Source organism: Pigmentiphaga sp. YJ18 (genome assembly GCF_038066655.1).
GTDB lineage: Bacteria > Pseudomonadota > Gammaproteobacteria > Burkholderiales > Burkholderiaceae_B > Pigmentiphaga.
The window spans coordinates 169,687-285,029 of sequence record NZ_JBBUKU010000002.1 but is presented as its reverse complement, the minus strand read 5'-3'; the positions used below and the strand labels follow the sequence as shown (position 1 = coordinate 285,029).

93 protein-coding genes and 5 tRNA genes (2 of these 98 only partly in view) are annotated in these 115,343 nt (G+C 68.1%); 46 read left to right on the top strand and 52 right to left on the bottom strand.

Features of this window, described 5'->3' with window-relative positions; all coding sequences use genetic code 11:
- The 3 genes from WKR98_RS15100 to WKR98_RS15090 all read left to right on the top strand — a co-directional run.
- Positions 1 to 120 carry the final stretch of a GntR family transcriptional regulator gene (locus tag WKR98_RS15100; RefSeq protein ID WP_124689787.1) on the top strand. The gene continues 594 nt to the left of window position 1, outside the view, so the window shows 120 of its 714 coding nt (coding positions 595–714); the start codon falls outside the window, past its left edge; the stop codon is at positions 118 to 120.
- Positions 121 to 145: 25 nt separating this feature from the next.
- Complete coding sequence (locus WKR98_RS15095; RefSeq protein ID WP_124689788.1) at positions 146 to 1,009, top strand: fumarylacetoacetate hydrolase family protein; 864 nt, start codon at positions 146 to 148, stop codon at positions 1,007 to 1,009.
- A gap of 63 nt (positions 1,010 to 1,072) precedes the next feature.
- Positions 1,073 to 1,450 (top strand): DUF427 domain-containing protein, encoded by a 378-nt coding sequence (locus WKR98_RS15090; RefSeq protein WP_124689789.1) that lies wholly within the window; start codon positions 1,073 to 1,075, stop codon positions 1,448 to 1,450.
- 22 nt (positions 1,451 to 1,472) lie between these two features.
- Here WKR98_RS15090 and WKR98_RS15085 read toward each other — a convergent pair whose 3' ends face one another.
- Complete coding sequence (locus tag WKR98_RS15085) at positions 1,473 to 2,237, bottom strand: RNA polymerase sigma factor (RefSeq protein WP_124689790.1); 765 nt, start codon at positions 2,235 to 2,237, stop codon at positions 1,473 to 1,475.
- A 56-nt stretch (positions 2,238 to 2,293) separates the two neighbouring features.
- On the opposite strand from WKR98_RS15085, the gene WKR98_RS15080 reads away from it, so the two are divergent.
- Positions 2,294 to 2,887 carry an ATP-dependent Clp protease proteolytic subunit gene (locus WKR98_RS15080; protein ID WP_124692373.1) on the top strand — a complete coding sequence of 198 codons (594 nt, stop codon included), beginning with the start codon at positions 2,294 to 2,296 and terminating at the stop codon, positions 2,885 to 2,887.
- On the opposite strand, the gene WKR98_RS15075 is transcribed toward WKR98_RS15080, so the two are convergent.
- The 5 genes from WKR98_RS15075 to WKR98_RS15055 form a co-directional block, all read right to left on the bottom strand.
- Positions 2,884 to 3,591 carry a TorF family putative porin gene (locus WKR98_RS15075; protein ID WP_124689791.1) on the bottom strand — a complete coding sequence of 236 codons (708 nt, stop codon included), beginning with the start codon at positions 3,589 to 3,591 and terminating at the stop codon, positions 2,884 to 2,886. The two genes, WKR98_RS15080 and WKR98_RS15075, sit on opposite strands and share 4 nt — an antisense overlap.
- A 237-nt stretch (positions 3,592 to 3,828) precedes the next feature.
- Positions 3,829 to 3,904: transfer RNA gene (locus WKR98_RS15070), tRNA-Gly, on the bottom strand.
- 106 nt (positions 3,905 to 4,010) lie between these two features.
- Positions 4,011 to 4,604 (bottom strand): FMN-dependent NADH-azoreductase, encoded by a 594-nt coding sequence (locus WKR98_RS15065; RefSeq protein ID WP_124689792.1) that lies wholly within the window; start codon positions 4,602 to 4,604, stop codon positions 4,011 to 4,013.
- 18 nt (positions 4,605 to 4,622) lie between these two features.
- Complete coding sequence (locus WKR98_RS15060) at positions 4,623 to 5,054, bottom strand: carboxymuconolactone decarboxylase family protein (protein WP_124689793.1); 432 nt, start codon at positions 5,052 to 5,054, stop codon at positions 4,623 to 4,625.
- Between the two features lie 34 nt (positions 5,055 to 5,088).
- Positions 5,089 to 5,532, bottom strand: coding sequence for a GNAT family N-acetyltransferase (locus tag WKR98_RS15055; protein ID WP_124689794.1), 444 nt, complete (start codon positions 5,530 to 5,532; stop codon positions 5,089 to 5,091).
- A gap of 73 nt (positions 5,533 to 5,605) precedes the next feature.
- On the opposite strand from WKR98_RS15055, the gene pdxR reads away from it, so the two are divergent.
- Positions 5,606 to 7,057 (top strand): MocR-like pyridoxine biosynthesis transcription factor PdxR, encoded by a 1,452-nt coding sequence (pdxR, locus tag WKR98_RS15050; RefSeq protein WP_370282381.1) that lies wholly within the window; start codon positions 5,606 to 5,608, stop codon positions 7,055 to 7,057.
- A 27-nt stretch (positions 7,058 to 7,084) separates the two neighbouring features.
- Here the strand turns inward: pdxR and WKR98_RS15045 are convergent, their stop codons facing one another.
- The 5 genes from WKR98_RS15045 to WKR98_RS15025 all read right to left on the bottom strand — a co-directional run bounded on the left by WKR98_RS15045 (position 7,085) and on the right by WKR98_RS15025 (position 22,214).
- A complete protein-coding gene (locus tag WKR98_RS15045) occupies positions 7,085 to 11,002 on the bottom strand; it encodes a two-partner secretion domain-containing protein (RefSeq protein WP_124689795.1) in 3,918 nt (1,305 codons plus the stop codon).
- Positions 11,003 to 11,011: 9 nt separating this feature from the next.
- On the bottom strand, positions 11,012 to 12,688 hold the full coding sequence (locus tag WKR98_RS15040) for a ShlB/FhaC/HecB family hemolysin secretion/activation protein (protein ID WP_341433971.1): 1,677 nt from the start codon (positions 12,686 to 12,688) through the stop codon (positions 11,012 to 11,014).
- A gap of 237 nt (positions 12,689 to 12,925) precedes the next feature.
- Positions 12,926 to 13,001: transfer RNA gene (locus WKR98_RS15035), tRNA-Gly, on the bottom strand.
- An 83-nt stretch (positions 13,002 to 13,084) separates the two neighbouring features.
- Complete coding sequence (locus WKR98_RS15030) at positions 13,085 to 20,467, bottom strand: MBG domain-containing protein (protein WP_341433970.1); 7,383 nt, start codon at positions 20,465 to 20,467, stop codon at positions 13,085 to 13,087.
- 40 nt (positions 20,468 to 20,507) lie between these two features.
- Positions 20,508 to 22,214, bottom strand: a complete 1,707-nt coding sequence (locus WKR98_RS15025) for a ShlB/FhaC/HecB family hemolysin secretion/activation protein (RefSeq protein ID WP_161567827.1) — start codon at positions 22,212 to 22,214, stop codon at positions 20,508 to 20,510.
- Between the two features lie 175 nt (positions 22,215 to 22,389).
- Between WKR98_RS15025 and WKR98_RS15020 the strand changes: the two genes are divergently transcribed.
- Both WKR98_RS15020 and WKR98_RS15015 read left to right on the top strand, forming a co-directional pair.
- Entirely contained in the window at positions 22,390 to 23,094 is a 705-nt protein-coding gene (locus tag WKR98_RS15020) for a response regulator transcription factor (RefSeq protein WP_124689800.1), read from the top strand.
- Complete coding sequence (locus WKR98_RS15015; RefSeq protein ID WP_238160000.1) at positions 23,084 to 25,090, top strand: sensor histidine kinase; 2,007 nt, start codon at positions 23,084 to 23,086, stop codon at positions 25,088 to 25,090. Before WKR98_RS15020 ends, WKR98_RS15015 begins: the two co-directional genes overlap by 11 nt.
- Positions 25,091 to 25,134: 44 nt before the next feature.
- On the opposite strand, the gene WKR98_RS15010 is transcribed toward WKR98_RS15015, so the two are convergent.
- The 4 genes from WKR98_RS15010 to alr all read right to left on the bottom strand — a co-directional run bounded on the left by WKR98_RS15010 (position 25,135) and on the right by alr (position 30,510).
- Positions 25,135 to 25,210, bottom strand: a tRNA-Gly gene (locus WKR98_RS15010).
- 103 nt (positions 25,211 to 25,313) lie between these two features.
- The gene (gene clpB / locus WKR98_RS15005) at positions 25,314 to 27,905 is read right to left on the bottom strand and encodes an ATP-dependent chaperone ClpB (protein WP_124689801.1); all 2,592 of its coding nucleotides are present in this window, start codon (positions 27,903 to 27,905) and stop codon (positions 25,314 to 25,316) included.
- A 131-nt stretch (positions 27,906 to 28,036) separates the two neighbouring features.
- Positions 28,037 to 29,404 (bottom strand): DNA repair protein RadA, encoded by a 1,368-nt coding sequence (gene radA, locus WKR98_RS15000; RefSeq protein ID WP_124689802.1) that lies wholly within the window; start codon positions 29,402 to 29,404, stop codon positions 28,037 to 28,039.
- A 2-nt stretch (positions 29,405 to 29,406) separates the two neighbouring features.
- Positions 29,407 to 30,510 carry an alanine racemase gene (gene alr / locus WKR98_RS14995; RefSeq protein ID WP_124689803.1) on the bottom strand — a complete coding sequence of 368 codons (1,104 nt, stop codon included), beginning with the start codon at positions 30,508 to 30,510 and terminating at the stop codon, positions 29,407 to 29,409.
- A gap of 142 nt (positions 30,511 to 30,652) precedes the next feature.
- On the opposite strand from alr, the gene hpnC reads away from it, so the two are divergent.
- From hpnC to hpnE, 3 genes are read left to right on the top strand one after another with little or no spacing between them, the layout of a single operon-like run.
- Positions 30,653 to 31,516 (top strand): squalene synthase HpnC, encoded by an 864-nt coding sequence (hpnC, locus tag WKR98_RS14990; protein WP_124689804.1) that lies wholly within the window; start codon positions 30,653 to 30,655, stop codon positions 31,514 to 31,516.
- A complete protein-coding gene (gene hpnD / locus WKR98_RS14985) occupies positions 31,513 to 32,376 on the top strand; it encodes a presqualene diphosphate synthase HpnD (RefSeq protein WP_124692376.1) in 864 nt (287 codons plus the stop codon). Before hpnC ends, hpnD begins: the two co-directional genes overlap by 4 nt.
- Entirely contained in the window at positions 32,355 to 33,743 is a 1,389-nt protein-coding gene (gene hpnE / locus WKR98_RS14980; RefSeq protein WP_238160002.1) for a hydroxysqualene dehydroxylase HpnE, read from the top strand. Before hpnD ends, hpnE begins: the two co-directional genes overlap by 22 nt.
- 13 nt (positions 33,744 to 33,756) lie before the next feature.
- On the opposite strand, the gene moaE is transcribed toward hpnE, so the two are convergent.
- Genes moaE through WKR98_RS14955 form a run of 5 tightly spaced genes read right to left on the bottom strand, consistent with a single transcriptional unit; the run spans position 33,757 to position 38,488 of the window.
- Positions 33,757 to 34,215: a molybdopterin synthase catalytic subunit MoaE gene (gene moaE / locus WKR98_RS14975; RefSeq protein WP_124689805.1), complete on the bottom strand. Its 459-nt coding sequence runs from the start codon at positions 34,213 to 34,215 to the stop codon at positions 33,757 to 33,759.
- A gap of 1 nt (position 34,216) precedes the next feature.
- On the bottom strand, positions 34,217 to 34,474 hold the full coding sequence (gene moaD, locus WKR98_RS14970) for a molybdopterin converting factor subunit 1 (RefSeq protein WP_124689806.1): 258 nt from the start codon (positions 34,472 to 34,474) through the stop codon (positions 34,217 to 34,219).
- A 3-nt stretch (positions 34,475 to 34,477) separates the two neighbouring features.
- On the bottom strand, positions 34,478 to 35,704 hold the full coding sequence (locus tag WKR98_RS14965; RefSeq protein WP_238160004.1) for a molybdopterin molybdotransferase MoeA: 1,227 nt from the start codon (positions 35,702 to 35,704) through the stop codon (positions 34,478 to 34,480).
- A 55-nt stretch (positions 35,705 to 35,759) separates the two neighbouring features.
- The gene (gene thrC, locus WKR98_RS14960; protein ID WP_124689807.1) at positions 35,760 to 37,172 is read right to left on the bottom strand and encodes a threonine synthase; all 1,413 of its coding nucleotides are present in this window, start codon (positions 37,170 to 37,172) and stop codon (positions 35,760 to 35,762) included.
- Between the two features lie 8 nt (positions 37,173 to 37,180).
- Complete coding sequence (locus WKR98_RS14955) at positions 37,181 to 38,488, bottom strand: homoserine dehydrogenase (RefSeq protein WP_124689808.1); 1,308 nt, start codon at positions 38,486 to 38,488, stop codon at positions 37,181 to 37,183.
- 320 nt (positions 38,489 to 38,808) lie between these two features.
- Between WKR98_RS14955 and WKR98_RS14950 the strand changes: the two genes are divergently transcribed.
- The 4 genes from WKR98_RS14950 to WKR98_RS14935 all read left to right on the top strand — a co-directional run bounded on the left by WKR98_RS14950 (position 38,809) and on the right by WKR98_RS14935 (position 42,963).
- Complete coding sequence (locus WKR98_RS14950) at positions 38,809 to 39,192, top strand: Mth938-like domain-containing protein (RefSeq protein ID WP_124689809.1); 384 nt, start codon at positions 38,809 to 38,811, stop codon at positions 39,190 to 39,192.
- Positions 39,193 to 39,242: 50 nt separating this feature from the next.
- Positions 39,243 to 39,707, top strand: a complete 465-nt coding sequence (locus WKR98_RS14945; RefSeq protein WP_124689810.1) for a peroxiredoxin — start codon at positions 39,243 to 39,245, stop codon at positions 39,705 to 39,707.
- 108 nt (positions 39,708 to 39,815) lie between these two features.
- Positions 39,816 to 41,564: a PhoH family protein gene (locus WKR98_RS14940; protein WP_124689811.1), complete on the top strand. Its 1,749-nt coding sequence runs from the start codon at positions 39,816 to 39,818 to the stop codon at positions 41,562 to 41,564.
- A gap of 1 nt (position 41,565) precedes the next feature.
- On the top strand, positions 41,566 to 42,963 hold the full coding sequence (locus tag WKR98_RS14935; protein WP_124689812.1) for a CoA transferase: 1,398 nt from the start codon (positions 41,566 to 41,568) through the stop codon (positions 42,961 to 42,963).
- Between the two features lie 3 nt (positions 42,964 to 42,966).
- On the opposite strand, the gene WKR98_RS14930 is transcribed toward WKR98_RS14935, so the two are convergent.
- The 4 genes from WKR98_RS14930 to WKR98_RS14915 are packed head-to-tail and all read right to left on the bottom strand — an operon-like array spanning position 42,967 to position 46,658.
- Positions 42,967 to 43,668, bottom strand: coding sequence for an ABC transporter ATP-binding protein (locus WKR98_RS14930; protein ID WP_124689813.1), 702 nt, complete (start codon positions 43,666 to 43,668; stop codon positions 42,967 to 42,969).
- Positions 43,665 to 44,447, bottom strand: a complete 783-nt coding sequence (locus tag WKR98_RS14925) for an ABC transporter ATP-binding protein (protein WP_124689814.1) — start codon at positions 44,445 to 44,447, stop codon at positions 43,665 to 43,667. The genes WKR98_RS14930 and WKR98_RS14925 overlap by 4 nt, the downstream gene beginning before the upstream one ends.
- Positions 44,440 to 45,702 carry a branched-chain amino acid ABC transporter permease gene (locus tag WKR98_RS14920; protein WP_124689815.1) on the bottom strand — a complete coding sequence of 421 codons (1,263 nt, stop codon included), beginning with the start codon at positions 45,700 to 45,702 and terminating at the stop codon, positions 44,440 to 44,442. Before WKR98_RS14920 ends, WKR98_RS14925 begins: the two co-directional genes overlap by 8 nt.
- Positions 45,699 to 46,658, bottom strand: coding sequence for a branched-chain amino acid ABC transporter permease (locus WKR98_RS14915; protein ID WP_124689816.1), 960 nt, complete (start codon positions 46,656 to 46,658; stop codon positions 45,699 to 45,701). The genes WKR98_RS14920 and WKR98_RS14915 overlap by 4 nt, the downstream gene beginning before the upstream one ends.
- A 136-nt stretch (positions 46,659 to 46,794) precedes the next feature.
- Here WKR98_RS14915 and WKR98_RS14910 point away from each other — a divergent pair, with 136 nt between their 5' ends.
- The 7 genes from WKR98_RS14910 (at position 46,795) to WKR98_RS14880 (ending at position 53,454) form a co-directional block, all read left to right on the top strand.
- Positions 46,795 to 48,306, top strand: coding sequence for a protein adenylyltransferase SelO (locus tag WKR98_RS14910; protein ID WP_124689817.1), 1,512 nt, complete (start codon positions 46,795 to 46,797; stop codon positions 48,304 to 48,306).
- A gap of 8 nt (positions 48,307 to 48,314) precedes the next feature.
- Positions 48,315 to 48,716 carry a peptide-methionine (R)-S-oxide reductase MsrB gene (gene msrB, locus WKR98_RS14905; RefSeq protein ID WP_087840631.1) on the top strand — a complete coding sequence of 134 codons (402 nt, stop codon included), beginning with the start codon at positions 48,315 to 48,317 and terminating at the stop codon, positions 48,714 to 48,716.
- Between the two features lie 93 nt (positions 48,717 to 48,809).
- A complete protein-coding gene (locus WKR98_RS14900; protein WP_124689818.1) occupies positions 48,810 to 49,400 on the top strand; it encodes a septation protein A in 591 nt (196 codons plus the stop codon).
- A complete protein-coding gene (locus tag WKR98_RS14895; RefSeq protein WP_124689819.1) occupies positions 49,397 to 49,681 on the top strand; it encodes a BolA family protein in 285 nt (94 codons plus the stop codon). The genes WKR98_RS14900 and WKR98_RS14895 overlap by 4 nt, the downstream gene beginning before the upstream one ends.
- A 55-nt stretch (positions 49,682 to 49,736) precedes the next feature.
- Positions 49,737 to 50,504 (top strand): peptidylprolyl isomerase, encoded by a 768-nt coding sequence (locus tag WKR98_RS14890; protein WP_341433969.1) that lies wholly within the window; start codon positions 49,737 to 49,739, stop codon positions 50,502 to 50,504.
- A 422-nt stretch (positions 50,505 to 50,926) separates the two neighbouring features.
- Positions 50,927 to 51,994 (top strand): porin, encoded by a 1,068-nt coding sequence (locus tag WKR98_RS14885; protein ID WP_124689821.1) that lies wholly within the window; start codon positions 50,927 to 50,929, stop codon positions 51,992 to 51,994.
- A 407-nt stretch (positions 51,995 to 52,401) separates the two neighbouring features.
- Positions 52,402 to 53,454 (top strand): porin, encoded by a 1,053-nt coding sequence (locus WKR98_RS14880; protein ID WP_341433968.1) that lies wholly within the window; start codon positions 52,402 to 52,404, stop codon positions 53,452 to 53,454.
- A gap of 96 nt (positions 53,455 to 53,550) precedes the next feature.
- On the opposite strand, the gene purL is transcribed toward WKR98_RS14880, so the two are convergent.
- Complete coding sequence (purL, locus tag WKR98_RS14875) at positions 53,551 to 57,579, bottom strand: phosphoribosylformylglycinamidine synthase (RefSeq protein WP_341433967.1); 4,029 nt, start codon at positions 57,577 to 57,579, stop codon at positions 53,551 to 53,553.
- Between the two features lie 133 nt (positions 57,580 to 57,712).
- Here purL and WKR98_RS14870 point away from each other — a divergent pair, with 133 nt between their 5' ends.
- Together WKR98_RS14870 and WKR98_RS14865 are read left to right on the top strand one after the other, a co-directional pair.
- Positions 57,713 to 59,056, top strand: coding sequence for a D-amino acid dehydrogenase (locus WKR98_RS14870; protein ID WP_341433966.1), 1,344 nt, complete (start codon positions 57,713 to 57,715; stop codon positions 59,054 to 59,056).
- 3 nt (positions 59,057 to 59,059) lie between these two features.
- Positions 59,060 to 60,586 carry an NAD(P)H-hydrate dehydratase gene (locus WKR98_RS14865; RefSeq protein WP_341433965.1) on the top strand — a complete coding sequence of 509 codons (1,527 nt, stop codon included), beginning with the start codon at positions 59,060 to 59,062 and terminating at the stop codon, positions 60,584 to 60,586.
- A 21-nt stretch (positions 60,587 to 60,607) separates the two neighbouring features.
- On the opposite strand, the gene WKR98_RS14860 is transcribed toward WKR98_RS14865, so the two are convergent.
- Entirely contained in the window at positions 60,608 to 61,345 is a 738-nt protein-coding gene (locus WKR98_RS14860; protein WP_124689826.1) for an ABC transporter ATP-binding protein, read from the bottom strand.
- A 28-nt stretch (positions 61,346 to 61,373) separates the two neighbouring features.
- Between WKR98_RS14860 and WKR98_RS14855 the strand changes: the two genes are divergently transcribed.
- Positions 61,374 to 62,090, top strand: a complete 717-nt coding sequence (locus WKR98_RS14855) for an arylesterase (RefSeq protein ID WP_341433964.1) — start codon at positions 61,374 to 61,376, stop codon at positions 62,088 to 62,090.
- Positions 62,091 to 62,120: 30 nt separating this feature from the next.
- Here the strand turns inward: WKR98_RS14855 and WKR98_RS14850 are convergent, their stop codons facing one another.
- The 9 genes from WKR98_RS14850 to WKR98_RS14810 all read right to left on the bottom strand — a co-directional run bounded on the left by WKR98_RS14850 (position 62,121) and on the right by WKR98_RS14810 (position 72,717).
- Entirely contained in the window at positions 62,121 to 64,040 is a 1,920-nt protein-coding gene (locus WKR98_RS14850) for a SurA N-terminal domain-containing protein (RefSeq protein WP_124689828.1), read from the bottom strand.
- A 144-nt stretch (positions 64,041 to 64,184) separates the two neighbouring features.
- A complete protein-coding gene (nadA, locus tag WKR98_RS14845) occupies positions 64,185 to 65,324 on the bottom strand; it encodes a quinolinate synthase NadA (protein ID WP_341434474.1) in 1,140 nt (379 codons plus the stop codon).
- A 200-nt stretch (positions 65,325 to 65,524) separates the two neighbouring features.
- A tRNA-Val gene (locus WKR98_RS14840) sits at positions 65,525 to 65,600 on the bottom strand.
- 160 nt (positions 65,601 to 65,760) lie between these two features.
- Complete coding sequence (locus tag WKR98_RS14835) at positions 65,761 to 66,099, bottom strand: HU family DNA-binding protein (RefSeq protein ID WP_165404624.1); 339 nt, start codon at positions 66,097 to 66,099, stop codon at positions 65,761 to 65,763.
- 189 nt (positions 66,100 to 66,288) lie between these two features.
- A complete protein-coding gene (gene lon, locus WKR98_RS14830; protein ID WP_124689829.1) occupies positions 66,289 to 68,721 on the bottom strand; it encodes an endopeptidase La in 2,433 nt (810 codons plus the stop codon).
- Between the two features lie 484 nt (positions 68,722 to 69,205).
- Entirely contained in the window at positions 69,206 to 70,468 is a 1,263-nt protein-coding gene (gene clpX / locus WKR98_RS14825; RefSeq protein ID WP_124689830.1) for an ATP-dependent Clp protease ATP-binding subunit ClpX, read from the bottom strand.
- A 2-nt stretch (positions 70,469 to 70,470) separates the two neighbouring features.
- Positions 70,471 to 71,127 carry an ATP-dependent Clp endopeptidase proteolytic subunit ClpP gene (clpP, locus tag WKR98_RS14820; RefSeq protein WP_087840613.1) on the bottom strand — a complete coding sequence of 219 codons (657 nt, stop codon included), beginning with the start codon at positions 71,125 to 71,127 and terminating at the stop codon, positions 70,471 to 70,473.
- A complete protein-coding gene (gene tig / locus WKR98_RS14815) occupies positions 71,127 to 72,437 on the bottom strand; it encodes a trigger factor (protein ID WP_124689831.1) in 1,311 nt (436 codons plus the stop codon). The genes clpP and tig overlap by 1 nt, the downstream gene beginning before the upstream one ends.
- Positions 72,438 to 72,630: 193 nt before the next feature.
- Positions 72,631 to 72,717 (bottom strand) — tRNA-Leu (locus tag WKR98_RS14810).
- A 217-nt stretch (positions 72,718 to 72,934) separates the two neighbouring features.
- Here WKR98_RS14810 and WKR98_RS14805 point away from each other — a divergent pair.
- From WKR98_RS14805 to WKR98_RS14780, 6 genes are all read left to right on the top strand, one after another.
- The gene (locus tag WKR98_RS14805; RefSeq protein WP_341434473.1) at positions 72,935 to 73,642 is read left to right on the top strand and encodes a winged helix-turn-helix domain-containing protein; all 708 of its coding nucleotides are present in this window, start codon (positions 72,935 to 72,937) and stop codon (positions 73,640 to 73,642) included.
- Positions 73,643 to 73,809: 167 nt separating this feature from the next.
- The gene (gene dapC / locus WKR98_RS14800) at positions 73,810 to 75,018 is read left to right on the top strand and encodes a succinyldiaminopimelate transaminase (RefSeq protein WP_341433963.1); all 1,209 of its coding nucleotides are present in this window, start codon (positions 73,810 to 73,812) and stop codon (positions 75,016 to 75,018) included.
- Between the two features lie 137 nt (positions 75,019 to 75,155).
- Positions 75,156 to 75,986, top strand: a complete 831-nt coding sequence (gene dapD / locus WKR98_RS14795) for a 2,3,4,5-tetrahydropyridine-2,6-dicarboxylate N-succinyltransferase (protein ID WP_124689834.1) — start codon at positions 75,156 to 75,158, stop codon at positions 75,984 to 75,986.
- Positions 75,987 to 76,014: 28 nt separating this feature from the next.
- Positions 76,015 to 77,145: a succinyl-diaminopimelate desuccinylase gene (gene dapE, locus WKR98_RS14790; RefSeq protein ID WP_341433962.1), complete on the top strand. Its 1,131-nt coding sequence runs from the start codon at positions 76,015 to 76,017 to the stop codon at positions 77,143 to 77,145.
- On the top strand, positions 77,142 to 78,026 hold the full coding sequence (gene prmB / locus WKR98_RS14785; protein ID WP_341433961.1) for a 50S ribosomal protein L3 N(5)-glutamine methyltransferase: 885 nt from the start codon (positions 77,142 to 77,144) through the stop codon (positions 78,024 to 78,026). The genes dapE and prmB overlap by 4 nt, the downstream gene beginning before the upstream one ends.
- 235 nt (positions 78,027 to 78,261) lie before the next feature.
- Positions 78,262 to 80,172: an ABC-F family ATP-binding cassette domain-containing protein gene (locus WKR98_RS14780; protein WP_341433960.1), complete on the top strand. Its 1,911-nt coding sequence runs from the start codon at positions 78,262 to 78,264 to the stop codon at positions 80,170 to 80,172.
- Positions 80,173 to 80,204: 32 nt separating this feature from the next.
- On the opposite strand, the gene WKR98_RS14775 is transcribed toward WKR98_RS14780, so the two are convergent.
- Genes WKR98_RS14775 through WKR98_RS14750 form a run of 6 tightly spaced genes read right to left on the bottom strand, consistent with a single transcriptional unit; the run spans position 80,205 to position 86,045 of the window.
- Positions 80,205 to 81,656: an NAD-dependent succinate-semialdehyde dehydrogenase gene (locus WKR98_RS14775; RefSeq protein ID WP_341433959.1), complete on the bottom strand. Its 1,452-nt coding sequence runs from the start codon at positions 81,654 to 81,656 to the stop codon at positions 80,205 to 80,207.
- Positions 81,657 to 81,692: 36 nt separating this feature from the next.
- Positions 81,693 to 82,667 (bottom strand): Bug family tripartite tricarboxylate transporter substrate binding protein, encoded by a 975-nt coding sequence (locus WKR98_RS14770; protein ID WP_341433958.1) that lies wholly within the window; start codon positions 82,665 to 82,667, stop codon positions 81,693 to 81,695.
- A 45-nt stretch (positions 82,668 to 82,712) separates the two neighbouring features.
- Positions 82,713 to 84,212 carry a class I adenylate-forming enzyme family protein gene (locus WKR98_RS14765; RefSeq protein WP_341433957.1) on the bottom strand — a complete coding sequence of 500 codons (1,500 nt, stop codon included), beginning with the start codon at positions 84,210 to 84,212 and terminating at the stop codon, positions 82,713 to 82,715.
- A gap of 7 nt (positions 84,213 to 84,219) precedes the next feature.
- The gene (locus tag WKR98_RS14760) at positions 84,220 to 84,777 is read right to left on the bottom strand and encodes a MaoC/PaaZ C-terminal domain-containing protein (protein WP_341433956.1); all 558 of its coding nucleotides are present in this window, start codon (positions 84,775 to 84,777) and stop codon (positions 84,220 to 84,222) included.
- A gap of 5 nt (positions 84,778 to 84,782) precedes the next feature.
- A complete protein-coding gene (locus tag WKR98_RS14755) occupies positions 84,783 to 85,232 on the bottom strand; it encodes a MaoC family dehydratase (protein WP_341433955.1) in 450 nt (149 codons plus the stop codon).
- A gap of 18 nt (positions 85,233 to 85,250) precedes the next feature.
- A complete protein-coding gene (locus WKR98_RS14750; protein WP_161567829.1) occupies positions 85,251 to 86,045 on the bottom strand; it encodes an IclR family transcriptional regulator in 795 nt (264 codons plus the stop codon).
- Positions 86,046 to 86,257: 212 nt separating this feature from the next.
- Between WKR98_RS14750 and WKR98_RS14745 the strand changes: the two genes are divergently transcribed.
- From WKR98_RS14745 to WKR98_RS14730, 4 genes are all read left to right on the top strand, one after another.
- Positions 86,258 to 86,653, top strand: coding sequence for a RidA family protein (locus WKR98_RS14745; protein WP_238160008.1), 396 nt, complete (start codon positions 86,258 to 86,260; stop codon positions 86,651 to 86,653).
- 35 nt (positions 86,654 to 86,688) lie between these two features.
- A complete protein-coding gene (locus WKR98_RS14740) occupies positions 86,689 to 87,648 on the top strand; it encodes a Bug family tripartite tricarboxylate transporter substrate binding protein (RefSeq protein ID WP_124689845.1) in 960 nt (319 codons plus the stop codon).
- An 8-nt stretch (positions 87,649 to 87,656) separates the two neighbouring features.
- Positions 87,657 to 88,571 carry an ABC transporter substrate-binding protein gene (locus WKR98_RS14735; protein WP_341433954.1) on the top strand — a complete coding sequence of 305 codons (915 nt, stop codon included), beginning with the start codon at positions 87,657 to 87,659 and terminating at the stop codon, positions 88,569 to 88,571.
- A gap of 61 nt (positions 88,572 to 88,632) precedes the next feature.
- Complete coding sequence (locus tag WKR98_RS14730) at positions 88,633 to 89,154, top strand: MarR family winged helix-turn-helix transcriptional regulator (RefSeq protein WP_124689847.1); 522 nt, start codon at positions 88,633 to 88,635, stop codon at positions 89,152 to 89,154.
- Between the two features lie 4 nt (positions 89,155 to 89,158).
- Here the strand turns inward: WKR98_RS14730 and xdhC are convergent, their stop codons facing one another.
- The 3 genes from xdhC to xdhA are packed head-to-tail and all read right to left on the bottom strand — an operon-like array spanning position 89,159 to position 93,920.
- Complete coding sequence (gene xdhC, locus WKR98_RS14725) at positions 89,159 to 90,001, bottom strand: xanthine dehydrogenase accessory protein XdhC (protein ID WP_341433953.1); 843 nt, start codon at positions 89,999 to 90,001, stop codon at positions 89,159 to 89,161.
- Positions 89,998 to 92,322: a xanthine dehydrogenase molybdopterin binding subunit gene (gene xdhB, locus WKR98_RS14720; protein WP_341433952.1), complete on the bottom strand. Its 2,325-nt coding sequence runs from the start codon at positions 92,320 to 92,322 to the stop codon at positions 89,998 to 90,000. The genes xdhC and xdhB overlap by 4 nt, the downstream gene beginning before the upstream one ends.
- Complete coding sequence (gene xdhA, locus WKR98_RS14715) at positions 92,319 to 93,920, bottom strand: xanthine dehydrogenase small subunit (RefSeq protein WP_341433951.1); 1,602 nt, start codon at positions 93,918 to 93,920, stop codon at positions 92,319 to 92,321. Before xdhA ends, xdhB begins: the two co-directional genes overlap by 4 nt.
- Before the next feature lie 143 nt (positions 93,921 to 94,063).
- Between xdhA and WKR98_RS14710 the strand changes: the two genes are divergently transcribed.
- Positions 94,064 to 95,050, top strand: a complete 987-nt coding sequence (locus WKR98_RS14710; protein ID WP_341433950.1) for a LysR family transcriptional regulator — start codon at positions 94,064 to 94,066, stop codon at positions 95,048 to 95,050.
- On the opposite strand, the gene uraH is transcribed toward WKR98_RS14710, so the two are convergent.
- Complete coding sequence (uraH, locus tag WKR98_RS14705) at positions 95,013 to 95,366, bottom strand: hydroxyisourate hydrolase (RefSeq protein ID WP_087840597.1); 354 nt, start codon at positions 95,364 to 95,366, stop codon at positions 95,013 to 95,015. The two genes, WKR98_RS14710 and uraH, sit on opposite strands and share 38 nt — an antisense overlap.
- A gap of 170 nt (positions 95,367 to 95,536) precedes the next feature.
- Between uraH and puuE the strand changes: the two genes are divergently transcribed.
- Entirely contained in the window at positions 95,537 to 96,478 is a 942-nt protein-coding gene (gene puuE / locus WKR98_RS14700) for an allantoinase PuuE (protein ID WP_124689852.1), read from the top strand.
- Positions 96,479 to 96,486: 8 nt separating this feature from the next.
- The gene (gene uraD / locus WKR98_RS14695; RefSeq protein ID WP_341433949.1) at positions 96,487 to 98,259 is read left to right on the top strand and encodes a 2-oxo-4-hydroxy-4-carboxy-5-ureidoimidazoline decarboxylase; all 1,773 of its coding nucleotides are present in this window, start codon (positions 96,487 to 96,489) and stop codon (positions 98,257 to 98,259) included.
- A gap of 18 nt (positions 98,260 to 98,277) precedes the next feature.
- Here uraD and WKR98_RS14690 read toward each other — a convergent pair whose 3' ends face one another.
- Positions 98,278 to 99,060 carry a class II glutamine amidotransferase gene (locus tag WKR98_RS14690; protein WP_124689854.1) on the bottom strand — a complete coding sequence of 261 codons (783 nt, stop codon included), beginning with the start codon at positions 99,058 to 99,060 and terminating at the stop codon, positions 98,278 to 98,280.
- 196 nt (positions 99,061 to 99,256) lie between these two features.
- Here WKR98_RS14690 and WKR98_RS14685 point away from each other — a divergent pair, with 196 nt between their 5' ends.
- From WKR98_RS14685 to WKR98_RS14645, 9 genes are all read left to right on the top strand, one after another.
- Positions 99,257 to 100,318 (top strand): ABC transporter substrate-binding protein, encoded by a 1,062-nt coding sequence (locus tag WKR98_RS14685; RefSeq protein ID WP_124689855.1) that lies wholly within the window; start codon positions 99,257 to 99,259, stop codon positions 100,316 to 100,318.
- A gap of 1 nt (position 100,319) precedes the next feature.
- The gene (locus WKR98_RS14680; protein ID WP_341433948.1) at positions 100,320 to 101,102 is read left to right on the top strand and encodes an ABC transporter ATP-binding protein; all 783 of its coding nucleotides are present in this window, start codon (positions 100,320 to 100,322) and stop codon (positions 101,100 to 101,102) included.
- 45 nt (positions 101,103 to 101,147) lie between these two features.
- Complete coding sequence (locus WKR98_RS14675; RefSeq protein ID WP_124689857.1) at positions 101,148 to 101,915, top strand: ABC transporter permease; 768 nt, start codon at positions 101,148 to 101,150, stop codon at positions 101,913 to 101,915.
- Positions 101,916 to 102,036: 121 nt separating this feature from the next.
- Positions 102,037 to 104,193 (top strand): ATP-binding protein, encoded by a 2,157-nt coding sequence (locus tag WKR98_RS14670; protein ID WP_124689858.1) that lies wholly within the window; start codon positions 102,037 to 102,039, stop codon positions 104,191 to 104,193.
- Positions 104,194 to 104,203: 10 nt separating this feature from the next.
- Positions 104,204 to 104,689, top strand: coding sequence for a response regulator (locus WKR98_RS14665; protein ID WP_124689859.1), 486 nt, complete (start codon positions 104,204 to 104,206; stop codon positions 104,687 to 104,689).
- A complete protein-coding gene (locus WKR98_RS14660) occupies positions 104,686 to 106,626 on the top strand; it encodes a hybrid sensor histidine kinase/response regulator (RefSeq protein ID WP_238160010.1) in 1,941 nt (646 codons plus the stop codon). Before WKR98_RS14665 ends, WKR98_RS14660 begins: the two co-directional genes overlap by 4 nt.
- 83 nt (positions 106,627 to 106,709) lie before the next feature.
- Positions 106,710 to 107,606 carry a LysR family transcriptional regulator gene (locus WKR98_RS14655; protein ID WP_124689860.1) on the top strand — a complete coding sequence of 299 codons (897 nt, stop codon included), beginning with the start codon at positions 106,710 to 106,712 and terminating at the stop codon, positions 107,604 to 107,606.
- A 58-nt stretch (positions 107,607 to 107,664) separates the two neighbouring features.
- Positions 107,665 to 108,390: a fumarate/nitrate reduction transcriptional regulator Fnr gene (fnr, locus tag WKR98_RS14650; protein WP_124689861.1), complete on the top strand. Its 726-nt coding sequence runs from the start codon at positions 107,665 to 107,667 to the stop codon at positions 108,388 to 108,390.
- Positions 108,391 to 108,400: 10 nt separating this feature from the next.
- Positions 108,401 to 109,132 carry a SapC family protein gene (locus WKR98_RS14645; protein WP_341433947.1) on the top strand — a complete coding sequence of 244 codons (732 nt, stop codon included), beginning with the start codon at positions 108,401 to 108,403 and terminating at the stop codon, positions 109,130 to 109,132.
- 10 nt (positions 109,133 to 109,142) lie between these two features.
- On the opposite strand, the gene WKR98_RS14640 is transcribed toward WKR98_RS14645, so the two are convergent.
- From WKR98_RS14640 to WKR98_RS14615, 6 genes are all read right to left on the bottom strand, one after another.
- Positions 109,143 to 110,102, bottom strand: coding sequence for a LysR family transcriptional regulator (locus WKR98_RS14640; protein ID WP_341433946.1), 960 nt, complete (start codon positions 110,100 to 110,102; stop codon positions 109,143 to 109,145).
- 73 nt (positions 110,103 to 110,175) lie between these two features.
- Positions 110,176 to 110,688 carry a 2,4'-dihydroxyacetophenone dioxygenase family protein gene (locus tag WKR98_RS14635; protein ID WP_124689864.1) on the bottom strand — a complete coding sequence of 171 codons (513 nt, stop codon included), beginning with the start codon at positions 110,686 to 110,688 and terminating at the stop codon, positions 110,176 to 110,178.
- Positions 110,685 to 112,430, bottom strand: a complete 1,746-nt coding sequence (locus tag WKR98_RS14630; RefSeq protein WP_341433945.1) for a dihydroxy-acid dehydratase — start codon at positions 112,428 to 112,430, stop codon at positions 110,685 to 110,687. The genes WKR98_RS14635 and WKR98_RS14630 overlap by 4 nt, the downstream gene beginning before the upstream one ends.
- A complete protein-coding gene (locus WKR98_RS14625) occupies positions 112,423 to 113,421 on the bottom strand; it encodes a 2-hydroxyacid dehydrogenase (protein WP_341433944.1) in 999 nt (332 codons plus the stop codon). The genes WKR98_RS14630 and WKR98_RS14625 overlap by 8 nt, the downstream gene beginning before the upstream one ends.
- Before the next feature lie 37 nt (positions 113,422 to 113,458).
- Complete coding sequence (locus tag WKR98_RS14620) at positions 113,459 to 114,889, bottom strand: aldehyde dehydrogenase family protein (RefSeq protein ID WP_341433943.1); 1,431 nt, start codon at positions 114,887 to 114,889, stop codon at positions 113,459 to 113,461.
- A gap of 29 nt (positions 114,890 to 114,918) precedes the next feature.
- Positions 114,919 to 115,343, bottom strand: partial view of an acetolactate synthase large subunit gene (locus WKR98_RS14615; RefSeq protein WP_341433942.1) — the 3' portion only. It continues 1,141 nt past the right edge of the window; 425 of the gene's 1,566 nt are visible here — the last part of the coding sequence; its start codon lies beyond the right edge, outside the window; its stop codon occupies positions 114,919 to 114,921.

Sequence of the window (115,343 nt, the reverse complement as noted above, 5' to 3'; positions counted from 1 at the left end):
GACGGGGACTTGCTGGTGGCGCTGACCCGCCAGCACTCCGAACATACCCGCTCCCGCCTGCTGACCGGCCTGGCGAAGACATCACTGGGCAGTGCCCTGGGCAATCCCAAAACCGCATGACCGCCCTTCACCGGATACCCACTTCATGAAAATCGCGACTTTCCTCCACGACGGCCAGCAACGGGTTGGCCAGATCTCGCCCACGGAAGACTCCGTCACTCCCTTCGCCCTTACCGCGGAGCAGGCGCACCTGGGCGCGCTGAGCCTGATCGAGGCCGGCGCGCACTCCCTCCCCGGCCCGGCCGGCAACCCCATACCGCTGTCGGCCGTCACGCTGGTGGCGCCGCTGCCCAAGCCTCGCCGCAACCTATGGTGCGTGGGCCGCAACTACCACGCGCACGCCAAGGAACTCTCGGGTTCCGTCTTCAAGGGCAACAGCGCCAGGACGGACGAATGGCCCATCGTGTTCACCAAGGTCCCCGAATGCGTGATCGGCCCCGACGCCCCCGTCAAGCTTCCGCAAGGAATCTCCGAGCAGATCGACTATGAAGCCGAACTGGCGGTCATCATCGGCAAGGGCGGCAAGAACATCGCCCGCGACGACGCGCTCGGGCACATCTTCGGCTACACCATCGTCAACGACGTGACCGCGCGCGACGTGCAGATGCGCCACGGCCAATGGGACATGGGGAAATCCTTCGACACCTTCTGCCCGATGGGCCCCTGGATCGTCACCGCCGACGAACTGGACGCCACGCGCACGCGGGTGCGCTGCTGGGTCAACGGCGAACTGCGCCAGGATGGCGAAACGCAGAACATGATCTTCGACATTCCCAGCCTGATCGAGACGGTCTCGCGCGGCATCACGCTCTATCCGGGCGACATCATCGCCACGGGCACGCCCGCCGGCGTGGGGATGGGCATGACGCCGCCCCGATACCTTCGGTCCGGAGACAAGGTGCGCATCGAGATAGACGGGCTCGGATCGCTGGAGAACCGGTTCGAATAAAAGCTGCGCTAAGCTGGGAAGGTCGTGTCGCGATCCACGGCGCCTTTTCTCCTGGAGCAAGCCATGACCGACCAGCCCGTCAAGATTCCCGGCCCCGACCATCCGATCACGATCACGCCGAATGCCGCGCGCATCGTCGTCGCGGCGGGCGGCCGCACGGTAGCCGATACGCACCGTGCGCTGACGCTGCGCGAAGCCTCCTATCCGCCGGTGCACTACGTACCGCGCGAGGACGTCGACATGACGCTGCTCGAGCGGACCGCGCATGCCACCTACTGCCCCTACAAGGGAGACTGCGCCTACTACAGCATCCCCGCCGGCGGCGCGCGCGCCGCGAACGCCGCGTGGAGCTACGAGTCGCCGCACCCCGCCGTGGCACGGATCGCCGGATACCTGGCGTTCTACCCCGACCGCGTCGATTCGATCCAGGAAATCCGCTAACGCCCGGCAGCGCCGGCAAGGATCAACCGCAGGACACGGACGCTTCGTCCAGGATCCTCCAGGCCAGCAGGTTCCGCACATGGACCTGCCGTGCTCCGCTGGAAACCTCCCCGCCCTTGCGCTCGCCGTCCCCGATGTTCGCAAACGCCGCCATCATCTGCGGGCGGCACGCGCGCAGCACGGCAATGAGTCCGCCCGGATCGCGCCGGGCCAGGGCGTGACGGCACAGCGCGAACAGGTATGTCGCGTCTTCCTGCTCGTTTTCATCCGGGCCGCGGTCGACGGACAACCTGGACCTCAGGCGTGCGAGCAGCCGATGCAGGTACTGGCGGGAGGCTTCCTCGCTGCGGCCCGTCAAGGCACCCAGCTCGGCGTGGCTGAATCCGAAGATTTCGTACAGCAACACCACCGCCGCATCGCCCGGCGCCAGGGTACGGCAGAGGTGGTGCAAGGCCGCCTCCACCCGCTGCGCCTGATCGGCCAGCCGCAGCGGCCAATCCGCGCACGCCGCTTGCGCAGCTTCTTCGACGGCCTGCGACAGGATGGCCTGGTAGCGTCCCTGGCGGCGCAGGAAATCGATGCACAGATGATGCAGCACCGTCACCAGCCACGCCTCCCGGCCCGCCTCGGTCGGCGGCAAGGTGCCGTTCGCGGTGCGCAGGTAGGCGTCCTGCACCAGGTCTTCGGCCTCGGCGCCATGCGCCAGCCAGCGCCGGGCCAGCGCGATCAATCGCTTGCGCAGCGCCTCGTCGTCTGCCAGGGGGTGGGAGGAGATCCGGGATGTCACGTTATGGGCGGCTCGTTCGTTTACCTGCAGAACCTAACATGAAAAGGAACCTCCCGATGCTTGCCAACGATCCCGACCACGCTTCCCAGCCCGTGTCCGGACAGAACAGCGCCTTCCTGGAAGAAAAGGCGTTCCGGACGCGGACGGTGCTGGTATTCGGCACCATCACCGACGCCACGGCCTCCGAAACGGTGCGCCGCCTGCTGGCGCTGGACGCCGAGTCCGACGCTCCCATCAACATGGTGGTGTCGTCCCCCGGCGGCCACCTGGAGTCGGGCGACGCGATACACGACGTGGTGCGCTTCATCGAAGCGCCGGTCAACATGATAGGCGCCGGCTGGGTGGGCAGCGCCGCCACCCACCTCTATCTGGGCGCACCGCGCGCCCGCCGCGTCTGCCTGCCGCAAACCCGCTTCCTGATCCACCAGCCCAGCGGCGGCATGGGCGGCACGGCCAGCGACATCGCCATCCACGCCCGCGAGATCGTCAAGGCGCGCGAACGCATCGCCCGCGTCATCGCGCGCGAAAGCGGGCAACCCCTGGAGCGGGTGCTGGCGGATATCGAACGCGATCACTGGATGCCGGCGGAGGAAGCCGTGGCCTATGGCCTGGTCTCGCGCATCATCGAGCGGCGCGGGGAACTGGCCTAGAACGCCGCTTGCAGCGCGATCTCGCCGCGCGTGCCCGCCATGCCCGGAAACAGCCTCCGGGCGGCCGCATCGGTTCCATGCAGGGTCAGGCGCAACTCGAAGGGAGGCTTGAACGCCCATACCGCGCCGACCGAGGCGTGGGTGTAGCTGTCGGCGTACGCGTCGTCCAGGAAATAGCGGGCCAGCGTGGCTTCGAGGCGCCATGCGTTCCCCAGGGGATGGCGCGCTCCCAACAGCGCATACGTGCCCGTCGTGCGGCTGGCCATGGCATTGCTCGAATGCCCTACCGCCAGCCAGTAGCGGTCGCGCCAGGTCACGGCGGCATTGACTTCGTTCCAGTTCGGATGCCCTTGCGTCGAGGGATACTGGTAGCGCAGGAAATAAGCATCGAGCGCCCAGTCCGGGGCCAGCTTTCCCGCCCAGCCGGCGGCAAGATCGAATTCCGCATAGGCGCCGTTGTCGGGCTTGAATTTCACCGTGGATCCCCACACCGAGGCATACAGTCCGGATTCGTGGGCGTATCGGACGCCTGCCTGCACCGCGGGACGTTCCCGCGTTTGCGACGAACCTCGCCACACATAGTCGGAGGTCAGGGCCGCGCTGCCCGACAACTGCGCGCGGACATCGGCCGGCAAGGCGGCCAGCAAGGCCGCGGAACCCAGCGCGGCAAGGCTGCCGCGGGAAAGAATAGAGATGAGCCGCATGTTTTCCACTTGAAAGGGATGATGGACATGACCGGCCCTCAGTATTCCGAAAGGCGTATAAATTCCTCGTTCAAAAACCGGGGGGCGCCGTATATTTTCCGTAAACGCGCGCAGGCGCGGCGGGAGACGAGACCGCCGCGGGCAAGGTAGCGAAAGGGGAAGATGGAATGGAAAAAGGGGCGCAAGGCCCCTTTCTGGATATTCACCGGCTGCGATGCGCGCCAGATATCGGAATTCTGGAGCGGGAAACGAGTCTCGAACTCGCGACCTCAACCTTGGCAAGGTTGCGCTCTACCAACTGAGCTATTCCCGCATTTTCACCGCTTTCTCGCTGCCCAAAAACCGGCGCGCAAAGCGAAGAAGCGAGACTATACACGATTTTTTTCCTCGCTGTCACATTGCGCGCCGCCCACCCCCCATCAGATCGTCGCCAGCAGCGTTTCCCTGGCTGCCGCGAGCCGGTCTTCGTCGAGGAACGCCGTCGCCTGCAAGGGCAGGAAATGCAGCGTGTTCAAGCCTATGCAGCCGAACGCCGCCCGCACGTAGGGCGTCAGGAAATCCGGCTGGTTGGCCCGCTCGCCCGTGAACACGCTCCCCGACGCGATGCCGATGAAAACCGGCCGGTCTCGCAGCAGGCCGATTTTTCCCGAGGGCGAAGACGAGAACGTACGGCCGATGCGCAGGATCTGGTCGATCCACGCCTTCAGCACCGACGGCACCGTGAAATTGTTCATTGGCGTGCCGATGACCAGGATGTCGGCGGCTTCCACTTCCTGGATCAATCGCTCCGACAGGCGCATCGCGCCGTCCGCGAGCCCCATCGCCAACGCATCCGGGGACGACAAGGCGGCCGCGTAGCCGGCCTCGGCATGCGGCAAGGGGTCCAGGCCCAGATCCCGACGCACGACGGTCGCCTCGGGATGCCTGGCGCGCATGCGCGCGACGATGGCGGCCGAGAGCCGGCGGCTGTGCGACACCGGCCGCGGGCTGCAATCGATATGCAGTATTTTCATGCCCTGTCCTGGCGCCGCCTATTGCCGCATGCCTATCGCCAGCCGGTTGAATGCGCTCATCAACGCGATGGCAAAGCACAGGTCGGCGATCTCGACGTCGCTGAAGTGCTGCTTGAGCGGCTCGTAGTCTTCGTCCGGCGCATGGGTCCGGTCCACGTGCGTGAGCGACTCCGTCCAGGCCAGCACGGCACGTTCGCGCTCGGTGAAACGGCCGCTTACGCGCCAGCCAGCCAGGGCGTCCAGCTTGGCCTCCGGCATGCCGTCGGCGCGCAGCGCTTTCGCATGCATTTCCAGGCAGAAGGCGCAGCCATTGATCTGCGACATGCGCAGCCAGACCAGGTCGATCAACGATTTGCCAAGGCTGCTCTTCTCCAGCGCTTTCTTGGTGGCCATGAAGCCCTGATAGGCCTCGGGGGAAAGCGTCCAATAGGACAGACGAAGGGTACTCATGGAAGATCTCCGATAGAAAACAACGATGTAGCGTTCAGGCCCGGGCCTCCAGCGGCTGGCAGAAATGCATGCCCTTGGCCAACAAGCCCTGGCGGAAATAGAACCGCTGTCCCAGCGCATTGCCCAGGCCCGTGTCGAGCACGAAATGCGCGCAGCCTTGCCGCCGGGCCTCTTCGCGCGCGGCCTCGATCAGTTGGCCGCCCACGCCGTGGCGCCGGGCATCGGCCGTCACCACCAGGTCGTCGACGTAGAGGAAACGTCCATATATCAGGTTCTCCTGTATGCGGTAACCCGCCAGGCCCTTGACCTCATTGTCTTGCCACGCGCCCAGCAGACGATAGCCCTGCTCGCCCTGGCGGCGCGCCTGCGCGGTGAAGGTGGCCGCATCGGCCAGGTGCGGGCGCAGCTCGCGCATGACGGAGAATCCGGCCTGGTAGTCCTGGTCGCTGTCCAGAAGGCGTAATCGAAACGTGCTCATGGGGATGTCCTTGTCGTGCAGCCGTTAATTTAGGAGAATCATGTCCTAAGCAACAGGTGCAAGAATTGGCAAAATGAGTGGGACATCGAGCCTGGACCTGCGGCACCTCAAGCCGAGCCGGGAACAGGATGCGCCGATCTACCTCCAGTTGTACCGGCGCTACCAGGAGGCGATAGCAAGCGGCAGGCTGCGGCCGGGAGACCGGGTGCCGTCGGTACGCAGCCTCGCCAGCGAACTGGGCCTGGCACGCGGCACGGTCGAAGTGGCCTACCAGATGCTGGTCGGCGAAGGCTATTTCATGGCCCGGGGCGCCGCGGGCACGGTGGTCTCGCCGCGCCTGGGAAACCTGGCCGACACCAGCCGCGCCAAGGTCTCGACGCCGCCTCCGGACCCCTCCTCCCGTCCGTACGCCCCGGACCACGGCACGCTGCCCTTCCAGCTTGGCGTGCCCGCGCTGGATGCGTTCCCCCGCAAGACCTGGACGCGCCTGGCCGGCCACACGCTGCGTACCCTGGAAACCGTGGCCATGACCTACCCCGACCCCGCAGGCTACGGCCCGCTGCGCCGCGCCATTGCCGCTTATCTGGGCATTTCGCGCGGCATCGCCTGCACGCCCGGGCAGGTATTCGTGACGGCGGGCTATCGGGGCGCCTTGGAGCTGGTGCGCCGCACCCTGTTGCAGGCGGGCGACCTGGGCTGGTACGAGGATCCCGGGTATATCTTTGCCCGGCAATTCCTGGAGCGCGCGGGCATGCGGCTGGCGCCCGTGCCCGTCGACGAGGAAGGATTGAACGTGCGCTTCGGCCGGCAGCGCGCGGCCGATGCGCGATTCGCCGTGGTGACGCCCACCCACCAAAGCCCGACCGGCGTGGCGCTGTCCCTGCCACGCCGGCTGGAGCTGCTCGAATGGGCCCATCATCGTCGCGCCTGGATCATCGAGGACGACTACGACAGCGAATTCCGCTACCAGGGCCGGCCCCTGCCGGCGCTCAAGAGCCTGGATCGCAACGAACGTGTGCTGTACACCGGCACCTTCAGCAAGGTGCTGTTTCCCGGGCTACGGCTGGCCTATCTGGTCGTACCGGCGTCCCAGGCGGGAAAGTTCAGGGACATGGTGAACCACCTGCCCGACCCGGGCTCGGTCCTGCCCCAGGCCATGGTGGCCGACTTCATGGAACAGGGCCACTTTGCCCGGCATCTGCGCAAGATGCGCCCCCTGTACGCAGCCAGGCGTAGCCACCTGGCCCATGCGCTGGCGCGGATACCGGGAGCACGCCTGCATGTCCAGCCGCAGGCGGGCGGCATCCATATACTGGCTCATCTACCCGGCGGACAAAGCGACAGGGCGGTAGCCATGGCCGCCCAGAACGCCGGGCTTGCCGTCCAGGCGCTGAGCGACTGGCGGATGCGCAAGTCCATGCAAGGGGGCTTGTTGATGGGGTTCGCCAATTTCGCGACGGCCGCAGACGCCGCGGCGGCCGTTGGGCAACTGGAGGCGATACTGGAGAGCCCCGGCCTCACGTAGGCGTTGCCGCCAAGGGTTGCCGATGTATCACGGCAACCGGATGCCGCTGCCCCTGACCGTTACCGCTTCTCCGAACTCCCGCCCCTGCTCGACGTTGGCGGACACGGCCCATGGCCTGTCCTTGGCTTGCAGATCCGGCCATGATCTTTGCGCGCTCGTGATCGCCGCAGCGGCTTTCGGATCCAGTTCGGCTGGCCGCGGCGAGGCGGAGGGCCGAATATCGGCCGACAGCGCTGCCGTTGGTTGAATCAGCGTGTAGTTCGAGGCATCCGCCCCGCCCAGTCCGAAACTGCCCTGCAGCGTTACCGGTTTGCCGGCGCCTACCTCGGCATCGGCGAACGAGGCCGTCACCCCACGCCCGTCCAGCGCCACCTCGTCGCCCGCCACCGCCCCCGACAACGTTGCGCCCGTCCACGTGGCGGCGGTGGTGCCATCATAGGTCTTGCCATCGACCGACAATCCCTCGACGGCCAGCGCCTTGGGCGTGACCGTGTAATCGCCCCCCACGAAACTGATGTCATAGCCCCGCTGATCGGAATACAGGCCGGACACGCCCAACGTGCGGTTGCCGGCGTTCTTGCCGTCCAGCGCGTAGACGGCCGTGCCGTCCAGGACCGCTGAGTCGATCGACTGCGTATAGGACCCGCTGGCCGACGTATTGCCATCGTAGACCTTGCTGCCGCCACCGGCCGCGGTCACCGTGATCGCCGTCAGGAAGCTTCGTAGCAAAGGCGTGGTGCCGCCTTCGTACATGCGCCAGGCCGTGTCCTCGCCGCCCCGGTCGGAAATATTCCAGCCGGCCTCGGTGAACGTGGCGAGCTGCCGCAGCTCGTCCAGCCGCTTGCCTGTCACGCCTTCGGGATTGCCCCCTGCCGATCCGTTGTTGATCGGGTTGCCGTCGGCATCGGTGGTCGCGTAGAAACTGCGGGCGATCGTGCCGTCGTTCATCCCTACCAAACCGCCGCGGGCGCCGCTGCCCGTCACCTTGCCCGTCGCGTAAGTCTCGGCGATCTCGCCATTCGAATTACGGCCCACCAGGCCGCCGGTGTTGTCGCCGCCCGCCACGGTGCTTGCCGTATAGGCGCTGGTGATCGTGCCGTTCAAGTTATGGCCCACCAAACCACCGGTATCGTCGCCGCCCTCCACCGTACCTGTCGCATAGACGTTGGCGATCGCTCCTTCGTTGGCGCCGGCCAAGGCGCCGGTATAGCGGCCGCCCGCAACGGCGGCATCGGCCAGGCCGATGTTGCGCACAACGCCGCCGCTGCCCAGGTGACCGAACAGGCCGACGTAGTCTGCCGTCCGGGCTATCCTCAGGCCGCTGACGACATGGCCCCGCCCGTCGAAGGTACCGGTGAAGGCGGCGGCGGGGCCTCCGGGGCCGTAGGCGCCGATCGGATTGAACCCCTGGCTGCTCCACATGCCCGATGCGCGCGAGCCGTCGGCCACCGACATATCGATATCGTGGGCCAGCGTGTAGCGGGCCGACAAATCCAGATCCACCAGTTGCAACTGGTGGGCGTTGCCGATGGAGGTGGCGTATTCGAACATCAGGAAGGGGCGGGTCGAGCCCTCCACCATGTACCAGTCGTTGCCGAAGCGAAAGTTCTCGTAGCTGGCCTGCCTGAAGGCATCCGCCGTGCGCAGGCCGACGAGTCCGGCGCCGGCGCCGGAGCAACCGATGCTCGAACCGCAGCCTTGCGACTGGCCGGTGCTGTCCATGTCCCAATAACCGCCGATGACGGTAACGTAGTCGCTGTCCCCGATCAGGCCTCCGGTCAACCCGCCCGCCACCTTGCCGGTGGCGTAGGAATACCACACGGTACCGTGCTGGTATTGCCCCACCAGACCACCGGCCGATCGGGTTCCGGTCACGTCGCCGGTCGCGTAGCTGTACCACAACGAGAACGAGTCGACGCCCCCTACCAGCCCGCCGGCATGGCCACCCCGGACGTTGCCGCTCGCATAGCCATACCGAAGGGCCGAATTCTCGCCGGCCCCGAACAACCCGCCGACATTGCCGCTGCCTTCGACGTCGCCGGTGGCATACACATGATCCGCCCTATTAACGAGATAACCGATCAACCCGCCGACGTTGTTCTCGCCGCGCACGTTGCCGGTGGAATAGGCATGGGATACCAGGCCGTCCCGGGAGTACCCCACCAGGGCGCCCGTATTGTTGCGGCCATAGGTCGAGCCGCCTCTCAGACCCACGTTGCGAACGATGCTGTCGTCGGCGAGGTAACCGAACAAGCCCACGTTGTCGGTGCCGGGACGATTGATGGTCAGTCCGTCGATGGTATGGCCCAGGCCATCGAAAACACCGCCGAAACCCACGTCAGGGCCCTCTTTTCCGATGGGATCGAAACCGAGGAAACCGCCACTGCCGTCCGGGTTCCAGCCCGCCGTGGCGCTGGCGTCGATGTCGCGGCCCAGCGCGTAGTGGCCGCCCAGGTCAGCGCCGATGTCCTGCAACTGGGACAGGCTGGCGACGATGGTGTAGGGCGTGCCCTTGATGCTCAGGCTGTTGCCGGTGCCGGTGAAATCCACCCGCCCCAGGCCCGGCATGACGTTCACCGTGCCCGCGGCAACGGCCGTATCGGAGCCATTGGCGGTAGCCGGATTCAGCGCCAGGCCGGCGGTGCCGCCGGCGGTCATCGTCGCGTTGATGTTGATGTTGTTGGCGGCGGTGAGTGTAAGCGTATTGGCGCTCCACTCGACCGTGTCGTTGACGTTGAGGTCGCCGACGCCAGCAGCGGTTCCGGTACTGGATTCGATCGTGACGTTGCCGTTGCCCAACTGAGCGCCGAGTGCGGCTCCCGTCATGTCGCCGCCGCTGGCGGCGATGGTGAAGTCCACCGGGTCGATCAACCAGGTGCCGCTCTGGCCGCTGGCCGCCTTGGTGGTGATGCGGACGTCGTCGGCGATACGCACCCGCCCCGCGCTCGTTTCGATGAAGCCGCCGTCGCCCCCGGCGGACGCACTCGCGTCGAGCGTGCCGGCAACCTCGATGCGGTCTTTTTCCATGCCGCCCAGCAGCACGATCCTGCCGTCTTCTCCCGTGGACAGGGTGCGCGCTTCGGTCACGCCCGTATGGTTGATGACCGTGGACGTCAACGCGCCAGCCGAGGCCGCCGTCATGTATACCCGCCCGCCGTCCGCACGGATCGCGCCGCCCTGCTCGATCAGCGCGTCGATCGCACCTTCGTCCACCTTGATCTTGACCGGCCCGCCCAGGTCCAGCGTGACCTGGTCTCCCGCGCCCAGCAACACGTTGCCTTTCGCGGCCTCGATGCGGCCCCGGTTGACCACGCGCGCCGCCACCAGCGCCACCGTGCCGCCGTCCGCGGCGCGGATCATGCCTTCGTTGACGACGCCGGCCCCGCTACGGCCTTGCAGGACGTACTTGCCGTCCTTCTCGGAGATGGCGTGCGTGGTGGCGATCAACCCGCCCACGTCCACCTGGGCCGTGGGGCTGAACACGATGCCATTGGGGTTGGACAGGAATACCTGCCCGTTGGCCTTGAGCGCCCCCTGGATCGAACTGACGTCGCTGCCCGTGACCCGGTTGACGGCCACCGAGCTCGCGTCCGGCTGCACGAAGCGGACCGTATTGCCGCTGCCGATGGAGAAACTCGTCCAATCCATTCCCAGCCTGGCGCTGGACTGGGTGATGGTCATGTCCGGACCGCTCTGGTGGATGACGCCGGCGCCCGAGGTAACCTGCCCGCCCGTGGGCAAGGGCCCCCCCGCCCACGCCGGTGCGGCCCCTGCCAACAAGCCGCCTCCCAGGAATCCCGCCAGCAGGCCCGCCTCGGCCAACCGCCGCAGCCGCTGCCCGCCGCGCTTGCCGTGCGACCTCTCGATCTCCGATACCGCCACCCAGGCTCCCCGGGCCTCGCTCCATGCCAGGCGATACGTATGGTTCAGGCTTGCGCGTTTCATAGGTCTCTCTCAAAAGCGATAAGCCAGGCTGGCCCATGCCAGCGGCCGCGCGTCACGCGTGTCGGATCGCGGCTTGCCTCCGTGCGTGCGCCAGGCCAGGCTCACGTCCACCGTCCACGCCTTCTGCATGATCGCCCGCAGGCCGAAGCCCATGCCCGACAGCGTCCGGGTGTTCTCGCCCGGCGCCCAGGGATCCTGGTTGACTTTCACCCGGCCTATGTCGAAGAAACCGTAGGGCGTGACGTTGCCGATCGGGTAGCGCAGTTCGGTCTGCAGCAGCCAGCCCGCATCGCCATAGCCTTCGCCGAGCGGATACGCCCGCACCCCGCCCTGCCCCCCCAGCCCGAAGCTTTCGGACGAATGCAGGTTCTTGTTCGCCCACTGCGCCATGAAACGCGCGTACAGGTTGAGGTTCGCCGGCAATTGCTGCAAGCGCGCCACGTCCAGATTCAACTTGTGGAAGGAGCCATTGCTGCGCGCCGTTGCCTGATCCGCCGCCATCAAGGTCGACCCCAGGTGCAGCTTGCCCGGCGTCCAGCTCAGTTGCCCGTAGGTCAGCCCGCCCAGGCCGGCCAACAGGGTGTCGCGCGCATCGAAGCGCAGGCTGAAAGGCACGCTGTCGCTGGAAGCCTTGGTACGGCTGTCGGCGGCCTCCATGTTGTCCCTGAGTGTCTTGTGCTGATAGAGCAGCCCGGCCGTGACCCCGCCCCAGGCCGCCCGCCACAGCGGATACGACAGCCCCACCGAGGCGATATCGGCCCTGCCGCTGGCATTGAGCGGCGAAAATTCCTTGCCCAGTTCGTAGCGGGTGTGGGCGAAACGCGCCTCCGCGCGCAGGCCGCTGGTGCCCAGCGGGGCCTCGTAGCCGAGGGCGCCCAGCCACATGGTTTCGGTGGTGAGCAACGCGTCGAGGGTGGCACGGTCGCCGAAGGTGAACAGGCTGTTGCCCCACAGGCCCAGAGCGGCTCGCCCGGCGCCGGTGTAGCGGTTGCCGTAGTTGTCCACGCTGGCCTGGCCGCCCCATTTCCGGGCCATGGCCACGCCGACGTCGAGATCGCCTTCGCCCACGGCCGAGCCGGGCCCCATGACGGGGTCGACCGCTACACCGGGCAGGTCGGACAGCAGGTAGATGCTGCGTTCGAGCTCGCGGCCGCCGATGACCTGGCCGGGCCGCAGGGCCGACAGCCACGGCTGGGCCTGGCCGGCCAATTCTCCCGACGCCGTGACCCGGCCATAACGCCCTTCGAGCACCTGGATGCGCAAGGCGCCGCCGTCCAGCGCCTGGGCCGGAACGAGGGCGCGGGCAAACGGGTAGCCGGCGCGTCGGTAATGATCGGTGATGCGGTCCGCCAGGGCCTTCAGGCCGGCAAGATCGTAGCGGCGGCCCGTGGCATCGGCCACCAGCGCCTGGAGCTGCGCGGACGGGATCGAGGTGTTGCCGTCGATGGTGATGGAAGTAACGGCAACCTGGGGCCCGCCCGGAGCGACGGACTCGACCATGGGAGCATCGAGCTTGAATGCGGGAGGCGTGATCGGCTGCGGCAAGCGCGGGCGCAACTCTTGCAAAGTCTGGCCCGCGTCGGGCGCCTGCTGGGCGCGGACGGCGCTGGCGGGCATGGCGGCAGCAAGGGAGACCGCCAGCGGCAGCGCGGCGGCGATGATGAGATGGCGAGGGCTGGTGTGCATTGCTTCCGGGAAACTCCGTGAGGTCCACGCATGACCACCGCCGGGCTCGGAAACAACGGATATGCTGTCCCAGGGGGTTATAGCCATCGGATGATGGTAACCCTTATTTGCAGAGTATCTCAAACCTCTTCAAACCGGCATGGACGGATTTCGCCGGGTACCTGGAATGAAAAAAGGAGCCGAAGCTCCTTTTTTCAAGGACCGACGGACTTCGGCAGAAGCCTGTCGATCATAATTTGGAGCGGGAAACGAGTCTCGAACTCGCGACCTCAACCTTGGCAAGGTTGCGCTCTACCAACTGAGCTATTCCCGCGTCGCTTCGACTGCTACGTGTTTTTGCAGCGAAGAAAGTAATTATTGCATGATTTTTTGAAGAATGTCAACTCCCCAAAGGGTTTAGTTGCTTCCCCATAAACGAATATAGCCAGGCGCCAGACTCAGGAACGGCTTGTTGTTCGCGAGCGCCCTGCGTTCGTCTTCCTCCCCCAGGGTGTCTTGCGCCGACTTCCAGACCCCGCCTGCGGCGGGCGCCAACCCATCGTGCGCAGTGACGGCCAGATTACCATCGACATAAGTGATGTCGTAGTTGCTCAGGCCGACGCCGGTGGCATCGCGGGCGACGATGTCGTAATTGCCCACGAGGGCCGTGGCGGCGCTGCCCTTGCTGGTCAGCGTCACACCACTGACGCTATCGCCATTGACCAAGCCGCTGGTCGTGTAGCCATTCAGGCTACTCGTCTGTCCATAGGTCTTCGAGGCGTCGTTCGCCGTGACCGTCAGTCCAGCCTTATCGACCGTCAGCGTCCCATCGACATAGGTAATGTCGTAGTTGCCCAGCCCCGTGCCGTGGGCGTTGCTCGCCAGGATCGCGTAGTTGCCGACATTGGCCGTCGCTCCGCTCCCGTTGCTGGCCAAGGTCACGCCGCTGACGCTGTCCCCATTGACCAGACCGTTGGCCGTGTAGCCATTCAAACCACTCGCCTGCCCGTAGATCTTGCCGGCATCGTTGGCGGTGACAATCAACCCCGCCTTGTCGACCGTCAGCGTGCCGTCGACGTAGGTGATGTCGTAGTTGCCGAGTCCCGTGCCGTCGGCGTTGCTCGCCACGATCGTGTAGTCACCCACGTTGGCTGTCGCGACGCTGCCGCTGCTGGCCAACGCCACGCCACTGACGCTGTCGCCATTGACCAGACCACTGGCCCTGTATCCACCCAAGCCACTCGTCTGTCCATAGATCTTCGATGCATCATTGGCAGTGACCGTCAACGCGGCTTTGTCGACCGTCAGCGTGCCGTCGACGTAGGTGATGTCGTAGTTGCCGAGTCCCGTGCCGTCGGCGTTGCTCGCCACGATCGTGTAGTCACCCACGTTGGCTGTCGCGACGCTGCCGCTGCTGGCCAACGCCACGCCACTGACGCTGTCGCCATTGACCAGACCACTGGCCCTGTATCCACCCAAGCCACTCGTCTGTCCATAGATCTTCGATGCATCATTGGCAGTGACCGTCAACGCGGCTTTGTCGACCGTCAGCGTGCCGTCGACGTAGGTGATGTCGTAGTTGCTCAGACCCACGCCAGCGGCGTCGCTCGCCACGATCGCGTAGGTGCCCACATTGGCCGTGGCGGCGATGCCGTTGCTGGCTAACGCCACGCCGCTGACACTGTCACCATTGACCAGTCCATTCGCCGTATAAGCATTCAAGCCGCTCGTCTGCCCATAGGTCTTCGATGTGTCGGTCGCCGTGATGATCAGACCCGCTTTGTCGACGGCCAGCATCCCATCGACATAGGTAATGTCGTAGTTGCTCAAACCTTTGCCATTCGCCTCGCTCGCGACGATCGCATAGTTGCCGACATTGGCTGTCGCGGCGCTGCCGTTGCTGGCTAGCGCGACGCCACTGACACTATCTCCATTGACCAGACCGCTGGCCATGTAGCCATTCAGGATGCTTGTTTGCCCGTAGGTCTTCGAAGCATCATTGGCTGTGACAGTCAACGCGGCTTTGTCGACCGCCAGCGTGCCGTCGACGTAGGTGATGTCGTAGTTGCCGAGCCCGGTACCGTCGGCCCCCCTTGCAATGATGGCGTAGTCGCCCACGTTGGCCGTGGCGACACTACCGCTGCTGGCCAACGCCACGCCACTGACGCTATCGCCATTGACCAGACCGCTGGTCGTGTAGCCATTCAAGCCGCTCGTCTGTCCGTAGATCTTCGACGCATCGTTCGCCGTGACCGTCAGTCCGGCCTTATCGACCGTCAGCGCGCCATCCACATAGGTGATGTCGTAGTTGCTCAGACCCACGCCAGCGGCGTCGCTCGCCATGATCGCGTAGGTGCCCACATTAGCCGTGGCGGCGCTGCCATTGCTGGTCAAGGCCACGCCGCTGAGGCTGTCGCCATTGACCAATCCATTTGCCGTATAAGCATTCAAGCCGCTCGTTTGGCCGTAGGTCTTCGATGCATCGTTCGCCGTGATGGTCAGACCCGCCTTGTCTACGGTTAGCATCCCATCAACATAGGTGATGTCGTAGTTGCTCAGCCCCGCGCCATTCGCGTCGCCCGCTACGATCGCATAGTTGCCGACGGTGGCCGTCGCGGCACTGCCGCTGCTGGCCAACGCCACGCTGCTGACGCTGTCGCCATTGACCAGCCCACTGGCCGTGTAGCCGTTCAAGCCGCTCGTCTGCCCATAGGTCTTCGATGCATCGTTCGCCGTGACGGTCAATCCGGCCTTATTGACCGCCAGCGCCCCATCGACATAGGTGATGTCGTAGTTGCTCAGACCCACGCCAGCGGCGTCGCTCGCCACGATCGCGTAAGTGCCCACGTTGGCCGTGGCGGCGCTACCGCTGCTGGTCAACGCCACACCACTGACGCTGTCGCCATTGACCAGACCGCGGGTCGTGTAGCCATTCAGACCGCTCGTCTGCCCGTAGGTCTTCGACACATCATTGGCGGTGACCGTCAACGCGGCTTTGTCGACCGTCAGCGTGCCGTCGACGTAGGTGATGTCGTAGTTGCCGAGTCCCGTGCTAGCGGCGTTGCTCGCCACGATCGCGTAGTCACCCACGTTGGCTGTCGCGGCACTGCCGCTGCTGGCCAACGCCACGCCGCTGACGCTGTCGCCATTGACCAAACCGTTGGCCATGTAGCCATTCAAACCACTCGCCTGCCCGTAGATCTTGCCGGCATCGTTGGCGGTGACAATCAACCCCGCCTTGTCGACCGTCAACGTGCCGTCGACGTAGGTGATGTCGTAATTGCTCAGCCCCGCGCCATTCGCGTCGCCCGCCACGATCGCGTAGTTGCCGACGTTGGCCGTCGCGGCACTGCCGCTGCTGGCCAGGGCGACGCTACTGACGTTGTCCCCATTGACCAGCCCACTGGCCGTGTAGCCGTTCAAGCCGCTCGTCTGCCCATAGGTCTTCGATGCATCGTTCGCCGTGACGGTCAATCCGGCCTTATTGACCGCCAGCGCCCCATCGACATAGGTGATGTCGTAGTTGCTCAGACCCACGCCAGCGGCGTCGCTCGCCACGATCGCGTAAGTGCCCACGTTGGCCGTGGCGGCGCTACCGCTGCTGGCCAACGCCACGCCGCTGACGCTGTCGCCATTGACCAGACCACGGGTCGTGTAGCCATTCAGGCCGCTCGTCTGCCCATAGGTCTTCGACGCATCGTTCGCCGTGACGGTCAACCCCGCCTTGCCGATATCGGCCGTGGCCGTAGCCTGATCGGTGATGACGTAGTTCCGCAGATCCTCGCCCGAGTAGGTATTGCTCAGCACGACCGTCTTGCCTGCACCTGCATTCTTGTCGCCGAAGATGCCGGTGGAGGCGTCGAGGGTCACCTGGTCGCCGCCGACCAGGCCCGCCAAGGTCGCGCCCGTCGCATCGACCGTGGCGCGGGTGGTGCCGTCGTAGGTCTTGTTTCCGGCCGTGATGCCGCTGACGACGATCGAGGCCTTGTCTATGGTCAGCGTGGCCGCCGTGCTCGTGTCGTAGCTGATGTCGTAGCCTTGCTGGTTCGAGTACAGCCCGCCCAGCAGGAGCGTATCGTCCACCGTGCTGTAGGTGCCGGCGTCCTTGCCATGGGTGACGTAGGCCAGGCTGCCTTCCACCTGGGCTCCCGCGACGCTGGCGGTATGGCCCGTGCCCTGGCTGGCCGCGCTGCCGTCGTAGGTCTGGCTGGCCAAGGTGCCGGTGCTGTCGGCCGTCACCGTCAGGCTTCGCAGGAAATCGCGCAGCAGCGGCGTGGTGTGGCCGTCGTAGATGCGCCAGGTGGCACCCGTTCCCCCCTGGTCGTCGATGGCCGCGCCCCAGGACGCGAAGGTGTCGGCCTGACGCAGCTCCGCCAGCGTCCTGGCCGTACCCGTACCGTTGCCCCGCCAGTCGCCGTCCATGACACCGCCGTTGTTGATGGCCGCGCCGGCCGCGTCGGTAATGGCGTAGTAGGAGTGGGTGATGGAGCCCAGGGAATCCGGAACGCCTACCAATCCGCCCGCGAACATGTTGGCCGTTACCTTGCCCGTGGCATAGGTATTGCTGATGGTGCTCATGATGCTGTCGCCGACCAGCCCCCCCACATACCTTTCGCCCGTGACGTTGCCCGTCGCATAGGCATTGCGGATGGTGCCGGCACCATTGACTCCCACCAGCCCGCCGACCTGGTCCTGGCCCGCCACATCGCCCGTGGCATAGGAGGTCCGGATCGTGCCGATGTTGTCGCCCACCAGTCCGCCGATATTGCCGCTGCCGCTCACCTGCACCGAGGCATGGGCGGTGTCGATCTTGCCGCCCGTACTGTTGTAGCCCACCAACCCACCGACCGAGGTTCTGCCCGCCACGGTTCCCGTGGCATGGGCTAGGCTGATGCTGCCGTAGTTCTCGCCCGCCAGGGCTCCCGTGCTGTCGAAACCCGTCACCTGGGCATCGACCAGGCCTACGTCGCGCACACTGGCGCCGCTGGCGATCACGCCGAACAGGCCCACATAGGCCTCACCGCCACGGTTGATGGCCAGCCCCGCGATGGTGTGGCCATTGCCGTCGAAATTCCCCGTGAACTGCGTGTCGCGATCACCCAGGGGGTCCCAGCCCAGGCCACCGTTGGCCGTACTGCCGGCCAGCAGGTTGTATCCGGTGCTGTCCTGCCCCAGGTCGTTGTTCAAGCTGAAGCTGTAGCCGCCACCCAGCACATGGCCGACATCGGCCAGTTGCTGCCAGCTCGTAATGCCATAGGCGTCGGCGGCCGTGCCCCAGCCGCCGGCGAACAACGTGCGGCTCGTCACGTCCTCGGCGCGGGTAACGCCTATCAGCGTGGGCAGGCGCATCTCGTAGCCTTCCACCGTGTCGCCGCCCGCCACTTGCCAGGTAGTGCCGGCGTTCCAGCCGCCGTAGGTGGAGGCATCCATCAATTCGGCATGGGTCTTGCCCTCGCCCTGGCCGTTGCCACTCCAGCCATTGCCGCTGTCGCCACCGTTGTTGATGGCGGCACCGGCTGCGTCAGTCGTGGCGTAGTAGGACCGGGAGACGGAACTCATGAACTCCGGACGCCCAACCAACCCACCGACTCCCCCGCTTCCCGCGACCGTTCCCGCTGCATAGCTGTTGCTGATGGCGCCGCGGTTCTCTCCCGCCAGACCGCCTACGACATGATTGCCCGTGACATTGCCTGTGGCATAGGCATCGCTGATGCCGCCCGCCCCCCCGTTGCTGCCCACCAGTCCGCCCGTCCTGTCCCCGCTGCCGTCCACATCGCCCGTCGCATAGGAGGTCCTGATGGTGCCCAGGTTGTCGCCCACCAGCCCACCGGCATTGCCTCCATTGCCGTTCACCTGCACCGAGGCATAGGAGGTGTCGATATGGCCCACGCCGTTGTAGCCGACCAGTCCACCGACCGAGGTCCTGCCTGTCACGGCTCCCGTGGCATGGGCCCGGCCGATGCTGCCGTAGTTCTCGCCCGCCAGGGCTCCCGTGCTGTCGGAGCCCGTGACCCGGGCGTCCGCCAGGCCCACGTTGCGCACACTGGCACCGCTGGCGATGACGCCGAACAAGCCCACGTAACTCTCGCTGCCGCGGTTGACCGTCAGCCCCGTGATCGTATGGCCGTTGCCATCGAAACTCCCGGTGAACCGCGTGTCGCGGTCACCCAAGGGATCCCAGCCCTTGCCGTCATTCCAGGTGGCGGTACCGCTCGCATCGACGTTGCCCGCCAGCGTGTAGTGGGAAGACAGCAGCGTGCCTATCCCCTGCAATCCATACGCATCGGCGATCCGGTAGGCGTTCGCGGTGCCACCGTCGCCGCCCGTGGCGCGCACGAAGCTGCCGCCTTCGAGGCGAAAGTCGTTGGCCGAGAAATCCGCCAGGGCACCGACCTGCCTCCAGTTGCCGGCCTGCAGCGTGAAAGTGTCCACCTGGACCGCGGCGCTGGCGCCGATGTCGTTGCCGGCACGCAGCGTAAGGCCGCCGTGGGTGGCGGTGATGGCGGCATTGATGTGGATGTCGTTGTCGGCCACCAGGCTTAGCGTGCTGGTGCTGTCGTAGCCGACGGCGGCGTTGACGTGGATGTCGCCCGCGTCGCTGCCGGCGCTGGCGGTCTGCAGCGTGACGTTGCTGCCGGCCAGCGCCTGGGCCAGCGTGTCGGCCCCGATGCCGCTGCCGGTCTGGGCCGCGCTGCCCGCGCTGATCGTGAAGTCGGTGGGATCGATCAGCCATACGCCGGTCTGCCCATGGTTGGCGGCGGTGGTCACTGCGGTGCCCGCATCGACCCGCACCCGGGCGCCGCTGGTCTCGATGAAGCCGCCGTCGCCGCCCCCGGGCGCGGAGGCGTCCAGCGTGCCACCGACCTGGACGGTGCCGTTGCCCATGTCGGCCAGCAGCAGGATGCGTCCGTCCTTCTCCTGCAGCGTGCGAGCCTGCAGCGTACCCGTGTTGGACACCACGCTGGCCGATAGCGCATCGGCCGCCTTGCCGGTCATGATGACCTGGCCGCCGTCGGCCACGACGAGCTGCCTGTTCTCGATCAAGGTCCGGACGGTGGAAGGCTCGACCTCGACCCGCAGGAGACCGTTGACGCCGCTCTCCAGCGTGATCCTGTCCCCCGCGGCCATGGCGACGCTGCCCAGCCGCGCGACCAGCACGCCATCGTTGCTGACTGTGGGCGCCAGCAAGGCGATCTGGCCGCCGTCCTTGGCCGTGATCGTGCCCCGGTTGACGATGCCGCCCGTGGCGCTGCCGCGGGTGAAGGCGTACTTGCCGTTCAGGAAGTCCTCATTGGCGATGCCCAGCGTGGAGGCGACGAGTCCGCCCACATTCACCTGGCTGCCGCGGCCGAACACCACGCCGTTGGGGTTGACCAGCCAGACCTGGCCGTTGGCCGTGAGTTGCCCGTGGATCCGGCTGGCGTCACCGCCGACGACGCGGTTCAGCGCCACGGAAGCACTGCTCGCCTGCTCGAAACGCACGGTGGCGTTGCTGCCGATGTTGAAACTGGTCCAGTCGATGATGGCCCGGTTGCTGCCCTGCTGGATGGTCATCCGGCTGCCGCTCTGGCTGATGCCGGCCTGGCCCGCGACGACCGAGCCGCCGGTGGGCAGCGCGTTGGCCGCGGGCGCCTGGGCGTAGGCAGGCAGCGACAGGACCACGCCCAGCGCCGCGACGGCGGGCACTGCGAGTGCGCGGCCCGCCCTGCCCTTGCTCTTGCCACGGCCGCGAGCGGTTTCCGGGGCGGGTACGTAGCGTTGCGTACTTGGATTCCAGACCAGGCGGTAGGTATGGTTCATGGCTGGCCTCTCTTTCGTCTCTAGGGATGTGAATACGTTCTTAGAACAGCCACGCCAGGCTGACCCACCCGCGCGCGCTGCTGGCCCGGCTGCCGTCGCTGTTGCGGCCGTTTGCGCTGGCCCCCCGGTTGTGCCCCACGGGAACGGCGACGCTGGCGCTCATCACCCACTGCCGGGCACGCCAGTTCAGGCCCAGGCCCGCGCCGCTCAGGCTGTAGCGGTTGGGCTGGCCGCTGGAGGCATTCCAGCCGTCCCAGGCCGATTTGTGTTGCTGGATGCGGCCGGTATCGTAGAAAGCGACGGCCTGCCAGCCGTATCCCAGTTCGCGCTGCAGTTCGAGCTTGAGGAGCATGCCCTGGTCGCCGCTGGCCTCGTTGACGGGATAGGCGCGCACCTGCGAGGGACCGCCCAGCGTCATGCGTTCGGAGCTTGCCAGGTTGCCGCTGGCGAGCTGGCCGCTGAAGCTGAGCTGCACCTGCCAGCCCGCGCCCAGGTTTTGCAGCCGGGTCATGTTCCAGGCAAGCTTGGTGTAGCGGCCACTGCTGCGGGCGCTGACGGCATCCTGGGCCGCATCGCCGGCGACACCGTCCAGGTTCAGGTTGCCCTGGGTCAGTTGGGCAGCGCCCCAGTTGACGGCGCCGCCGCCCAGGCCATCGCGCACATCGCCGCCCAGCCCCAGCGTGATGGCGTTGACGCGTTGGCGGTGCAGCGCCTCTCCCAGCATGTCGTCGTCGTAGCGGCGGTGCTCATAGCCGGCGCTGAGCGTGAGGTTGCGGTCGACCTGGCGGATCAACGGATAGCTGAACGTGAAGCCGCCGGTATGGGCCTTGCCCTTGGCCTCGAGCGACCGGTAATCGCCGCCCAGTTCGTAGTCCAGCGTGGAGGCCTGGAGGGACAGACGCAGGCCGTCGTGGCCCAGAGGCAGGCTGTAGCGCGCGACGGCGCTGTGGATGTCGCGGGCCGCCAGCAGGCGCAGGGCCAGTTGGTCGCCGCCGCCGGTCAGGTTGTTGAGCGCCACGCCGCCCACCGCCTGGGGCACCCCCGTGGACTTGAGACCGTAGTTGTTCACGCCCGCGTCGCCCGTCACGAAGGCCGTATCCTGCACCGCCAGCGCCAGCCGGGTTTCTCCCTGGTCATCGCCTGGCTGCAGGACCCCCTCGGCATGGACACCGGGAAGATCGTTGGCCAGCAGCAGGCCGCGCTCCAGATCGGCGGCCGACAGCGGCCGGCCGGGCCGCAGGCGGTGGGTAACGGTGGACTGCACGCTGGCCGCATTGGCGCGGCGCTCCCCTGCATCCACATTGGCCCCGCCATACCTGCCCTCCAGCACGCGGATGCGCACGGTGCCGTCGGTCACGTCCTGCTGGGGCAGGTAGACGCGCGCATACCAGCCGCGCCGGCGATAGTCCTCCGCGATGCGCTGAGCCGCATGTTCGAGTTGCGCGAAGGTCAGGGACTGGCCGGCCAGCGGAGCGACAAGGGCCTGCAGTTCGCTTTCCGGCACGAGGCTCGCGCCTTCGAGCACGATGCGCCGCACGGTAATGCGGGTAGACTTGGCATCCTCCGGCATGGGTCGGGCCGCGGGCACGGCCTGCGGCGCGGACGACCCGCTCGGCGCCCGCAGATTGCGCTCCATTTCGCGCAACAGGCTGCCCGCATCGGGTGGCGTCTGGGCGCCGGCGTGAAGCGCGGGCAAGCCTAGCAGCGCGGCCAGCCAGGCATGGGATAACGAAGAACGTGGAGACATGCGCATGGCCAGAACGCCGAAAATGCCGGAAGATCCGCAGCTTAAGAAATTTGTAAACGGCTGTATGTCCCAAGATCTGTTGACATGACGGGACAGCGGGCTTGCGGGCAAAATCTTCCGCTGCGCCCGCTATCCAGCCGCATCACCTGAACCCGCGCCGCCTGCCGCCGACGTCATGCCCCCCAGAAATCTCCCTCCCCGCAGCGAAACACCCACCACGCCGGAGGACCTCATCAACGTCGCGATGGTGGAAGACGATGCCGCCTGCCTGCACGCGCTGGCGCATGCCGTGGAAGCCGCTCCGCGGCTGCGCATGGCGTGGGCGGCGGCCAATCTGCGCACAGCCTTGGCGCGCCTGCCGGACGAGCCGATAGACGTATTGCTGGTGGACCTGGGCCTGCCGGACGGCTCGGGCCTGGACCTGATCGCGGCCGCGCGCGGGCGCTGGCCCGATTGCGCGGTCATGGTCAGCACCATCTTCGGCGACGAGACGCATGTATTGCGCGCCATCGAGGCGGGGGCCATGGGCTATGTACTCAAGGACTTGAGCGCCGAGGAACTGGTGGAAGAAATCCACAGCCTGCATGCGGGCGGCAGCCCGATCAATCCCATGGTCGCCAGGAAACTCCTGATGCAGCGTTCCACGCCGCCGGCGGCCGCGCCCGCGCCCCTGGCCGCGACACCGCTGTCGGCGCGCGAATCCGAGGTCCTGCGCCTGATCGCTCGCGGCTACACGGTCGAGGAAGTAGCCGGCGCGCTGGGAGTATCGCCGCATACCGTGCAGACGTTCGTGCGGCGCATCTACACCAAACTGCAGGTGAATTCGCGTGCCGAGGCGGTCCGCGAGGGCACGCGGCAGGGGTGGCTGAGTGCGGACTGAAGCACGGGCCACCGCATGGCGCCAGGCACTTGCCTGCCGGCTGCTGGCCGCCTTGCTTCTGATCGCCGCCTGCGCGGTCGCCCGCGCCGGGTCCGCGACGCTCCACATCACCCAGGCGCAGATCTGGTCATCCGCCAGCACGGCCTGGACGCAGCCCTCTTCCCTGGACGACCTGGACGATGCCGATGCAGCCTTGAAAACCACCGACGCCTCCTGGCAGACAGTCGCCTTGCCGCATGCCAGGAAGCGGGTACTGCTGCCACGGGCCACCCCGGCGGCGGACCGTGCCGAGGTGGTGTGGTATCGCATGCGCATTCCCTCCGCCGGAGCCAGCGGGCCGGACATGCGGCTGTATGCCCCACGCTGGCAGGCGACGGGGACGCTGGCGGTCTATGTGAACGGACGGCTGGCCTGGCAGTCGCGCGGCGACCGGGCATGGAACAACTTCAACCATCCGCTCTGGATAGACCTGGATGGCCTGTTGCAGCCCGGGCAAGAGGCATGGGTGTACGTGCGCATGGCCAGCCAGCAGAATGTGGGTGGCGCGCTGTCTTCCGTCTGGGTCGGTCCGGCGGCCGGGTTGTTGCCCGCTTGGCGTTGGCGTTCTTTCCTGCAGACCGGACTGCCGGCCTACTGGCGTGGCTCCTTCCTGGTGCTGGGGCTGTTCGCGCTGGGGCTGGCCGCATGGCTGCGCGCCCACCGGCCGCGGCACGGCGATGAGCGGGAAGCCTCCAGCGACCCAAGGCCCTTTGCGCTGTTCTTCTGCATGGCACTGGGCCAGGCGGTGGGCGGCCTGCTGTTCCTGGTGAACGACCAGGGCGTAAGCATGGACTTTGCCTGGTTCTCGTGGATGACGCTGGTCGCGATGCTGATCGTTCCGGTTTGCGGATTCCACTTCCTGGGGCTGGTGCAACACCGCCCACGGCCGCGCCTGGGCCGTGCCCTGGTTCTGTATTGGATCGTTGCGGCGCTGGTCACGCTGCCTTCGTGGTGGACCGAATATCCGGGCGTGGTGCCACTACAGCGTTTTGCGATCCTGCCGCCGGTACTGGCACAGATCTACGCGGCGGCGGCCAATGCCTGGCACCAGCGCAGCCGCACCAATATCCTGGTCGCGGCGTGGGGGCCTCTGTCGCTGCTGATGGGCTGGCATGACATGGCCATGCAGAACTACCTCCTGGACGTCGAAGGCATTTACCTGACCCCCTACGTCAACCTGGGCTTGCTTACCCTGTTCCTCCTGCTCGCGTTCACGCACTATACCCACGCCCTGGATCTGGCCGCGCACGCCCGCGCCATGCTGGCCGAGCGCCTGGCCGAGCAAGCGCGCGAACTGGTACAGACCCACGAGCGCCTGCGTACCGCCGAACGGGAGCAGACGCTGCTGGCCGAGCGCCAGCGCCTGATGAGCGAGATGCACGACGGCGTGGGGTCGTCGTTGATGAGCGCGCTGCGCCTGGTGGAGCTTGGCCGGGAACCGGTCAACATCGCCCAGGTGCTCAAGGAATGCATCGATGACTTGAAGATCGCCATCGACTCGCTGGAGAGTTCCGATGCCGACCTGCTGACGCTGCTCGGCGCACTGCGCTTTCGCCTGGGTCCCCGCCTGGCCGGCGCGGGGATCGCGTTGCGCTGGCAAATGAACGACCTGCCGCTCCTTCCGTGGCTGGATGCGCAAAGCGCCTTGCACGTGCTGCGGATCCTGCAGGAAGTATTGACCAACATCGTCAAGCACGGCGATGCCACCGAGATCACCATGGCGACCGCCGAAGCGCTGGCACCGAACGGCACGGGTCAACGTGGCGTCCAGGTCCGCGTGAGCGACAACGGACAGCCTTTTTCGCCGCCCCCGCCCGAAGCCCAGCCGCCCGGCCGCCGGGGCCTGGTCAATGTGCGCAACCGGGCATCGGTGCTGGGGGCGCATTGCGACTGGCAAACCGTGCCGCGGGGAACGACATTCTCGTTGTGGCTGCCGCTGGCGAAGCACAGCACATGACGCCAGGCGCCGGGAGATAGCTGGCATCCCCCCGGCAAGTATTCTGGAGCGGGAAACGAGTCTCGAACTCGCGACCTCAACCTTGGCAAGGTTGCGCTCTACCAACTGAGCTATTCCCGCGTTTTTTGCTTCTTTCTTCGAAGCAAGAACTATAGCAAATCAAGTATCCGCATGTCAGGGCGCCGCACCGGCGAACCGGTGCGGGGCGCTCGGGGTAAAGCGATTACTGCAAGGTGCGGGTAAAGACGAAGCGGCCTTCGCTCCAGTCCACGGGCACCACGTCCTTGGGACCGAAGCGGCCCTCCAGGATCAGCTTGGCCACCGGGTTCTCGATCTCCTGCTGGATCGCGCGCTTCAACGGCCGCGCGCCGAACACAGGGTCGAAACCGGCACGCGCGATCTGGGCGATGGCCTCGTCCGAGACCTCCAGCCGCATGTCCATCTTCGCCAGCCGCTCGCCCAGGCGCTGCAGTTGCACCCGCGCGATGGACTCGATGTGCTTGGCATCCAGCCCGTGGAACACCACGACCTCGTCGATCCGGTTCAGGAACTCCGGACGGAAGTGCTGCTTGATCTCGTCCCACACTACGGCCTTGATCACGTCGTACTGCTGTCCGGCCATGGCCTGGATCTGTTGCGACGCCAGGTTGGACGTCATGACGATGACCGTGTTGCGGAAGTCGACCGTGCGCCCCTGTCCATCGGTCAGCCGCCCGTCGTCCAGCACCTGCAGCAGCACGTTGAAGACGTCCGGGTGGGCCTTCTCGACCTCGTCGAGCAGGATCACGCTGTACGGCTTGCGCCGCACGGCCTCGGTCAGGTAGCCGCCCTCTTCATAGCCGACGTATCCCGGCGGCGCGCCGATCAGGCGGGCCACCGAGTGCTTCTCCATGAACTCGCTCATGTCGATGCGCACCATGTGGTCGTCGGCATCGAACAGGAACCCGGCCAGCGCCTTGGTCAATTCGGTCTTGCCCACGCCGGTCGGGCCCAGGAACAGGAACGAGCCATAGGGCCGCTGCGGATCGGACAGGCCGGCACGCGAACGGCGGATGGCATCGGACACCAGCCGCACGGCCTCGTCCTGGCCGATCACGCGCTCGTGCAGCTTCTCTTCCATGTGTAGCAGCTTGGAGCGTTCGCCCTGCAGCATCTTGGAGACGGGGATGCCCGTCGCGCGCGAGACGACCTCGGCGATTTCCTCGGCACCCACTTGCGTGCGCAGCAGCTTGGGTTTTTCCGCCTCGGCCGCCTTCTCGTTGCCTTCCGCCGACTTCAGGCGAGCCTCCAGCTCCGGCAGCTTGCCGTACTGCAGCTCGGCCAGCTTGTCGAACTGGCCCTTGCGCTGCAGCTCGCCCATCTCGGCGCGCACCTTCTCGATCTCTTCCTTGATCGACTGGGCGCCCTGGACGGCGGCCTTCTCGGCCTTCCAGACTTCCTCGTAGTCGTTGTACTCGCGCTCGAGCTTGCCCAGTTCTTCCTCGAGCAGTTGCAGGCGGCGCTGGGAAGCCTCGTCGGTTTCCTTCTTGACCGCCTCGCGCTCGATCTTGAGCTGGATCATGCGGCGGTCGAGCTTGTCCATGACCTCCGGCTTGGAGTCGATTTCCATGCGGATGCGCGCGGCGGCTTCGTCGATGAGGTCGATGGCCTTGTCCGGCAGGAAGCGGTCGGTGATGTAGCGGTTGGACAGCTCGGCCGCGGCGACGATGGCCGGGTCGGTGATGTCCACGCCATGGTGCAATTCATAGCGCTCCTGCAGGCCGCGCAGGATGGCGATGGTGGCTTCCACGGACGGTTCGCCCACCAGCACTTTCTGGAAGCGACGCTCGAGCGCGGCGTCCTTCTCGATGTACTTGCGGTACTCGTCCAGCGTGGTCGCGCCTATGCAATGCAGTTCGCCGCGCGCCAGCGCAGGCTTGAGCATGTTGCCCGCATCCATGGCGCCCTCGGCCTTGCCGGCGCCGACCATGGTGTGGAGTTCGTCGATGAAGACGATGTTCTGGCCCTCGTCCTGCGCGAGCTCCTTCAGCACGGCCTTCAGGCGTTCCTCGAATTCGCCGCGGAACTTGGCGCCGGCCAACAGGCCCGCCATGTCGAGCGACAGCACCCGCTTGCCCTTCAGGGACTCGGGCACCTCGTCGTTGACGATGCGCTGGGCCAGGCCCTCGACGATGGCCGTCTTGCCCACGCCGGGCTCGCCGATCAGCACGGGGTTGTTCTTGGTGCGGCGCTGCAGGATCTGGATCGTGCGGCGGATCTCGTCGTCGCGGCCGATTACCGGGTCGAGCTTGCCCTGGCGGGCCCGTTCGGTCAGATCCAGGGTGTATTTCTTCAGGGACTCGCGGTTGCTTTCGCCTTCCTGCGAATCGACCGGCGCGCCGCCGCGCACGGCGTCGATGGCGGTCGCCAGCGCCTTGCGCTGCAGGCCGGCCTCGCGCAGCAGGCGGCCGGCCTCGCCCTTGTCGTCGGCCAGGGCCAGAAGGAAGAGCTCGCTGGCGATGTAGGTGTCGCCGCGATTGGCCGCTTCCTTGTCGACCTTGTTGAACAAGGACTGGAGATCGCGGCTGATCTGCACGTTGGCGTCGCTGCCCTGGACCTGCGACAGGCGGCCGATGGCGGCGTTGACCTCGGGGGTCAGCTTGCTGACGGCCACGCCGGCGCGGGCCAGCAGGCTGCCCGCGCCGCTCTCGGCGTCGGCCAGCAGCGCCGCCAGGACGTGCAGGGGTTCGATATAGGGGTTGTCGTTGCGCGCAGCCAGGCTCTGGGCGTCGGCCAGGGCCTGCTGGAACTTGGTGGTGAGTCGGTCGATTCGCATTGTTTTTCACGCCAATAAGTGGGGGCGCCGAGCCCGGATACTTTGGATGTGAGGTCGATTCGAACGGTTTCAATCCCCCTACGTTGCGCAGGGGGATAGAAGGTTATACCACCCGGCAGCGGGAACAGGCCCTAGCCTCGCAGCCGGTCCAGCGCCTCGTCCAGCCGGTCCACGGCCCAGACCTCCATGCCCTCGATGGGCTGGCGCGGGGCGTTGGCCTTGGGAATCAGCGCCACGCTGAAGCCCAGCTTGGCCGCCTCGCGCAGGCGCTCCTGGCCGCGCGGCGCCGGGCGGATTTCGCCGGCCAGGCCGACTTCCCCGAAGGCCACCAGGCCGCGCGGCAGGGGCCGGTTGCGCATGGAGGAGACGATGGCCAGCAGCACCGGCAGATCGGCCGCGGGTTCCGTGATGCGGACACCGCCCACGGCGTTGACGAAGACGTCCTGGTCGAAGGCCGCCGTGCCCGCGTGCCGGTGCAGCACCGCCAGCAGCATGGCCAGCCGGTTGCCCTCCAGCCCCACCGACAGGCGGCGCGGGTTGGGCGCGTTGGCCGAGTCCACCAGCGCCTGGATCTCGACCAGCAGCGGCCGGGTACCTTCCTGCGTGACCATGACGCACGAGCCGGACACCTGCTGCTGGTGCTGGGACAGGAACAGCGCGGACGGATTGGCGACCCCTTTCAGGCCGCGGTCGGTCATCGCGAAGACGCCCAGTTCGTTGACCGCGCCGAAACGGTTCTTGAATGCGCGCACCAGCCGGAAGGACGAATGGGTGTCGCCCTCGAAATACAGCACGGTGTCGACGATGTGCTCGAGCACGCGAGGCCCCGCCAGCGCGCCTTCCTTGGTCACGTGGCCGATCATGACGATGGTCACGCCCGTCTGCTTGGCCGTGCGGGTAAGCTGGGCCGCGCACTCGCGCACCTGGGCCACCGAGCCGGGCGCCGAGTTGAGCTGATCGGAATACAGCGTCTGGATGGAGTCGACCACGGCCACTTCCGGCGTGGTTTCCGCCAGCGCCGCCTGGATGGCTTCCAGGCGGATCTCGGCCAGCAGGTCGACGTTGCCGGTGTCCAGCCCCAGCCGGCGCGCCCGCAGCGCGACCTGGTCGCCGGACTCCTCGCCCGTCACGTACAGGACCCGGCGGCTGGCCGACAGCGAGGCCAGCGCCTGGAGCAGCAGCGTCGACTTGCCTATGCCTGGGTCGCCGCCGATCAGCACCACCGCGCCGGCCACCATGCCACCGCCCAGCACGCGGTCGAATTCGTCGATGCCGGTGGGAAAGCGCGGCATCTCGCGCGCCTCGATCTCGGCCAGCTTGCGCACCGGCGTGCTGCCCGCCAGCGGCGCGTAGCGGTGCCCGGCCGCGGCGCCGGTGCTGGCCGCCGCAACGGTTTCCTCCAGCGTGTTCCAGCCGCCGCAATGGGGGCACTTGCCCTGCCATTTGGGCGCGGTGCCGCCGCACTCGGTACAGACGTAGACGGTCTTGGCCTTGGCCATGGTCACTCCTCGAAATGCATGGGCACGCGCGGAGCGACCGCACACAGCAGCTCGTAGCCAATGGTGCCGGCGGCCGTGGCCACGTCGTCCACCGACAATCCCTCATCGCCCCACAGCGTGACCGGCGCGCCGGCCTGCGCCTGCGGCACCGGCTCCAGGTCGACCGCCAGCATGTCCATGGAGACGCGCCCCAGCAGCCGGGTGCGCACCCCGGCCACGACCACCGGCGTGCCGGTGGGGGCATGGCGCGGATAGCCGTCGGCATAGCCGCACGCCACCACCCCCACGCGCATCGGGCCCTCGGCCCGGTACATGCCGCCGTAGCCGACGGCATCGCCGGCCCGGAGCGCCTGGGTGCCGATGATCCGCGACTTCAGCGCCATGGCCGGCAGGAGCCCCAGCGAGGCCGCGCTTTCGTCGGCGAAGGGGGTGGCGCCGTAGAGCGCGATGCCGGGCCGCGCCCAATCGCCCGCCACTTCCGGATAGCGCAGGCTGGCCGCCGAGTTGCAGAGGCTGACCGGCCCCGGCAGGCCCGCCGTGGCCCGGCGGAACACCTCCAGCTGGGCGGCGATGCCCTCGTCCGTATCGGCCGTGGAGAAATGGGTCATGTGGCCGACCTGGCCCAGCCTGCCGGCCGCCTGCAGGGCCGCCAGCCCGGCATGCGCGCCGGCGTAGGCGTCCGGGCTGAAGCCCAGGCGGTTCATGCCGCTGTTGAGCTTGAGGAAGACGTCCACGGCGCGCGGCAGCCGGGCCTGGCGCAGCAGAGCCAGCTGGTCCGGATGGTGCACCGCCGTAGTCAGGCCGTACTGGCCGACGGCGTCCAGGTCGGCGGCCTCGAAGATTCCTTCCAGGAGCAGGATGGGCCCGGTCCACCCGGCTTCGCGGCAGCGCACGGCCTCGGCAAGGTCCAGCATGGCCAGGCCATCGGCCCGCGCGAATCCGGCCACGGCGCGTTCGATGCCATGACCATAGGCGTTGGCCTTGATGACGGCCCAGATCCTGGCCGGGCCGTCTTGGCCGCGCGCGGCATCGAGCCGGCGGCGGACGACATCCAGGTTGTGGGAAAGCGCGTGGCGTGAAATGCGGGCGGAGATGGGACGGGGCATGGCGCAAAAGAGGACCGGCGCGGCGCGCCGGGATGGCAAAGGGAAAGTGTAGCCCTTGAGCGCGCGACGCGCAGGACATCCCTGTCCACGCCGCCGTCGCGGCGAACCGGTATCATCGGCCCCGGAATTCCGAGGTCTTGCCATGTCCGCCGGTCACTACGAAAACTTCCCCGTCGCTTCGCTGCTGCTGCCCCCGCGCCTGCGGACGGCGGTGCTGGACATCTACCGCTACGCGCGCGCCGCCGACGACGTCGCCGACGAGGGGAACGCCTCCGACCAGGAACGCCTGGCCGCGCTGGCGCGCTTCGGTGCCGGGCTGGACTGGATCGAGCATGCCCCGCGGGCGCAAGCGGCCGCGCCGGACGAACTGGCCGCGATCTTCGTCCCGCTGGCCGCCACCGTCGCCCGGCACCGCCTGCCGCTCGCCCCCTTCCGGCGCCTGCTGTCGGCCTTCGCCCAGGACGTGACCGTCAAGCGCTACGCGGATTTTGCGGCCTTGCGGGACTACTGCCACGGCTCGGCCGATCCCGTGGGCGAACTGATGCTGCACCTGTACGACGCCGCCACGCCGCGCAACCTGGCCTGGTCGGACGCGATCTGCACCGGGCTGCAACTGACCAACTTCTGGCAGGACGTGGCCGTGGACTGGGGCAAGCAGCGAGTCTATATTCCCCAGGAGGACCTCGCGCGCCACGGCGTGGCCGAGGCCGACATCGCGGCGGGCAACTGCTCGCCGGCGTGGCGCGCGCTGATGGCCTTCGAGGTCGGGCGGGCCCGGGCGCTGTTACACTCCGGGGCACCGCTGACGCGGGCCCTGCCGGGCCGCATCGGCTGGGAACTGCGCCTGGTCGTCCAAGGCGGACTGCGCATCCTGGAACGCATCGAAACCGGCGGGTACGACGTCTTCCGGGCCCGCCCGATACTGAAGAAAACCGAGTGGCTGACGCTTGCCTGGCGCGCGCTGCGCATGCCACAGGCCATGCCCCCATCCCCTCCCCCATCATGACGCCTGACCAGTACTGCCAGGAGAAGGCCGCGCAGAGCGGCTCCAGTTTCTACTACAGCTTCCTGTTCCTGCCGCCCGAGCGCCGGCGCGCCATCACCGCGCTGTACGCGCTGTGCCGCCAGTTGGACGACACGGTGGACGAAGCGAGCGACGCCTCGGTCGCGCGCCTGAAGCTGGCCTGGTGGCGGACCGAGATCGAGCGCCTGTTCGACGGCAAGCCCGAGCACCCAGTCACCCAGGCCCTCGCTCCCCACCTGGTCGCCTGCGGCATCACGCGGGACCGCCTGCTGGAGATCGTGGACGGCATGGAGATGGACCTGGACCAGACGCGCTACCTGGACTATCCCGCGCTACAGCGCTACTGCCGCCGCGCGGCCGGCGTCGTGGGCGAGCTGTCGGCGGGCATCTTCGGCTACGCCGACGCACAGACGCTGGCCTATGCCGATCGCCTGGGCCTGGCGTTCCAGCTCACCAACATCATCCGCGACGTCGGCGACGATGCCCGCAAGGGCCGCATCTACCTGCCGGTCAACGAATTGCAGCAGTTCGACGTCAAGGCGGCCGACATCCTGAACGGCCGCTATTCGGACAACTTCTCGGCCCTGATGCGCTTCCAGTGCGAACGGGCCCGGCGCGCCTACCGCGAGGCGCTGGCGCTGCTGCCGACCGAGGACCGCCGCCCGCAGCGCCCCGGCCTGATGATGGCCGCCATCTACTACGCGCTGCTGGATGAAATCGAACGCTCCGACTACCAGGTGCTGCACCAGCGTATTTCTCTGACGCCGCTGCGCAAGTTCTGGCTGGCGTGGAAGACCTACGTAACCGGCGGCCGGACCCTGTGGCTCCAGATCGGGCGCTGAACGGCGCGCCGCGCGCGGCGGTGGTCGGCGCGGGGTGGGCGGGCCTGGCGGCCGCGCATGTCCTGGCAGGCCACGGCTATGCGGTCACCGTGTACGAGGCGGCCCGCGAGGTGGGCGGCCGCGCACGCACCGTCGCTTCCCGCGCCGGCGATACCGCGTTCGCCGCGCCGCTGGACAATGGCCAGCACCTGCTGCTGGGCGCCTACACCGACACCCTCGCGCTGATGCGCGAACTCGGCCAGGCCCCCGACAGACTGCTGCTGCGCGCTCCGCTGCGGCTGGCCTCGGCCGACGGGCGCTTCGCCCTGCGCGCCCCTGGACTGCCCTCGCCGCTGCACGGCGCGGCCGCCCTGCTGGGCGCACGCGGCCTGAGCGTCGGCGCGCGCTGGGCGGCGCTGCGCTTCGTGCTGGGCCTGCGCCGCCAGCAGTGGCTGGCGGCCGGCCAAAGCACGACGCCCGGGCAGACAGGCGGCTCGCCCACGGTGGCGCGCCTGCTCGCTACCTGGAACCAGCCCGAGGAAGCCATCATCCGGCTATGGCGCCCGCTGTGCCTGGCTGCGCTCAATACCCCTCCGGAACAGGCTTGCGCCCGCCTGTTCGCCGCCGTGCTGCGCGACAGCCTGGATGCGCCGCGCCGCCACAGCGACCTGTTGCTGCCGCGCTGCGACCTGTCCAGCCTGTGGCCGCGCGCGGCCGCGGCCCGCCACGACCTGCGGCCGGGCCATGCGGTCCGGGAACTGGCCGTGGAGGACGAACAGGTCCGCGTCGATGGCGAACCCTATGCGGCGGCCGTGCTGGCGGTCCCGCCGGGCATCGCGGCACGCCTGTTGCCGCCGCACCCGGAGATGGCCACCGTGCAGCGGGCGCTGCGCGCCTTTCGCCACCTGCCCATCGCCACGCTGACGGTGCGGCTCGCGGCGCCGTTCCGGCTAGCTTTTCCGATGCTGATGCTGGCGGAAGACCCCGCGCGCGGCCATCTGGGACAGTGGGTGTTCGATCGAGGCGCCCTGCTCGGCCACGATGCGCCCCACGGAGAACTCGCGGTAGTGGTCAGCGCGGCATCGGCCTTCGAGGGGCAGGACCGTGCCGCCTGTGCGGCGGGCCTGCTCGAACAATTGCGGGAACAATTGGCGGGCACGGGCGCAAGCGGCCTGCCGCCGGTGGAACACTGGGAACTGCTGATCGACAAGCGCGCGACCTTTGCCGCCGTGCCTGACCTGGCGCGCCCGGGTAACGCCACGGCCTGGCCGCGGCTGGCGCTGTGCGGGGATTGGACGGATACGGGCTATCCGGGCACGCTGGAAGGCGCCGTTCGCAGCGGTCTCCAGGCGGGTCGCCTGCTGGCCGACACGGCCGGCAAGCGCTGAGCCGCGAAACGGGTCAGTCCTGGCCAGCTTCCCAACGCCGGGCCGCCTCGTCGTCGGCGTCGCGCGCCTCGACCCAGCGGTCGCCCTGGCCCGTGGCTTCCTTCTTCCAGAACGGGGCCTGCGTCTTCAGGTAGTCCATGATGAACTCGCAGGCGGCAAAGCACGCGCCGCGATGCCGGCCCGCCACGCCCACGAAAACGATCTGGTCCAGCGCTCGCAGCGTGCCGACGCGGTGAATGACCCGCACGGCATGCAGCGTCCAGCGCTCCTGGGCCTGCCGGACGATGTCGGCCAGCGCCTTTTCGGTCATGCCTGGATAGTGCTCGAGCGTGAGCGACGAAACGCTGTCGCCTTCGTTGATGTCGCGCACGGTGCCAACGAAGGTGACGACCGCGCCCACCGAGGGATCGGCCCGCAGCGCGGCGATTTCCGCGCCGGCATCGAAATCGGAGGTCTGGACGCTGATGGACATCTCAACCGCCCGTAACCGGTGGGAAGAACGCCACCTCGTCGCCGGCCTGCAAGGGCTCGGCGGCCTGCACCATGGTGTGGTTGCGCGCAGCGCGCACGGCGCGCTCGGGCCCCAGCGCCGCGGCCCAGGCACCGCCGCGCCCGGCCAGCCACAGCCGCAGTTCGCCCACGGTGCGCACCGTCTCGGGCAATTCGGCCGCTTCCTTTTCCCGGCCCAGGACTTCGCGCAGCGAAGCGAAATACAGGATGTCGACGTTCATGGCTCAGCCCAGCAGTTCGGCATAGCTGATGAAGGACACCGTATCGCCTTTCCGGATCGTCTGTCCACCCGGATTGTCGATCACGCCGTCCCCCCAGACCGTCGACGTCAGCACCGCCGACAACTGGTTGGGGAACAGGTCGAGCCCGCCCTGTTCGTTGCGGCGCACCCGCAGGAATTCGCGCCGGCGGTCGGCCTTGGGCCAGTCGAAATCGGCGCGCATGGCGGTCCGCAAGGGCAGCGTGGCGTGGGCGCCGGCCAGCTTGAGCAGCAGCGGCTTGACCAGCAGGCCGAAGGTCAGGAAGCTCGACACGGGGTTGCCGGGCAGTCCGATGAAGACCGCCTCGGTACCGTCGTCGCGGCGCAGGCGGCCGAAGGCCAGCGGCTTGCCGGGTTTGATGGAAAGGCTCCACATGTCCAGCCGCCCCAGCGACTCGACCGCCGGCTTGACGTGGTCTTCCTCGCCCACCGACACCCCGCCGGTGGTGATGATCAGATCGTTGTCGCGGGCAGCGACGCGCAAGGCCTCGCGCGTCGCCTCGAAACTGTCCTGCACCGCGCCCAGGTCGGCATGTTCGACCGGCAGCGCCGCCAGCATGCCTTGCAGCAGAAAACGGTTGGAGTTGTAGATCTTGCCGGGCGGCAGCGGCTCGCCCGGCGCGACCAGCTCGTCGCCCGTGGACAGCGTGGCCACGCGCAGCCGGGGCTGCACCGGCAGGCGGGGCACGCCCACCGAGGCGGCCAGGCCGACGTCCTGCGCCCGCAGGCGTGCTCCGGCCCGCAGGATGCGGCTGCCGGCCTCGATGTCGCAGCCCTTGGCGCGCACCCAGGCGCCCGCTTCGACCGGCTTGGCGAACGCCACGCGATCGTCGCGGACCTCGGCCTCTTCCTGCATCACGACGGCATCGGCGCCTTCGGGAATTTCCGCGCCGGTGAAGATGCGCGCGGCCGTTCCGGCGGCCAGCGGCTGCGGCACGGAACCCGCCGGAATGCGCTGCGACACCGGGATGCCCGCGCCGAACATCGCGGCGTCGGCCGTGCGCACCGCATAGCCGTCCATGGCCGAATTGTCGGCGGCCGGCACGTTGATCGATGCCGTCACGTCCGCGGCCAGGATACGGCCCGCGGCCCGCGCCAGCTCGACCTGTTCGGCGGCCCGCCCCAGCGGCTCGACCGCCAGCAGGATCTCCAGGGCCTCGTCCAGGGAAAGCAAGTTCGAACCAGGCTTCACATTCGACTCCTTCGCGGCCCGCCCCGCGGCGCGCCGCACATACTCGACACCGCCGTCAGACGGCCTGGGCGGCGATCAGGTCCTTGATGGTCTGCACGTCGCCCTTCACGGTCTGCACGCGCTGCGGCAATTGCTCGATATTCTCGAATCCCGCCGGACGCGGCGCCGGCTGCCCCAGGGCTTCCTCGATGGTGGCCGAGAACTTCACCGGCAGCGCGGTTTCCAGCACCAGCATGGGTATGCCCGGTTCGACGAAAGGCAGCGCCACCTTGACGCCGTCGGCGGTATGGGGATCGATGACCACGCCGGTCTCGGCATGGACCTGGCGGATGGTGGCCAGCCGGTCGGCATGCGAGCTGGTGCCCGAGACAAAGCCGTACTGCGCGAACTGCGGCCTGTAGGCCGACAGGTCGAACGAACCCTGCGCCGCCAGTTCGTCCCACAGCGCCTTCAGGCGCGCGGGATCGCGGCCCAGCAGGTCGTAGACGAAGCGCTCGAAGTTGGACGCCTTCGAGATGTCCATGGACGGGCTGGAGGTCTCGTAGGTTTCGCTCGAGGCGCGCGGGCGATAGATGCCGGTGCGGAAGAATTCTTCCAGCACGTTGTTCTCGTTGGTGGCCAGCACCAGGCGGCGGATGGGCAGGCCCATGCTGCGGGCGACGTGGCCGGCCAGGATGTTGCCGAAGTTGCCCGAGGGCACCGCGAACGACACCTGGGCCATGGGATCGGCCGCGCCTTCGGTGGCCAGCCGCCAGCCATGGAAGTAGTACACCACCTGGGCGGCGATGCGCGCCCAGTTGATGGAGTTGACCGCGCCGATGCGATGCGCGGTCTTGAACGCCAGGTCGCCGCTGACCGCCTTGACGATGTCCTGGCAGTCGTCGAACACGCCGTGCACGGCCAGGTTGTGGATGTTGGCATCCTGCAGCGAGTACATCTGCGCGCGCTGGAAGGCGCTCATGCGGCCGGCGGGCGACAGCATGAACACCGCCACGCCCTTCTTGCCGCGCATCGCGTATTCGGCCGCCGAACCGGTGTCGCCCGAGGTGGCGCCCAGGATGTTCAGCGTGGTGCCGCGGCGCGCCAGCACGTATTCGAACAGGTTGCCCAGGAACTGCATGGCCATGTCCTTGAAGGCCAGGGTCGGCCCTTCGGACAGGCCCAGCAGCGCGACACCCTGCTTGAGCGGCTTGAGCGGCACGATGACCTCGCCGCCGAACACCTCGGGGCGGTAGGTCTTGCGCGTCAATTCGCGCAGGTCCTGCTCGGGAATGTCGGTGATGAACAGCTTGAGCACTTCGTACGCCAGGTCGGCGTACGACAGCGAGCGCCACGCCTGGAGCTGCTCGGGCGTGACCTGCGGAATGGACTCGGGCACCGCCAGGCCGCCGTCGGGCGCCAGACCTTCCAGCAGGACGTCGGTGAACGGTTGCGGGGCCATGCCGCCGCGGGTCGAAAGGTATTTCATGCTGCGTCCTAGGCGAGGTTCTCGATGCGCAGGCGCGTGACCGTCGACACCACGGTGGGCAGTGCCTCGATGCGGGCGATGGCGGCGTTGACGTTGCGCTCCAGCGCCTCGTGCGTCAGGAAGATGATGTCCGCCTGGGTAGCGTCCTCGCGCGGTTTCTGGATCATGGACACGATGGAGATCGAGGCGTCGGCCAGGATGCGCGTGATGTCGGCCAGCACGCCCGGCTGGTCGGTTGCCGCCAGCCGCAGGTAGTAGGACGTGGTGATGTCCTCGATCGACAGCATGGGGCGGTCGGTGATGGCGTCCGGCTGGAAGGCCAGGTGCGGCACCCGGTGCTCGGGATCGGCCGTGTGCAGGCGCGTCACGTCCACCAGGTCGGCGACCACCGCCGAGGCGGTGGGTTCTTCGCCCGCGCCCTGGCCGTAGTACAGGGTCGCGCCCACGGCGTCGCCCTTGACCATGACCGCGTTCATCGCCCCTTCCACGTTGGCCATCACGCGCTGGGCGGCGATCAGGGTCGGGTGCACGCGCAGCTCGATGCCCTCGGGCCGTGCCTTGGTGATGCCCAGCAGCTTGATGCGGTAGCCCAGTTCCTCGGCGTAGCGGATGTCTTCCTGCGCCAGCCTGGAAATGCCCTCGATGTGGGCCTTGTCGAAGCGGATCGGCACGCCGAACGCGATGGACGACAGCAGCGTGAGCTTGTGCGCGGCGTCCACGCCTTCGATGTCGAAGGTCGGGTCGGCCTCGGCATAGCCCAGGCGCTGCGCCTCGGCCAGCACCTCCGAAAACGGCAGGCCGCGGGCCCGCATCTCGGTCAGGATGAAGTTGGTGGTGCCGTTGATGATGCCGGCCACCCAGTCGATCTGGTTGGCCGACAAGCCTTCGCGGATGGCCTTGATGATGGGGATGCCGCCGGCCACGGCCGCCTCGAAGGCGACCATGACGCCCTGTTCGCTGGCACGGGCGAAGATCTCGTTGCCGTGCTTGGCCAGCAGGGCCTTGTTGGCGGTGACGACGTGCTTGCCGTGGGCAATGGCTTCCAGGACGAGTTCGCGGGCCAGGGTGTCGCCGCCGATCAGCTCGACCACGATGTCGATCTCGGGATCGCGGACGATCTGGAACGGGTCGGCGACGACTTCGGCGGCTTCGCCGACGCGGGACTTGGCCTTGGCGATATCGCGGGCCGATACCTTGGTCGCGACGATGTGGCGGCCGGCGCGGCGGGCGATTTCTTCGGCGTTGCGGGCGAGGACCTTGAAAGTGCCGCCGCCTACGACGCCCAGGCCCAGGAGGCCTACTCGGATGGGTTCCATTGTGTTTCCGGGCAATACAGGGTTCTTCGAAAACTTCCCCGCCCCGGCTTTGGCGCGCTCCGGCCCGCCGCGTCGACGCCACCGGAGGAGGCGGGATGCGGCAGTGTGCTGCGCAAGGGGCGGGAATCGCCGGCCACGGCTGGGGCTGGCAATCCTCCAGTGTAACGGACTCTGGGGAGCGGAAGGGAAAACCCGTGGGAGCGAGGGCATTTATAATGGGCGGACCACAGCCGGGCGGAAATTGTGGCGTTCGCGCATCCGTCCCGACCGCTGGCAGGCGTATAGTCTGCCTATCCTCCCGCCGTTCCGGAGCCGACCATTTGAAGTTGCATTCCGATCCTGCCTCGGCGCTGAATACCGTGACCGCCTACGGTAACGGATACGTCGAAGTCAACCGCGTCCGTTTCGAGCACGCCGTCGTGTTCGGCCCCGAGGGCGATGTCGTCGCCTGGCCTGTTTCCTCCTTCGAAGACGTCGATGCCACGGCAATGGAACGCGTGGCGCAGCCGGGCGGGGCCTCCCTGCCCGAGGTCGTCCTGATCGGCACCGGCGCCCGCCAGCGCTTCCTGTCCCCCTCGTTGCTGCGCCCGCTGCTGAAGGCCGGCGTGGGCGTCGAGATGATGGACACCCAGGCGGCTTCACGCACCTACAACATCCTGATGGCCGAGGGGCGCCGCGTCGTGGCCGCGCTGATCCCGGCCTGAATGATGCGCCGCCCTTTCCGTCTTCCCCACCATTTCCCGGAGTCCCACGCATGAGCACTGCCATCGGGCGGGCCGCCCCCGCCTTCACCGCTCCCGGCACCGACGGCGACCTGTCGCTGAAGGACCTGAAGGGCCGCATCGTCGTCATGTATTTCTATCCGCGCGACAACACGCCCGGCTGCACGACCGAGGGCCAGAACTTCCGCGACCGCTACGCCGACTTCCAGGCCGCCGGCGCCGAGATCCTGGGCGTCTCGCGCGACACGCTGGCCTCGCACCAGAAGTTCAAGGAAAAGCAGGGCTTCCCGTTCCCGCTGCTGGCCGATCCGGACGAAACGCTGTGCGAGCTGTACGGTGTCATGAAAATGAAGAACATGTATGGCAAGCAGGTGCGCGGCATCGAGCGCAGCACTTTCCTGATCGACGCGCAGGGCAAGCTGCGCCAGGAGTGGCGCGGCGTGAAAGTCCCCGGCCACGTCGACGCCGTGCTCGACGCCGTGCGCGGGCTGGCCTGAATGAGTCCGTCTTTCTTCCTGCGCATGTGTCGTACGCCGGCAGGCGTACGATATATGCAATGGAGGATGCAGTATCGTTGAGCTTCCCTACTGAGGAGATCCGCGCTCATGCCGCTTCCCAAGATGCCCACCCGGCCCGCAGCAATCCTGTCCTTCCCCTCGGGTGAACCAGCGCGCCCCGCAGCCCGCGGCAAACGTACCGAAGCCGAAGCCGAACCCCGACCGCCCTCCTCCACCAACATTCCCGACGTCCAGCCTCAGCTGGAAGGTATCCAGGCCGCGCCGGCCAAGACGGCCCGCAAGACCAGCGCCAGATCCAAGGCAGGCACCCTGCTGACGCCCGCGCCGCAGGCCGGGGCGCCCATCGTCGCGCGTGCGCCGCAGCCCGCGCCCGCGCCGGCTCCCGCCGCCACCGGCAAGGCCGTGGCCAAGCCCACGCCCAAGCGCAAGGCGAAATCGGCCGGACCGGAGGTCGCCAAGCTGTTCGTGCTGGACACGAACGTGCTGATGCACGACCCGAGCTCGCTGTTCCGCTTCGAGGAACACGACATCTTCCTGCCGATGATCACGCTGGAAGAGCTGGACAACCACAAGAAAGGCATGTCCGAAGTGGCGCGCAACGCCCGCCAGGTCAGCCGCTCGCTGGACGAACTGGTCAGCGACATCGGCGACATGGAAGCCGGCATTCCGCTCGACAAGCTCGGCAACCGCGACGCGATGGGCCGGCTGTACCTGCAGACGACCCTGCTGTCGGCCTCGCTGCCGTCGGGCCTGCCCGCCGGCAAGGCCGACAACCAGATCCTGGGCGTGGTGCGCGCGCTGCAGGAGCGCTACCCCGACCGCGAGGTCGTGCTGGTGTCCAAGGACATCAACATGCGCGTCAAGGCGCGCGCCCTGGGGCTGCCGGCCGAGGACTACTTCAACGACCAGGTCCTGGAAGACTCCGACCTGCTCTACACCGGCGTGCTGCAACTGCCCGACGACTTCTGGGACAAGCACAGCAAAGGCATGGAGTCCTGGCAGCAAGGCGGCAGCACCTTCTATCGCATCACCGGGCCGCTGTGCGCGCAGTTCGCCGTCAACCAGTTCGTCTATTTCGAAGGCAGCATGCCGCTGTACGCGCAGGTCAAGGAAGTCAACGGCAAGACCGCCGTGCTCCAGACCCTGCGCGAATACACCCACAGCAAGAACAGCGTCTGGGGCATCACCGCGCGCAACCGCGAGCAGAACTTCGCGCTCAACCTGCTGATGAACCCGGACTGCGACTTCATCTCGCTGCTGGGCCAGGCGGGTACCGGCAAGACGCTGCTGGCGCTGGCCGCGGGGCTGACGCAGGTGCTGGAGACCAAGCGCTACACCGAGATCATCATGACCCGGGTCACCGTGCCCGTGGGCGAGGACATCGGCTTCCTGCCGGGCACCGAGGAAGAAAAGATGCTGCCCTGGATGGGCGCGCTGGAAGACAACCTGGACGTGCTGAACATGGGCGACGGCGAAAGCGGCCATGGCGGGGACTGGGGGCGTGCCGCCACCATGGATCTCATCCGCTCGCGGGTGAAGGTCAAATCGCTGAATTTCATGCGCGGCCGCACTTTCCTGAACAAGTTCCTGATCATCGACGAGGCGCAGAACCTGACGCCCAAGCAGATGAAGACCCTGATCACCCGCGCCGGCCCCGGCACCAAGGTGGTCTGCCTGGGCAACATCGCGCAGATCGACACGCCCTACCTGACCGAGGGCAGTTCGGGCCTGACCTACGTGGTGGACCGCTTCAAGGGCTGGCCGCATTCCGGCCACGTCACCCTGCAGCGGGGCGAGCGCTCGCGGCTGGCCGACTACGCGGCCGAGGTGCTGTGACATGCGGCGCGACCAGGGCGGCGGCGCGGGGGGCGTCTGCGACGGCTACCTGCAAGCCATCTGGAACGCGGCGGGAAGCGCCACGCTTCCCGCCGGCATCGCATGGCTCGGCGCGGGCAGCCTGCCGTCCATCTTCCCGGTCACGGACCTGGCGGCCGCCGCCGTCGGCGCGGCGGGGCTGGCCGTTGCCGAACTGATCGGGCAACGGCACGGCCACCTGCCCGCGATCGCGGTCGACCGGCGGCTGGCCTCGTTCTGGTTCGACACGTCGCTGCGGCCGGTGGGCTGGAAGCTGCCTCCGGCCCGCGACCCCGTCACCGGCGACTATGCGACCGCCGACGGCTGGATACGGCTGCACGCCAACGCGCCGCACCACCGCGACGCCATCCTGCGCGTACTCGGCTGCCAGGGCAACCACGGCAGCGTGGCGCAAGCGGTGGCGGCATGGAACGCGCTGGATCTCGAAAACGCCATCGTCGAGGCGAAAGGCTGCGCCGCGCAAATGCGTACCCAGGAGGCCTGGGCGGCCCACCCACAGGGCGCCGCCGTGTCGCTCGAGCCGCTGCTGTGGCGCACGCCGGCATCCGCCGCCGAGGCGCCCGCCTGGACGGGCACGCCAGCACGCCCGCTGCAGGGCGTGCGCGTGCTGGACCTGACCCGCATCATCGCGGGGCCGGTGGCCACGCGCTTCCTGGCGGGCTACGGCGCCGAGGTCCTGCGCCTGGATCCCCCGGCCTGGGACGAACCGGTCGCCGCCCCCGAGCTGACGCTGGGCAAACGCTGCGGCCGCATCGACCTTCGCTCCACCGAAGGCCGGCGCTTGTTCCGCCAGTTGCTGCGCGACGCCGACGTGCTGGTGCATGGCTACCGTTCGGATGCGCTGGCCGCCCTGGGTTTCGACGCCGAACAGCGGCGCCGCATCAATCCGAGGCTGATCGATGTCTCGCTGGACGCATACGGATGGACCGGCCCCTGGAAGACACGCCGCGGATTCGACAGCCTGGTGCAGATGAGCTGCGGCATCGCGGATACCGGCATGCGCAAGCTGGGCCGGGACAAGCCCACCCCGCTGCCGGTGCAGGCCCTGGACCACACCACGGGCTATCTGCTCGCCACCGCGGCGATACGCGGCCTGACCGAGCGCGTGCGCACCGGCTGCGGCGGCGAGTTCCGGGCATCGCTGGCACGCACGGCGGCCCTGCTGGTGCAGGGGGTGGCGGACGCCAACGCCGCGCCGCTCGCTCCCGAAACCCGCAACGACTGCACCATGCCATCGGAAATGACCGCCTGGGGCCGGGCGCGGCGCGTCCAGGCGCCGCTGACCGTTGCCGGCGCCCCCATGGCCTGGGACCTGCCCGCTGGCCCGCTGGGCGCCTCGCCCCCGTCGTGGCGCGGCTAGCGGCTAGAACTCGATCCACTCGCGCCTGACCGGCCCATCCGCGCGCAAGGCGGCCGGCGTCCCGGCGAACACCACGGTGCCGTGCCCCAGCACATACGCGCGATCGGCAATGTCCAGGGCGAAGTCCAGCTTCTGTTCGATCAGCAGGATGGCCATGCCCTGGCGGCGCAGTTCGTCCAGGCAGGCCGCCAATTGCGCCACCACCAGCGGCGCCAGCCCCTCGGCCGGTTCGTCCACGAGCATCAAGGCCGGATCGCCCATCAACGTACGGCCCAGGGCCAGCATCTGTTGCTCGCCGCCCGACAGGTGCTGTGCCTGGACGTTGGCCCGCCGCCCCAGCGGCGGAAAAAGCCGATAGACGTCGGCGATCGCCCAGCGCCCCGCCCTGGCGGCCTTCTGCCCCAGCACCAGATTCTGCTCGACGGTCATGCCGGGAAAGATGTCCCGGCTCTCCGGCACGTAGCCGATGCCCATCCGCGCAATCTCGAACGTGCGCAGTCGGCCTATGTCCTGGCCGCGCCAGAGCATGCGGCCGCGGCGCTCGACCAGCCCCATGACGGCGCGGGCCAGGGTGGAGCGGCCGGCGCCGTTGCGGCCCAGCAGCGCGACGATCTCGCCCGGCGCCACGTGCAGGTCCACGCCCTGCAGCACATGGGCCCGGCCATACCAGGCATGCACGCCGCGCAGTTCCAGCAGGCCGTTCATTCGAGCTCCGGCACGACGCCGCCCAGGTAGGCCTGGCGCACCGCCGGATCCGCCCGGATGTGTTCCGGTTCGCCCGTGGCGATCAACCGCCCCTGGACCATGACCGAAATGCGATCGGACAGGCCGAAGACGACCTGCATGTCATGCTCGACGATCAGCACCGTCCTCCCCCGGCAGGTGCCGCGTATCAGTTCCATCATGCGCGCCGTCTCGGCCCGGCTCATGCCGGCCGTCGGCTCGTCCAGCAGGACGACGCGCGCGTCGGTCGCCAGCACCATGCCCAGCTCCAGGGCGCGCTGCTCGGCATAGCTCAGTTCGCCGGCAGGCAGCTGCGCGCGCCGCTCCAGGTCGAGCTGCGCCATGACCTGGTGCGCCCGCTGCGCCACGCCGCGCCCGCGATCCAGCGCACACCACCATTGATAGCCCAGGCCGCCCCGGCGCATGGCGGCGCAGCGCAGGTTGTCGAACACCGACATGCGGCCGAACACGTTGGCCACCTGGAAGCTGCGCGACAACCCCAACCGGGCCAGGCGATGCGCCGGCAGCCCCGTGACGTCGCGGCCCCGCAGGCGCACCCTGCCCGCCGAGGGCGGAGTCAGGCCCGAGATCACGTTGAACAGGCTGGATTTGCCCGCTCCGTTGGGACCGATCAAGGCGTGGAACTCGCCCGTCGCGACACGCAGGCTCACGTCGTCCAGCACCTGGGCCGCTCCGTAGCGCTTGCCCACGCCCTCCAGCGTCAAGGCATCGATGCCAGCCTTGTCCCGTGCGTCACCCATCGCATTGCTCCGGCGACGGCACCAGCCGGCTCTGGACCCGCCCCAGGAACAGGCCGGCCGCGCCCAGCACCGACAGCACGCCGGCCACGCTCCACGGCAGCGGCGCGGACGGATCCAGCACCAGCCCGAACCACGAGACCACCCCCTGCCCGCCCGTGCCGTGGACGCGGCCATAGGCCAGCTCGATCGCCAGGCTCAGCCCCGACATGCCGCTCAACGCGCCGGCGATCGTCCATTTCCTGGCGCGCAGCCAGTGCGCCAATTCGCCTCGCGCCCCCCGCCGCGCCGCATCGCGTATGCCCCCGGCCAATCCACCGGGCAAAGCCAGCACGACGGCGGCAAAGGCGAGCCCCAGGTACAACTGCCAGGCCCCGGTATGGCGCGACAGCTCAACCGAGAAGAACGTCACCACGACGGCGCCGGCCACGGGCCCGAGGAACAGGCCGCTGCCGCCCACCACCACCGCCAGCAGCACCGCGCCCGATCGCAACGCGCCCATGCTGTCGGCGCTGGCGATCTCCAGATTCAGCGCCATCAGCCCGCCCGCCACGCCGGCGAAGAACGCCGACAAGGTCAGCATCAGATAGCGGACGCGGTGCGGGTCGTAGCCGATGAAAGCCACGCGCTGCGGATTGTCGCGCACGGCGTTGGCAAGCTTGAGCAGCGGCGTGCGGCCGAGCGCATGGATGGCGAGCGCGCAGGCAGCCGTCCAGGCGGCGGTCAGGTAATAGACATGGAGATCGGGCCCAAGACTCCATCCCGGCCATAGACCGGCGACGAACGCCGGACCGGCCGTGCGGTCGGCCGCCAGCCCGCCCTCCCCGCCGAACCATTCCGGCAGCATGCCGGCGGCGGCATGGATCAGTTCGCCCACCGCCAGCGAAATCATGGCGAAGGACGTCCCGCCCCGGCGCGTGGTCGGGTACCCGATCAACGCGGCGAAGGCCGCCCCCGCCACCCCGCCCGCCACGGGCAGCAACACGCTGGGAAAGACGAACGGCCCGCCATCCATGCCGCGCAGGAGGTGGATGACGGCATATCCGCCCAGTCCCGCGTAGACGGCATGTCCGAACGACAGCATCCCCGTCTGGCCCAGCAACAGGTTGTACGACAGCGCGAACAGCGCCATCGCGCACATCTGCGACATCAGGCCCAGCTGGAAGCCGCTATCGAAACTCAGCGGCGCCAGCGCCAGCACCGCCAACCCCAGGGCCACGCAGGCCAGGAACCGCCTGCCATCCGCGCGCGGACTCATGTCTCGCGCACGCCCATGAGTCCGCGCGGCCGCCAGACCAGCACCGCCACCATCAACAGATAGGGCAGCACCGGCGCGACACGCGACAAGGGCCAGGCCGCCAGCGCCCGCGCCGCATCGGACGCGCCCAGCCAGGATGCCGGCGCGGCCAGGGACCAGGCGGATCCGACCGCCAGGGTTTGCAGCAATCCGATCAGCAGGCTGGCCCAGAACGCCCCCGCCAGCGATCCCAGCCCGCCCACCACTGTCACGACGAAGACGATGGGCCCCAGCGCCTGGGCCATGCCCGGTTCGGTCACGAACACGCTTCCTCCTATCGCGCCGGCCATCCCGGCCAGCAAACAGCCGGCGCCGAACACCAGCATGAACACACGAGGCACGTCATGCCCCAGCGCTTGCGCCATGGCCGGATGGCTGAGCGCCGCGCGCACGATCAGGCCGGTACGCGTACGCGTCAAGCCCCACCACAACCCCGCCAGCATCAGGCCGGCCGCCAGCGCGACCACCAGGCGGTGCATGGGAAAGGCATGCCCGTCCAGGCTGAAAAGCGGCTCGCCCCAGGCCGCCGGCATGCGGTAGGGCACGGCGGACCGGCCCCATGCCAGTTGCACCAGTTCGGCGATGATCATGGCGAGTGCGAACGTGAATAGCAGTTCAGCCACGTGCCCCCGGCCGCGCAGGCGGCGCAGCGCGAACCGTTCGACCACGGCGCCCGCCAGCCCGACCAGCACGGGCGCGATGAATAGGGCCACCCAGAATGCCGCGCCCGCCGTCAGCGCCGGCGACAGCGCACCGGCCACGGCATGGGCGGCATAGGCGCCCAGCATGTAGAAACTGGCATGGGCGAAGTTGATGATGCCCATCATGCTGAAGATCAGCGTCAACCCGGACGAAAGCATGAAAAGCAACAGCCCATAACTGAGGCCGTTCAGCAGCGAAACGATGAGCCCGTCCAAGCAATACTCCGAGCGGCCCGCACAGCCGAGGCGGCGGCCTCGCCGGGGAAAAGGGAAACAAGGAAACAACGGCAAATAGGTTAACCTTGATTGATACCCGGCGTGAGGCCGGACCGCCAATCACTGTTCCAACGTCGTGAAGCTCGCCAGCACTCTCCAGTCCCTGCGTACCGACAACTCGTTCGCCGCCTTGCCGGACGCGTTCTATTCACGGGTATCGCCCCAGCCCCTGGACGACCCCTGGCTGGTGCATGCCAACCCCGAGGCCGCCGCGCTGATCGGCCTCGCGCCCGAAGCCTTGGCCACGCCCGAGTTCCTGTCCGTGTTCTCGGGCGCCAGCCCGCTGCCGGGCGGTGCGCCGCTGGCCGCCGTCTACAGCGGCCATCAGTTCGGCGTCTGGGCCGGGCAACTGGGCGACGGCCGCGCGCTGCTGCTGGGCGAAGTGGCCGGCCCCGACGGCAATTGGGAACTGCAGCTCAAGGGATCGGGCCTGACGCCCTATTCACGCATGGGCGACGGCAAGGCCGTGCTGCGTTCGTCGGTGCGCGAGTATCTCGCCTCGGAAGCCATGCATGGCCTGGGCATACCGACCACGCGTGCGCTGGCGCTGGTCGCCTCCGACGATCCCGTCATCCGCGAGACGGTCGAAACCGCTTCCATCGTCACCCGCATGGCGCCCAGCTTCGTGCGCTTCGGCTCGTTCGAGCACTGGGCCAGCCGCCAGCGCCCCGACCTGCTGCGCACCCTGGCCGACTATGTGGTCGACCGCTTCTATCCCGATTGCCGCCCGGCCCCGGCCGGTGTCGCCGACACCGACGCCGGTCCCTACCTGCGGATGCTGGCGGCGGTCACGCGCAAGACCGCCGCGCTGATGGCGGACTGGCAGGCCGTGGGCTTCTGCCATGGCGTCATGAACACCGACAACATGTCCATCCTGGGGCTGACGCTGGACTACGGTCCCTATGGATTCATGGACGGCTTCGACGCCCACCACGTCTGCAACCATTCTGACACGGCCGGGCGCTACGCCTGGGATGCCCAACCCGCCGTCGGCCACTGGAACCTGTACCGCCTGGCAGGCGCGCTGATGCCGCTGGTGCAGGACGAAGACGCCCTGCGGGCCGTGCTGGCCGGCTATGAAAGCGCCTTCCTGGCCGCCTTCCACCACCGGATGGCCGCCAAGCTGGGCCTGGCGCAATGGCAGGCCGGCGACGAAGAACTCCTGAACGGCCTGTGGTCCGTCATGCACCAGAACCGCGCCGACTTCACCCTGAGCTTCCGGCGCCTGGCCAGCGTGGCCAGCGTCGACGGCACGCCGGCGGCCCCGGGCGTCGAGACCTTCGAGGACCTGTATGCCGACCGCGACGCCGCCGGCGCCTGGCTCGCCGCCTATCGCACCCGCCTCGCGCAGGACGGGCGGCCCGACGCCGAACGCGCCGCGGCCATGAACCGCGTCAATCCGCTGTACGTACTGCGCAACCACCTGGCCGAGCTGGCGATCCGCGCCGCGAAGGAACGGGACTCCGGCGAAATCGACCGGCTGATGCGGCTGTTGCGCGATCCCTATACCGAACAACCCGGCCACGAAAGCTACGCCCGCGTGCCGCCCGACTGGGCGGGCGCACTGCAAGTCAGTTGTTCTTCATGAGGTAGACCATGTCCGACCGGCCCAAAGTCACGAAATCCGATGCCGAATGGCGCACCCTGCTCACGCCCATGCAATACGCCGTGGCGCGCGAGAAAGCGACCGAGCGCGCGTTCACCGGCCAGTACTGGGATCATCGCGAACCCGGCATCTACCGCTGCGTGGCCTGCGGCACGCCGCTGTTCGCCTCGGACACCAAGTTCGACTCGGCCTGCGGCTGGCCCAGCTACTTCGCCCCCCTGGACCCCGACAACGTGCGCGAAGAACTCGACACCACCCATGGCATGGTCCGCACCGAGATCCTGTGCAATGTCTGCGACGCCCACCTGGGCCACGTCTTCGAGGATGGCCCACCCCCGACGGGGCTGCGCTATTGCATCAATTCGGTCTCGCTGAAGTTCGAACCGCTGTAGCCCGGCGCCCCCCGGGGGGCTGCTGGTAAGCTTTGGAGAACGGTGGGACGGTTTTCTTGTCCCACTCTGGCGCATTTTCTTCTCGACGATTCGATGAAATTACTTTTCGATCTTTTCCCGCTTGTTCTCTTCTTTGCCGCATACAAGTTCGCCGACATCTATGTCGCGACGGGCGTGGCCATGGCGGCCAGCGTGCTGCAGATCGTCTGGCTGCTGGTGCGGCGCAGGAAGATCGAGCCCATGCACTGGATCAACCTGACCATCATCGTGGTGTTCGGGGGCGCGACGCTGTTCCTGCACGACGAAGTCTTCATCAAATGGAAACCCACGGTGCTCTACTGGCTGTTCGCGGCGGTACTGGGCGGCGGCCAGTGGCTGTTCAGGCGCAACTTCCTGCGCAGCATGCTGGGCGCGCAGATCCAGCTGCCCGAAGCGGTCTGGAGCCGGCTCAATCTTGCCTGGGTGACGTTCTTCGCCGCGGTAGGCGGCCTGAACCTGTACGTCGCCTACAACTGGCCCACCGAAACCTGGGTCAGCTTCAAGGTATTCGGCATCTTCGGACTGCTGCTGGTGTTCGTCGTTCTGCAATCGCTCTATCTCGGCCGCCACATGAAGCCCGCCCAGGAAGTCTCGGCCACCGACATCGCCAAGAAAGAGGCCGACGCGGGAGCCGAGCGCTCATGAACACCGACCGCATGGCATGGATCCGCGAGCGCCTGTCGGAGCTCGATCCCGTCACGCTGGACGTGCAGGACGACTCCCATCTGCATGCCGGCCATGCCGGCGCGGCCGGCGGCGCCGGACACTTCCGGCTACGCATTGTTTCGCCCCGTTTCGCGGGGCTCAACCGGGTAGCGCGGCATAGGCTGGTGTATGATCGATTGGCAGACTTGATGCCTGCGCACATCCATGCGCTGGCGCTCCAGGCGCTGACACCAGAAGAAGACTCCGCACCAACCTCTTGAGCCCGGTCTTTTCAACCGACCTCACTCCCCCCTCTACCTTCAAGGACTTCCATACATGAAGCGTGTTTTGATGATGGCTGCCGCGCTGACCCTGGCCGCTCCGGTTTTTGCGCAGAATGCCGCCGTGGTCAACGGCAAGGCCATCCCCTCGTCGCGCGTGGACCAATTCGTCAAGCTGCTGACCAAGCAGGGCCAGCCCGACTCTCCCCAGTTGCGCGAGCAGATCCGGGAAGAACTGATCAACCGCGAAATCTTCCTGCAGGAAGCCGACAAGCGCGGCGTCGCCAAGCAGCCCGAGGTCCAGGCCGAAATCGACCTGACCCGCCAGAGCGTGCTGATCCGCGGGCTGTTCAATGACTTCCTGGCCAAGAACCCGGTCTCGCCGCAAGACATCCAGGCCGAGTACGACCGCGTCAAGAGCGCCCAGGGCGACAAGGAATACCAGGCCCGCCACATCCTGGTCGAAAACGAGGCCCAGGCCAAGGACATCATCGCCCAGTTGAAGAAGGGAGCGAAGTTCGAGGATCTGGCCAAGCAATCCAAGGACCCCGGCTCGGCCGCCAACGGCGGCAGCCTGGACTGGGCGCCCTCCAGCACCTACGTCAAGCCGTTCGCCGACGCGCTGGCCGCCCTGCAGAAGGGCCAGACCACCGAGGCGCCGGTGCAGACGCAGTTCGGCTGGCACGTGATCCGACTGGACGACGTGCGCCCGGTCCAATTCCCGCCGCTGGAGCAACTGCGCCCGCAAATCGAGGAATCCCTGCGCCAGACCAAGCTGCGTGATTTCCAGACCAGCCTGCGTGAAAAAGCCCGGATCCAATAAGTTTGTTGGATTCAACCAACAAAAAATACTGTCCTGATAATTAAATTTTCAACAATCAGGGTTTCCCTGGGTTGAACCTGACGCCCCGCCAAACCAGCCCGTACAGGCCTGAGTTGCGGGGCGTTTTTCTTGCTTTACCCCCGGCAGAACAAGGGATTCGCAGGTTCCCACAGCCTCAAGGTTGCAATTAGGTAACAAAACCTTAGAGCAAAGCACAACACATCTTTATTGCAAGGGAATTAACTATTGGCACTCCAGGGGCTTTCTGGTGAAATCCATCGAGATTTCTTCACAGCAAGTACATCGCGTAGAAATCGTAAGCAAGACGGGGGGCTAGTCTTGGGGGAAAGCGGCAGCAATGCTGTCTTCCGGCGTGTCCCTTCGGCTTATCGAGTTACTCACTCCGCTGGAGACCTATTTAAATGAAGAAGACCCTTCTTGCCGCCGCGCTGCTGGCTGGCTTCGCAGGTGCCGCTCAAGCGCAAAGCAACGTCACGCTGTACGGTTTGGTTGACGCTGGCTTCAACTACAGCAAGATCGAAGGCAACGACAGCCGCATGGGCATCGACAGCGGCCTGATGGGCCAGTCGCGCTGGGGTATCCGTGGTTCGGAAGACATCGGCGGTGGTCTGAAGGCCATTTTCACTCTGGAAAACGGTTTCAACGTTGACAACGGCCAGCAAACCCAAGGCCGTCTGTTCGGCCGTTATGCCTTCGTCGGCGTGGAAAGCGCCTCTGCTGGTCGCGTGACCCTGGGCCGTACCACCAACCTGGGCTTCATGTGGGCCGCTGGCATCGCCAACCCGTTCGGCCTGAGCTTCGGCCAGTCCACCGTCGGCAGCACCTTCGGCTACAACGACGCCGAACTGGGTGCCGGTCGCGTGAACAACTCGATCTACTACTACTCGCCGAAGTTCTCGGGCTTCCAGGGCGCCATCGGTTACAGCTTCCAGTCGAACCCCGACACCGAAGTCGCCAAGGGCAAGAACAACGACCGCCTGCTGGACCTGGGCCTGAAGTATGAAAACGGCCCCCTGAAAGCCGTCATCACGTACCAGTACCTGAACCCGTCGCAACTGACCGCGAACAACGGCAAGTTCAAGAACCTGACCCTGGGCGTGAACTATGACTTCGGCGTCGTGGCCGTCTACGGCGGCTACGCCAACGCCAAGGGCATCCGCAACCCGGGTACCTGGAACAACACCGCTGCCTACGGTGGCTACACCAGCGGCGCCACGTCCGCCAACTTCACCAAGGACAACGCCTGGACTCTGGGCCTGAGCGCTCCGTTGGGACCTGGCAAGGCCTACGCTGCTTACCAGAAGGCCACGCAGTCGAAGGTCAAGGGCTTCGCTCTGGGCTACAGCTACGATCTGTCCAAGCGCACCAACCTGTACACGTACTTCTCGCAAAACGAAGTGCATGACTGGACGGCCAACAAGAGCCTGGACGCCCGTCAGTTCGCCGTGGGCCTGCAGCACCGCTTCTAAGCACTTGATACCGGCCTGAGCCGGTCTCTACGAGGCTTCGGCCCCGGTGCGACCAAGCATGAACCCCGCCTTGTGCGGGGTTCTTTTTTGCCTAGTCGACCGTGGTAACTCTCGCCGTGTCTCTTACGTTGCTGGATGTAACACCAATCGTTTCCTGTTGCGCGAACACCGATAAGACCAATTGGTTTCGACAGAATCGCAACATCTCTGAATATCGCATCAGATTTAACAGTTGGCACTCTTAATCCTTTCTGGTGAAATTTCTTCAGATTTCTTCGCAGCCTAAGCAGCAACGCCTGGAAATCGGGAATCAGACGGCGGCGGCGCGCCGAAGGAGCCGGTCCTGCACCGACCCCGCCGGGACGTCAGCCAACTTGTCGAATGTTTTTCAGCTGGAGACCAAGTAAATGAAAAAAACCCTACTCGCGACCGCCCTGCTGGCAGGCTTTGCCGGCGCCGCTCATGCACAGAGCTCCGTTACGCTGTACGGCCTGGTCGATGCGGGCTTCAACTACGCCAAGCGCGACGGTCAGTCCGTCAAGGGCATCGATAGTGGCCTGATGAGCCAATCCCGTTTCGGCATGCGCGGTTCGGAAGACTTGGGCAATGGCCTGAAGGCCATCTTCACCCTGGAAAACGGCTTCACGGTGGATAACGGTCAGCAGACCCACGGCCGCCTGTTCGGCCGCTATGCCTACGTCGGTCTCGAAAGCGCCCAAGCCGGCCGCCTGACCCTGGGCCGCACCACCAACCTGGCCTTCATGTGGGCCGCCGGCGTTGCCAACCCCTTCGGCCTGAGCTTCAGCACCGCCAGCATCGGCAGCACCTTCGCCTATAACGACGCCGTCATGGGCGGCGGCCGGGTCAACAACTCGGTCTACTACTACAGCCCGTCGTTCTACGGCGTCCAGGCCGGTGTTGGTTACAGCTTCAATGCCTTCGCCAGCCCGAACGGCGAAAGCGAGGCCCCGGGAAGCGGCAAGAACAACCGCATGATCGACGCCGGCCTGAAGTACGACAACGGCCCGATCAAGGGTGTGTTGACCTATCAGCAAGTGGAATCGCCGCTGCCTGGCACCAAGACCTTCCGCAACCTGACCCTGGGTGCGTCGTATGACTTCGGCGTCGTCGCCCTGCACGCCGGCTATGCCAAGGCCAACAACATCACCCCGGCCTTCCTGAACGGCTACAACGGCGTCGTCGCCAACGGCGGCCAGTTCTCCAGCGACAGCGCCTACACCATCGGTGCCAGCGCCCCGATCGGCCCCGGCAAGCTGTACGCCGCCTGGCAAAAGGCCACCAAGTCCAAGGTGAACGGCTGGGCCGTCGGCTATACCTACGACCTGTCCAAGCGGACCAACCTGTATGCGTTCTTCGCCGACAACGACGTGCGCAACTTCGACGAAAACCGCGACATGACCTACCGTCAGCTCGCCGTCGGTCTGCAACACCGCTTCTAAGAAAAAAGGCCGCTAGGCGGCCCCTTATGTCGGCAGCCCAGGCTGCCGGCCCTCGCACCCCGGGTCCTGCCCGGGGTTTTTATTTGCCTCGCGGGCTCAAGCGGTCCAACGGCGCGCGTTGCGGAACATGCGCATCCACGGCGAGAACTCGCCGCCGCTGTCGCGCTCGCCCCACGAAGCCGGACTCCACGACATCTGCACGTTGCGGAACACCCGCTCGGGGTGCGGCATCAGGGCGGTGAAGCGGCCGTCCGCCGTGGTGACGCCGGCCAGGCCGCCGGCGCTGCCATTGGGGTTGTAGGGATAGGCCTCGGTCGGCTTGCCGGCGTGATCGACGAAGCGCATGGCGGCCAGCGCCGCGTCGGCCTTGCCCTGCTGCGAGAAGTCGGCATAGCCTTCGCCGTGGGAAACGGCGATGGGCATGCGCGAGCCGGCCATGCCGTCGAAGAAGATGGACGGCGACTCGGGGATCTCGACCAGCGAGAAGCGGGCCTCGAATTTTTCCGACCGATTGCGCGTGAAGCGCGGCCAGTCCTGGGCCCCCGGAATCATGGGCGCCAGCGCTGCCAGCATCTGGCAGCCGTTGCACACGCCCAGCGCGAAGGTGTCGCCGCGGCCGAAGTAGGCCGCGAACATGTCGGCCAGCACCGCGTTGTACTGAATGGTCTTGGCCCAGCCCTCGCCGGCGCCCAGCACGTCGCCGTAGCTGAAGCCGCCGACCGCGACCAGCCCCTTGAAGCTGGACAGGTCGATGCGTCCGCTCAGCAGGTCGGTCATGTGCACGTCCCAGGACTCGAAGCCGGCACGGTCGAAGGCATAGGCCATCTCGACCTGGCTGTTGCAGCCCTGCTCGCGCAGGATGGCCATGCGCGGACGCGCGCCGGTGGCGATCATGGGGGCGGCGATGTCTTCCTGCGGGTCGAAATCGACCTTGGGCGACAGGCCAGGGTCGGCGACGTCGTCCCACGCGTCGAACTCGGCCTGCGCGCAGTCGGGATTGTCGCGCAGCGCCATGATGCGGCGGCTGACCTCGCTCCAGGCCTTGCCGAGTTCGGCACGCGGCTTGCCCCAGATCTTGCGGGCATCGCGGTAGAACTCGATCTCGTCCCGGTCGTTGGGTTCGCCGATCACGTGCGAATGGGCCGACAGGCCGGCGCCGCGCAGCACTTCCATCACGGCATCGCGGCTGGCGGCGGGGACCTGGATGACGGCACCCGCCTCTTCCGAGAACAGCGCCTTGACGGTCAGTTCGTCGCGCTGCACGGCGACCTGTTCCGGCCGGATCTTGAAGTCGCCCCAATCCGCGGCATACGGATCCAGGGTCAGCATGTCCAGGTTGATCGACAGGCCGGTATGGCCGGCGAAGGCCATTTCGCATAGCGTGGCGAACAGGCCGCCGTCGGAACGGTCATGGTAGGCCAGGATCACGCCGCTGTCGGCCAGGGTACGGATCGCGGCGAAGAAGGCACGCAGGTCGTCGGGGACGTCGATGTCGGGGGCCTGCTGGCCGACCTGGCCGATGACCTGGGCCAGCACGGAACCGCCCAAGCGGTGCTTGCCGCGCCCCAGGTCGACCAGGATCAGGGTCGTGTCGCCCTGGTCGGTGCGCAATTGCGGCGTAAGGGTCCTGCGCACGTCGTCCACCGGCGCGAAGGCGGTGACGATAAGAGACACCGGCGCCACCACGCGGCGCTGTTCGCCGTTCTCGTCCCAGGCCGTGCGCATGGACAGGGAATCCTTGCCCACGGGAATGGACAGCCCGACGCGCTGGCACAGCGCGCTGACCGCGCTGACGGTGTCGTACAGCGCCGCGTCCTGGCCGGGCTCGCCGCAGGCGGCCATCCAGTTGGCGGACATCTTGACGTCTTCGATCCGGACCACGGGCGCCGCCACCAGGTTGGTGATGGCTTCGGCCACGGCCATGCGGCCCGAGGCCGGGGCGTCGATGACGGCCAGCGGAGTGCGCTCGCCCATGGCCATCGCTTCGCCGCGCGTGCCGCTGTAGTCGGCCAGCGTGACCGCGCAGTCGGCCACCGGCACCTGCCACGGCCCGACCATCTGGTCGCGCGAGGACAAGCCGCCCACCGTGCGGTCGCCGATGGTGATCAGGAAGGTCTTGTTGGCGACCGTGGGATGGCGCAGCACGCGCAGGGCCACGTCGTCCAACTCCAGGCCGACCACGTCCATGGATTCGCCGGCGCCCGGCTGGCGCGCGACGTCGCGCTCCATGCGGGGGGGCTTGCCCAGGATGACGTCGACCGGCACGTCCACCGGACGCGAGGTCCGCGCCCAGTCGGCGGCGGCGACATCGCCCGCCGCGAAGCCCTCGCCATCGACTACGCGCAACTGGCGCTGCTCGGTGGCCACGCCCACGACGGCATAGGGGCAGCGCTCGCGGCGTGCCAGCGCGTCGAAGCGCTCGAGGTCCTGCGGCAGGATGGCCAGCACGTAGCGCTCCTGCGACTCATTGCACCAGATCTCGGCCGGCGACAGGCCCGACTCTTCGAGCTGGACGTTGCGCAGGTCGAATATGGCGCCGCGTCCGGCGCCGTCCACCAGTTCGGGGAAAGCATTCGAGAGGCCGCCCGCGCCCACGTCGTGGATGGACTGGATGGGATTGTCGGCACCAAGCTGCCAGCAGCGGTCGATGACTTCCTGCGCGCGGCGCTCGATCTCGGGGTTGCCGCGCTGGACGGAATCGAAATCCAGGTCGGCGGTGTTGCTGCCCACGCCCATGCTGGAGGCGGCGCCGCCGCCCATGCCGATGCGCATGCCGGGCCCGCCCAGCTGGATCAGCAGCGAACCGGGCGGCAGGTCGTTCTTGTGGGTCAGGCCGTCGTCGATGCTGCCCAGGCCGCCGGCGATCATGATGGGCTTGTGGTAGCCCCAGCGCACGCCGCCCGCCGTCTGCTCGAAGGTCCGGAAATAGCCCAGCAGGTTGGGCCGGCCGAATTCATTGTTGAACGCGGCACCGCCTATGGGGCCTTCGATCATGATGGACAGGGGCGAGGCGATGCGGTCGGGTGCGCCGTGGCCGTCGTGTTCCCAGGGCTCGAGGGCGTCGTCGAAACGCAGGTGCGATACCGTGAAGCCGGTCAGGCCCGCCTTGGGCTTGGAGCCTCGGCCGGTCGCGCCCTCGTCGCGTATTTCGCCGCCCGCGCCGGTCGAGGCGCCAGGGAAAGGCGAAATGGCCGTGGGGTGGTTGTGCGTCTCGACCTTCATCAAGGTGTGGACCGTCGCTTCGCGGCGGCCGTACACCTGGCCTTCGGTACCGGGCTGCACATGGAAGCGCTCCGCCCTGCCCCCGGCCATGACGGCGGCGTTGTCGGAATAGGCCACCACGGTGCCTTCCGGCTGCGCCTTGTGCGTGGCACGGATCATGCCGAACAGGGTCTCGGACTGCGGCTGGCCGTCGATGACCCACTGGGCGTTGAAGATCTTGTGGCGGCAATGTTCGCTGTTGGCCTGGGCGAACATCATCAGTTCCACGTCGGTCGGGTTCCGCCCGAGGCCGTTGAAGGCCTCGACCAGGTAGTCGATCTCGTCGTCGGACAGCGCCAGTCCCATGCTGCGGTTGGCCGCCACCAGCGCCGGCGCGCCCTCGGCCAGCAGGGGCACGGTCTGCATGGGCTTGCCGGCCAGGGTCGCGAACAGCGGGGCGCCATCGAAGGCGCCGTCGACCACGGTCTCGGTCATGCGGTCGTGCAACGCGCCGGCCAGCGCGGCCAGGTCGTCCGCCGACAGCGACTTGGCGCCGCCCAGCAGGCCCCGCTTCGGGACCACCGTGTACGCGACGGCCCGTTCTATCCTGCGCACCTGCGCCAGCCCGCAGTTGTGGGCGATGTCGGTGGCCTTGCTGGCCCAGGGCGAAACCGTGCCCAGGCGCGGCACGACCAGCAGTTCCAGCCCTTGCTGGGCCTCGGGGGCCGGATCGCCGTAGCGCAGCAGGCCCTCCAGACGCTGGCGGTCATAGGCGGCCAGGTCGCCCTCGACGGCGACGAAATGCACGAACCGGGCCGAGACATCCGCCACCGAGGCATTCAGGGCCTGGAGGCGGCGCAACAGGCGGTCGCGGCGGAACGAGGAAAGGGCGAGGGGGCCGGAGAGGCGCAGGATGGAGGCCACGATAAGCGAGCTGGAAGCCGAGGAAAGGAGGGAGAAAACGCGAGAAAAGCGCGTGACTAGCCGTGATTTTACTTCGTACCGGGGGATCGGGAAAAACCACGAGCGAATACCCGCCCTCCCCGCTTAAAATCCGGTGCCCGTTCCCCGGAATGCCCTCGCGTCCCGGCGGGAAAACGGGCTCGACCAGAAGAAGCGACCAGACCCCATGCGTGTGATTGTGATCGGTGCCGGCATCGTCGGTGTGTGCACCGCCTATTGGCTCAACCGGCACGGCATGCAGGTAACCGTCGTCGACCGCCGCAGCGGCGTCGCCCAGGAATCGAGCTTCGGCAACGCGGGCATCCTGGCCGCCGACTACGCGGCCCCGTGGGCCGCCCCGGGCATGCCCGCCCGCGTGCTGGCCCATCTGTTCAAGAGCGAGGCGCCGGTGGCGCTGCGCGCCTCGCTGGACCCGGCGCTGTGGAAATGGCTGGTGAAGTGGCTGGGCCAGTGCCGGGCGGAACGCCATGCCGCCAACAAGCGCACGATGCAGCGCGTGGCCCGCTACAGCCGCGCCCAACTGGCCGCGCTGCGCGAAGAATACGGCTTCGAGTACGAACGCCGCATCGGCTACCTGCAGTTGCTGCGCACCCAGCGCGACGTGGACGCGACGCTGGCCACCCGCCAGATCCTCCAGGAAAGCGGCATCGCCCACCAGTTGCTGAGCCCGGAGGAAGCCACGGCGATGGACGTCCACCTGCAGGACGCGGTCCACGTCGGCACGCCGCTGGCAGGCGCCATCCACTATCCGGACGACGAGTCGGGCAACTGCCCGCTGTTCGCCCGGCTGCTGGCGGCCGAATGCGAACGGCGTGGCGTCGAGTTCGTGTTCAACACCGTCGCCCAGCCCGTGCAGAACGCCGGCGGCATCGTCGCCGGCGTGCGCCTGCAGGATGGCCGCACGCTATCGGCGCAGGCGGTTGTCGTGGCCTCGGGCAGCGACGCCGGGGAGTGGCTGGGCCGGCTGGGCGTGCGCGTGCCGGTCTACCCGGTGCGGGGCTATGTCGCCAACCTCCCCCTGCGCAACGACGTCATCGGTCCGCGCCGCGCCTTCGTGGACGAAACCTATCGCGTGACGGTAACGCCGCTCGGCCAGCGCCTGCGCGTCGCCGGCACGGCCGAGCTGGGCTGGCGCGGCCCGGCCCTGCGCGACAAGGCCCTGCGCACGCTGGTCAAGGCGGCTCAGGACTGGATGCCGGGCATGCTGGATTTCTCGCGCGCGACCTGGTGGGCCGGCACCCGACCCATGACGCCGGACGGCCCGCCGGTACTCGGTGCCACCCGGCTGCCCGGGCTGTACCTGAACGTCGGCCACGGTTCGCAGGGATGGAGCATGGCGGCAGGCACGGGGCGCATCGTCGCCGACCTGGTCGCCGGCCGGACGCCGGAGATCGAACTGGACGGGTTGGACATCGGCCGCTACGCGCGCAAGAATTAGCGCATGGATCCCTACCCGCACCGGCTGCTGCGCACCCCCGCCATCAGGCTGATCGAACGCGAGGCGCAGGCCGCGCTGCCGCCCCACACCCTGATGCGGCGAGCCGCCGGCGCGGCGGCCGCGCTCATCGCCGAACGCTGGCCCGGGCACGCGATCGACCTGCTGTGCGGCCCCGGCAACAATGGCGGCGACGGTTTGATGCTGGCCGCGCTGCTGCACCAGGCCGGCCGCCAGGTCCGCGTCTGGGCGCTGTCGGCCGGCAAGCGGCCGCCCGACGCCGAACAGGCCTGGCAGGAATTGCCCGCGGGCCTGTTGCAGGCTGGCGAACCCGATGCCCGCGACCTGCCCGATCCGTCGCGCACGCTGATCGTCGATGCGTTGTTCGGCATCGGGCTCTCGCGCCCCCTGCCCGAGACCGCGCAGCGATGGGCGGCCTGGGCCGCGCGGCAGGGATCACCCATCCTGGCGCTGGATACTCCCAGCGGACTCGACACCGACACCGGCGGCGCGCAGCCGGGCACCGTCGTGGCCCGCCACACCCTGACCTTCATCGCCGACAAGCCCGGACTCCACACGCGTGCCGGCCGCGATCATGCCGGCACGGTCAGCGTCGCCGACCTGGAACTGGAGGCCGGCATCGCCCGCCATGCCCAGCGGCCCCACGGCGGCCTGCTCGTGCGGCAGGCCGACTGCGCGGCGCTGTTCCGCCCCCGGCAGCAGGACAGCCATAAGGGCAGTTTCGGCACGCTGGCCATCCTGGCCGGCGCCCCCGGCATGACCGGCGCGGCCTTGCTGGCCGCCCGCGCGGCCCTGTACGGCGGTGCCGGCAAGATCCTGGTCGGGCTGGCCGAATCGGCGCCGCTGGCGCTGCCCTGCGACCCGCAGCATCCCGAACTCATGCTGCGCGATGCCGAAGGACTGCTGGATCATGCCGCGCGGCTGGGCGTCAGCGGCTGGGTCGCGGGCTGCGGCCTGGGCACCGATGCCGGCGCCGAGCGCTGGCTCGGGCGGCTGCTGGCCGAGGCGCCCGCCTCGGCCCCCATGGTGCTGGACGCCGATGCGCTGGTCCTGCTGGGCGCGCTGCCCGACCTGGCCCGCGCCCTGGCGGCCCGCGGCGGCCCCGCGGTACTGACCCCGCATCCACGCGAAGCCGCCCGCATGCTGGGTCTCTCGACCGACGACGTGCAGGCGGACCGCATCGAGGCCGCCCGCGAACTCGCCGCGCGTTATCGCGCCTGGGTGGTTCTGAAGGGCGCGGGCAGCATCGTGTGCGGGCCGCATGGCGCCTGGAGCATCAATGACAGCGGCAATGCCGGGCTGGCGACCGCCGGCACCGGCGACGTGCTGGCCGGCATGCTGGGCGCGCTGCTGGCGCAAGGCCTGGAAACGGGCGAGGCCGCGCGGGCCGGAGTCTGGCTACACGGCGCCGCCGCCGATGAGCTCGTGGCGCGCGGCACCGGCCCGATCGGCCTGACGGCCAGCGAAATCGCGCCCGCCGCGCGCGACCTGCGCAATCGCGGCGGACGCTGACCCGCGCGGCGGGCGTTCAGTTCAGGATACGTCGCCGGCCGAGTCGTGCACCAGGCGCCCGCCGGCCACCACCAACTGACGTGCGCAGCGCTGCGCCAGCTTCGCATCGTGCGTGACCAGCAGCAAGGTCGTGCCCCGCTCGCGGTGCAATTCGAACATCAGGTCGATGACGGCCTCGCCGGTGGCCGAATCCAGGCTGCCCGTGGGTTCGTCGGCGAACAGCAGCTCCGGCTCCACCACGAAGGCCCGCGCCAGGGACACCCGCTGCTGCTCCCCGCCCGACAGAGTCCGCGGATAATGGCGCAGGCGCGCGCCCAGGCCCACCCGCTCCAGCATGGCCGTGGCCGCGGCGCGCGCATCGCGGCCCGCCAATTCCAGCGGCAGCATGACGTTCTCGAGCGCGGTCAGGTGGGGCAGCAACTGGAACGACTGGAAGACGAAGCCCACGTGGCGCGCCCGCAGGCCGGCCCGCTGGTCCTCGTCCAGCGCGAACAGGTCGCGGCCGGCCAGGTGCACCGATCCGGAGGTCGGCACGTCCAGCCCGGCCAGCAGGCCCAGCAGCGTCGACTTGCCCGACCCCGAACTCCCGGTGATGGCCACGGTCTCTCCGAAGGCCACCGTAAAATCGACCGCGTCGAGAATGGCGAGCTCGCCGCTCGAATCGGCCACCCGCTTGGTCAGCGATCGCACGGCGATGGCCGGCTGGTCGGCAGGCGTGGCCGCGGGCTGGCTCGCGGCGGATCGGGTCGGTCCCGTCATGATTGGATCGCTGGAAGAAAGGAAAGACATGATAAAGCCTCGCTCGTCGCAGCCGCCTCAAGGCGCTGCCCGTATCCCGCACGACGCCGTGCGGCGCCTGTTCGCGGGCACGCTGTGCGCGGCCGCGCTGTGCGGCCTTGTCCCGGCCGCCCTGGCACAGACCGCCGCCCCCGCCGCGAGTTCCTCGCCTTCCCTGCTGGTGCTGGGCGACAGCCTGTCCGCGGAGTACGGCCTGCCGCGCGGAACGGGATGGGTGGCGCTGCTCGAGGCCCGCCTGCGCGAGCGCAATTTCGACTATCGCGTGGTCAATGCCAGCATCAGCGGCGACACCACCAGCGGCGGCGTCAGCCGGCTGCCGGCGCTGCTCGCGCGCCATCGGCCGGGCGTGGTGGTGATCGAACTGGGCTCCAACGACGCGCTGCGCGGGCTGTCCTTGCAGATGACCGAACAGAACCTGAACAAGATGGTGCAGGCGTCGCGCCAGGCTGGCGCGCGCGTGTTGCTGGTGGGCATGCAGATCCCGCCCAACTACGGCCGCGACTACACGCAGCGCTTCCAGCAATTGTTCGCCAAGGTGGCCAAGGAGCAGCAGGCGGCCCTGCTGCCTTTCCTGCTGGACGGCGTCGCCCAGCACATCGAGCTGTTCCAGCCCGACCGCCTGCATCCCACGGCGCAGGCGCAGCCACGCCTGCTGGACAACGTCTGGCCTCGCCTGGAACCGCTGCTGGGTACCGGCAAGTCCTGACGCGGCCGGCCCCCGGGCCGGCCGGCGACGTCAGCGCTCGGCGGCGGCTGGCGCGGCGGTGGTCAGGGCGGTGCCTTCGGGCGAGACCGTGACCTGGTACTTCTCACGCAGCGTCTGTAGCACGGCCAGTTGCTCGGCCTGGGCCCAACGGCGCTCCATCATCGATTTCTCGCCGGCGATCGCGGCGGCGTCGGGCTTGGGCGCGGCCTCGACCTTGGAGATCCGGGCGATGACATAGTCGTCGCCGGCGATCGTGCCCACGAAAGCCGGCAGCTTGTCGGCCGGCGCCTTCATGACCGCGTTCAGCAGCGCGGGCGCGACATCTTGCGGCGCATTGCGCGCCACGGTAACGGCGGCGCCGAAACCTTGGCTCGAATCCTTGGCCCGCAGGGCCTTCAGGCGCTCCTCGCCCGCCGCGCGGGCCAGATCGAGCGCCTTGTCCTGCGTCAGCTGCGTGCGGATGCCGCTCGACACGTCGGCCAGGGGCTGCACCGATGCCGGCACATGCTTGACCACTCGCACGGCCGCCAGGCGGTTCGGAGCGAGTTCGATCACGCCCGAGTTGCGCTTCTCGCGCAGCACCTCGTCCGAGAACAGAGCCTGCGCCACCTTGGGATTGCCCATGACGTCGTTGCCCTGCAGCCCGCTGCGCGTGACGCCCTGGGCTTCCTGGATCTTCAGGCCGAACTTCTGGGCCGCGGGGTCGAGCGTGTCGCTTTGCTCGTACACCAGGTTCGTGAACTGCTCGGCGGCCTCGGCGAAACGGCGAGCAGCCTGTTGCTGCTTGATTTCCTCGACGATCTGGGCGCGGACTTCGGCCAGGGGCTTGACCACGGCCGGACGGATGCCGGTGAGCTTGATGACGTGGAAGCCGTAGTCGGTCGTCACGACGCCCGACACCTCGCCCTCCTTCAGCGCGAAGGCGGCATCCTCGAAAGGCTTGACCATCATGCCGCGGCCGAACCAGTCCAGGTCGCCGCCCTTGGTGGCCGAGCCGGGATCCTGCGAGTTCTCGCGCGCCAGCTTGGCGAAATCGGCCTTGGGCCCCTTGGCCTGCTCGTCCAGGGATTGCGCCTTCTTGCGCGCTTCTTCGCGCACGGCCTCGCTCGCGCCGCTATCGACCGTGATCAGGATGTGGCTGGCCCGGCGCTGTTCTTCCTGGCCGTAGCGGCCCTTGTTCTGTTCGTAGTAGTTCTTGATGTCGTCCTCGGACACCGTCATGCCGGAGGTCGATGCGCCCTGGTCCAGCACCACGTACTGGGCGTCGACGCGTTCCGGCACCTGGAAGCGGGCGCGATTGGCCTCGTAATAGGCTTTCACCTCGTCGTCGCTGACGCTGACCTTGGCGCGATAGTCCGCCGCGGCCACGCGCAGGGTCTGGATGCTGCGACGCTCGGTCGCCGCGGCCACCAGGCGGTCCATGACGGCGTCCGGCATGGTGGTCGATTGCGCCACCGGCCCCAGCACCTGCTGCAGGGCCAGGTCGCGGCGCAACTGGGCCTCGAACATCACCGGGGTCATGCCCTGGGCGGCCAGCGCGTCGCGGTAGCGGGCGTTGCTGAACTTGCCGTCTTCCTGCACGGCGGGAATCGCCTGGATGGTGGCGCGGAGCTGGTCGTCGGAGGCCGAGAAATGGTTCTTGGTAGCCTCGGCCGCGATCAGGCGGGTGTTGATGATCTCGTCCAGCACCGCCTGGCGCATGGCCGGCGTATCAAAGGCCTGCGAATCGAACTGCGCGCCCATCATGCCGCGCAACTGGTCGAGCCGGTTGCGCGACGCCGCGTCGAACTCCTGCTGCGTCACGGTTTCGCCCGCCACCTTGGCCAGCGACTTGTCGCCTTCCATGAAGCTGGAGTACCCCTGTATGCCGACGAAGACGAACGACGGCAGGATCAGCAGCAGCAGGACGAACTGCATCCAGCGGCGATGGTTACGGATGAGGTCAAACATGCGCGAATACTCCGGTCGGATGCCAGCGGCACGACGGCCATACAAGCAAAATGCCCACAGGCTCAAGGCCAATGGGCACCCATTAGTGTCGAGCCGATTCTAGCATGGCGCCTGGGGCTCCATGCCTTCCGCGGCCAGCGTGAACTACGCCGGCCCGACCGCGGAAAACAGCGCGGCGTCGCGCGCCAGATCGCCGCTGGCCCTGACCCGGCGGTCGCGGCGGGCGGCGAAATCCAGCATGCGGTCGATCGGCCGGCGCGCCTGCCGCCCCAGCGCCGGCTCCAGCAGGACTTCGCCCGCGCCCTGCTCCAGGCATCCCATCAGGTTTTCCAACCCGTTCATGGCCATCCACGGACAGTGCGCGCAACTCTTGCAGGTCGCACTTGCGCCCGCCGTGGGCGCCGCGATGAAAACCTTGCCGGGGGCGGCCAGCCGCATCTTGTGCAGCAAGCCCTGGTCGGTGGCCACGATGAAATGCGTGGCGTCAAGCTCGCGCGCCGCCTTGATCATCTGCGAGGTCGAACCCACCACGTCGGCCTGGGCCACGACGGCCGGCGGCGACTCCGGGTGCACCAGCACCTTGGCCTGCGGATATTCCTCCCGCAGCAATTCGAGCTCGATGCCCTTGAACTCGTCGTGCACCAGGCACGACCCCTGCCATAGCAACATGTCGGCCCCGGTCTGCGACTGGATGTAGGCGCCCAGGTGCCGGTCGGGCGCCCACAGGATCTTTTCCCCGCGAGCATGCAGGTCCGCCACGATATCCAGCGCGATGGCCGACGTGACGGCCCAGTCCGCGCGCGCCTTCACGGCCGCGCTGGTGTTCGCGTAGACCACCACCGTGCGGTCGGGATAGGCATCGCAGAAGGCCGAGAAGTCGTCCAGGGGGCAGCCCAGGTCCAACGAGCAGGTGGCGTCCAGGTCCGGCATCAGCACGCGCTTCTCGGGACTGAGGATCTTGGCCGTTTCCCCCATGAAGCGCACACCTGCCACCACCAGCGTGGTGGCAGGATGGTCGCGGCCGAAGCGCGCCATCTCCAGCGAGTCCGCGACGCAGCCTCCCGTCTCGTCTGCCAGTTCCTGCAATTCGGCATCCACGTAGTAGTGCGCGACCAGCACCGCGTTCTCGCGCTGGAGCAACGCTCGGATACGCGCCTTCAGTTCGTCCCGCCGCTGCCCCGGCAAACTTTCGGGCACCTTGGCCCAGGCCTGCCCCACCGAGCAGGAGCCGCCGGCGGCCGAGGGTGAATCGAAATCGAAAGTGCGAAGCAGCGTCTGGCTCATCCTGTCATCCATCCATTTATGCTCATGTTGAGCATTTTTCGAATAAAAAAATATCGACCGGACTTATGCTAAATATGAGCATAAAGAATGTCAATAGCGGAAACCCAAAAACGCATGGCGCGGTCCCGGCGACGGCCCAAAGAAAAAGGGCCTGGATGACTCCAAGCCCTTGATCCCGGCACGTCTACGCTGCAACAGAGTGGTGGGTGCTACAGGGGTCGAACCTGTGACCTACGCCTTGTAAGGGCGCCGCTCTACCAACTGAGCTAAGCACCCTCTGGCTGCGAACCGTGACTCGGCGCGTATTGTAGCGGATTGCCCAGGCACCTGCATCCGCCCCCCGCTGCCGTGCGTCCACACGCTGAGACCTGAAACCTGGGAACGAAAAAAAACCCTGGCACCAAACCAGGGTTTCTCGTCACGAAGTGCTTACGCCTTAGTTGACGGCGTCTTTCAGCGCCTTGCCCGGACGGAACTTCGGCACCTTGGCCTTCTTGATCTTGATGGCTTCGCCGGTACGCGGGTTACGGCCGGTGCGGGCCGCGCGAGCGCTCACCGCGAAAGTGCCGAAACCGACCAGCGTCACCGTGCCGCCCTTCTTGAGCGTCGTTTTCACCGCTCCCACCAGCGCATCCAGCGAACGGCCGGCAGCCGCCTTGGAAATGTCGGCTTGCTTGGCGATGTGGTCGATAAGCTCGGTCTTGTTCATTAGGCCCCTCACAAGGTCTATCTGTGGAAAAAATTTTTGGTCCCGATGCGAGTCCGCAAGGGGCACCCCCGAAGAGCGACGTACCGCATCGAAACTGCTCTTGCCGGTACGAAACGCAGACGGCTATTTAATCCTCGGGCAGAAAGTCGTGTCAAGGGAAACCCGCTGGAAAACCGCGTAAAACCTGATGTTTCCGCATGTGACGAAAAAAAAGAGGGCACTTGCGTGCCCTCTTCCACGACCCAGACCGCGGGATCAGTGCTTCATGACAGGGTCCGTGGCAGCCCCGCCTTCGGCCGCCACGTGGGCCTCGACCTTGGCCTCGGCCTTCGCGGCCTCCTCCTCGGGCAAGGCCTCGGGCAGCCGCTCCAGCGCGAGTTCGAGCACCCGATCGATCCAGCGGACCGGCACGATATCGAGATGGTTCTTGACCGTATCCGGGATCTCCGCCAGGTCCTTGGCGTTCTCCTCCGGAATCAGCACGGTCTTGATACCGCCCCGGTGCGCGGCCAGCAGCTTCTCCTTCAGGCCGCCGATAGGCAGGACTTCGCCACGCAGCGTGATCTCGCCCGTCATCGCCACGTCGGCGCGCACGGGGATGCCCGTCAACGAGGAAACGATGGCCGTGGTGATCGCCGCGCCCGCCGACGGACCGTCCTTGGGCGTGGCGCCCTCGGGCACGTGCACGTGCATGTCCTTCTTCTCGAACACCGCGTGATCGATACCCAGCCGGCGAGCGCGCGATCGCACCACCGAGCGCGCGGCCTCGACCGATTCCTTCATGACGTCGCCCAGCGAGCCGGTGCGCTGGATGGCGCCCTTGCCCGGCATGACCGCCACTTCGATCGTCAGCAGGTCGCCGCCCACTTCGGTCCAGGCCAGTCCGGTCACCTGGCCGATCTGGTTTTCCTTCTCGGCCACGCCGAAGGTGTAGCGACGCACGCCCAGGTAGTCGTTCAGGTTGTCCGCCGTGACGACCACTTGTTGCTTGTCGCCCTTGAGCAGCAGGCCCTTGACCACCTTGCGGCAGATCTTGCTGACCTCGCGTTCCAGCGCGCGCACGCCCGCTTCACGGGTGTAGTAGCGCACGATGTCGCGCAGGGCCGATTCCTCGACCTTGAGCTCCTCGGCCTTCAACCCGTTGTTCTTCATCTGCTTGGGCAGCAGATGCTGCATGGCGATGTGCACCTTCTCGTCTTCGGTGTAGCCCGACAGGCGGATGACCTCCATCCGGTCCAGCAGGGCCGGCGGAATGTTCAGCGTGTTGCTGGTCGCCACGAACATCACGTCGGACAGGTCGAAATCGACCTCGACGTAGTGGTCCTGGAAGGTGTGGTTCTGTTCGGGGTCCAGCACCTCGAGCAGCGCCGACGCCGGGTCGCCACGGAAGTCCATGCCCATCTTGTCGACTTCGTCGAGCAGGAAGAGCGGATTGCGCGCGCCGACCTTGGACAGGTTCTGCAGGATCTTGCCCGGCATCGAACCGATGTAGGTACGGCGATGGCCGCGGATCTCGGATTCGTCGCGCACGCCGCCCAGCGCCATCCGCACGAACTTGCGGTTGGTCGCCTTGGCGATCGACTGGCCGAGCGAGGTCTTGCCCACGCCCGGAGGGCCGACCAGGCACAGAATGGGCGCCTTGACCTTGTCCACGCGCTGTTGCACGGCAAGGTATTCAAGGATGCGTTCCTTGACCTTGTCGAGGCCGTAGTGGTCGTCGTTGAGCACCTCTTCCGCGTGCGGCAAGGAATTGTTGACCTTGCTCTTCCTCTTCCACGGCAGGCCGACCAGCGTGTCGATGTAGTTGCGCACCACGGTGGCCTCGGCCGACATGGGCGACATCAGCTTGAGCTTCTTGAGCTCGGCATCGGCCTTCTTCTTGGCCTCCTTGGGCATGTGGGCGGCGATGATCTTCTTTTCGAGTTCCTCGAAATCGGCACCGTCCTCGCCTTCGCCCAGTTCCTTCTGGATGGCCTTGACCTGCTCGTTCAGGTAGTACTCGCGCTGGCTCTTCTCCATCTGCTTCTTGACCCGGCCGCGGATGCGCTTCTCCACCTGGAGAATGTCGATCTCGGTCTCGAGCTGGGCCAGCAGCGCTTCCAGCCGCTCGGAGGTGGAGAACACCTCGAGCATCTTCTGCTTCTGCTCCAGCTTGAGCGGCAGGTGCGCCGCGATGGTGTCGGCCAGCCGGCCGGGCTCGTCGATGCCCGACAGCGAGGTCAGGATCTCGGGCGGGATCTTCTTGTTCAGTTTGACGTACTGGTCGAACTGCGACACGATCGCGCGCCGCAGGGCCTCGGTTTCAGAGCCCTGGCCCCGGTCGGGATCGATGGGCACGAGTTCGCAGGCGAAATGCGCGCCCAGGTCGTCGATGCGGGTAATACGGGCGCGCTGGGCACCCTCGACCAGCACCTTGACGGTGCCGTCGGGCAGCTTGAGCATCTGGAGGATGCTGGCCAGGCAGCCGATCTCGTAGATGTCGTCGGCCGAGGGTTCATCCTTGGCAGCCGACTTCTGGGCCACCAGCATGATGCTCTTGCCGGCTTCCATCGCGGCTTCCAGCGCCTTGATGGACTTGGGCCTCCCCACGAACAGCGGGATGACCATGTGAGGAAATACGACCACGTCGCGCAGCGGAAGCAGCGGCAACTCGATCGGCTCGGGAGGGAGTATCTGGCTCGCAGACATGATTCGTCCTCGAATTTGAATGCAATCAGGATGAGGGCGTAAACGTGGATTTCAAGCGTCGGCGGGCAACGTGGTCTGCTGGGACTGCCGGGCGCATGCCCTTTTCCCGCACAGCACGCCCGGGAAAAGCGTATGAACCCGAAGAGAGGCGCAGAGTCATCATTCGCCCACAGGCCATTGATTTACACGCCATGGCCCAATGTAGCATAGGTGGCCCCCCCCTACGCCCTTCGGGCGCCCCCCAGGGGGCGATGCGGGTGGACCGGCGGAGCCGGATCCACCGCATCCTGGGGTAACAACGGGCTGGCGGAGACTGGCGATACTGCCAAGCGCCTGTCTGAGTTGGAAAAGAAAACGGCCTTGCTCGCAAGCAAGGCCGTTTTCTTTTCCAGGTGCCCCCAGACCCAGGGCACCGCGGATCCGGCTTTGCCGGTCCGCCAGTGCCGCCCCCTGGGGGGCGCCCGAAGGGCGTAGGGGGGATCCTCTACTTATTGGCGACCTTGGGCTTGTCGCCGTAGATCAGGAGGGGGATGCCTTCGCCGGTAATGGCGTTTTCGTCCAGGACGACCTTGACGACGTTGCCCTGGGTGGGCAGTTCGTACATGGTGTCCAGCAGCGCGGCTTCGATGATGGAGCGCAGGCCGCGGGCGCCGGTCTTGCGCTTGAGCGCTTTCTCGGCGATGGCCAGAAGGGCCTGGGGCCGGACGTCCAGTTCGGCGCCTTCCATGGCCAGCAGTTTCTGGAACTGCTTGACCAGGGCGTTCTTGGGCTCGACCAGGATCTGGATCAGGGCTTCCTCGTTCAGCTCGTCCAGCGTCGCCACGACCGGCAGGCGACCGACCAGTTCGGGGATGAGGCCGAACTTGATCAGGTCCTCGGGCTCGACTTCGCCGAACAGCGCGCTGACCGAGCGTTCCGATTCCGCCTTGACCGAGGCGCCGAAGCCGATGCCGGACTTCTCGGTGCGGCCGCGGATGACCTTTTCCAGTCCGTCGAACGCACCGCCGCAGATGAACAGGATGTTGGTCGTGTCGATCTGCACGAAATCCTGGTTCGGATGCTTGCGGCCGCCCTGCGGCGGAACCGAGGCGACGGTGCCTTCGATCAGCTTGAGCAGCGCCTGCTGCACGCCTTCGCCCGACACGTCGCGGGTGATGGACGGGTTGTCGGCCTTGCGCGAGATCTTGTCGATCTCGTCGATGTAGACGATGCCGCGCTGGGCCTTTTCCACATCGTAGTTGCAGTTCTGCAGCAGCTTCTGGATGATGTTCTCGACGTCCTCGCCCACGTAGCCGGCTTCGGTCAGCGTGGTGGCGTCGGCGATCACGAACGGCACGTTCAGCAGGCGGGCCAGCGTCTGGGCCAGCAGCGTCTTGCCCGAACCCGTGGGTCCGATCAGCAGGATGTTGCTCTTGGACAGCTCGACGTCGTCCGTCTTGCCGCCGGCATGACGGATGCGCTTGTAGTGGTTGTACACCGCCACCGACAGGATCCGCTTGGCCCGCGTCTGGCCGATCACGTACTGGTCGAGGATCTCCTTGATCTCGGCCGGCGTGGGCAGTTCGGACTTGGCGCCGGTCTTGACGTCGGCGGCCACTTCGTCACGGATGATGTCGTTGCACAGGTCGATGCATTCATCGCAAATGAACACCGACGGTCCGGCGATCAGCTTGCGAACCTCATGCTGGCTCTTGCCGCAAAACGAGCAATAGAGCAGCTTTTCGTTCGACCCTTTCTTTTCCGACATGCTCAACCCTGTTCGGTACGACTGCTGAAGACTTTGTCGATCAAGCCATACGATAGCGCATCGGCTGCCGACATGAAATTGTCGCGCTCGGTGTCCACCGCGATGCGTTCGATCGGCTGGCCGGTGTTTTCGGCCAGGATCCGGTTCAGGCGCTCGCGCAGGTACAGGATCTCGCGCGCGTGGATCTCGATGTCGGTCGCCTGGCCCTGGGCGCCGCCCGAGGGCTGGTGGATCATGATGCGGGAGTTGGGCAGCGAGATCCGCTTGCCCTTGGCCCCGGCGGCCAGCAGGAACGCGCCCATGCTGGCGGCCAGGCCGGTGCAGAGCGTGGCCACGTCGGGCTTGACGAACTGCATCGTGTCATAGATGGCCATGCCCGCGTACACCGACCCGCCGGGCGAGTTGATGTACAGCGAGATGTCCTTCTCGGGGTTTTCCGACTCCAGGAACAGGAGCTGGGCCACGATCAGGTTGGCGGTGGCATCGGCCACCGGCCCAACCAGGAAGATGATCCGCTCTTTCAGCAGACGCGAGTAGATGTCGTACGCACGCTCGCCCCGGCCGGACTGTTCGATCACCATCGGCACGTAGCCGAGGGCCTTGGGGCCGAGCGACTCGGCCCCGTACATGGATGCGTAGAAATCTACGAAGCGTTGCATCAGGCAGTTCCCATCAATTCATCGAAGGCGACTTGCTCGTCCTTGACCTGGGCCTTGGACAGCACGTGCTGGACGACGTTGTCCTCGAGCACGATGGCTTCGATTTCGGCCAGGCGCGACTTGTCCGTCAGATAGTAGCGCACGACTTCCTCGGGCTTCTCGTAGCTCTGGGCGAAGTCCTCGATGCGGGCACGGATCTGGTCCGGCTTGGCCTTGAGGTTCTCGACCTTGACCAGTTCCGACACCAGCAGGCCCAGGCGCACGCGGCGCTCGGACTCCGAGGCGAAGGCTTCGGCCGGGATCGGCAGCTTGTCGGCGTTGGGCACGCCGCGCTGGCGCAGGTCCTCGCGGGCGGCCTCGATGCGGCGCTCGGTGTCGTCGTTGACCAGGGCCTTGGGAATGTCGAAGGTCGCCGCCTTGGCCAGCGCGTCCATCACGCTCGACTTGGTGCGGGCCTGGGTGCGGCTGCGGACTTCGCGCTCGAGGTTGGCGCGGATGTCGGCGCGCAGCTTCTCGACGTCGCCTTCGGCCTGGCCCAGTTGCTTGGCGAACTCGGCGTCGACCTGGGGCAGTACGCCCTCTTCCACCTTCTTGATCGTGATGGTGAACTCGGCGGTCTTGCCGGCCACTTCGGCCGAGCCGTAGTCGGCCGGGAACGCCAGCGGGAACACCTTGGTCTCGCCGGCCTTCATGCCGCGCGCGGCAGCCTCGAACTCGGGCAGCATGCGGCCCTGGCCGAGCACGAACGGGAAGTCCTCGGCCGTGCCGCCCTGGAACGCGACGCCGTCGATGGTGCCGGCGAAGTCCAGCGTCACGCGGTCGTCGTCGCCGGCGGCGCGGCCTTCGCGCTCTTCGAAGGTCACGCGCTGCTTGCGCAGGATGTCGACGGTGCGGTCCACCTCGGCGTCACCCACCTCGCTCTTGGCGCTGGTGATTTCCAGGGCCGACAGGTCGGGAATGGCGACTTCCGGGTAGACCTCGAACGTGGCGCTGAAGGCGACCACGTCGTCGGCCACGCCTTCGGTCTTGGGCTCGACCGAGGGCGAACCCGCCAGGCGCAGCTTGGCCTCGGCCACGACCTTTTCCAGGGCGTCGCCGATCTTGGCGTTCAGCACTTCCATGCGCACTTCGGGACCGTAGGTACGGGCCAGCATGGGCAGCGGGACCTTGCCGGGACGGAACCCCGGCATCTTGGCGGTGCGGGCCAGGCGCTTGAGGCGCGACTCGACTTCTTTTTCGATGTCGGCCACCGGCACGGAAAGATCAACGCGGCGCTCAAGCCCCGACAGGGTTTCAACCACAGGCTGCATGCAAAAACCTATATTGAGTATGTGTAATCGACAGAACCGGACACCCGCGCCGCGAGAGGCACCGCAACCAGAGATCGATCCGGGCATTCGCGAATTGTGCCACAGCCCCCATGCGGCGCCGCAGCGACGCACCAAGGCTCCGGAAGCCGCCTTGCCGGCTGCGGCCGGACACCACCAGGGTTGTTCAAACTTATGGTGCGACCGAGAGGAATCGAACCTCCACAGGATTTCTCCCGACAGGACCTAAACCTGTTGCGTCTACCAATTTCGCCACGGTCGCACATCAGAAACCGGATTGTAACCCGAGTCTCCGAAAAGGCCCGGAGGCCCCCCTCACCCGTCCCCGCGCGCCCGTCCGGCCGCTCCGTCAATCATTGTTTTCTCTTGCCGCACGGACTTTCGGGCCTTCCCGCCGCATGTTTACCGTTATTGATCATCCTCACCAAAACGTTGGGATAGATTGCGATTGCAATCCCGCAACGCTTTTCTTGCCCGCAATGATCGAAACCCACACGCCAGAAGTCGCCGTCCTGCTCGGGGAGACCGGCCGCGATTACGAAATCGCGGACGAGTTGATGCGCGCCGGCTTCAGCGTCTACGTCTGCACCAGTTCGCAGGAAGTGCATGCGCTGCTGCGCGCGGGCAAGAACCCCGTGGTGCTGGCCGACGCGGCGCGGGCGACCGCGTTCGACAGCGTCCCGCTGACCCGGCTCGTCTACATTCCGCCCGATCCCGGCCAGGCCGCCGACATGCCCCACGTGGAAGTCCGGGTGCTGGGCGCCGATCCGAACGCGCAACTGCTGCCCATCCTGCGCGCCATGCGGCGCCACCTCGCCCTGGCCAGGCCGCGCCTGGCCGAGCCGCCGCCCGAAACGCCCACGCCGGCGCTATGGATCCTGTCCACGCCGCCGCGCCGCCTGACGAGTCCGGAGGGCCGCAGCCTGCCGCTGACGCTGACCGAGTGGCAGTTCGTCAGTCACCTTTTCAGCGAGCGCAACCGCACCCTGACCTTTGCCCAGTGGCAGGCCGTCTCGGCCAAGGACGGCGAGCGCCAGTTGCACAACGTCGCGGTCCTGGTGAGCCGGTTGCGCCGCAAGGCGCAGCGGCACGGCGTCACCCTGCCCCTGGAGGCGGTCCGGGGCGTGGGCTATTCCTTCACGCAGCCCTGCGGGGATCTGGCGCCCGGCCCCAAACACGCCCGCTAAGGCGTGCCGACAGCCCCCCAGGGGGCGCTTTTCGCCTTGGGGCGGCCCGGCGGCAGGAAGGACCCCACGCTTGCCGCTACGCGTCGGCGCTGCCCCCCAAGGGGGCGCTTTTTGCCTTGGGGCGGCCCGGCGGCAAAATGGCCGGCCGCGAGGTTACAATCGCGGCCATGAATCCTCGCCTCGGGCTGCTCCAGCCCTATCCCTTCGAAAAACTGCGCGCGCTGTACGCCGATATCGTGCCGCCCGCCAGCCTGCGTCCCGTCAGCCTGTCCATCGGCGAGCCCAAGCACGCCACGCCGGCTTTCATCGAGGACGCCATCCGGCAGAACCTGTCCGGGCTGTCCGGCTATCCCCCGACCAAGGGTTCGCCCGCGCTGCGCGCCGCCATCGCCGGCTGGCTGGAGCGGCGCTACGGGCTGCCGGCCATCGATCCGGACAAGCAGGTGCTGCCCGTGCTGGGTTCGCGCGAGGCCCTGTTCGCCTTCGCGCAGGTGGTGATCGACGGCGCGCAGCGGCCCCGGGTGCTGTGCCCCAACCCGTTCTACCAGATCTACGAGGGCGCCGCGCTGCTGGCCGGCGCCCGCCCCACCTTCGTCAACGCCGACCCGGCGCGCAACTTCGGCTGCGACTGGGCATCGGTCTCGCCCGCGGAATGGCGCGAGACCCGGCTGGTCTACGTCTGCTCGCCCGGCAACCCGGCCGGCAACGTCATGGACCTGGACGAATGGAAGTACCTGTTCGAGCAGGCCGACAAGTACGGCTTCATCATCGCCTCGGACGAGTGCTATTCCGAAATCTACCTGGACGAGGCCGAGCCTCCGCTGGGCGCGCTCGAAGCCGCCCACCGCCTGGGGCGCAGCGACTTCCACAACATCGTGGTGTTCTCCAGCCTGTCCAAGCGCTCGAACGTGCCGGGCATGCGCTCCGGCTTCGTGGCGGGCGACGCCAAGCTGCTGGCGCAGTTCCTGCTGTACCGCACCTATCACGGCAGCGCCATGAGCGACGTGGTGTCGGCGGCCAGCGTCGCGGCCTGGAACGACGAGGAACACGTGCGCGAGAACCGGCGCATGTACCGCGAGAAGTTCGACGCGGTCCTGCCCATCCTGCAGGACGCGATGGACATCCAGCGCCCCCAGGCCTCGTTCTACCTCTGGCCGCGCACGCCCATCGACGACGCCGAGTTCACCCGCGGCCTGCTGGCGCAAGAAAACGTCACGGCCCTGCCGGGCAGCTACCTCGCGCGCGAGACCCCCGCCGGCAACCCGGGCGCGAACCGCCTGCGCCTGGCACTGGTGGCGCCGCTGGACGAATGCGTCGAAGCGGCCCACCGCCTGGCGCGCTACGCCCGCTCGCTGCCCCCGACCCGCATCGCATGAACGAACACCCATACCGCATGTAAACACACCCCGCTACCCAGGGCACAGCGGATCCGGCTCCGCCGGTCCGCCAGTGCCGCCCCCTCGGGGGGCGCGCGCAAGCGCGTAGGGGGGGTCCTCTTATTGGATATCCGACCATGAGCCAAGACCTCAAGACCGTCATCGAACAAGCCTGGGAAGACCGCGCCTCGCTGTCGCCCTCCGCCGCCCCCGCGGCCGTCCGCGAAGCCGTAGAACACGTCCTTGCCGGGCTGGACAAGGGCGAACTGCGCGTGGCCGAGAAGCAGAACGGCGACTGGACCGTCCACCAGTGGATCAAGAAGGCCGTGCTGCTGTCCTTCCGCCTGGAAGACAACGTCGTGATGGGCACCGGCCCGGGCAGCGCCCTGCAGTTCTACGACAAGGTGCCCAGCAAGTTCGCCGGCTACAGCGCCGAAGACTTCAAGCAGGGCGGCTTTCGCGTCGTGCCGCCGGCCGCGGCCCGCCGCGGCTCGTTCATTGCCCGCAACGCCGTGCTGATGCCTTCTTACGTGAACATCGGCGCCTACGTCGACGAAGGCACCATGGTCGACACCTGGGCCACGGTGGGTTCGTGCGCGCAGATCGGCAAGAACGTCCACCTGTCGGGCGGCGTGGGCATCGGCGGCGTGCTCGAGCCGCTGCAGGCCAACCCCACCATCATCGAAGACAACTGCTTCATCGGCGCCCGTTCGGAGGTCGTCGAAGGCGTGATCATCGAAGAAAACTCGGTCCTGTCCATGGGCGTGTTCATCGGCCAGAGCACCAAGATCTACAACCGCGAAACCGGCGAGATCACCTACGGCCGCGTGCCCTCGGGCTCGGTGGTCGTACCCGGCAGCCTGCCCTCGGCCGACGGCAAGTACAGCCTGAACTGCGCCGTGATCGTCAAGCGCGTCGATGCGCAGACCCGCGCCAAGACCAGCATCAACGATCTGCTGCGCGCCTGATTCCACGACTTCCCCCGCCGCGTCCAACATGACCACCTCCGTTCTCTCCCTGGTCGAAGACCTTATCCGCCGGCCTTCGGTCACCCCCGTCGACGAGGGCTGCCAGGCCCTGCTGATCGACCGTCTGACGGCCCTGGGCTTCGCCTGCGAAACCGTCGAGGGCGGCGGCGTGGTCAATTTCTGGGCACGGCGCGGCAACGCGGGCCCGCTGGTGGTGTTCGCCGGCCACACCGACGTCGTGCCCCCCGGTCCGCGTGAACACTGGAACACCGACCCCTTCGTGCCGACCGTGATCGAGGGCATGCTGTACGGCCGCGGCGCGGCCGACATGAAAAGCTCGATCGCCGCCTTCCTGGTGGCGGCCGAGGAATTCGTCGCGCACCATCCCGACCACCCCGGCTCGATCGGCCTGCTGATCACCTCCGACGAGGAAGGCCCGGCCGTCCATGGAACGGTGAAGGTCTGCGACATGCTGGCCGCGCGCGGCGAAACGCCCGACTACTGCATCGTGGGCGAGCCCACCTCGTCCGCCCAGCTGGGCGACACCATCAAGAACGGCCGCCGCGGCTCGGTCTCGGGCCGCCTGACGGTCAAGGGCATACAAGGCCACGTGGCCTATCCCGAAAAAGCCCGCAACCCCATCCATCAGGCCGCGCCCGCGCTGGCTGAACTGGCCTCCACCGAATGGGATCGCGGCAACGAGTACTTCCCTCCGACCACGTTCCAGATCTCCAATTTCCACAGCGGCACCGGCGCCACCAACGTCGTGCCTGGGGAAGCGGTGATCGACTTCAACTTCCGCTTCTCCACCGCCAGCACGGTCGAGACGCTGAAGACCCGCGTCCACGACATTCTCGATCGCCACGGACTCGAATACGGCATCGAATGGTCGGTCTCCGGCCTGCCCTTCCTGACCCCGCGCGGCACGCTGTGCACCGCGCTGTCCGAGGCCATCGCGGCGGAGCTGGGGATCGAGGCCGAACTCTCGACCACCGGCGGCACTTCGGACGGCCGCTTCATCGCGCGGATCTGTCCCCAGGTGGTCGAGTTCGGCCCGGTCAACGCCACCATCCACAAGATCAACGAGTGCATCGCCGTGGACAGCCTGGAGCCCTTGAAAAACATCTACCGGCGCACGCTGGAAGCCTTGCTCAGATGACATCCCATCCCCTGCGCACCGTGCGCGACCTGATCCGCTATGCCGTGAGCCGCTTCAACGCCGCCGGCATCGCGCTGGGCCACGGCACGCTAGACGTCTACGACGAAGCCGTCTACCTAGTCCTGCACACGCTGCACCTGCCCATCGACCGGCTCGAGCCCTTCGTCGATGCCGCCGTGCTCGACGGCGAGCGCGAGGCCGTGCTGGCCATCATCGATCGCCGCATCGACGAGCGCCTGCCCGCCCCCTACCTGACCAACGAAGCCTGGCTGCGCGGCCGCCGCTTCTACGTGGACGAGCGGGTCATCGTGCCGCGCTCGTACATCGCCGAGCTGCTGGACGACGGCCTGGCGCCGTGGATCGACGACCCCTACGCGGTGGAGTGGGCGCTGGACATGTGCACCGGTTCCGGCTGCCTGGCCATCGCGGCGGCGGAGACCTTCCCGCACGCGCAGGTCGATGCGGTGGACATCTCGAAGGACGCGCTGGACGTGGCCCGCATCAACGTGGACGACTACGGCCTGCAGGACCGCGTGGCGCTGCACCAGTCGAACCTGTTCGAGGCGCTGCCTCCCGCGCAGTACGACCTGATCCTGTGCAATCCGCCCTACGTCAACACCGATTCCATGAACGCGCTGCCGGCGGAGTACCGCCACGAGCCCAGCCTGGCGCTGGCCGGGGGCGCGGACGGCATGGACCTGATCCGGCCGCTGCTGGCCCGGGCCGCCGAGTTCCTGCAGCCCGACGGCATCCTGGTGCTGGAGCTGGGCTACGAGAAGGGTTATTTCGAACAGGCCTTTCCCCATCTCGATCCGGTCTGGCTGAGCACCTCCGGCGGCGACGACAAGGTGTTGCTGCTCAGGCAGGACCAATTGGTATGAAAGCCCCCCCCTACGCGCTGACGCGCGCCCCCGATGGTAGACCCCCAGCCGCTACGCGGCAGCCCCCCATGGGGGCTGGGCCCCGCCTTGGGGCGGCCCGGCACCGGGTCCCCGGGGCGAAACTGGCGGACTGGCGGAGCCAGATCCGCGGTTTCCTGGGGTACTGCCAGACTGATGGAGAACGGCAATTTTGTCGAGCGGCGCGGGCGAGCGTCGAGACAAGGCGGTCCCCGCAGTGATACGAGCATCAGGCATTACGCTTCGGCGCGGCACCAAGGTGCTGCTGGACGGCGCCGACTTCGTGGTCCATCCCGGCGAACGCGTCGGCATCGTGGGCCCCAACGGCGCGGGCAAGTCCACGCTGTTCGCGCTGTTGAACAGCCATCTGGAGCCGGACGCGGGCAACCTGGACATCCCGGCCAGCTGGCGCATCGCGTCGATCGCGCAGGAAATCCACGAGACCGACCGCGAGGCGCTGGAATTCGTCATCGACGGCGACACGCGCCTGCGCCGCCTGCAGGCCGAGCGGGCCGCGGTCGACGTCGACCGCGAGGGCCTGCGCCTGGCCGAGCTGGAGGCCGAACTGGCCGACGCGGGCGCATTCTCGGCGCAATCGCGCGCCGAGCAGTTGCTGGTCGGCCTGGGTTTCTCGCAAGAGGAATTCCGCCAGCCGGTGGCGAGCTTCTCGGGCGGCTGGCGCATGCGCCTGAATCTGGCGCGCGCGCTCATGGCGCCGTCCGACCTCCTGCTGCTGGACGAGCCCACCAACCACCTGGACCTGGACGCCATGCTGTGGCTGGAACGCTGGCTGGCGGCCTACCCCGGCACCGTGCTGGTGATCTCGCACGACACCGAATTCCTGGACGCGGTGGCCCGGACCATCCTGCATTTCGACCAGGGCAAGCTGGTTCGCTATAAGGGCGGCTACGAGGACTTTCTGACCCAGCGCGCCGAGCGCCTGCGGCAGAACCAGATCGCCTACGACAAGCAGCAGCGCGAGGCCGCCCACCTGCAAAGCTTCATCGACCGCTTCAAGGCCAAGGCCAGCAAGGCCAAGCAGGCCCAGAGCCGGGTCAAGGCGCTGGCGCGGATGCAGGTGCTGGCGCCCATGCGCGCCGCGGCGGGCATCGACATCAGCATCCCCTCGCCCGACCACATGCCCGATCCGCTGCTGTCGCTGGACGGCGTGCGCGCGGGCTATCCCGCCGCTCCCATCCTGGACGGCGTCAAGCTGTCGGTGCGGGCCGGCGCGCGGGTGGGCATCCTGGGCGCCAACGGCGCGGGCAAGAGTACGCTGGTCAAGACCCTGGCCGGCGAAATCGCCCCGCTGGACGGCGAGCGCAAGGAAGCCCGCGGCCTGGCCGTCGGCTACTTCGCCCAGCACCAGCTCGACATGCTGGATGCCGAGGCGACGCCCCTGCTGCACCTGGCCCGCCTGGCCCCCGAGGCGCGCGAACAGGACCTGCGCAACTACCTGGGCGGCTTCGGCTTCTCGGGCGACTTCGCGCTGGCCAAGGTCGGCCCCATGTCGGGCGGCGAGAAAGCCCGCCTGGCGCTGGCGCTGGTGGTCTGGAAGAAACCCAACCTGTTGCTGCTGGACGAACCCAGCAACCACCTGGACGTCGACACCCGCGAGGCGCTGACCGAGGCGCTGGCCGAGTTCGAGGGCACCATGCTGCTGGTCTCGCACGACCGCCATCTGCTGCGGACCACCGTGGACAGTTTCTGGATCGTCGCCGATGGCGGCGTACACGAATTCGACGGCGACCTGGAGGACTACCGCGACTGGCTGGCCAGCCGCCAGGGCGGCAACGCGGCAGTGTCGTCGGCCGCCGCCACGTCCGCCGAGGGCGGCGTCGATCGCAAGACGCAGCGGCGGCTCGAGGCCGAAAGCCGCCAGCGCCTGTCGACCCTGCGCAAGCCGCTGGAGACCCGGCTCAGGAAGCTGGAAGAAGACATGCAGAAGCTGGAGGCGCGCAAGCGCGACCTGGATCAGCTCATCGCCGATCCCGGCCTGTACGACGATGCCCGCCGTGACGAATGCCGCAGCGTGCTGGCCGAGCATGGCGACCTGCAGAAGCGGCTGGGCGAGATCGAGGAGGCCTGGCTGGGCGTGCAGGAAGAACTCGACGCCATCCAGGCCTGAGGCGTCCGCGCGGACGCCTCGACCCGCGAAGCCTAGACGTTCATCACGCTGACGGCGCGCGTGTTCAGGTAGGCTTCCACCGCTTCCGGGCCCCCTTCCGAACCGAAGCCCGAATCCTTGATCCCGCCGAACGGCATCTCGGCCGTCGGGATGGCCGGCATATTGACGAACAGCATGCCGACCTCGACCTTGCGGGAAATCAGGTCGGCATTCTTCAGCGAACTGGTGAAGGCGTAGCCGGCCAGGCCATACGACAACCGGTTCGCCTCGGCAATCGCCTCGTCCAGCGTGTTGAAGGCGCGAATGGCGGCAACCGGCCCGAAGGGTTCGTCGTTGAAGATGCGGGCATCGAGCGACACGTCGGACAGCACGGTCGGCTCCCAGAAATTGCCGACCTCGCCGATGCGCTTGCCGCCGGCCAGCACCTGCGCGCCCTTCTGGACCGCATCATCCAGGAAGCTGGACATGGCCGTCAGGCGGCGGGGATTGGCCAACGGTCCCATCTGCGTGCCCTCGGCCAGGCCATCGGCAACGCGCAGGCCCTTCGCCCACTTCGCCAGCTCGGCGGCGAATTCGGCGCGCACGCTTTCATGCACCAGGAAACGCGTCGGCGAGATGCAGACCTGGCCGGCATTGCGGAACTTGGCGCCGCCGGCGGACTTGACCGCCAGGGCAACGTCCGCATCCTCGCAGACGATGACCGGCGCGTGGCCGCCCAGCTCCATGGTCACGCGCTTCATGTGCTGGCCCGCCAGCCCGGCAAGCTGCTTGCCGATCGCGGTCGAGCCCGTGAACGTGATCTTGCGGATGGCCGGATGCGGGATCAGGAAACCCGAGATCTCGGCGGGATCGCCATACACCAGCCCCAGGACGCCCGGCGGCAGGCCCGCATCCTGGAACGCGCGGATCAGCGCGGCCGGCGCGGCGGGGGTTTCCTCGGGCGCCTTGACCACCACCGAGCAGCCGGCGGCCAGTGCCGGCGCCAGCTTGCGCACCACCTGGTTGATCGGGAAGTTCCACGGCGTGAAGGCCGCCACCGGCCCGACCGGATCCTTGAGCACCATCTGGCGCTGCGCCAGGCTGCCGCGCGAGGGCACGATGCGGCCGTACACCCGGAAACCTTCCTCGGCGAACCACTCGATGATGTCGGCGGCGGCCAGCGTCTCGCCCTTGGACTCGGCCAGCGGCTTGCCGTTTTCCTGGGTCATCAGCGGCGCGATCTCGCCGGCGCGCTCGCGCATCAGTCCGGCGGCCTTGCGCATGATCTCGCTGCGCTTGGCGGCGGTCATGCCGTTCCAGGTGGCGAAGCCCCGCTGCGCCGCCTCGACGGCCTGCTCGAGGTCGACGCGCCCGGCGTGGGCCACGCGGCCGATTTCCTTGCCGGTCGCGGGATTTACCACGGCAAGGGTCTTGCCATCGGCGGCATCCTTCCACTTGCCGTCGATGAAGAGTTGGGTATCCGTATAAGTCGTAGCCTGTGTCATCTCTATCCTTCCTTTGCGTATCGCGGCAGTGCTGCCCTACTCCGCCTTCATGCCCGTCTGCCTGATCAGCTCCGACCACTTGGCGAGTTCCTTGCTCACCTGCTCGCGCAGTTTCTCCGGGCTTCCGCCCACCACGTCCGCGCCCAGCTTTGCGTAGGCCTGCTTGACCTCAGGCATCTGCAATATCCGGTTCACCGCCTGGTTGATGTCGGTGACGACTGGCGCCGGCGTACCATGAGGAGCATAAAGCGCAAACCAGCCTGATGCATCAAAACCCGGAAAAGTTTCCGCCACAGTCGGGATGTCCGGCGCTTCCGCGCTGCGCTGCGGGCCGGTCACGGCCAGCGCGCGCAGCTTGCCCGCCTTGACCAGCGGCAGCGACGACGGAATGCCGTCGAACATGATCGGCACCTGCCCGCCCATTACGTCGGTCAGGGCCGGGCCGCTGCCCTTGTAGGGAATGTGCTGGATGCTGATCCCGGCCGTCCGCTTGAACAGTTCCCCGAACATGTGCGGCGTGGAGCCCTGGCCGGGCGCAGCCGAGCTGTACTTGCCGGGGTCGGCCTTGGCCATCGCGATGAGTTCGGCCAGCGTCTTCGCCGGGAAGGATGGATTGACGACCAGGATGTTGGGCGAGGTCGTCACCCACACGATGGGCTCGAAATCCTTCACCGGATCGTATCCGGGCTTGTCGTACAGAAAGGGATTGATGCCGTGCGTGCCGCCGGTCGTGAACAGCAGCGTGTAGCCGTCCGGCGCCGAACGCGCCACGAACTGGGCGCCGATGTTCCCGCTGGCGCCGCCCTTGTTCTGCACCACCACGGCCACCTTCAGTTCCTGGCCGAGCTTGTCCGCCAGCACCCGCCCCGTCACGTCGGTCGGCCCTCCCGGGGGGAAGGGAATGACCAGCTGGATCGGCCGGGACGGCCACGCTTCCTCGGCCGGCGCGGGCGCCGCCATCACAAGCAACCCGCTCGCGCAACATGCCGCCAACATCACCTTGCGTATCATCTTGTCTCCTGGGTCCCGCAGCCGGGACATTCGTTGTCATGGGAATCAGACGGCTTCCCTCAGGTCGCGCTTCAAGACTTTTCCGTTGGCGTTCCGGGGCAAGGCCGCAAGAAACCGGTAGGCCTTCGGGCGCTTGTAATCCGCCAGCAGGGATTTGCAGAGTTCCTGCACGCGCCGCTGCACCTGCGCCGCATCCGCCGCGTCCTTCAGCACCAGGAACGCCGTGGCCGCCTCCCCCCAGCGCTCATCCGGCACGCCGACCACCGCGCATTCGCGCACGTCCTGCTCGCGCAGAAGGACCTCCTCGATTTCGATCGGGTAGATGTTCACCCCGCCGCTCTTGATGACGTCCTTGCGCCGGTCCACCAGGTAGAGATAGCCGTCCTCGTCCAGGTAGCCGATATCGCCCAGCGTGCACCATTGCCCGTCGCTGACCTCGGCCGTTTTCTCCGGCGCCATGAAGTACCCGGCGAAAAGAGTCGGTCCGCGCAGCCAGATGTCGCCGACCACACCGGGCTCGGTAACGATCCCGCGCCGTTCGTCGCGGATCTGGACCTCGATCCCGGCAATGGGCAGGCCCACGCAGCGCGGCCGGGCAGACTGGCCCTCGGGACGAAGGTTGGTGACCACGCCCGCCTCCGTCGCTCCGTAGAAATCGTGCAGGGCGACGCCGGGGAAGCGTTCCTGCACGCGCGTCCTGGTGCGTGTGGACAGGGGCGACGCGCCGGAGATCAGCATCCTCAAGGTCGGCGCCGCCCCACCGTCGAGCGTCGTTTCCAGGACGCGTTCCAGCATGAAAGGCACCATGAAGGACCACGTCACGCCGTGTCTGGCGATGACCGATGCCGCCGACACCGCGTCGAAGCTGTCCAGGACCACGACCGAGCCCCCCACCGCAAGCTGCGCCAGCGTGAAGGTGAAGGGCGCGGTGTGGTGGAAGGGTCCGCAATGCAGCGCGACGTCCCCGCTGCCGATGCCGAACTCCGTCGCCCAGTAGAGATAGGCGAGTGCACGATTGCGCTGGGTGACCATGGCGCCCTTGGGCCTGCCGGTGGTGCCCGAGGTGTAGCCGAGATAGAAAAGATCGTCTTCCCGCGCCTCGGGCGGCACCCAGGCGTCCGAGGCCCGGGCGATCATCGCCTCGAGCTCCGGCCCGCGGCGTATGGTGCGCACCGAGCCGGGCAGCGCGGCATCCGCGACCTGCGGGTCGAACCGCGTGTCGCAGACGAGCGCCTTCGCCCCGCAGTCCTCGACCTGCCGGCGCAGTTCGCTGCCCGTGTAGCGGTAGTTGACGGGCACCATGCATAGCGCCCCTTTCGCGCAGGCGGCCGCGATCGCGATGTAGTCCGCGCAGTTGGGAAGCATCACGGCCACCCGGTCGCCACGCGCCAGGCCGGCGGCCATCAGCCCCTGCGCGATGGCCGCGGCGCGGCGATCCAGCTCGGCGAAAGTGAGCGTGGCATCGCCGTGCCGCACCGCCACCCGCGCGCCGTGCCGCCGGGCCACGAGGCCCAGGGCACGCTGCACCGTAACGGGCACGGACACGCGGCGCTCAGCCGATGACACGATGCTGCACCAGGTAGGGCCGTTTCAGCTCGGCCTTGATGGCGAGCGGCCGGTGCGGCAGGACGGCTTGCGCCTTGCCCGTGTGGGTCACCTCGCCTTGCTGGTTCACCGCTTCCAGCTCGAACTCCACCAGGTTGTCCTCGTCGTCGACCCACTTGCGCGTGACCTTGGCGCGGCAGGTCAGGGAGTCGCCGGGGCGGACGATGATCGTCGCCCGGGTGGAGAACATCCGCAGCGGGCGGTCCCACAGGAAATCGGTCAGCAACTGCCCCAGGAAGCCCATGCCTATCATGCCGTGGGCGAAGACACCGCCCATGCCGCCGATGTCGCGGGCGATGTCCTCGTCCACGTGACTGGGGTTGAAGTCGCCCGAGGCGCCGGCGAACTTGGCGATCTGCAGGCGGGTAATGGCGGGCTTCACGAGCTCCAGGGCCAGGCCGATGTCGACGTCCTCGAAGTACGGGCCGGCCTTGGCGGCCGGCAGCTCCGTGCCGACGGGAACGGCCAGGCGTTGGGAAACCTCCAGGGAAGAATAGGCATTCATGTCGTTCACTCGTCCCGTACGAAAAAGAGTTGGGTGGCTTCGACGAGGCGCTCGTCGTCGTGGTTCTTCATCTTGATCAGCACCGTGAAGTAGCTGACCTCGCCGTAGGTCTTGCTCTGCTTGCGGCCGGCCTCGATCACCTTGATCTTGTGCAGGATGCGGTCGCCGGGGCGGACGGGCTTGTAGTAGCGGATCACCTGTTCGCCATGCAGCAGCAGCGGCAGGTCGACTTCGGTTTCCGACAGCACCAGCGCCGTCTTGAAATCGCGGAAGCAGTTGATGAAGGTGGGCGGCGCGACGATGCCCCCGTTCCCGCTGGCGCCGGCCGCGTCGGCGTCCAGGAACAACGGGTTGTAGTCTCCCAGGACGCTGCACAGGGCATCGATCCTGTCCTGGGTCACCACGGCCTCGGACCAGGGCGTCTCGGCGCCCAGGGCATTCAGATTGATAGGCAAAGCATCCTCCTTGTTGGATCAGGCGAAAGTCCGTTGCGGAAATTGCGCGACCTTGACCGAGAGCTTCTCGGCGCAGGCCTTGGTGCTCTTCTCGATCAAAGAGCGTTGCCCCGCGTCGACGACGTGGAGCGGAAACACGCAGGAGACGGCGGCGATCACCTCGCCCGCGCGCGACATCACGGGGGCGGCCACCGCGCCGGCCCCAAGCGTGTTCTCGCCCCGGTTGTGCGCGGCACGTTCGCGGCGGATGCGCGCGAAGCCGCGCTCCATCTCCGCCATCGTGGTGATGGTCTGGGGCGTCAGCGCCTTGAAGCCGCTCGCCCGGTAGGCGGCACGCATCAGGCCGGGCTCGGACAGTGCCATGAAGAGCTTGCCGGCGGCGGTCGCGTGCAGCGCGCGTTCGTCGCCGACGCGCATGATCACCCGCAGCGCGCTGGGGCTCTCGACGGTGGCCACCACCAGGATCCGCTCGCCCTTGCGCACGCTCAGGTGCACCGAGTGATGCGTCTGGGCGACGAGGTCGGCCAGCGACGGGCCGGCAACGTCCGCGAGGCTGTTCGGATGGTGCGAGAACAGCGAGCCGATGCGAAAGGCCGCCGACCCCACGCGCAGGCGGCCGGTGACCGGATTGCTTTCGATCATGCCCCAGGCCTTGAGCGTCGCGGCGATGCGCGAGACGACGCTCTTGTGCATGCCCAGGCGCTCGGCCAACTCCGTGACCCCGAGCTCGGGGCGGTCCTGCGTGAAAGCCGTCATGATCTGCATGGCCTTGTCTATCGTCTTGCGATGGCTGGCCGGCGAGGTGCTGTTCATCCGAAGCCCTGTCTGGATACGCCGGCGACCATCCGGTTGCGATGGACGGGATACTAAGACTCGCGCCGCCGGCTGTAGACGTGAGTTGCCCATATGGCAACCGACTTTGGACGTCCCGTCAGCTTTGCGTAAACCCTGACTCTATATATCTTTACATTAAGATTCTTAATGATAAGATAATTACACGTTCCACCCTCCCCAGGACATGCATCGTGCAAGCCAGGATCACCCGCCTAGAAGGCACCCCCTACCAGCAGCAACGCGCCTTTTCGCCCGCCGTCGTCTCGGAAGGCGGACGCACCATCTGGCTCGCCGGGCAGACCACCACCGAGGACGCGCAAGGCCGCGACATCTCAGGCCAGTTCGAGGCCCAGGTGCGCGCCTGCTTCTCGCTGATCCAGGGGACCCTGGCCCGTTGCGACGCGGACCTGCGCAACCTGGTCTGGATGACCGTGTTCATCGACGATCCCCGGCACGGCGACCGCTTCGTCGACATCCGCGCCGAATTGCTCGGCAGCACCGGCTTTCCCGCCAGTACCCTGATCACGGTGTCGCATTTCGCCCGTCCGGGCATCGTGGTCGAAATCCAGGCCATCGCCGTGGTCTGATCCCCACCCCGCCCCGCGCCACCCAGGAGACTTCCATGTCAGGCCGCGCCTTGCTTGCCCTGTTCGCCAGTTCGCTTTGCCTTGCCGCCCACGCGGATACCTATCCCAGCCGGAACGTCACGCTGGTCGTCACCAGCGGCCCCGGCTCCTCGGCCGACATCCTGTCCCGCATCATCGGCGTGGACCTGTCCCGCCGCCTGGGGCACACCGTCGTCGTCGACAACCGGCCGGGCGCGGGCGGCAACATCGCCGGCGAACTGGTCGCCAAGGCGCCCGCCGACGGCCATACGCTGCTGCTGGCCTCGATCAGCACGCACGGCATCAACCCCTGGCTGTACGCCCGCATGCCCTTCGACCCCGTCAAGGACTTCAAGCCCATCGGCACGGTGGCCTCCAATCCCAACGTGCTGGTGGTGGCGGCCAAGTCGCCCATCCGTTCCATTCCCGATCTCGTCGCCGCGGCCCGCAAGACGCCGGATCTCGCCTACTCGTCCGGCGGCAGCGGCACCTCGCAGCATCTGGCCGGCGAGATGTTCGCGTCGCAGGCCGGCATCAAGCTGATGCACGTGCCCTACAAGAGCGCGCCGCAAAGCATGAACGCGGTGCTGGCGGGCGACGTGGCCATGACCTTCCTCAGCGTCCCCGTCGCCGCCGGCCAGATCCAGGCCGGCCAGCTGCGCGCGCTGGGCCTGACCTCGGCCCGGCGGCTGGCCAGCCTGCCGGACGTTCCCCCCATCGCCGAACAAGGGCTGCCGGGTTTCGACGTCTCGGCCTGGTTCGGCCTCGTGGCTCCGGCCGGCACCCCGCAGCCCGTGGTCGACAAACTCAACCGCGTATTGCAGGAAACCCTGCGGGAGCCCGCGGTGCGCGAAAAGCTCGAAGGCCAGGGCATGGAAATCCTGGGCGGCACGCCCGAGGCATTCGCGCGCCTGATACGCAGCGAGATCGACCGCTGGGGACCGGTGGTCCGCGCCTCCGGCGCCGCCGTCAACTGAGGCCCGCCATGGCGATCGCTCCCCTGCGCGTGGCCGTGTTCGACGGCGGATGGAACCTGCCCCTGTGGGCCGGCATCGACCAGGGCTTCTTCGCAAGCCATGGGGTTTCCATCGAACTTCGCTACGTCGGCGGCTCGGCCGAACTGGTCGAGCGCCTGCTGCGCGACGAGGTCCAGGTCGCCATCGCCGGCATCGACAATCTCGTGGCCTACCAGGAGGGCCATGCCCGCATCCCCGGCATCCGTCCCGACCTGGTGGCCTTCCTGGGCGGCGACCGGGGCTTTCTGAGCCTGGTCGCGGCGCCCGGCATCCATGGCTACGACGACTTGCGCGGCCGGACCCTGTCGGTGGACGCGCTGTCCACCGGCTTTGCCTTCGTGCTGCGCGAGCTCCTGGCCACCCACGGCATCCCGGCCGATGACGTAGAGATCGTGCCTGCCGGCGGTACCAGCCAGCGCTACGCGGCCCTGCTGGCGGGCCGGCATGCGGCCACGCTGCTGCGCACCCCTTATGAATTGCTGGCGCGGGAGGCCGGCTGCCGCATCCTGCCGGGCGCGGACTGGCTGGACGACTACATGGGATCGGCCGCCTTCTGCCAACGCGCCTGGGCCGCCGCATCGAGCGATACGCTCAGGGCGTTCGCACGCGCCTACCGGGCCGCGATGGACTGGCTCGCCCGGCCGGACACCGGCCCGCGCGCCGCCGCCCTGCTGCGCGAGCACGCGCCCGATCTCGATCCGGCACTGAGCGAGCGCGCCCGCGACGTACTGCTGGCCCCCGCCACCGGCCTCATCCGCGACCTGCGCCCCAGCATGCCCGGCATCGCCACCGTGCTGGCGCTGCGCAACCGCCACGCGGGCCAGCCCAAAGCGCTGGACGACCCGGCCCGCTACGTGGACCTGAGCCACCTGCCGCCGGCGTGAACCGGCTGCGCGGCTCGTGATAGAGTTCGACGCAACCGAAACGGCGTCGAGAGTCAGTCCCTTGCCCCCTGCGTCTCCCCCTTCTCCGCGGCGCGATTCCGTCCAGCAACTGCTGGACGACTGGAAGCGCGAGCGCCCCGATCTCGATCCCTGGCCGCTGGGCATCATCGGCCGCCTGTCGCGCCTGTCCACGCACATGGTGCGGCACGCCGAGGAATGGCTGGCGCCCATGGGGCTGACCTGGGAAACCTTCAGCCTGATCGTCACCCTGCGCCGCTGCGGCCCGGAGTTCGCGCTCAAGCCCTCGGACCTGATCAAGGTGTCGCTGCTGACCTCGGGTGCCGTCACCAACCGCATCGATCGCGTGCAGGAGCGCGGCCTGGTGATGCGCGAACCGGATCCCAACGACCGCCGCGGCGTGATCGTGCGGCTCACGCCCGAGGGCAAGGCGCTGGCCGACCAGGCCATCGCCCGCCACTTCGAGGCGATGGCGGAGCTGCTGCGGCCCCTCGGCCGCCAGGAAGCGGACAAGCTGGCCGCCATGCTGAGCACGCTGCTGTTCGCCATCGAGGCGGGCGACTAAGGCCTCAAGCCCGCGCTTCCACCGCCTGCGCGGCCAGCAGCAGTTGCGCCGCCACCGAGACCGCGATAATCCCCGGCAGCTTGCCCGGAATCGCCGGCAGCCCCACCGGACACACCAGCGCGTCGATGCCTGCCTCGGCCATGCCCCGCGCGCGCAGGCGCCGCTCGAAGGTCGTGCGCTTGGTGGCCGAGCCGATCAACCCGCAATAGGCGGCATCGCCGCGCTCCAGCACCGCGCGCACGATGTCGAAATCCAGCGCGTGGCTATGGGTCATGACCAGGTGCATGACGCCGGGCGCGGCGTCGGCGACTTCGGCCGCGAGGTCATCGGTCTGCAGCGTCTCGACCTGTCCGGGCAGCGGCTGCGGAAAGACGTTTTCGCGGGTGTCCAGCCACCGTATCCGGAACGGCAGCGGCAGCATGACGTGCACCAGCGCCCGCGCCACGTGCCCGGCGCCATACAGCCAGAGTTCGTGCGGCCGCGCCTCCAGCCCTTGCAGCCGCGGCATGGCCTCGTCCCCATCCGCCAGCACCGAGAAGCGCAGCTCCACGCTGCCGCCGCAGCACTGGCCCAGCGAAGGACCGAGCGCGAAGCGGCGCGTCTGCTCGGCCGTGCAGCCGGCCTCGGCCTGCCGCAGCAGCGACTGCGCGTAGGCGATGGCTTCGTACTCCAGGTGGCCGCCGCCTATGGTGCCGGCAAAGCCTTCGGCGCCCACCAGCAGCGCCGCGTCGATGCCGCGCGGGGCGCTGCCCCGCACTTCCAGCACACGGACCAGGCACACGGCCCGGCCGCGCGCCGCGCGGGCGAAATCGGCCAGCCCCTGGGGCAGCAGCGCGGTATGCGTCATTGCTCCACGGCTCGCAGCACGGCCTCGGGCGTGGCGGGCGCCGACAAGGGCACGAGCGGGGTGCGTCCCTGTTCGCGCCGGGCCGCGGCCACCGCCTCGCGTATGGCGAAGAACGCGGCGAAGCCCAGCATGAAAGGCGGTTCGCCCACGGCCTTGGAGCCGTAGACGTTGTCCTCGCGGTTGGGCTCGGGCCAGAGCGCCACGTGGAAATCGGCCGGCACGTCGCCCGAGGTCGGGATCTTGTAGGTGGACGGCGCATGCGTGGCCAGCGTGCCGTCCGGCTTCCAGACCAACTCCTCGGAGGTCAGCCAGCCCACGGCCTGCACGAAGCCGCCTTCGATCTGGCCCAGGTCGATGGCCGGATTGATGGACCGGCCCACGTCGTGCAGGATGTCCACGCGCAGCACCCGCGTCTCGCCGGTCAGGGTATCGACCGCGACCTCGGTCGCCGCCGCGCCGTAGGCGAAGTAGTAGAACGGAAGGCCGCGCATGGTCTGGTGGTCGTAGTGGATCTTGGGCGTGGCGTAGTAGCCGTCCGACCACAGCGACACGCGGGCGGCGTAGGCCGCCTTGGCCACGGCCACGAAATCGAGTTCGGCGCCGGGCACGAGCACCTTGCCGCCGCGTATCGACACCTGCGCCACATCCAGGCCGCGCGTGCCGGCCACATGGGCGCGCAGGCGGTCGCGCACCTCGCGCGCCGCGAACTCGGCCGCCCGGCCGTTCAGGTCGGTGCCGCTGGAAGCGGCGGTGGCCGAGGCGTTGGGCACCCGGCCGGTATCGGTGGCGGTGATGCGCACCCATGCCAGCGGCACGCCCAGCGTGTCGGCCACGACCTGGCACACCTTGGTGTGCAGCCCCTGCCCCATCTCGGTCCCGCCGTGGTTCACCGTGACCGAACCGTCGGTATAGACGTTCACCAACGCACCGGCCTGGTTGAACATCGTGGCCGTGAACGAGATGCCGAATTTCACGGGCGTCAGGGCCAGGCCGCGCTTGATCACCGGACTGGCGGCATTCCAGCGCGCGATGGCCTCGCGCCGCCCGGCGTAGCCGCAGTCGGCCTCCAGCCTCTCGATCAGCGCGGGAAGAATGTTGTCGGTGACCTGCATCCCGTAGGGCGTGCGGTCGCGGGGCGCATCGCCGTACAGGTTGATCCGGCGCACGGCCAGCGGATCCAGGCCGAGGTGGCGGGCGATGTCGTCCAGGGCCGCCTCGATCATGCCCACGCCCTGGGGCCCGCCAAAGCCCCGGAAGGCCGTATGGGACTGGGTATGGGTCTTGCAGCGATAGCTGTGGATGGCGGCGGCCGGCAGGTAGTAGGCGTTGTCGGCATGGAAGATGGCGCGATCGGCGATCGGCCCCGACAAGTCGGCCGAAAATCCGCAGGCCGCCGCCTGCATCAGGTCGATGGCCAGGATGCGCCCCTGGCCGTCGAAGCCCACCGTCCAGCGGCCGAGGAAGGGATGGCGCTTGCCCGTGATCAGGAAATCGTCGTCGCGGTCGAGCCGCATCTTGCACGGTGCCCCGGCGATGCGCGCCGCCACCGCCGCCCATACCGCGATGTGGCCGGCCTGGGTCTCCTTGCCGCCGAATCCGCCGCCCATGCGGCGGCATTCGACCTGCACCGAATGGGCCGGCACGCCCAGCGCATCGGCCACCCAGTGCTGCACTTCGCCCGGATGCTGAGTGGACGACAGCACTTTCATCGTGCCGTCCTCGCCCGGCATGGCCAGGGCGACCTGTCCTTCCAGGTAGAACTGTTCCTGCCCGCCCATCGCGAACTCGCCTTGCAGGCGGTGGGGCGCGGCGGCCATGGCCGCCTCGACGTCGCCTTCGGCCAGATGCACCGGGGGCAGCACCCAGGACTCGGCCGCCAGCGCCTCGGCTATGGTCAGGATGGCCGGCAGCGGCTCGACCTCCATCCGCACCGCCCGCGCGGCCACGCGCGCCGCCTTGGCGCCGGTGGCGACGACCAGCGCGACCGGCTGGCCCAGGTATTCGATCAGGTCCGCGGGCAGGATGGGTTCGTCGTGCCCCGCCCCCACCACGTTGGCGGCGGGCAGGTCGGTGGCGGTCACCACGCGGCGCACGCCGGGCACCGCCAGCGCGGCCGAGGCATCCAGGCTCTTCAATCGCCCGTGCGCGACCTTCGACAACACGGGAGCGACGAACAGGGTGCCGCGCGGCTCGGGCACGTCGTCGACATACAGCGCGCGGCCGCTGACGTGCAGGTGCGCCGCCTCGTGCGGCGCCGCCACGCCGCAGGCCTGCGGCTCGGCCTTGACGTTCAGGATGCCGGGATGGTCGGGCGCGTTCATGCTTGTATCGCCGCGAGTTCGCCCAGGCGCGTGGCCGGCGCCTGCCGCGCCAGTTGCAGGCAGGAACGCAGCAGCAGGTTGGCCGCGGCCTGGCGCCGATAGGCCGCGCTGGCGCGCAGATCGTCCAGGGGATCGAATTCGTCGTGCATGGCCTGCCAGGCCGCCCGCATGCCGGGACTGTCGCGCAGCGCCGCGGCGGGCTGGTCCACCCGCAGGCCCAGCAGCGCCTGCTCGGTGCGCACGGCGCGGCTGGACACCGCGGCCATGCCGCCCGCCCCCACGCCGGCGGCCACGATGCGGCCGCCTTCCACGCGCAGCGCCGTGGCCAAGGCCACCGCGCTGATGTCCTGCTCGACCCGCTTGGACAGCTTCCAGGCATGGACCGCGACATCGGCGCCGGGCAGCGGCACACGCACGGCGCGGATGAATTCGCCCGGACGCAGGTCGTTCTTCTGGTAGCCGTGATAGAAATCGGTCAGCGGCAGGATCCGCTCGCGGCCCTGCCGGTGCAGCACCACCGAGCCGCCCAGCGCGATCAGCAGCGGCGCGGTGTCGCCGATGGGCGAACCGTTCGCGACGTTGCCGACCAGCGTGGCGCTGTTGCGCACCGGCACCGAGGCGAAGCGGTCGAAGTAATCGATACAGGCGGCAAAGTGCGGCGCCAGCGCCCGCCACGCGTCCTCGACGGTGACGGCCGCGCCGATCTCCAGGCACGCGACATCCGCTTCCCAGCGCGACGATGCCAGCGCATCCCGGCCGATGCGATCGATCGTGGCCAGTTCGGACACCCCGCCTATCCACAACACGTCGCCCAGCGCGCGATGCTGCTTGGTCACCCACAGGCCGACGTCGGTCGCGCCGGCCACGATGCGGCTGTCCGGATGCGCCGCGCGCAGCGCCGCCAGTTGCGCCAGCGTGCGCGGCGCCAGGAAGCGCCCGCGCGCATGGCCCTCGAAACCTTCGGTGGATTCCGGCGCGGTCCAGGCTTGCGGACCGGGCGCCACCTGCGCCAGGCGCTCGCGCATCCCGCCGGCCGTCTCGCCCTGCCAGTCCGGTGTGCACATCGCCTGCGCCGCGTCCAGGATGGGGCGATACCCCGTGCACCGGCACAGGTTGCCGGACAAGGCCCGCACTGCCTCTTCGCGGCCAACCGCCGCGTCATCGGCCAGCCGCCGGCCCTCGTACATGGCATACAGCGACATCACGATGCCCGGGGTGCAGAAGCCGCATTGCGAACCATGGTGCGCCACCATGGCCGCCTGCACGGGATGCAGGGCCCCGGGTTCGCCGATGTCGCCGGCGGTCGCCAGCAGCTTGCCGTCCAGCGCCGCCACGGGCTGGATGCAGGCATTGATGGCACGCACACGAAGATCGCCGGCGTCGTCCAGGTCGGTTACCGCTACGGTACAGGCGCCGCAATCGCCTTCGGCGCAGCCTTCCTTGGCGGCATGGCAGCCGGCCTGTTCCCTCAGCCATTCCAGCACTGTGAGGGCGGGCGGCAAGCCGCCCAGTTCGACCAGCCTGGGGCCATGCCAGAAGCGCACGGGGCGAACCCGCAGCTCCGGCGGCGTATCGGGGGAGGGAGGATCGGAAGCCATGTCGCTCTGCCAGGAGTACGCCCGCCGCGTCCGTCGCGGCACGCCAGGGACCATATCCGAAACATACGCGCCCTGGCGGGGCTTGTCATCTTCATCCAAAGATGAGCATTATCCATTTTCATGGATGATTCGCCGGAGCCCCCATGCCCGCCTCCCCGCCCGCCGCCCCCCCGGGCAGCACCGACCTGTCCCGCCTCAGCCTGACCGACATCCAGGCCTTCGTCACGCTGCTGGACACGCTGCACGTCTCGCGCGCCGCGATACGGCTGGGCATGGGCCAGCCCCAGCTGTCGGGCCGGCTGGCCCGGCTGCGCCGCCTGACCGGCGACCTGCTGTTCGCGCGCGGGCCGGGCGGCGTCGTACCTACCGCCACCGCCCTGTCGCTGGAGGCGCCGGCGCGGGAAATGCTGGCGCAGGCCGAGCACTTCCTGGCGCCCCCGGACGAATTCGATCCACGCAAGGCGCGCGGCACCCTGCACCTGGCCGCGCCGGACTATCTGGACCCCATGCTGCTGCCGCGCCTGGCCGGCCGGCTGCGCACCGCCGCGCCCGCCCTGGCGCTGAGCGTGCACCCGCTGACGGACGACCTGGACTACGCGCAGAAACTGGGCGACGGCCGCCTGGACCTGGTCATCGCCAACTGGCCCGACCCGCCGGCGCAGTTGCACCGGCTGCCGCTGATGGAGGACGAACTGGTGGTGATGATGGGCAGCCACCATCCCCTGGCGCGCCGCGGCCTGACCGCGCAGGCCTATCTGCAGGCGCGCCACGCCGCGCCCACGGCGATGCGCCCTGGCCTGCGCAGCACGGTCGACGCCATGCTCGCGCGGCTGGGACACACGCGCCACATCGCGCTCGAATGTCCCGTGTTCAGCCTGATTCCCTACGTGCTGACGCAGACCGACCTGCTGCTGACCACCGGCAGGCGCTTCACCGATTTCTTCGCCAGCTCGCTGCCGGTCTCGGTGATGCCGCTTCCCATTCCGCTGCCGTCATTGCAGTACTACCTGCTGTGGCACCCGCGCGCGCGGCGCGACGGCCCCGTGCGCTGGCTGCGCGAACAGATCGCCGCCAGCGTGCGCGCGCCGGCCGTCAGCTCCCCCGATACGTACTCCAGCTCCAGGGGCTGACCAGCAGCGGCACGTGGTAGTGCTGGCCGGGCTGCGCGATGCCGAAGTCGAGCGCGACGCGATCGACGAAGCGCGGTTCGGGCAGCGCCAGCCCGCGCGCGGCGAAATAGTCGCCGGCCTCGAACACCAGGCGGTAGGCGGCGGCGACGAGCTCGTCGCCTTCAAGCAGGGCTCCGTCCACGCGCCCATCGGCATTGGTGGACAGTTGCCGCAGCAGGACCGCCTGGCCGTCATCCATGCGGAACAGTTCTATCCTCATGCCCGCGGCCGGACAGCCATGGGCGGTATCGAGAACGTGGGTGGTCAGCTTTCCCATGGGTATCCTTTGATGGAACGCGATGGCGCGGCGCGCGCCGGCCGGCGCGAGGACAAAAGTGTATATAGTTTCGCTAGCGGCTACATCCCCGCCCGCGGCCCTTCCGCCCGGCATGGGAGAATGTCCATGCGTGTCCGTTCCGTTTCCACTCCTGATTCGTTGCCCGCGCCATGACAGCATATCCCCGCGACATGATCGGCTACGGCCGCCACCTTCCCGACGCGCGCTGGCCCAACCGCGCCCGCGTGGCCGTGCAGTTCGTCTTGAACTACGAGGAAGGCGCCGAGAACCACGTCCTGCACGGCGACGCCGCCTCCGAACAGTTCCTGTCCGAGATCGTGGGCGCGGCCGCCTACCCGGCGCGGCACATGAGCATGGACTCCATCTACGAATACGGCTCGCGCGCGGGCGTCTGGCGCATCCTGAACGAATTCGAGCGGCGGCGACTGCCGCTCACGGTGTTCGGCTGCGGAATGGCGCTCGAGCGCAACCTGGAAGCCACGGCGGCTTTCCTGGAGCATGGGCACGAGATCGCCTGCCATGGCTGGCGCTGGATCCACTACCAGAACCTGGACGAGGCCACCGAGCGCGAGCACATGCATCGCGGCACGGAAATCCTGCGCCGGCTGACCGATGGCGCCTGGCCCCTGGGCTGGTACACGGGACGCGACAGCCCCAACACGCGCCGCCTGCTGGTCGAACAGGGCGACTACCTGTACGACAGCGACTACTACGGCGACGACCTGCCGTTCTGGACCGAAGTCGAGACGTCCTCCGGCGCGCGCAAGCCCCACCTGATCGTCCCGTACACGCTGGACGCCAACGACATGCGCTTCGCGACGCCGCAGGGATTCAATACCGCCGATCATTTCTTCCACTACCTGCGCGACACCTTCGACGTGCTCTACACGGAAGGCGCCGACAAGCCGCGCATGATGTCGGTGGGCATGCATTGCCGGCTGCTGGGCCGGCCCGGCCGCTTCACGGCCCTGCAGCGCTTCCTGGACCACGTCGAGAAACACCAGGACGTCTGGGTATGCCGCCGCGTCGACATCGCCCGCCACTGGAAGCAAGAACACCCGTACACGCCGGCCGCCGGCTCCGCCTCCTGATCCCCGCCATGACCGCCTCGCTCACGCTCGACGTCCTGAATACCGCCGATCCCGTCCGCTTCGTCCAGTTCCTGGACGGCCTGTACGAGCACAGCCCCTGGGTGCTGGAACGGACCCTTGCCCTGCGCCCCTTCGCCTCGGCCGCCGCCCTCAAGTACGCGCTGTCGCAAACCGTGCGGCAGGCCAGCCGGGACGAACAGCTGGCGCTGATCCGCGCCCACCCGGAGCTGGCGGGCCGCGCCGCCGTGGCGGGCCAGCTGACCGAGGACTCGGCCGGCGAACAGGCGCGCGCCGGACTCACCCAGTGCTCGCCCGAGGAATTCGAGCTGCTGCAACAACTGAACGCGGCCTACAACAGCCGCTTCGGATTTCCCTTCATCATCGCGGTGCGCGGCCCCACGGGCGCCGGCCTGAGCCGCTACGACATCATCGCCGCCCTGGAACGCCGGCTGCGCCACGCGCCCGACCAGGAGTTCGCCGAGGCCTTGCGACAGATCGACCGGATCGCCGAGATCCGGCTGGCGGACCGGCTGTCGCTGACGCGTCCCTACGGCGACACCGTCATGGGCTGGGCCGAGACGCTGGCCAGCTATTCCGACTCGCCCGACCACCTGACCTGCACCTACCTGTCCGCGGCCCACCGCGCGGTGGCGGCCCGCATCCAGGCCTGGATGCTGGAGGCCGGCTTCGACTCGGTCTACCAGGACGCGGCCGGCAACGTCGTGGGCCGCTACCGGGCCGCCCCCACGGTGGCCGAGCCGCCGCTGGTGGCCACCGGCAGCCACTACGACACGGTCCGCAACGGCGGCAAGTACGACGGCCGCCTGGGGGTCCTGCTGCCTATCGCCGTGGTGGCCGACCTGAAGCGGCGCAACCGCCGCCTGCCTTTCGACCTGGACGTGGTGGCCTTCGCCGAAGAGGAAGGCGTGCGCTACGGCAGCACCTTCCTGGGCTCGTCGGCCTACATCGGCCGCTTCGATCCCGGCGTGCTGGACGCCCTGGACGCGTCCGACGTCAGCATGCGCGAGGCCATGCAGCTCGCGGGGCTCGACCCGGAACAGCTGGGCAAGGCGGCGGCCGAGGCGGCGCGCCTGCGGCACTACTTCGAGATCCACATCGAGCAGGGCCCGGTGCTGCTGGAACGCAACCTGCCCGTGGGCGTGGTCACCTCCATCGCCGGCAGCGTGCGCCGCCTCATGACCCTGGCCGGCGTGGCCAGCCATGCCGGCACCACCCCCATGGACATGCGCCGCGACGCCGCCTGTGCCGCCGCCGAGATCGTGCTGGCGGTGGAACGGCGCTGCGCCCAGGCGCCGTCGCTGGTCGGCACGGTGGGGATGCTGAACGTGCCGCACGGATCGGTGAACGTCATCCCCGGCGCCTGCACCCTGTCGCTGGACCTGCGCGCCGCCGACAACGCCGTGCGCGACGCGGCCCTGGCCGACATCGAGCGGGAGGTCTCGGCCATCTGCTCGCGGCGTGGCATCTCGGTCGCGACCGAGGAACTGATGCGCGCCGCCGCCGCGCCCTGCGCCCACGAACAGATGGCCATGTGGTCCCGCGCCATTGCCGACCGCGGCCTGCCCGTCTTCGAACTGCCGTCGGGCGCCGGCCACGACGCCATGAAGCTGGCCGAGGCCACGTCCATCACCATGCTGTTCACTCGCTGCGGCAACGGCGGCATCAGCCACAACCCGCTCGAGACCATGACGGCCGACGACGCCCAGCTGGCCGGCGAACTGATGCTGGACTTCCTGGAACAGATGGCGGCCGCCTCGTAGCGGGCCGCCGCGCCGCCCTCAGCCGCTGACCAGGCGCGCCAGCACCGGCGCGCCGTCGACGAACACCATCAGTTCGCCGGGTTCGAAGCGGCGCCAGACCTCGTTGGTGGTCAGGGGCTCGGTCACGATGACCGCGATGCGGTCGTCGGGCGTGGTGACCTGGGCGAAGTCCACGCTGACCTCCTCGTCCGACAGGCTGGCGGTGGCGAAGGGGTGCTGGCGCACCAGGTAGTGCAGGCGCGTGGAGCAATGGACGTACAGGGCCTCGCCGTCCGACAGCATGAAATTGAAGGTGCCGTGCGCGGCGATTCCCGCGCTCAGTTCGCCCAGGGCGTCGGCCAGGGCCTCGATGCCCGGATGACAGGCGAAGCGCGCCCGCAGGCATTGCAGCATCCAGCAGAAGGCCCGTTCGCTGTCGGTGTCGCCCACCGGCCGGTAGGGGCCGTCCAGCGCCGGGAGATAGTTCACCAGGTCGCCGTTGTGCGCGAACACCCAGTAGCGCCCCCACAGTTCGCGCACGAACGGATGGCAGTTCTCCAGCGCCACGCGCCCCACCGTCGCCTTGCGGATGTGCGCGATCACGTTGCGCGACTTGATCGGATAGTGCCGGATCAGGTCCGCCACCGGCGACAGCAGCGCCGGCTCGTGGTCCACGAAGTGGCGCACCCCCGCTCCCTCGAAGAAGGCGATGCCCCAGCCGTCGACGTGCTCGCCGGTACGCCCCGCGCGGGTGGCGAAGCCGGTGAAGCTGAAGACGATGTCGGTCGGCGTGTTGCCGTTCATGCCTAGCAATTGGCACATGGGGAACCTTCGCGGTGCAAGAAAACGGGCATGGATCCTGCTTTTGATACGGGTGGAAACCGGTACGCCCCAAACCGGGGAAACGCCGCACCAATGCGGGTTTACCTCGCATTGTTGGGGTGCGAAACCGGGATGTATTCTCCCCACAAAACCCGGGACGGCACAACCGTCCCCACTCACCCGAGGAAACCCCAGCATGAAGACGACACCTCGCACCCCGGATCGCCGTGCCGTGCTCGCCGGCCTGGCGCTGTCGCTGGCCACGGTCTGGGCCGCTCCCGCCGCCCACGCCCAGGATACCAAGATACGCTTCCAGCTCGACTGGCGCTTCGAAGGGCCGAGCGCGATTTTCCTGGTGGCGGCCAAGAAGGGCTATTTCAAGCAGGAAAAGCTGGACGTGACCATCGACGCCGGCAGCGGCTCGGGCGCGGCAGTGAACCGGGTGGCCTCGGGTTCGTACGAAATGGGTTTCGCCGACCTGGCGGCGCTGATGGAATTCCAGGGCAACAACCCCGGCGCGCCCAACCAGCCCACCGGCGTCATGATGATCTACAACAACACGCCGGCGGCGGTGTTCTCGCTCAAGAAAAGCGGCATCAAGACCCCCAGGGACCTCGAAGGCAGGAAGCTGGGTTCGCCCTCGTTCGACGGCGGCCGCCGGTCCTTCCCGATCTTCGCCCAGGCCAACAAGATCGACGACGCCAAGGTCACCTGGGTCAGCATGGATCCGGCGCTGCGCGAGACCATGCTCGCGCGCGGCGACGTCGACGCGATCACCGGCTTCTACTTCACCTCGCTCTTGAACCTGAACGCGCGCGGCGTCAAGGACCAGGACATCGCCATCATGTCCTATCCCGAATACGGCGTGAAGCTGTACGGCAACGCCATCATCGCCGACCGCAATTTCGCCAGGAATCATCCCGAGGCGGTCAAGGGCTTCCTGCGCGCGGTGGCCAAGGCCACGCGCGACGTGCTGGCCGATCCGGCCGCCTCGATCGCCACCGTCAAGGAACGGGACGGCATCATCGACGCGCCGCTGGAACTCAAGCGCCTGCGGCTGGCGATCCAGACCGCCATCGATACGCCCGATGCGCGCGCCGACGGCTTCGGCGACATCGAACCCGCCCGCATGGCGCTGATGGCGGCCCAGGTCACCCGCACCTACGGCACCAAGACCTCGGTCAAGCCCGAGATGGCGTTCGACCGTTCGTTCCTGCCGGAAAAATCCCTGACGGCTTCCGTGCTGCGCGGCAAGTGACATGGCGGCCTTCGTCGATTTCCAGCGGGTCTCGCTGGCCTACAACGCTGCCCTGGAGCGGGCGGGCGACTACGCGGTCGAGGACATCAGCCTCTCGATAGACAAGGGCGAGTTCGTTGCCATCGTCGGCCCCTCGGGCTGCGGCAAGTCCACCTTCATGAAGCTGACGACCGGCCTGAAGTCGCCCACCCGCGGCACCGTGACCGTGGGCGGCAACCGGGTCACCGGCCCCCTGAAGATCGTCGGCATGGCCTTCCAGGCTCCCAATCTGCTGCCTTGGCGCACCACGCTCGACAACGTCCTGCTGCCGCTGGAGATCGTCGAGCCCTACCGCTCCAGCTTCCGGGCCCGGCGCGCCGAATACACCGACCGCGCGCGGGCGCTGCTGGCCACCGTCGGGCTGGGCGGCTACGAGCACAAGTTCCCGTGGGAGCTGTCGGGCGGCATGCAGCAGCGCGCATCGCTGTGCCGGGCGCTCATCCACGAACCCGAAATGCTGATGCTGGACGAGCCTTTCGGCGCGCTGGACGCGTTCACGCGCGAGGAACTGTGGTGCGTCCTGCGCGACCTCTGGAGCGCGCGCCGCTTCAACGTGGTGCTGGTCACCCACGACCTGCGCGAGGCCGTGTTCCTGGCCGATACCGTGTACGTGATGAGCAAGCGCCCCGGCCGCATCCTGTCTCGCCGGGATATCGAACTGCCACGGCCCCGGCAACTCGAGACCACCTATTCCGACGACTTCAACGCCCTGGTGCTGGAACTGCGCACCCAGATCGGACATTGACCGGCGCCCCGCGCGCTTTCCCGCCTCCCCACGCCGACTCGCCCGATGAACAACACCCTCGCCCAACGTCTCGCCCCGATCACGCTGCTGGCCGCCGTCATCATCCTGTGGGAGATCATCTGCCGGGTTTTCGAAGTGTCCGAGTTCATCTTCCCCAGCCCCTCGCAGATCCTGCAGGCCACCATCGACTACGCGCCGGTCATCGCCATGCATGCCTGGCGCACCTTCTGGGTCACGATGGCCGGCTTCGGCATCTCCATCGTGGTGGGCGTGGTGCTGGGCTTCGTCATCGGCAGCTCGCGCCTGGCCTACACGGCCGTGTACCCCTTGATGACCGCGTTCAACGCCCTGCCCAAGGCGGCCTTCGTGCCGGTGCTGGTGGTGTGGTTCGGCATCGGCATCGGCCCCGCCGTGCTGACCGCCTTCCTGATCTCGTTCTTTCCCATCATGGTCAACATCGCCACCGGGCTCGCCACGCTCGAGCCCGAACTCGAGGACGTGCTGCGTGTGCTGGGCGCCAAGCGCATGGACGTGCTGCTCAAGGTCGGGCTGCCCCGGTCGCTGCCGTATTTCTATGCCTCGCTGAAAGTGGCGATCACGCTGGCCTTCGTCGGCTCGACCGTGTCCGAGATGGCGGCCTCGAACGAGGGCATCGGCTACCTGCTGGTGTCGGCCGGCTCGGCCATGAAGATGCCGCTGGCCTTCTCGGGCCTGATGGTGATAGGCGTGATGGCCATGGCCATGTACGAGCTGTTCGCGCTGGTGGAAAAACGCACCACGGCGTGGGCCCACCGGGGCAACCAGGGCACCTGAGGCCGGACCCGTCTCCGAATTGAGACGCGCTGTAAGTATCGCTACATAATCCGGCCGGCGCGCGGGACACGCGCCGGGGCGGGCATACTATCGGGGTTCGCCCTCTTCGATCCCGAACCAGGTGCACCTCCCGAGTCCCGCGTCCGGCAAGGACATTCCGGCCGCGCGTGCGAGCGGGTCCACCCGCCCGCCGTCCGGCATCCAGCCCCACGGCTTCCTGCTCGTGCTCGACCGTGCCCGCGGCACGATCCTGCAGGCCAGCGCCTCCGTGCGACAGCACCTGAACGCGCCGCCGGCCGTGCTGCTGGGCCAGCGGCTGTCGTACCTGGTGCGGCCCGCCGACAGCCGCTTCCACGAGCGGCTGCGCGCCGCGACCCAGGCCGAACGCACGCCCCAGCACCTGGACACGGTGGCCTTCGTCGCCGTGGCCGGCCGCTTCGACCTGGTGGTCCACCGGTACGGCGGATCCATCGTGGCCGAGTTCGAACCCGTGGCGCCGACGGTCCGGCCGTCCGACCTGGGCGACTTCGTCGATCGCGCCCATCGCTGCCAGACCGCCGATGAACTGTGCGCCCTGGCGGTCGAACGCATTCGCAAGATGACGGGTTTCGGACGCGTGATCGCCTATGAACTCGACCTCGACGGCCATGGCCGCATCAACGCCGAACGGCGCGGCCGCGGCTATGCCTCGCTGCTGGGCCGGCGTTTTCCGGCCGACGACCCGTCGCTCGAGGCGCGCCGCGACGACCGTGCCCAACGCTTGAGCTACATCCCCGACACCGGCAGCGAACCCTCGCCGCTGGAACCTTCCCGCAACCCCGATACGGGCGCCTGCACGGACCTGAGCCTGGCCGGCCTGCGCGCGGCGCCGCCCGCGCTGCTGCACTGCCTGGAGAACGTGGGCGCCCGCGCGGCCATGTCGCTGCCGCTGATGTCGCAGGGCCGGCTGTGGGGCATGATCGCTTGCCATCACGCCCAGCCCCGGGCCATGCCGCCGGCCGTCCGTGCCCAATGCGACCTGCTCGTGCAGGTCGTCGCGCTGCAGATCGATGCCCGCCAGGCCCAGGCCGAAGCGGAGCGGCGGCACGAACTGCAACGCCTGATGGGTGTGCTGCTGGCCGCGATGTCCCGGCATGACAGCGTCCCCGCCGGGCTGGCCAGCATGCCGGCCCAACTGCTGGCGTTCGCGGATGCGTCCGGCGCGGCCATCGTGCATGGCGACGAATGCCTGACCTTCGGCCAGGCGCCCAGCCATCGGGCCGTGCAGGCGCTGGCGGCCCGCCTTGCGAGCACGGATGGCACCGGGCTCTTCCACACAGCCAGCCTGCCCGAGGCGGCGCCCGAATTCGCCGCGCTGCGCCGCGTGGCCTGCGGTGTGCTGGCCCTGCCGATATCGGAGCTGCATGCCAACTACGTGCTCTGGTTCAGGCCGGAGTGGACGCGCGGCCGCGCCCACCCGTGGGAACCCTGCGAGCTGGAAAGCGCGGCGGAGCTGCGTACCGCCATTACCGGCGTGGTGCTGCGCAAGGCCGAGGAACTGGCCGGCCTGGCCGACGAACTGGGCCGCATCAACCAGGAACTCGAAGCCTTCTCGTACAGCGTCTCGCACGACCTGCGCGCGCCGCTGCGCCATATCGCGGGCTACGCCGACCTGCTGCGCGAATACGAAGGCGCCCATCTGTCGGACCGCGGCGCGCGCTACCTCGACAATATCGGCGACTCGGCCCGCTTCGCCGGCAGGCTGGTCGATGCGCTGCTGACCTTCTCGCAGATGGGCCGCTCGGCCCTGCGGCCCTCGCAAGTGGACCTGGCGCAGGCGCTCGAGCAGATACGTCGCGAACTCGCCCCCGACCTCGACGGCCGCCCGGTGGAATGGATCATGGGCGACCTGCCGTCCGTCCACGCCGACGCCGCCTACATGCACCTGGCGCTGCGCAATCTGTTGTCCAACGCCATCAAGTACACGCGCGGCCGCGACCCCGCGGTGATCGAGATCGCCGCCGAACCGCGCCACGGCGGCCACGTCATCCATGTGCGCGACAACGGCGTGGGCTTCGACATGAAATACGTTGGCAAACTGTTCGGCGTATTCCAGCGTCTGCACCGCATGGAAGAATTCGAGGGCACGGGCATCGGCCTGGCCAATGTCCGCCGCATCGTCGAACGCCACGGCGGCCGCGTATGGGCCGAAGGAAGCCCTGGCCAGGGGGCGACCTTCTACGTGTTCCTGCCCGACGCCCCGCCCCCCGCCGCGACCGCGGCCGACCTGAAGGAGTGAGACCCCCGTCATGCTCAAGCCCATTCTGCTGGTCGAAGACAGTCCCCAGGACCTTGAACTGACCCTGATCGCGCTCGAAAGAAGCCAGCTCGCCAACGACGTGGTGGTCGCGCGCGACGGCGAGGAAGCCGCCGACTACCTGTTCCGGCGCGGGCATCATCAGGACCGGCCGGCCGGCAACCCCGCGGTCATCCTGCTGGACCTGAAGCTGCCCAAGATGGACGGACTGGAACTGCTCCAGCTCATACGCGAGGACCGTGGGCTACAGAACGTGCCCGTGGTCATGCTGACCTCGTCCAGCGAGGAAAGCGACCTGGTGCGCGCCTACGACCTGGGCGTCAACGCCTACGTGGTCAAGCCGGTGAATTTCCCGGATTTCGTACGCGCGATCGGAGAACTGGGCGTATTCTGGGCGGTGTTGAACGAGCCGCCTCCCGGCTCTCTGCGCCGCGCCGCCGGCCGCGGCAACCGCGACTCCCGGAGCCTGCCCACGTGAACCCGCCCGCCATGCGCGTCCTGCTTGCCGAGGACGATCCCCACGATGCGGAACTGACCCTGGAACGCCTGTCGATCGCGGGACTCAGCGTGGAGAGCGTGATCGTCAACAACGAGGCCGACTTCATCCGCGCCCTGGACGGCGGGAACTTCGACCTCGTGCTGTCCGACTTCCACATGCCGGGCTTTCCGGGCAGCGAGGCGCTGCGGATCGTGCGCAGCCACCCCAGCGCGCTGCCCTTCATCTTCGTCTCCGGCGTGCTGGGCGAGGAACACGCGGTCGACATGCTGAAGGAAGGCGCGACCGACTACGTGCTCAAGCAGCGCCTGGAGCGCCTGCCCATCGTCGTGAGGCGGGCCCTGGACGAAGCCCGCGAACGGCGGTCGCGGCACGATGCCGAGCGCCGGCTGCGCGAGAGCGAAACCTATTTCGGGCAGTTGATCGACGCGCTGCGCGATTACTCGGTGGCCACGCTGTCGCTGGACGGCACGATAGAAAGCTGGAATCGCGCCTCGGAATGGCTGTTCGGCTATCCGGCCGAAGAGGTGATCGGACGGCCCGGCGACATGTTCAACCTTCCGCCCGAGCCGGGCCAGCCCGAGCCCGGCTCGCTGCGCCAGCAGCTCGCCGACATCGGCACCGGCAACAGCCTGGCCGAGGAGCGCTGGCTGATGCGCAAGAACGGCGCCACCTTCTACGCCTCGGTGGTGACCACCGCCATCTTCGGCAACGGCGGCGCCGTGCACGGCTTCTCCCGCATCGTGCGCGACATGACCGACAGCCGGGTCGCGGCCGACCTGCTGCAGATGGCCAAGGAACAGGCCGAGGCCGCCAACCGCGCCAAGGACCGGTTCCTGGCCGTGCTCTCGCACGAACTGCGCACGCCGCTGGGGCCCATCTACGCGGCGGCGCAGGCGCTGGACCTGCGCCAGGACCTGGCCCCCGAATGCCGCCGCAGCGTCGAACTGATCAAGCGCAACGTCGAGGTCGAGGCTCGCCTGATCGACGACCTGCTGGACATCTCCAAGATCGTCAACGACAAGCTGAGCCTGCGCCTGGAACCCACCGATCTCGTTGGCATCCTGAACGGGATCGCCGAGATCTTCCGCGAGGAAGCCGCCGCTCGCCACATCGAGCTGCATTACACGCCCCTGCCCTACCCGGTCATCGTGCAGGCCGACCCGGCCCGCCTGCAGCAGATCGTCTGGAACCTGCTGAAGAACGCCATCAAATTCACGCCGCGCGGCGGCGAGATACGCGTCACCATGTACCAGCCGGTGCCGGGCAGGATCGCGGTGGACGTCTCGGACACGGGCATAGGCATCCCCCCGCAGGCCCTCAAGCGCATCTTCGATGCCTTCGACCAGGGCGAGGAAGACGCCGCCCAGTCGCGCGGCGGCCTGGGGCTGGGGCTGGCCATCGCCAGCTCGCTGGCGCAGCGCCACGGCGGCACCCTGAGCGTGCGCAGCGACGGCCAGGGCAAAGGCACGACCTTCACGCTGACGCTGGACGACCCGGCCAGCGGCTCCCTGCACGCCCCCACCGAGGAGACCCTTCCCGTGTCCGCTCCCCTGGTCCGCCCCGCCACCATCCTGCTGGTCGAGGACAACATCGATACCGCCGAGGCCATGCAGTTCCTGCTGGCCGAATACGGCTACGAGGTCGAGGTCGCGGAAAACGTGGCGGCGGCCTGCCGCTGCGTCGACGCCAGGCGCTACGACGTCCTGGTCAGCGACATGGGGCTGCCCGACGGCGACGGCATCGACGTGCTGCGGCGCTACGCTCCCCAGCCCGACCAGATCGCGGTCGCGCTCACGGGCTATGGCATGGAATCCGACGTGCGCCGCTGCCTGGACGCCGGCTTCGCCTTCCACCTGACCAAGCCGCTGGACATCGACCAGTTGATCCGCGTCCTGCAGCGCGACCCCCAGCCTTGATACCCCGGCGCTACCGTCGGTTTTTAAGGATGGGCTAAAATCGGGCGCAAATTATTTACTATTTTGCATAAATCGCCCGTCCCATGGACCGCTTCAAGCAGATCGAATCCTTCGTCTCGGCCGTCGTACGCGGAAGCCTGTCGGCCGCGGCCCGCAGCGAAGGCGTCGCGCCCGCCGTCATCGGCCGGCGCATCGATGCGCTGGAAGCCCGGCTGGGCGTCAAGCTGCTGATCCGCACCACGCGCAAGATCTCGCTCAGCGCCGAAGGCACGGAATTCTTCGAGGAATGCCAGCAGATCCTGCAAACGCTCGAGAACGCCGAGAACAGTGTGGCGGCGGGCGGCGAACATCCCAAGGGGCATTTCCGCGTCACCGCGCCCGGCGGTTTCGGCCGGCGCCACGTCGCGCCCCTGCTGCCGCGGCTGCTGGATGCCCATCCCGGCATCACCGTGACACTGGACCTGAGCGACCGGCTGGTGGACCTGGTCAACGAAGGCTATGACTGCGCCATCCGGATCGGCGACCTGGCCGACTCCAGCATGGTCAGCGTGCGCCTGGCCGACAACCGCCGCATGGTCGTGGCCGCGCCCGCCTACCTGCGCCGGCACGGCACCCCGCAGCACCCCACCGACCTGGCACGCCACAACTGCCTGTCCTTCGGCACCGGCGTCAATCAGGCGCGCGGCTGGCTCTTCGCCGTCGACGGCAAGACGACACCGCAGCGCGTATCGGGTACGCTGGAATGCACCGACGGCGCCGTGCTCCATGCCTGGACGCTGGACGGACGGGGGCTGGCATGGCGATCGCTGTGGGAAATCGAGGACGACCTCAAGGAAGGCCGGCTGGTGACGGTGCTCGACGAATTCGCCGCGCCCCCCAACGCCATCTACGCCGTGTATCCTCAGCGCAAGCATCTGCCGCTGCGCGTCCGGGTCTTCATCGACATGCTGCGGCAAAGCTACGCCAAGCGCCTGCCCTAGCCTTCCCGGGCTGGCGCCCGCCCAGGCCGCCGCGGCCGGCTCAGAACAAAGACAAGCCATGACCAAACGCATTCCAGTTACCCCAGACTCCGTACGCTGCTCGACCTGCGGGCTGGGGCAGTTCTGCCTGCCCGTGGGCATGGCCGCGGAGGACGCCGGCCGCATGGACGAACTGGTGCAGCAGCGTGTGCGGCTGGCCCGGGGCGAATCCCTCTTTCGCTTCGAGGACGGCCTGGACGCCGTCTACGGCATCCGCTTCGGCACCCTGAAGACCTATCTCGAACTGGCCGACGGCCGCCAGCAGATCACCGGCTTTCACCTGCCTGGCGAAATCGTCGGGCTGGACGGCCTGGGCCGCAACAGCCACGCCTCGACCGCCATCGCGCTGGAGGACAGCGAGGTCTGTGTGATCCCGGTGCGCGACCTGTCCTCGCTGGCCAACCACCTGCCTTCGCTGCAGCGCCAGCTCATGCGGCTGATGAGCCGCGAAATCGAACAGGACCAGCAGATGCTGCTGTCCCTGGGCACCATGCGCGCCGAGGAGCGGCTGGCCGTGTTCCTGATCAGCCTGTCGGAACGCCTGGCCGCACGCGGCTATTCCTCGTCGGCCTTCGTGCTGCGCATGAGCCGCGAGGAAATCGGCAACTTCCTCGGGCTGACCCTCGAAACCGTGAGCCGCCTATTCTCGCGCTTCGCCAAGTCCGGCGTGCTGCGCATCCAGCAGAAGCAGGTCGAGATCCTCGACATGCCGGCGCTGCGGCGCCTGGCCGGCCCCCATTGCTAGCAGGAAATCGATGACCACCTCCCCCCAGGCGGGCGCCAACGCCCCCATGTTCGCCCTGGCCCGCGCCCTGGACCCGCAGCGCCACGCCCATCTGCGGTTCGACCGCCAGGCCGGCTACGCCTTCGCGCGCGGCCAGACCGCGGTGCCGCTGGTGGCCACGGAGTTCGCGATGGCGGCGCGCGACCTGCCCATCGTGTTCGCCGGCGAGGAGCAGATGCCCATGGCGGTGCTGGGCCTGCGCAACGCGCAGAACCTGATGGTGGACGACGCGGGGCGGTGGCGGCCCAGCCGCTACATTCCCGCGCACCTGCGGCGCTATCCGTTCATCCTGCAGGAAGATCCGGCCAGCCAGCGCTACGCGCTGTGCGTGGACGAGGACGCCGAACACCTGCGCAGTTCCGCCGCCGATGCCCAGCCCCTGTTCGAGGGTGGGCAGCCCGCTCCCGTGGTCGGGGAAATGCTGCAATTCCTGGGAGAACTCCAGGCCGGCCTGGCCATGACGCGCGACTACGTCGCGGCCCTGCGGGCCGAGAACCTGCTGATCCCGCGCCAGGTGGCCGTGGACCTGCAAGGCGGCGAGCGCGTCACGCTGGATGGCTTCCTGGTCGTTGACGAGACCCGCTTCGACCAGTTGCCGGACGCCACGGCCGCCGCGTGGATGCGCAAGGGCTGGCTGGCCATGACCTACTTCCATCTGCAATCGCGGCTGAACTGGGGCCACCTGGTCACGCTGGCCGGCTAGCCGCCGCGCCTCACGCCGCTTCCGGACACACCGGCGGCGTCGGGCCGGCTCCCACCTTGCGCAGGCTGGCGCCTATGTGCAGGTCGGCGATCTGCCGGCGCAGCCAGGTATTGGCGCTGTCATGGTGGTAGCGCGCATGCCAGAACTGGCGCATGTGCGTATGCGGGGTCTGGAAAGGCAGCCGCGACCAGGTCGCCCCGGCCGCATCGTCGGTGATGGCCTGGGCGATGACCTCGGGCACCGTGACGATCAGGTCCGTCTGCGCCAGGATCTTGGGCAGCACCAGGTAGTTGGGCACGCGCAGCGCCACCTCGCGCCGGTGCCCCTGCTTGCCCAGTTCCTTTTCGATCTGCAGGTCGGTCTTGTTGGCCGTCACCACCAGGTGCCGTGCCGCGAGGTATTCATCCAGCGTGATCGCCTCGCCCGCCTTGCGAAAGCCGCTGCCCATCACGCAGACGTGCTGGTCGACGAACAGGCCCTGCTGGTAGAAGCCGCTCTGCAGCTCCTGCAGGTTGCCGACCGCGAGGTCGGCGTCGCCGTTCTCCAGCGCCGCCCGGTAATGCTCCCGGCTCAGGCTGCTGACCTCCAGGCTGATGCCTGGCGCCGACGATTTGAAGCGCGCCACGAGCTGCGGCAGCACCAGGAACTGGGAAAAATCGGACATCAGCAGCGTGAAGCTGCGCTGGCTGGAGGCCGGATCGAAGCCGCTGGCCTGCTCGAAACCGTTGCGCACCAGCTCCAGCGCGCGCAGCACGCTGCCCGCCAGTTCGGACGCATACGAGGTGGGTTCCATGCCGCCCTGCGTGCGCACGAACAAGGGGTCGTTGCATTGGTTGCGCAAACGCAGCAGGGCATTGCTCATGGATGGCTGGGACAGGCCTACCCGTTCCCCCGCGCGCGTCACGTTGCGCTCGAGATAGAGCGCCTCGAAGACCAGCAGGAGATTCAGGTCGAGCTTGTTGATGTCCATGGCAGCATGACTATATCCGCCGGGTCCCGAATAGACAATGCGGGCCCCGGCTTCCGACTGAACCCGGAAGCGGCTAGCGGATGAACCGCCGCACGTAGTCCTCGCCCAGGCCCACTTCCCGGTAGTGGCGCCTGCACATCTCGATCTTGCTGAACACGTCCTCGTAGCCGATCTGCATGCCCTGCTCGTCCAGGTAGACCATGGCGCCGCTGACGTTGAAAAAGGTGATCATCTCGTCGTGCTCGGCATTCGCGTCCACCGTCAGGGTGTGGATTTCGCCGGGCGGCTCGAACACGAAGCGGCCGGCCGAGGCCACCCAATCGTGCTCCAGGTAGCGCCAGGAGCCCTTGATGACGTAGCCGAACACCGGCGCGGGATGGATGTGCCGGCTCAGGACGCCCGAACGGCGCACCCGCAGCAGGTTGCACCAGCCGCCGCCGAGCGTGTTCAGGAACAGCGGACGGAACCAGACGTTGGGCGCCTGCGGCACCCAGACGCGCTCGTCGGCGGGGATGGCGTCGATCGCGATCTCGGGCAGGATGCCCGGCAGTTGCGCCAGGGGCTGGGCGAACACGGTTCCGGTCATGCCGGGTCTCCTTGCCGGCCATCACCGGCATCGTCGGGGCGCGCCGATGCGCGCAGGAAATCGAAGTCGCAGCCATGCTCGGCCTGCATCACGTGCCGCTGGTACAACCACTGGTAGCCGCGCTGCGCCATCGGCCGCGCGGGTGTCCAGCCGGCGCGGCGGCGCTCCAGCTCGGCCTCGTCCACCAGCAGGTCGATCGTGCGCCGCGCCACCGACAGGCGGATCGGGTCGCCGTTCCTGACCAGGGCCAGCGGACCGCCCGCCGCGGCCTCGGGCGAGACGTGCAGCACCACGGTGCCGTATGCGGTACCACTCATCCGAGCGTCCGAGATGCGCACCATGTCGCGCACGCCCTGGCGTGCCAGTTTGGCCGGGATCGGGATGTAGCCGGCCTCGGGCATGGCGGCCGCCAGCGGCCCGGCATTGCGCAGCACCAGCACGTCGTCGGGCCGCACGTCCAGGTCTTCGGCATCGAGCCGCTCGGCCATGTCCTCCAGGGTGTCGAAAACCACCGCCCTGCCGGTATGCTCGAACAGCGCTTCGTCCGCCGCCGCGCGCTTGATCAGCGCGCCGTGGGGCGCGAGCGAACCCGACAGGGCCAGCAGCCCGCCCTCGGGCTTGAGCGGTTGGGCGCGCGGCCGGATCACCGCGCGGTCCACCCAGGCGTCGTGCTGCGCGTCCAGCAGTTCGCCCACCGTGCGGCCGGTCACGGTCAGGCAGTCCAGGTGCAGCAGCTCGCGCAGTTCGCGCAGGATGGCCTGCACGCCGCCGGCCGCGTACAGGTCCTCCATGTAATGCGAACCCGTGGGCTTGAGATCGACCAGTACCGGCGTCTCTTCCGACAGCCGGTTCAGCCGCGCGGCGTCCACCGGCAATCCGAGCCGTCCGGCGATTGCCGTCAGGTGCAGGACCGCGTTGGTCGATCCGCTGATCGCCAGCAGCACCCGCAGCGCGTTGTCCACCGCCTTGCCGGTCACGATGGCGTCCGGCCGCAGGCCGTCCCGCGCCAGCCTGACCGCCTGCGCGCCCGAGGCCTCGGCGGCCCGCAGGCGATCGGCGTGGACCGCCGGAATCGCCGCCGTGTGCGGCAGCATCATGCCCAGCGCCTCGGCCACGCAGGCCATGGTGCTGGCCGTGCCCATGACCGCGCAGGTCCCCGCCGTGGTCGCCAGGTTGCCTTCGATCGCGCCGATCTCGCCGGCGTCGATGGCGCCGGCGCGGTAGCGGCCCCAATGCCGCCGGCAATCGGTACAGGCGCCCAGGCGCTCGCCGCGATGGCGGCCCGTCATCATGGGCCCCCCCACCAGCTGGATGGCCGGGCATCCGGCCGACAGCGCCCCCATCAACTGGGCCGGCACGGTCTTGTCGCAACCGCCCACCAGCACCACCGCGTCCATGGGCTGGGCACGGATCATCTCTTCCACGTCCATGGACATCAGGTTGCGAAACATCATGCTGGTCGGATGCAGGAACGGCTCGCCCAGCGAGATGCTGGGAAACTCCATGGGCAGCCCGCCCGCGGCCAGCACGCCGCGCTTGACCGCCTGGATCAGCTCGGGAAAATGCCGGTGGCAGTTGTTGAACTCGCCGCCGGGATGCGCGATGCCGATGACGGGCCGTGCCAGCGCCTCGCGCGTGTGCCCCATGGACAAGGCGAACGAGCGGCGCAGGAAGCGCGCGAACTCGCTGTCGCCGTAGTGGGTCAGGCCCCGGTCCAGGCCTTGGGGCGGCTCGTCATGCATGGACCGCCCCCAGACCGTCGCGCACCGCGGGATTCACCATGGCGCGAGGCTGCCGTCCTCCCAAGGCATCCAGCAGGTTGGCCACCGCCAGTTCCATCATCGCGCGCCGCGTCTCCACCGTGGCGCTGCCCGCATGCGCCTGCAGCACCACGTTGGACAGCGCGCACAGCGGACTGGCGGGGTCCAGCGGCTCGCGTTCCATTACGTCCAGCCCGGCTCCCGCGATACGGCCGTCCCGCAGCGCCTGGACCAGCGCCGCCTCGTCCACCACCGCCCCGCGCGCGGTATTGATCAGATAAGCCGAAGACTTCATGGCCTCGAACTCGCGCATCCCCACCGAGCCGCGCGTCCCGGCGGACAGGGGGACGTGCACGCTCAGGAAATCGGACTCGGCCAGCAGTTGATCGCGCGAGCGGTAGGCGGCCAGCCCCTCTTGCTCGGACGGCGTGTCGCGGTTGCGATTGTGATAGATCACCCGCATGTCGAAGGCCTGCGCGCGCCGGGCCACCATGCGGCCGATGCGGCCCATGCCCAGCAGCCCCAAGGTCTTGCCCGCCAGGTCCGCGGTCAGCGGCGCGGGCCCCCGCAGCCAGGCGCCCCGGCGCACGTAGGCGTCGCCTTCCACCATGTCCCGCGCCAGGCAGATCACGAAGCCCATCGTCAGGTCGGCCACCGCGCGATCGAGCACGCCCGGCGTATTGCAGACCAGCACGCCTCCCCGCGTGGCACGCGGCACATCGACGTTGTCGTAGCCCACGGCGAAATTGGACACCACCTTGACGGCCGGCAGCGCCTCCAGCGCAGCGGCGTCCACCGGGGTGCGCACCGTGCACAGCACGCCGCGCGCCACGGCGCGGTCGGCGGCGGATACCGCCTCGTCCAGCCGCTGGCCCGTGGGTACGTCGACGATCCTGCAGGCCGCCTCGATGGCCGCGCGCAGGTCGGGCGGCACGGGAGCGCTGACGATGACGGTGGGCAGGGATTGCGACATGGCACTTCTCCGGATCAGATGGACGCTCATCCGGCGCTCAGGCCAGCGTGTACGCCGTTTTCACGGTGGTATAGAACTCGGCCGCGTAACTTCCCTGCTCGCGCGGGCCGTAGCTCGATCCCTTGCGGCCGCCGAACGGCGCATGCGGGTCCACCCCCGCCGTCGGGCAGTTCACCATCACCATGCCGGCCTGGGCATGCCGCTTGAAATGCGTGGCGTGCTTGAGCGAGGTCGTGCAGATGCCCGCCGACAGGCCGAACTCGGTGTCGTTGGCCAGGGCCAGCGCTTCGTCGTAGCCCGCCACCGGGATCACCGCCGCGACCGGTCCGAAGATTTCCTCGCGGCAGATGCGCATGTCGTTGGAGCAGTCGGTGAACAGCGCCGGCTCCAGGTAGTGGCCGTCCGTGACGCGCGCCACCCGTCGGCCGCCGTGGGCCAGCGTGGCGCCCTCGTCGCGGCCGATGCGCAGATATTCCTCGTCCTGCTGCAACTGGCGCGCATCCACCACCGGGCCGATGTCGGTGCCCGGCGCCAGCGCGTCGTCCACGCGCAGCGCGGCCATGCGCTCCTTCATCGCCCGCACGAAGCGGTCGTGGATGCCGCGCTGGACGATCAACCGGCTCGATGCGGTGCATCGCTGCCCGGTCGAGAAAAAGGATCCCTGGACGGCGCACTCGACGGCCTGGCCCAGGTCGGCATCGTCCATCACGATCAGCGGGTTCTTGCCGCCCATTTCCATCTGCACCTTGGCGAACCGCTGCGTGGCCGCCCGCGCCACCTGCCTGCCGGTCGCCACCGATCCGGTGAAGCTCAGTGCGTCGATGCGCGCATCGTCCAGCATGGCCTGCCCGACCACGCTGCCGCGCCCCATGACGAGGTTGAAGACGCCCTCGGGCAGCCCGGCACGGCTGATGATCTCGGCCAGTGCCCACGCGCTGCCGGGCACCAGGTCGGCCGGCTTGAAGACCACCGCGTTGCCGTATGCCAGCGCCGGGGCGATCTTCCAGGCCGGGATGGCCAGCGGAAAATTCCACGGCGTGATCAGCCCCACGACGCCCACGGGCTCACGCGTGACCTCCACGTCCACGCCGGCCCGGGCTTGCGGCAGGCGTTCGCCCCGTACCCGCAGCGCCTCGCCGGCGAAGAAGCGGAAGATGGTCGCCGCGCGCGCCGCCTCGCCCACGGCCTCGGGCAGGGTCTTGCCCTCTTCGCGGGCCAGCAGCCGTCCCAGTTCGTCCTTGCGCCGCAGAAGCTCGATGCCGATGGCATCCAGGCATTCGGCGCGCTGTGTCGCGCTGGCCAGGCCCCACCCGGGTGCCGCATCGCGCGCCGCGCCGATCGCCCGGTCCACCTGCGCCGGCGTGGCGTGCGCATATTCACCGACCAGATCGCTCACGTCGGAAGGATTGATGTCGCGCGTGGCGTCCTCGCCTTCCAGCCATTGCCCCGCTACGTAGTTCGCATGCATGTCGTCGATTCTTCCGTGACTGGCGCCGCTCAAGGCAGCATGACCTCGATCAGGCGCGGTCCGCGTTCGGCCATGGCGCGCCGGAACGATCTCCGCAGCTCGCTTACCGTCGTCGCGCGTTCGGCCCGCACGCCGAAGCCCGCGGCCATGCCCTGCCAATCCAGTTCGGGACGCGACAGTTGCAGCAAGTCGCGCACCGGCGGCGACGCAAGCTCGTAGCCGTTGCGGCGCATCTCGTCGATCAGGATGTTGTAGCGGCGGTTGGAAGCGATGAGGATGGTCGCGTCCGCGTTCTCGCGCGCCATCGACCACAGGGCCTGCACCGTGTAGAGCGCGCTGCCGTCCGATTGCAGGCCCACGACCTTGCGGTCCGGCGCGGCGACGGCGGCACCGAACGCGGCCGGGATGCCCTGCCCGATCGCGCCGCCGGTCAGCACGATGCTGGCATGGCGCG

What these genes read in the sequence shown, in the direction of transcription:
- WKR98_RS15025 (WP_161567827.1), bottom strand. Translation starts at nt 22,214, where the DNA reads ATGTCTCCACGTTCTTCGTTATCCCATGCCTGGCTGGCCGCGCTGCTA.
- radA (WP_124689802.1), bottom strand. Translation starts at nt 29,404, where the DNA reads ATGGCCAAGGCCAAGACCGTCTACGTCTGTACCGAGTGCGGCGGCACC.
- WKR98_RS14895 (WP_124689819.1), top strand. Translation starts at nt 49,397, where the DNA reads ATGAACACCGACCGCATGGCATGGATCCGCGAGCGCCTGTCGGAGCTC.
- WKR98_RS14640 (WP_341433946.1), bottom strand. Translation starts at nt 110,102, where the DNA reads ATGGACATCAACAAGCTCGACCTGAATCTCCTGCTGGTCTTCGAGGCG.
- WKR98_RS14885 (WP_124689821.1), top strand. Translation starts at nt 50,927, where the DNA reads ATGAAGAAGACCCTTCTTGCCGCCGCGCTGCTGGCTGGCTTCGCAGGT.
- hpnC (WP_124689804.1), top strand. Translation starts at nt 30,653, where the DNA reads ATGTCCGCCGGTCACTACGAAAACTTCCCCGTCGCTTCGCTGCTGCTG.
- WKR98_RS15095 (WP_124689788.1), top strand. Translation starts at nt 146, where the DNA reads ATGAAAATCGCGACTTTCCTCCACGACGGCCAGCAACGGGTTGGCCAG.
- clpB (WP_124689801.1), bottom strand. Translation starts at nt 27,905, where the DNA reads ATGCGAATCGACCGACTCACCACCAAGTTCCAGCAGGCCCTGGCCGAC.
- WKR98_RS15055 (WP_124689794.1), bottom strand. Translation starts at nt 5,532, where the DNA reads ATGAGCACGTTTCGATTACGCCTTCTGGACAGCGACCAGGACTACCAG.
- WKR98_RS14805 (WP_341434473.1), top strand. Translation starts at nt 72,935, where the DNA reads ATGATCGAAACCCACACGCCAGAAGTCGCCGTCCTGCTCGGGGAGACC.
- WKR98_RS14655 (WP_124689860.1), top strand. Translation starts at nt 106,710, where the DNA reads ATGGACCGCTTCAAGCAGATCGAATCCTTCGTCTCGGCCGTCGTACGC.
- dapE (WP_341433962.1), top strand. Translation starts at nt 76,015, where the DNA reads ATGACCACCTCCGTTCTCTCCCTGGTCGAAGACCTTATCCGCCGGCCT.
- WKR98_RS14625 (WP_341433944.1), bottom strand. Translation starts at nt 113,421, where the DNA reads ATGTCGCAATCCCTGCCCACCGTCATCGTCAGCGCTCCCGTGCCGCCC.
- fnr (WP_124689861.1), top strand. Translation starts at nt 107,665, where the DNA reads ATGACCAAACGCATTCCAGTTACCCCAGACTCCGTACGCTGCTCGACC.
- dapD (WP_124689834.1), top strand. Translation starts at nt 75,156, where the DNA reads ATGAGCCAAGACCTCAAGACCGTCATCGAACAAGCCTGGGAAGACCGC.
- moaE (WP_124689805.1), bottom strand. Translation starts at nt 34,215, where the DNA reads ATGTCCATCAGCGTCCAGACCTCCGATTTCGATGCCGGCGCGGAAATC.
- WKR98_RS15065 (WP_124689792.1), bottom strand. Translation starts at nt 4,604, where the DNA reads ATGAAAATACTGCATATCGATTGCAGCCCGCGGCCGGTGTCGCACAGC.
- lon (WP_124689829.1), bottom strand. Translation starts at nt 68,721, where the DNA reads ATGTCTGCGAGCCAGATACTCCCTCCCGAGCCGATCGAGTTGCCGCTG.
- clpX (WP_124689830.1), bottom strand. Translation starts at nt 70,468, where the DNA reads ATGTCGGAAAAGAAAGGGTCGAACGAAAAGCTGCTCTATTGCTCGTTT.
- WKR98_RS14630 (WP_341433945.1), bottom strand. Translation starts at nt 112,430, where the DNA reads ATGCATGACGAGCCGCCCCAAGGCCTGGACCGGGGCCTGACCCACTAC.
- WKR98_RS15020 (WP_124689800.1), top strand. Translation starts at nt 22,390, where the DNA reads ATGCCCCCCAGAAATCTCCCTCCCCGCAGCGAAACACCCACCACGCCG.
- WKR98_RS14680 (WP_341433948.1), top strand. Translation starts at nt 100,320, where the DNA reads ATGGCGGCCTTCGTCGATTTCCAGCGGGTCTCGCTGGCCTACAACGCT.
- WKR98_RS15080 (WP_124692373.1), top strand. Translation starts at nt 2,294, where the DNA reads ATGCTTGCCAACGATCCCGACCACGCTTCCCAGCCCGTGTCCGGACAG.
- WKR98_RS14920 (WP_124689815.1), bottom strand. Translation starts at nt 45,702, where the DNA reads ATGAGTCCGCGCGCGGATGGCAGGCGGTTCCTGGCCTGCGTGGCCCTG.
- WKR98_RS14645 (WP_341433947.1), top strand. Translation starts at nt 108,401, where the DNA reads ATGACCACCTCCCCCCAGGCGGGCGCCAACGCCCCCATGTTCGCCCTG.
- WKR98_RS14675 (WP_124689857.1), top strand. Translation starts at nt 101,148, where the DNA reads ATGAACAACACCCTCGCCCAACGTCTCGCCCCGATCACGCTGCTGGCC.
- WKR98_RS14940 (WP_124689811.1), top strand. Translation starts at nt 39,816, where the DNA reads ATGCCGCTTCCCAAGATGCCCACCCGGCCCGCAGCAATCCTGTCCTTC.
- WKR98_RS15040 (WP_341433971.1), bottom strand. Translation starts at nt 12,688, where the DNA reads ATGCACACCAGCCCTCGCCATCTCATCATCGCCGCCGCGCTGCCGCTG.
- WKR98_RS14750 (WP_161567829.1), bottom strand. Translation starts at nt 86,045, where the DNA reads ATGAACAGCACCTCGCCGGCCAGCCATCGCAAGACGATAGACAAGGCC.
- WKR98_RS14930 (WP_124689813.1), bottom strand. Translation starts at nt 43,668, where the DNA reads ATGAACGGCCTGCTGGAACTGCGCGGCGTGCATGCCTGGTATGGCCGG.
- WKR98_RS15060 (WP_124689793.1), bottom strand. Translation starts at nt 5,054, where the DNA reads ATGAGTACCCTTCGTCTGTCCTATTGGACGCTTTCCCCCGAGGCCTAT.
- WKR98_RS14865 (WP_341433965.1), top strand. Translation starts at nt 59,060, where the DNA reads ATGGATCCCTACCCGCACCGGCTGCTGCGCACCCCCGCCATCAGGCTG.
- WKR98_RS14900 (WP_124689818.1), top strand. Translation starts at nt 48,810, where the DNA reads ATGAAATTACTTTTCGATCTTTTCCCGCTTGTTCTCTTCTTTGCCGCA.
- WKR98_RS14935 (WP_124689812.1), top strand. Translation starts at nt 41,566, where the DNA reads ATGCGGCGCGACCAGGGCGGCGGCGCGGGGGGCGTCTGCGACGGCTAC.
- WKR98_RS14925 (WP_124689814.1), bottom strand. Translation starts at nt 44,447, where the DNA reads ATGGGTGACGCACGGGACAAGGCTGGCATCGATGCCTTGACGCTGGAG.
- WKR98_RS14850 (WP_124689828.1), bottom strand. Translation starts at nt 64,040, where the DNA reads ATGTTTGACCTCATCCGTAACCATCGCCGCTGGATGCAGTTCGTCCTG.
- hpnD (WP_124692376.1), top strand. Translation starts at nt 31,513, where the DNA reads ATGACGCCTGACCAGTACTGCCAGGAGAAGGCCGCGCAGAGCGGCTCC.
- xdhC (WP_341433953.1), bottom strand. Translation starts at nt 90,001, where the DNA reads ATGACGCATACCGCGCTGCTGCCCCAGGGGCTGGCCGATTTCGCCCGC.
- nadA (WP_341434474.1), bottom strand. Translation starts at nt 65,324, where the DNA reads ATGAGCCAGACGCTGCTTCGCACTTTCGATTTCGATTCACCCTCGGCC.
- WKR98_RS14880 (WP_341433968.1), top strand. Translation starts at nt 52,402, where the DNA reads ATGAAAAAAACCCTACTCGCGACCGCCCTGCTGGCAGGCTTTGCCGGC.
- thrC (WP_124689807.1), bottom strand. Translation starts at nt 37,172, where the DNA reads ATGAAATACCTTTCGACCCGCGGCGGCATGGCCCCGCAACCGTTCACC.
- xdhB (WP_341433952.1), bottom strand. Translation starts at nt 92,322, where the DNA reads ATGAACGCGCCCGACCATCCCGGCATCCTGAACGTCAAGGCCGAGCCG.
- WKR98_RS14760 (WP_341433956.1), bottom strand. Translation starts at nt 84,777, where the DNA reads ATGAATGCCTATTCTTCCCTGGAGGTTTCCCAACGCCTGGCCGTTCCC.
- WKR98_RS14890 (WP_341433969.1), top strand. Translation starts at nt 49,737, where the DNA reads ATGAAGCGTGTTTTGATGATGGCTGCCGCGCTGACCCTGGCCGCTCCG.
- prmB (WP_341433961.1), top strand. Translation starts at nt 77,142, where the DNA reads ATGACATCCCATCCCCTGCGCACCGTGCGCGACCTGATCCGCTATGCC.
- dapC (WP_341433963.1), top strand. Translation starts at nt 73,810, where the DNA reads ATGAATCCTCGCCTCGGGCTGCTCCAGCCCTATCCCTTCGAAAAACTG.
- WKR98_RS14945 (WP_124689810.1), top strand. Translation starts at nt 39,243, where the DNA reads ATGAGCACTGCCATCGGGCGGGCCGCCCCCGCCTTCACCGCTCCCGGC.
- msrB (WP_087840631.1), top strand. Translation starts at nt 48,315, where the DNA reads ATGTCCGACCGGCCCAAAGTCACGAAATCCGATGCCGAATGGCGCACC.
- alr (WP_124689803.1), bottom strand. Translation starts at nt 30,510, where the DNA reads ATGCCCCGTCCCATCTCCGCCCGCATTTCACGCCACGCGCTTTCCCAC.
- WKR98_RS14740 (WP_124689845.1), top strand. Translation starts at nt 86,689, where the DNA reads ATGTCAGGCCGCGCCTTGCTTGCCCTGTTCGCCAGTTCGCTTTGCCTT.
- WKR98_RS14710 (WP_341433950.1), top strand. Translation starts at nt 94,064, where the DNA reads ATGCCCGCCTCCCCGCCCGCCGCCCCCCCGGGCAGCACCGACCTGTCC.
- WKR98_RS14690 (WP_124689854.1), bottom strand. Translation starts at nt 99,060, where the DNA reads ATGTGCCAATTGCTAGGCATGAACGGCAACACGCCGACCGACATCGTC.
- WKR98_RS14860 (WP_124689826.1), bottom strand. Translation starts at nt 61,345, where the DNA reads ATGACGGGACCGACCCGATCCGCCGCGAGCCAGCCCGCGGCCACGCCT.
- clpP (WP_087840613.1), bottom strand. Translation starts at nt 71,127, where the DNA reads ATGCAACGCTTCGTAGATTTCTACGCATCCATGTACGGGGCCGAGTCG.
- WKR98_RS15075 (WP_124689791.1), bottom strand. Translation starts at nt 3,591, where the DNA reads ATGCGGCTCATCTCTATTCTTTCCCGCGGCAGCCTTGCCGCGCTGGGT.
- WKR98_RS14955 (WP_124689808.1), bottom strand. Translation starts at nt 38,488, where the DNA reads ATGGAACCCATCCGAGTAGGCCTCCTGGGCCTGGGCGTCGTAGGCGGC.
- WKR98_RS15045 (WP_124689795.1), bottom strand. Translation starts at nt 11,002, where the DNA reads ATGAAACGCGCAAGCCTGAACCATACGTATCGCCTGGCATGGAGCGAG.
- WKR98_RS14735 (WP_341433954.1), top strand. Translation starts at nt 87,657, where the DNA reads ATGGCGATCGCTCCCCTGCGCGTGGCCGTGTTCGACGGCGGATGGAAC.
- xdhA (WP_341433951.1), bottom strand. Translation starts at nt 93,920, where the DNA reads ATGGCTTCCGATCCTCCCTCCCCCGATACGCCGCCGGAGCTGCGGGTT.
- WKR98_RS15090 (WP_124689789.1), top strand. Translation starts at nt 1,073, where the DNA reads ATGACCGACCAGCCCGTCAAGATTCCCGGCCCCGACCATCCGATCACG.
- uraH (WP_087840597.1), bottom strand. Translation starts at nt 95,366, where the DNA reads ATGGGAAAGCTGACCACCCACGTTCTCGATACCGCCCATGGCTGTCCG.
- WKR98_RS14775 (WP_341433959.1), bottom strand. Translation starts at nt 81,656, where the DNA reads ATGACACAGGCTACGACTTATACGGATACCCAACTCTTCATCGACGGC.
- moaD (WP_124689806.1), bottom strand. Translation starts at nt 34,474, where the DNA reads ATGAACGTCGACATCCTGTATTTCGCTTCGCTGCGCGAAGTCCTGGGC.
- puuE (WP_124689852.1), top strand. Translation starts at nt 95,537, where the DNA reads ATGACAGCATATCCCCGCGACATGATCGGCTACGGCCGCCACCTTCCC.
- WKR98_RS14665 (WP_124689859.1), top strand. Translation starts at nt 104,204, where the DNA reads ATGCTCAAGCCCATTCTGCTGGTCGAAGACAGTCCCCAGGACCTTGAA.
- WKR98_RS14770 (WP_341433958.1), bottom strand. Translation starts at nt 82,667, where the DNA reads ATGATACGCAAGGTGATGTTGGCGGCATGTTGCGCGAGCGGGTTGCTT.
- tig (WP_124689831.1), bottom strand. Translation starts at nt 72,437, where the DNA reads ATGCAGCCTGTGGTTGAAACCCTGTCGGGGCTTGAGCGCCGCGTTGAT.
- WKR98_RS15030 (WP_341433970.1), bottom strand. Translation starts at nt 20,467, where the DNA reads ATGAACCATACCTACCGCCTGGTCTGGAATCCAAGTACGCAACGCTAC.
- uraD (WP_341433949.1), top strand. Translation starts at nt 96,487, where the DNA reads ATGACCGCCTCGCTCACGCTCGACGTCCTGAATACCGCCGATCCCGTC.
- pdxR (WP_370282381.1), top strand. Translation starts at nt 5,606, where the DNA reads ATGAGTGGGACATCGAGCCTGGACCTGCGGCACCTCAAGCCGAGCCGG.
- WKR98_RS14685 (WP_124689855.1), top strand. Translation starts at nt 99,257, where the DNA reads ATGAAGACGACACCTCGCACCCCGGATCGCCGTGCCGTGCTCGCCGGC.
- WKR98_RS14635 (WP_124689864.1), bottom strand. Translation starts at nt 110,688, where the DNA reads ATGACCGGAACCGTGTTCGCCCAGCCCCTGGCGCAACTGCCGGGCATC.
- WKR98_RS14855 (WP_341433964.1), top strand. Translation starts at nt 61,374, where the DNA reads ATGATAAAGCCTCGCTCGTCGCAGCCGCCTCAAGGCGCTGCCCGTATC.
- WKR98_RS14620 (WP_341433943.1), bottom strand. Translation starts at nt 114,889, where the DNA reads ATGCATGCGAACTACGTAGCGGGGCAATGGCTGGAAGGCGAGGACGCC.